Source organism: Micromonospora sp. CPCC 205554, assembly GCF_036902745.1.
In the GTDB taxonomy this organism is placed as follows: domain Bacteria; phylum Actinomycetota; class Actinomycetes; order Mycobacteriales; family Micromonosporaceae; genus Micromonospora; species Micromonospora tulbaghiae.
Genome location: NZ_JBAKHP010000022.1, coordinates 1 through 103172 on the forward strand (window position 1 = coordinate 1; position 103172 = coordinate 103172).

Consider the following 103172-nt stretch of genomic DNA (forward strand, 5'->3'; position numbering starts at 1 on the left):
GCTGACCGTCGCCGCCCAGACCGTCCAGGTGTCCGCCTACCCCGACCACTACGCCCAGTGGGAGCAGCAGGCCGCCGACCTGGTGGCCGAGCACTGGAACAGCTGACCCGGCGGTGACCGGGGTCACGACGAACGAGCGGAAGAACCGTGACCCCGGTACCGTTGTGCAGAGCGTCGGTGTGTCCAGTGTCCCCGGGCCTCACCTAAATTGCCTTCGCGGAATACCGTTCGGCTGGAGCCGCGTCGCGCCACTCGCCGAGAGGCGACATGCACACCGACGCCCAGAGCCGCCCCGGCCATCCGGCCGGGGCGGCTCTGTCTGTGGGCTCGAGTCGCACGCCTCCGACGCCTGGCCTAGGGTGAGAAGGGAGAGGTGAGAGCCGTTCTCGACGGAGAGGGGGGTGCGCGGATGGGGTTCAAGACGTTCATCCAGGGGTGGCCGGTCTACCGGCAACTCACCGGCACCGACCCGCTCGGTCGCGGCGCCGCCGCCCAGTCGGCGCGGTCCGCCGAGTTGGCTCCCCGCACCGAGACCGCCGACGGCATGGCCCGCTCGGTCTGCCCGTACTGCGCGGTCGGCTGCGGGCAACGCGTCTTCCACTCCGACGGCAAGGTCACCCAGATCGAGGGCGACCCGGACAGCCCGATCTCGCGCGGCCGGCTCTGCCCGAAGGGCTCGGCCAGCAAGAGCCTGGTGACCAGCCCGCTGCGCCAGACCAAGGTCCGCTACCGCCGGCCGTACGCGACCGAGTGGGAGGACCTGGACCTCGACGTCGCGCTCGACATGATCGCCGACCGGATCCTCGCCGCCCGCGCGGAGACCTGGGAGGACGTCGACGACGAGGGCCGCCCGCTGAACCGGACGCTGGGCATCTCCAGCCTCGGTGGCGCGACGCTGGACAACGAGGAGAACTACCTCATCAAGAAGCTGTTCACCGCGATGGGGGCACTCCAGATCGAGAACCAGGCCCGTATTTGACACTCCGCCACCGTCCCCGGTCTGGGGACCAGTTTCGGTCGCGGCGGCGCCACGGACTTCCAGCAGGACCTCGCCAACGCTGACGTCATCGTCATCCAGGGCTCGAACATGGCCGAGGCCCACCCGGTGGGCTTCCAGTGGGTGATGGAGGCGAAGAAGCGCGGCGCGAAGGTCTTCCACGTCGACCCGCGGTTCACGCGTACCAGCGCGCTCGCCGACACGTACCTGCCGATCCGGGCGGGCACCGACATCGCGCTGCTCGGCGGCGTGGTGCGCTACATCCTGGAGAACGAGCTCGACTTCCGGGAGTACGTGCTGGCGTACACCAACGCGGCCAACATCGTCAGCGAGCGGTTCGCCGACACCGAGGACCTGGACGGCTTGTTCTCCGGCTACAACCCGGACACCGGCTCGTACGACCACGCGAGCTGGCAGTACGAGGGCCAGGAGGACAACGCCAAGATCCGCGGCACCGGCAAGGAACGCGACTCGGCCTCCGGGCTGGAACACGAGTCGCACGGCGAGCCGGTACCGCCGCAGGCACCTCGGGACGAGACGTTGCAGCACCCCCGCTGCGTCTACCAGATCCTGAAGCGCCACTTCGCCCGCTACACCCCGGAGATGGTGGCCCGCGTGTGCGGCATCCCGGAGGAGAAGTTCCTCGAACTGGCGCGGGCCTGGACGGAGAACTCGGGCCGGGAGCGCACCGGCGCGCTCGTCTACTCGGTCGGCTGGACGCAGCACAGCGTCGGCGTGCAGTACATCCGCACCGGCTCGATCATCCAGACGCTGCTGGGCAACATGGGCCGGCCGGGCGGTGGCATCCTGGCGCTGCGCGGACACGCCAGCATCCAGGGCTCCACCGACATCCCGACGCTGTTCAACCTGCTGCCCGGCTATCTGCCGATGCCGCACCACGCCGACCACCCGACGTTCGACGAGTGGGTCGACAGCATCCGGCATCCGGGCCAGAAGGGCTTCTGGGGCGACTCGCGGGCCTTCGCGGCGAGCCTGCTCAAGGCGTACTGGGGTGACGCGGCGACGCCGGAGAACGACTTCTGCTACGGGTACATGCCCCGGATGACCGGCGACCACGGCACCTACCAGCAGGTCCTGAACATGATCGACGGCAGGGTGAAGGGCTACTTCCTGCTCGGCCAGAACCCGGCGGTCGGCTCGGCGCACGGCCGGGCCCAGCGCCTCGGCATGGCCAACCTGGACTGGCTCGTGGTCCGCGACCTGTTCATGATCGAGAGCGCCACGTTCTGGAAGAACAGCCCGGAGGTCGCCACCGGCGAGATCGTGCCCGAGGAGTGCCGCACCGAGGTGTTCTTCCTGCCCGCGGCCTCGCACGTGGAGAAGGAGGGCACGTTCACCCAGACCCAGCGGCTGTTGCAGTGGCGGGAGAAGGCCGTCGACCCGCCGGGCGACGCCCGCTCCGAGCTGTGGTTCTTCTACCACCTCGGCCGGGTGCTGCGGGAGAAGCTGGCCACCTCCACCGAGCTCCGCGACCGCGCGCTGCTGGACCTGGCCTGGGACTACCCCACGCACGGTCCGCACGCCGAGCCGAGCGCCGAGGCGGTGCTCAAGGAGATCAACGGGTACGAGGTGGCCACCGGCCGCCCGCTCGACGCGTTCGGCGAGGCCCGCGACGACGGCTCCACGGCGATCGGCTGCTGGATCTACTCCGGCGTCTACGCCGGCGGGGTGAACCAGGCGGCCCGCCGCCGGTCCCGGCACGAGCAGGACTGGGTGGCGGCCGAGTGGGGCTGGGCGTGGCCGGCGAACCGGCGCACGCTCTACAACCGCGCCTCCGCCGACCCCGACGGCCGGCCGTGGAGCGAGCGCAAGAAGTACGTCTGGTGGGATCCGGACGCCGGCGAGTGGACCGGGTACGACGTGCCGGACTTCGAGAAGACGAAGCCGCCGTCGTACCGGCCGCCCGAGGGCGCCTCCGGGCCGGCCGCGCTCGCCGGTGACGACCCGTTCGTCATGCAGGGCGACGGCAAGGCGTGGCTGTACGCGCCGAGCGGCGTCCTCGACGGCCCGCTGCCGACGCACTACGAGCCGGCCGAGTCGCCGATGCGCAACCCGCTCTACGGTCAGCAGGCCAACCCCACCCGCAAGATCTACGAGCACCCGATCAACCGGATGAACCCGAGTCCGCCGGAGCCGCACAGCCAGGTCTTCCCGTACGTGTTCACGGTCAGCCGCCTCACCGAGCACCACACCGCCGGTGGGATGAGCCGTACCGTGCCGCGCCTGGCCGAGCTGCAACCGGAGATGTTCGTCGAGGTGTCCCCGGAACTGGCCGGCGAGGTCGGGCTGGCACACCTGGGCTGGGCGCACCTGATCAGCGGCCGGGCGGTGATCGAGGCGCGGGTGCTGGTCACCGACCGGCTCACCCCGCTGCGGGTGGACGGCCGGATCATCCACCAGGTATGGCTGCCGTACCACTTCGGCACCGAAGGGCTCGTCACCGGCGACTCGGCGAACGACCTGTTCGGCATCACGCTGGACCCGAACGTCCTCATCCAGGAGAGCAAGGTCGGCACCTGCGACATCCGGCCCGGGCGGCGGCCCACCGGCCCGCCGCTGCTCGACCTGGTCGGCGACTACCAGCGGCGGGCCGGGATGACGCCGGACCGCAAGGTGCCGGTGGTGACCACCGACGCGGCCGGCGGGGACGACGCCGCCGGCAGCACCGACGAGCAGTCGGCCGCCGCGCACCAGGACGGGGATCGGGATGCCTGACGCCAACAGCCTGTACGGGCCGCTGGACCCGGCCCCGGACGCGGGCTGGGTCTCCGCGCCGCCCCGGATGGGTTTCTTCACCGACACCAGCGTGTGCATCGGCTGCAAGGCGTGCGAAGTGGCCTGCAAGGAGTGGAACGGCGTCCCCGACTCGGGTTTCGACCTGCTCGGCATGTCGTACGACAACACCGGCGCGCTCACCGCGAACTCGTGGCGGCACGTCGCGTTCATCGAGCAGCCCCGCCCGGCCGGGCACCGCACGGCGCCGTTCGCCGGCGACCCGACCGGCCCGGCGATCAGCCCCGCGTCGGCGTCGGTCGGCGCGGGCACGGCACCCGACACCGGTACGAACCCGGGCCTGCCGCCGGGGCGGCCGGAGGCGGCGGCGCGGATGGCCGCCGGGCCGGAGTTCCTCGGCATGCCCGGCGCCCAGCCGCCCGGGCGGGGCACCGGCGCGGAGTCCCGCACCGACTTCCGCTGGCTGATGATGTCCGACGTGTGCAAGCACTGCACGCACGCGGCCTGCCTGGACGTGTGCCCGACCGGTTCGCTGTTCCGCACCGAGTTCGGCACCGTGGTGGTGCAGGAGGACATCTGCAACGGCTGCGGCTACTGCATCTCCGCCTGCCCGTACGGCGTGATCGACCAGCGCAAGGGCGACGGCCGGGCGTGGAAGTGCACGCTGTGCTACGACCGGATGGGGGCGGGCATGACGCCCGCCTGCGCGCAGGCGTGCCCGACCGAGTCGATCCAGTACGGCCCGCTCGACGAGCTGCGGGAACGCGCCGCCCGGCGGGTCACCGCGCTGCACGAGCGCGGCGTGCCGGAGGCGCGGCTGTACGGCCACGACCCGACCGACGGTGTCGGCGGCGACGGCGCGTTCTTCCTGCTGCTGGACGAGCCGGAGGTGTACGGGTTGCCGCCGGACCCGGTGGTCACCACCCGGGACCTGCCGAAGATGTGGAAGCGGGCCGGGCTGGCCGCGCTGGCCATGGCGGCGGCTGCCGTCGCCGCGTTCGTCGGAGGATCGTCGTGAGCCCGGACCGCCCGGTCGGTGACCTGTTCCGCCGTTTCCGCGAGCGCCTGTCCGCGGAACGCGGCATCGGCACCGCTGCTGAACGCGGCAACGGCGCCGCCGCTGAACGCGGCAACGGCGCCGCCACCGAGCGGGAGAACGGCAGCCGCGCCACCGCGGCCGGTCCCGGCGTGGGCCGCACCGACGCGGGTTCCCGCGACGCCGGCCTGGCCCCGCACCCGCCCCGCGACGCATCCCCGCGCCGGCGCAGGGGCGGCAAGGGCGGCGGGGAGCAGTTGAACGTCCCGCCGGCCGAGTTCAGCTCCTACTACGGCCGGCCCATGCTCAAGCCGCCGGTGTGGCGGTGGGACATCGCCGCGTACCTGTTCACCGGCGGTCTCGCCGCCGGCTCGTCGCTGCTCGCCGCGGGCGGGCAGCTCACCGGCCGTCCCGCGCTGCGCCGCGCCGGCCGGATCGGCGCGCTCGCGGGTGTCGGCGCCAGCACGTACTTCCTGGTCAACGACCTGGGCCGGCCGTCCCGCTTCCACCACATGCTGCGGGTGGCGAAGGTGACCTCGCCGATGTCGGTGGGCACGTGGATCCTCAGCGTGTTCGGCCCGGCCGCCGGGGTCGCCGCGGTCGCCGAGGCGGCCCCGCTGCTGCCCGAACGCGGCGTGCTGGGGCTCGGCCGCCGGCTGCTGCCCCCGGCCGGGCACGCCGCCGGGCTGGTCGCCGCCGTCACCGCGCCGGCGCTCGCCACGTACACCGGGGTGCTGCTGGCGGACACGGCGGTCCCGTCGTGGCACGAGGCGTACCCGGAACTGCCGGCCATCTTCGCGGGCAGCGCGCTGGCCAGCGGCGCCGGCGTCGGGCTGCTGGCCGCGCCCTGCGCGCAGGCCGGCCCGGCGCGGCGCCTCGCCGTCGCGGGCGCGACGATGGAGCTGTGGGGCTCGCACCGGGTGGAGAACCGGCTCGGCCTGCTCAGCGAGCCCTACACGCAGGGCACGCCCGGGAAGCTGCTGCGCGCCGGCCGGGCTCTGACCGCCGCCGGTGTGGCCGGCGCGCTGGTCGGCCGGCGCAGCCGCGTGCTGTCCGCGCTCTCCGGCGGCGCGCTGATCGCCGCGTCGGTGTGCACCCGGTTCGGCATCTTCCACGGCGGGGTCGCCTCGGCGCGCGATCCGCGGTACACGGTGGTGCCGCAGCGCGAACGCGCCGACCGGCGGGCAGCCGACCAGGACTGACACCTCCCCGGGCGGCCTTCCGTCCGCTGTGGTTGACTGCTGCGTGGAGGCGTTCAGGCGGCTGGTGCCCCTCCCGGTCTTCAAAACCGGTGTGGTCCGGGATCCGGGCCAGGCGGGTTCGATTCCCGTCCGTCTCCGCCAAACCGTTCCCGGGAGTGCGCGATGCGTGAGGTCGACCCGCGACGGCGGGTGCCGCGCACCGACGCGCTGCTCGCCGATGCAGCGCTGGCCGCCGCCGCCGGCACGCTCGGCCGCGACCGGGTCAAGGCCGCGATCGTCCGCGCCCAGGACCGCGCCCGCCGCGGCGAGCTGACCCCCGATCGGGTACGCGACGCGGCACTGGCCGACCTGCCCGGCCGTACGCCACGTGCGGTGCTCAACGCCACGGGCGTCGTGCTGCACACCAACCTGGGCCGCGCCCCGCTCGCCCCGTCCGCCGTGGACGCGCTCGTCGCCGCCGCCGGGCACACCGACGTGGAGCTGGACCTGCGGACCGGGCGGCGGGCCCGGCGCGGCCGGGAGGCGCTCGACGCGCTCGGAGCGGCCGTGCCCGACGCCGGGGCGGTGCACGTGGTGAACAACGGTGCCGCCGCGCTGGTGCTGGCCGCGACCGCGCTGGCCGCGGGCCGGGAGATCGTGGTCAGCCGCGGTGAGCTGGTCGAGATCGGCGACGGGTTCCGCCTGCCCGACCTGCTGGCCAGCACCGGCGCGCGGCTGCGCGAGGTGGGCACCACCAACCGCACCACGCGCGCCGACTACGAAGCCGCGATCGGCGAGCACACCGGCTTCGTGCTGAAGGTGCACCCGTCGAACTTCGTGGTCATCGGCTTCACCTCGGCGGTGCCGGTGGCCGAGCTGGCCACGCTCGGCGTACCGGTGGTGGCCGACATCGGGTCGGGCCTGCTCGAGCCCGATCCGCTGCTGCCGGCCGAGCCGGACGCGGCCACCACGCTGCGCGCGGGCGCGCACCTGGTCACCGCCAGCGGCGACAAGCTGCTCGGCGGCCCGCAGGCCGGTCTGCTGCTCGGCGACGCCGACCTGGTGCAGCGGCTGCGCCGCCACCCCCTGGCGCGGGCGCTGCGGGTCGACAAGCTCACCCTCGCCGCGCTCGCCGCCACCCTGTACGCGCCGACCACGCCCACCCGGGACGCGCTGCACGCCGACCCGGCCCGGCTGCGGGAACGGCTGGAACGGCTACGTGACCGGCTCGGTGAGGACGGCTGCAAGGCCGAGGTGGTGCCGAGTGTCGCGGTCGTCGGCGGCGGCGGTGGCCCCGGCGTGGAACTGGACTCGTGGGCGCTGAGCCTGCCCGAGCGGTACGCCGAGCCGCTGCGCACCGGCGACCCGGCGGTCCTCGGCCGGGTGCTGCGCGGCCGGCTCCTGCTGGACCTGCGCGCCGTGCCGGAGGACGCCGACGACCGGGTCCGCGCGGCCGTGCTGAGCGTGGGGGACTGACCGGCATGTGGGTGGTGGCGACCGCCGGGCACGTCGACCACGGCAAGTCCACGCTGGTGCGGGCGCTGACCGGGATGGAACCGGACCGGTGGGCGGAGGAACGCCGCCGCGGCATGACCATCGACCTCGGCTTCGCCTGGACCGCACTGCCCTCGGGCGGCACGATCGCCTTCGTCGACGTACCGGGGCACGAGCGGTTCGTGCCGAACATGCTCGCCGGTGTCGGCCCGGTCCCGGCCGCGCTGATCGTCGTGGCCGCCGACGAGGGCTGGATGCCGCAGTCCGCCGAGCACCTGGCCGCGCTGGACGCGCTGGGTGTGTCGTACGGGCTGCTGGCGGTCACCCGCGCGGACCTGGCCGATCCCGGACCGGCGACGGCGCGCGCCCGCGCGGAGATCGCCGCGACGTCGCTCGGCGAGGTGGAGGCGGTTCCGGTCTCCGCGGTCACCGGCGCCGGGCTGCCCGAGCTGCGCGCCGCACTGGACCGGCTCACCGCCCGGCTGCCCGACCCGGCCCGGGACGCGCCGGTGCGGCTCTGGGTGGACCGGGCGTTCACCGTGCGCGGCAGCGGCACCGTGGTCACCGGCACGCTCGGCGCCGGCCGGCTGCGCGTCGGCGACGAACTGGAGCTGGCCGCCACCGGCGAGGCGGTGCGGGTACGCGGACTGCACTCGCTCGGCGTCGCGCATGCCGAGGTCGAGGCCGTGGCCCGGGTCGCGGTGAACCTGCGCGGGCTGTCCCGGGACCGGGTCGGGCGCGGCGACGCGCTGCTCACGCCCGGCCGGTTCGGGCGTACCGACCTGCTCGACGTGCGGCTGTCCGGCGATCCGGCCGCCGACCTGCCGGCCACGCTCACGCTGCACGTGGGCTCGGCGGCGGTGCCCGCCCGGGTCCGGCCGCTGGGTCCGGACACGGTACGGCTGCGCCTGGCCCGCCCGCTGCCGCTGCTGATCGGGGACCGGGCGTTACTGCGCGACCCCGGCCGGCACCACGTCGCGGGCGGCGTGACGGTGCTGGACGTGGACCCGCCGCCGCTGCGCCGCCGGGGCGCGGCGGCCGCCCGCGCGGCGGTGCTGGCCGGCCTGGACGGGCGGCCGGACCTGGCCGGGGAGCTGCGCCGGCGACGGCTCGTCCGGGCCGGCGACCTGACCCGGATGGGCGTGCCGCCGACCGCGGCGCCGGTGGCCGGGCAATGGCTGGCCGACCCGGAGCACTGGCGGGACCTGGGCCGCCGCCTCACCGAGGAGGTGACCCGGTACGCCGCCGGGCATCCGCTCGCCGCGGGCGTACCCGTCGACGTGCTGCGCCACCGGCTCGACCTGCCCGACCGCGCCCTGGTCACGGCGCTGCTGCGCCCGCCGCTGCGGCTGCGCGACGGACTGGTCACCGCCGCACCGCAGGGGACGCTGCCGGACCCGGTCGCCCGGGCGGTGGACCGGGTCCGGGCCGAGTACGGCGACCGCCCGTTCCAGGCCCCCGAGGCGCACCACCTGGCCGACCTCGGGCTCGGTCCCCGCGAGATCGGTGCCGCGGTGCGGGCCGGCGCGCTGCTGAAGCTGGCCGAGAACGTGGTGCTGCTGCCCGGCGCACCCGACGACGCGGTGCGCGTGCTCGCCGGGCTGCCGCAGCCGTTCACGCTCAGCGCCGCCCGCCAGGCGCTCGGCACCACCCGCCGGGTGGCGGTGCCGCTGCTGGAACTGCTGGACCGGCGCGGCGCCACCCGGCGGCTGCCCGACGACGCCCGCGAGGTGGTCCGCCCGCCGGGCTGAGCCAACCGGCGTCGCCCGCCCGTCCCGGTCACCTACCGTGACGCCATGGACCCTTCCGCGGTCTGGCGGGACAAGAACCACAAGTGGCGGATCGAGGCGTACCGGGCACCGGACCTGCGCTTCGCCATCTTCGCCACGAACGGCCCCACCGAGTCGGCGCCGCTGTGGCTGTTCGGGATGGCCGCGCTGGCCCGCTGGCTGATGACCCACGCGATCTCGCTGGACGACCTGGAGACCGACTGATGGGCGCGCAGGTCGCGCTGGTGCTGGTGCTGATCCTGGTCAACGCCGCCCTGTCCGGCAGCGAGATGGCGCTGGTGAGCCTGCGGGAGGGGCAGTTGCGGCGGCTGGCGCGGTCCGGGCGGGCCGGCGCGCGGCTGAGCCGCCTCACCCGCGAACCGAACCGCTATCTGGCCACCATCCAGCTCGGTATCACGCTCGCCGGGTTCCTCGCCTCGGCCGCCGCCGCGGTGACGCTCGCCGAGCCGCTGGTCGGCCCGCTCGGTTTCCTCGGCGGGGCCGCCCGCCCGGTGGCGGTGTTCCTGGTGACGCTGCTGCTGACGTTCCTCACGCTCGTGGTGGGGGAGCTGGCACCCAAGCGGCTGGCCATGCAGACGGCGGAACGGTGGGCGCTGATCAGCGCCGCGCCGCTGGACCTGCTGGCCCGGCTGTCCCGGCCGGCGGTGTGGCTGCTCGGCCGCTCCACCGACCTGCTGGTCCGGCTCGCCGGCGGAGACCCGCGCGCCAGCCGGCAGGAGGTGACCGAGGAGGAGCTGCGGGAGATGCTGGTCAGCCAGCGGGGCCTGTCCGCCCAGCAGCGGGAGATCCTCGCCGGGGCGTTCGACATCGCCGGCCGTACGCTGCGGGAGGTCCTCGTCGCGCGCCGCGACGTGACCACGTTGCCCGCCGACATGCCCGCGGCCGAGGCCATGCGCCGGCTGGCGGCCACCGGCCGGTCCCGGGCGCCGGTGATCGGCCCCGGCGGGCTCGACGACGTGTGCGGGACCGTGCACATCCGCGACCTGGTGGACGCCGACGGGACGCGCACCGGCGACCGGGCCCGCCCGCCGGTGCTGCTGCCCGGCACGCTGCCGGTGGCCGACGCGATGCGGCAGCTGCGCCAGCGGCACGAGCAGCTCGCCCTGGTGGTCGACGAGTACGGCGGCGTGGACGGCCTGGTCACCATGGAGGACCTGCTCGAGGAGGTCGTCGGCGAGCTGTACGACGAGACCGACCGGGACGTGCACCGCGCCGTCCGGGAGCCCGACGGGGCGCTGCTGCTGCCCGGTGACTTCCCGCTGCACGACCTGCCCGACGTGGGCGTGCGCGTGACGTTCCCGCTGTCGCGCGAGTACACCACGGTGGCCGGGCTGGTGCTGGCCGGCCTGGGCCGGCTGCCCGAGGGGCCGGGGGAGCGGGTCCGGCTGCCCGGCCTCACCGTCGAGGTGGTCGAGGTGGCGGGACGGGCGATCCGCCGGGTCCGGCTGCGCGGCCCCGCTGTGGGCCGCACGCCGGACTGACACCCGGACGGGGGACAGCCGCCCGATCCCCGGCCCGGCCCGCGCCGCCGGTCGTACGGTGCGGGCGTGAAGGACCGAGGACTGCGAACGTTCGTCACCGTGCTGGCCGGACTGGCCGTGATCTACTTCGGCTTCGCCGGAAGCCGCGACAGCGGCGGGGAGGGCGGCGTCTCCGGCGGCGTGGTGCTGCTGGCGCTGCTCGCCTCGCTGCTGGCCTGGAACCTGACCAAGCCCGGCCCGGCGAAGTAGCCGCCCGGCTCAGTGTGCGGTCGCGGCGCTGCGGCTCACCTCGCCCGCCGACTCCTCGCCCAGGGCCACCCGCACCAGCGCCGACGCGAGCCGGCCGAAGTCGGCCTCGCCGACCAGCCCGACCAGGGCGCCCGGGCTCGCCGGCAGGCCCAGCCGCCGCGCCCCGGCGAGCGTGCGCCGGTCGGCGTACGGGCGCACGTCCGGCCACACCGACTGCGCCTCCCGCAGGAAGATGTCCGCACCGGTGGGGCCGATGCCGGGGAACTCGGTGAGCAGCCGGCGCAGCACGGCCGGTTCGGAGCCGGCCTCCTTGTGCAGCCGGCGCAGGTCGCCGTGCCAGCGGTCCAGGCAGAGCCGGGCGCCGGTGCCGAGCATGGTGGCGGTCCGCTCGTCGTAGCGCCGGTAGTGGCCCCGGCCCAGCGCGTCGACCCGGTCCTGCCAGCTCGCCGCCTCCATCGCCTGCGGGGTGCGGTAGCCGGCGGCGAACAGTTCCCGGGCGGCGGCCACCGCCACCGAGGCCCGGATCCGGGTGCTCAGCAGCGTGGTCAGCACCAGCAACTGGTAGAGCGGGCCGGGCCGGTCCGCGAGGGCGATGCCGGCCTCCTCCGCGTACGTGCGGGACTGCCGGTCCAGCAGGGCGCGGGCGACGTTGCGATCGTCTGGCATCCGTCCGGCTTACCCGCCCCGGCCCCGGCCAGACCCCCGGGCCGATCCGGAATGCGCCGGGCGGCGACGGGTACGCGGGTCGGGTGCGCGGTCGACCGCCGTGCGCTCCCACCGGGAAGGAGAGACCCGTGGTCAAGCCGCAGCAGGAGGAACTGCGCCGGAACGACCTCGGCGCCACCAGCCAGGACAGCCGCAAGACGGCCGTCACGGCGGGCGGCCGTTCACGAGGCCGTGGCACGTCGAACGGCGACGCGGGACGGCCCGTCCCCAAGGGACAGGTGTCGCCGTACGGCCCGGCCGGTGAGCCGGTTGCCGACGACGAGAGCGACAGCTAACCGCGAGCCGACGTCGGCCGCAGCCGCCGCCAGGTGGCTGCGGCCGACAGCCCGTACGCCAGGTGCGGGATCAGGTCGGAGACCCAGTCGCTGCGCCGCCAGGTACGCGGGTCGGTCACGCCGAGCAGCGTCATCGAGCCGTCGGAGGTGGCCATCACGCCGCCGCCGAGCAGCAGCGTGGCCAGCGGCAACGGAATCCGCCGGTGCGCGGCGAGGACGCCGAACGCGGCCCCGGCGGCGATGCCGGTGGCGTACCCCAGGAACGGCCCCAGACCGGAGCGGCGGTTCGCCGCCTGCTGGTCCTGGCCCAGGTCGACGTGGGCGACGTCGGCCAGCCGTCCGGCCACCGACTCCGGGGTGCTGCTGGCCGGCCGGGCCCGCAACACCATGTCCAGGTAGGAGACCGCGTTGAGGACGGCGCTGCCGACGGCGCCCGCGATGGCGCCGTCGACAACCGCTGCCGTCCTCACTTCGGGTCACCCGGTTCCCGGTTGCCCTTGGGGCCGTAGGTCCGTTCGCCCCGGACCACACCACGTTGCCCCCGGTCGTCCTGCAGGATCCGGTTGGCGACCTGGTTCGCCTCCTTGTCGGCCGCCCGCCCGGACTGCTCGACGAGGTCGCGAAGGCGTGCCCGCTGCTTGTCGTACGCGTTGCTGCCCGGCCGTGGTCCTGGCATCTCTGCCTCCTCCGGATCGCTGTCGGCTGACGTAGGCGTCTACCCGCCCGGGCCGGGACCAACCGTCGCTCGGCCGGGGGCGCGGGTCGCCGCTCAGTCCGGGGCGCGGACCACCCCGACCGGGCAGGCGGAGCGGTGCAGGATCCCCTGGCTCACCGAGCCGAGCAGCAGCCCGCCCAGCTCGCCCCGGCCCTGCCGGCCCACCACGACCAGCTGGGCCCCGGCCGACGCCGTGGTCAGCGCCGGGACCGGCTTGGCGCGTACCGCCTCGGCGTGCACCGGCAGGTCCGGCCACCGTTCGCCGACCCCGGCCAGCGCCTCGGTGAGCACCCGCTCGTCCTCCTCGGCCCCGTCGTCCCGCCCGCGCGGGGCCGGACGGGCGTGTACCACGTGCAGCGGGGCACCACGCGCGGACGCGGTCTCGGCGGCGAACTCGACGGCGGCGCGCGACAGCGTGGAGCCGTCCACGCCGGCCACGACCGGGCCGTCCGCGCGGGCGGTGCCGCGCGCGATCAGCACCGGGCAGTCGGCGTACGAGACGACCTGCACCGCCACCGACCCGACCACGAGCGCGGTGAACCCGCCCAGGCCCCGGTCGCCGAGCACGATCACCGCGGCGGTGGGGGACTCGCCGACCAGCACCGCCGCGGCCTCCCCGTCGATGATCTCGCCGGTGATGCGCAGCCCGGGCGACTCCGCCTCGGCCGCCGCGACCGCGTCGGCCACCAGCTGCTCGGCCTGGTTGCGCAGCCCGGCGCCGGGTGGCGACCCGGCCGGCGCGGAGACCGGTACGCGCAGCAGCGGCCAGATGAAGCCGTGCACGACCCGCAGCGGGCGGTTGCGCCGCCGCGCCTCCCGGGCCGCCAGGCGCACCGCCCGCGTCGCGGGTTCGGAGCCGTCCACCCCGACCACCACCGCGGCCCCGTTCGCCGAGTTCACCAGTACCTCCTCGTGGCCGGCGCTCCCGCGGCCAGTATCGCGGCCCGGGTGGGCGGCCCGGGGCGATACCGCCGGGGTCGCCCGGTGGGTACGCTGGCGTGCAGCGCCCAGGGGAGGGAGCCCCGTCGATGGATCAGCCGGACGGACCAAGCACCGCCCGCATGATCGACTACTGGCTCGGCGGCCGGCACCACCGCCCGGTGGACGTCGCCGCGGCCGCCGCGTTCGAGGGGGCGTACGGGCCCTGCGCGGCGATCTTCCGGTCGCTGCGCGGTTTCCTCGGCCGCACCGTGCAGGCCATGGCGGCCGACGGGATCGACGGTTTCCTGGTCTTCGGCGCGGGCGTGCCCACCTGCGGCAACGTGCACGAGGTCGCGCCGGAGGCGACGGTGCTCTACACCGACGTGGACCCGGAGACGGTCCGGCTGGGCCGGAGCCTGCTGGCCGGCAGCGACCGGGCCGGGTACGGCTACGGCGACGCCACCGACATCGGGACCGTCGACCGGGCGCAGTTGCACCGGTTCGTGCCGGGGTGGGGGAGACGGCCGGTGGGCGTTGTCTTCCTCGGGCTGGCGGCGTTCCTGGACGACGACACGCTCGCCCGTACGCTCGACGAGTTGTACCGGGCGGTGGCGCCGGGCAGCCGGCTGGCGATCGACTTCGACACCGAGGAGCTGGCCGGGCACCCCGAGGCGCTGGCCATGATGGGCCCGGCGTTCCGGATGCGGGCGCCCGAGCGGTTCGCGCCGCTGCTGGGCCGCTGGCAGCCGACCGACGACGGCATCGTGCCGGTGGCGCGGTGGCGGCCGGCGGGCGAGCCCGAGCCGGTGCCGGACGCGTTCCACGGCGCGCTGGCGTTCCGCCCGGCCGGCTGAGCCGGTTCCGTCACGCCCGGCCGAGGCGGGGCGTTCGCCGTCGGGCGGCCTTCGTATGATGTTTGCCCTGTAGCAATAGTCGTCATCGGAGGATGAGCATGCCGGAGGCGTCCGGATCGGTGTCGCGTGCCCTGCGCACGGCGCCACCCGACCAGCTGGCGGAAACCGCGGACGCGGTGCTGCGCCAGACGCTCGGGGCCGCGCGGGCGGAGGTGTTCGTCGCCGACTACCGCGCCAGCGGACTCTGGCCGGTGCTCGACCCGGACGTGCCCGACGACGGCCCGCTGCTGGCCCGCACCGTCGCGCAGCGCTGTTTCAGCAGCCAGGAGCCGGTGCTGGACGTCGTCGAGGACGGCCGCTGCCGCGCCTACCTGCCGCTGTCGGTGTGGGGGGAGCGGCTCGGCGTGCTGATGGTGGAGCTGCCCGGCGACCCGGACGCGGCCACTGTGGAGGCCGCCCGGGACGCCGCCGGAGAGCTGGCCGTGGCGATCCGGGCCGCCGACCGGGAGACCGACCGGTACCGGCGCGCCCGGCGGCGGGAGCGGCTCAGCATGGCCGCCGAGATGCAGTGGGACCTGCTACCGGGGCGCAGCGTACGGCTCGGTGACGCGCTGCTCGCCGGCCAGCTCGAACCGGCGTACACGGTGGGCGGTGACCACTTCGACTGGTCGGTGGACGGCGACCGGCTCACCCTCACCGTGCTCAACGGCACCGGCAGCGGGCTGTCCGCGTCGATGCTCACGGCGATGACTGTGAACGCCATGCGCAACGCCAGGCGTTCCGGCGGCAGCCTGGTGGAGCAGGCGGAGCTGGCCTCGGACACCATCTACTACCAGCACCGGGGCAGCCGGCACGTGGCCACGCTGCTGCTGGAGCTGGACAGCCGGCGGGGCGTGATGCGGGCGGTGGACGCCGGCTCACCGCAACTGCTGCGGCTGCGCGGTGGCCGCGTCACGCCGATCGCGCTGGAGCAGCAACTGCCGCTGGGCATGTTCGCCGAGACGCGCTACGACGTGCAGGAGTTCACTCTGGAGCCGGGCGACCGCCTCTTCGTCGTCAGCGACGGGGTGTACGCCGCGGAGCCCGACGAGCAGGAGCCGTACGGCGTCCGGGCGATGGCGCGCGCGATGCGGTCGACTCGGCTGCAGCCGGCGACCGAGGCAGTTGGTACGGTGATGCGCGAACTGCATGCGTACCATGCCGACGCGGATCTCCGTGACGACGCGGTCGTCGTCTGCCTGGACTGGCGCCGCTCCAGCCGGTCCGACGACGTGACGGAGCAGTGACCGGAGCGGCGGAGCGAACACGAGCGGGACGATCGCAGGGGACAGCGAGTGGAGCGACCTCCGAATCTTGCCGCGGCCATCGAATCGGCTGCGGAGGCGCTCATCGGTGTGCTCGACTCCGCGACGTCCCGGCACACCGTCAGCGTCTCGCCGACCCAGCTGCGGGTGCTGTCGCTGATCGTGTCGCATCCGGACACCAACGTGAACCGGCTGGCCGAGTTGCTGGACGTTGTCCCGTCCTCGGCGAGCCGGCTCTGCGACCGCCTCGAGGCGGTCGGCCTGCTGCGCCGGGTGGCCGACCCGCGCGACCGGCGGGAGGTGCGGCTGATCCCGACCGCGGCGGCGGAGACGCTGCTGCGCGACCTCCAGGAGAGACGGCACCGGGCGGTGCAGGCCGTGCTCGACCGGATGCCCAGCCGGGTGCAGCACGAGTTGCTGCTGGCGCTGGTCGCGTTCAGTCAGGCGGCGACGGCGACCGCTCCGCAGGCCGGGTCGGACTCGACCGCCCGTACCGCCTGACCCGCACTTCGACGCATGCGTCCGCTCCGCTGCCCACCGCTCGACTAGTGTCCTAGGATGCGCTAGCGGTTGTGACGGTCACCACCGTGACACCACTGACCAACGACGCAGCGGGCACCCGGGGGACGACGGCGAGCCCGATATAGTGGCAGCGCAACTGAGCGGCCCGTGATCACGACGAGGGCGGGCCGCGTCGGGGAGGTCCCAGCCCGGGATCACAGAGGGCGCCGGCGTCTGACCGGCCGGCAACGCGCACGTCCCTCCAGCGGCCGCTCGTCCGGCTGCCGGACCGTGCTGCGAAGGGAGGGTTCGGTGTCGCGTCGGCCGACTCCAGCGGAGCAACCGGATTCCGGGACCGCCACGGTCGTGGGAGACCGCGTCCTCACGCTGCCCAACCTGATCAGCTTCGTCCGGCTCGTCGGCGTGCCGATCTTCCTCTACCTGTTCCTCGTGGTCCGGGCCGACGTAGCCGCCATCGCGGTGCTCGCGGTCGGCGGCACCAGCGACTGGGTGGACGGCTGGATCGCCCGCCGCCTGGGCCAGGTGAGCCGGCTCGGGGAACTGCTCGACCCGCTGGCCGACCGCCTCTACATCCTCGCCACGCTGCTCGCGTTCACCGCCCGCGAGGTGGTGCCCTGGCAGTTCACCGGCGCGCTGCTGGCCCGGGAACTGCTGCTGCTGGTGTCCCTCGGGGTGCTGCGCCGCTACGGCTACGGCCCGCCGCCGGTGCACTACGTGGGCAAGACCGCGACGTTCCTGCTGCTGGCGGCGTTCCCGATCCTGCTGCTCGCCGACGCGGTGCCGGACGCCGGCACCGCCGCCGGCGCGATCGGCTGGGGACTGGCCTGGTGGGGCCTGGTCCTCTACTGGGTCGCCGGCGCGATGTACGTGGTGCAGGCCGGCCGCCTCGTGCGGGCCATGCGGGCGCGGCGTACCGAGGCGGCGGCATGACCACGTCGCCGCCGCGGGACGGGCAGAAGGAGCACGACCCGTCGAACCGGGTGTACGCGCCGGACTTCCTGACCGAGCTGTTCCGCAATCCGCTGGACCCGGGGTACGGGGACGCGGCGGCGCGCCGGGCGACGGGCTCGATGTCGCGGGTGCGGCAGGTGCTGGGCCGGCCGGTGAGCCTGCTGGTGCTGACGCTGATCGGTTTCCTGTTCGCGGTGGCGTACCGGGAGACGGTGGCGGAGGAGCCGAGCCGCGCGACGGCGCGGGCCGGCCTGGTCGCCGAGATCAAGGGGCGGGAGGCGGAGACCGACCGGTTGACCGAGCGCGCCGAGCAGTTGCGTGAGGAGGTCGGCCGGCAGCGGGACGCGACGTTGAGCGGTTCGCAGGCGTCCCGGTTGCGCACGTTGGAGGCGGGGACCGGCCTGGCCCGGGTGCGTGGGGACGGCGTGGTGGTGCGGCTGGCCGACGCGGCGGCGGACCAGGACGGGGTGACCGGCGGGGACGCGGGCCCGTCCCGGGTGCTGTACTCGGATCTGCAGAAGGTCGCGAACGCGTTGTGGGCGGCGGGCGCCGAGGCGGTGGCGGTGAACGGCCAGCGGTTGACGGCGACGTCGACGATCCGGTCGGCGGGTGAGGCGATTCTGGTGGACTACCGGCCGGTGACGGGTCCGTACGAGGTGCAGGCGATCGGGCCGAGGTCGATGCGGGACCGGTTCGACGAGAGCCGGGCGGCGGCGTTGATGCGTGAGGTGGCGCGGACGACGGGTCTGTCGTTCGGGGTGAAGCGGGTCGAGGACCTCACCTTGCCGGCGGCGCCGCAGCCGCGGCTACGCTACGCCGAGCCGTCGGTGAGTCCGAGTGCGCGCCCGTCTGGTTCGGGTGGTGCCGGTTCGTCGAGTCCCGGGTCGTCCGGCCCGGGTGGTTCTTCCAGCCCCTCGGGAGGTGGCCGATGATCGCGGTGCTGGCGTTGCTCGCCGGTGTGGTGCTCGGGGTGTATCTGGACCCCACGGTGCCGGCGGCGTTGCAGCCGTATCTGCCGATCGCGGTGGTGGCCGCGTTGGACGCGGTGTTCGGTGGGGTGCGGGCGAAGCTGGACCGGATCTTCGACGACAAGCAGTTCGTGGTGTCGTTCATCTCGAACGTGCTGGTGGCGGCTCTGATCGTGTACCTGGGTGACCAGTTGGGCGTGGGCGGTCAGTTGTCCACTGGTGTGGTGGTCGTGCTCGGGGTGCGCATCTTCGGAAATGTGGCGGCGATCCGCCGGCACCTGTTCCGGGCGTAGGTTTGTGGCGATGAGTGAGGAACACAGGGAGACGGGTACCGGGTGGCCGCGGCCGGGGGAGCCGGCGCGGCCGTCGGGTCCGGCGGGTGAGCCGGATCCGCGCCCGGACGCGCCCGATCCGGACGAGTTGAGCCCGTTGGCGCCGGTGGAGCCGGTGCCGGACGAGGCGGAGCCCGCGGAGCGGGAGGCGGTGCCGGAGTCCGAGCCGGAGCCGGGTGCGGCGGCCGGTGCCGGGGTGCCGTCGGCGGCGCGGCGGTTCTCGTCGGCGGGCGCGATGATCGCGGTGTTGCTGGCGTTGCTGGGTTTCACGCTGGTGGTGCAGTTCAAGACGACGTCGACGGATCCGACGCTCGCGGCGACGCGGGAGGAGGACCTGGTGCGGATCTCGTCGGATCTGGATTCGCGGGAGCGGCGGCTGCGTCAGGAGATCGAGTTGCTGGAGGAGAGCCAGCGGCAGCTGCGGTCGGGTGAGCAGGGCCGGCAGGCGGCGCTGGAGGAGGCGACGCGGCGGGCGGACGAGCTGGGCATCCTGGCGGGTACGTTGCCGGCGGTGGGTCCGGGTCTTGAGGTGCGGTTCTCGGGGCCGGCGAAGGCGGTGTCGTCGGCGCGGATCCTGGATGCGGTGCAGGAGCTGCGGGGTGCGGGCGCGGAGGCGATGCAGATCCAGGGCGCGGACGGTACGGCGGCGCGGGTGATCGCGTCGACGTATTTCGTGGACGGGCCGGACGGTGCGCTGGTGGTGGACGGGCGGCGGTTGACGGGTCCGTTCACGATCATGGTGATCGGTGATCCGGCGACGATGCGTACGGCGTTGAACATTCCCGGCGGGGTGGTCGCATCGGTGCGGGACGGCGGCGGTAACGTGACCTCCGAGGATCGTGAGGTTGTGGAGGTTTCGCAGCTGCACGCGCCGATCAAGCTGGACCACGCCCGGCCGGTCTCGTGACCGGTCGCGGCCGCGCCGGTTTCTCCGGTGCACCGATGACGAAGGACGCAGTTGGTGATTCCTGAGGATCTGCGGTACACCGCCGAGCACGAGTGGGTGGTCGGTGGTGACGGTGGTGTCGTCCGCGTCGGTATCACGCACTTCGCGCAGGACGCCCTGGGTGACATCGTGTTCGTGCAGCTGCCGGAGCCTGGTGCGGTGGTGGCGGCGGGTGAGTCGCTGGGCGAGATCGAGTCGACGAAGAGCGTGTCGGAGATCTACGCGCCGTTGAGTGGCACGGTGGCGGCGCGCAACGAGGCGTTGGCCGACACCCCTGAGGTGATCAACACGGATCCGTACGGTGCGGGGTGGTTGGTGGAGATCACTCCGGACGATCCGGCGGCGGTCGAGGGTCTGCTGACCGCCGATGCGTACCGCGAGCTCACCGAGAGCTGAGTTCGTGCTGTTCCGGGCGGCGGCGAGGTTCCGCGCGTCCGGTTGCCCTGCATTTCGGCGCTGGCTAGGCTCGCCCAGTCGACCGAGAACCAATAGTTTGAGCGTTGCGGAATGCGCCTTCCCGGGCACGGGGAGCCAGCCGCCGGGTGTGGTGTTGCCCGGCGGCCAGACCCGCCATTCCCTGACGCCGACCGAACAGATCCGTGAGGTGGTCCCATGACGCGCCCAGACGACGAGTTCCCCCCGCTCGACGTCACTTCGACGCTCAATCTCGGTTCGCTCGACGAAGTGCTGGAGGGGCCGGACACCGATGTGGTGCCGAGCCGCATGTCCGGCTCGTTGCCGCCGGGTATGGCGTTGCTGGTGGTTCGCCGGGGTCCGAACGCGGGTGCCCGGTTCCTGTTGGACCACGATGTGACGACGAGTGGGCGGCACCCGGACAGTGACATCTTCCTGGACGACGTGACGGTGTCGCGTCGGCACGCGGAGTTCCACCGTGACGGTGGGACGTTCACGGTGCGGGATGTGGGCAGCCTGAACGGCACGTACGTGAATCGTGAGCGGGTCGAGGCGGCGACGTTGAGCAACGGTGACGAGGTGCAGATCGGCAAGTTCCGGGTGGTGTTCATCGCCGGTCCGCGCCCGGAGGAGGAGGCCGGCCGGGGGTGAACGAGCCTGCGGCTTCGACGCCGTCCGGGGCGGCGCGGGCGCCTGCGCTGATGAGTATCGGCGAGGTGCTGGCGCAGTTGCGGCCGGAGTTCCCGGACGTCACGATCTCGAAGTTGCGGTTTCTGGAGGCCGAGGGCCTGGTGGAGCCGCAGCGGACGCCGGCGGGTTATCGGAAGTACGGCTGGGACGACGTGGCGCGGTTGCGGTTCGTGTTGACCGCGCAGCGGGATCAGTACCTGCCGTTGCGGGTGATCCGGGAGCAGTTGGCCCGGTGGGACGGGTCTGGTCCGTCGCCGGGGCGGGGGCGGCCGAATCTGGTGGCTGTGGGTCCGGGTGGTGAGGTTCCGGGCCGGGAGCCGGCGGAGTCGGCCGAGTCGTCGGAGGTGCGGCTGGACCGGGCGGGTCTGATCGCTCGTAGTGGTGTGGACGAGTCGACGCTCGCGGAGTTGGAGCGGCTGGGTGTGCTGGTGTCGGATCCGCCGGGGTGGTACGACGCGGATGCGTTGATCATCGCGAGTGCGGTGGCGGGGCTGGCGGCGTACGGGCTGGAGCCGCGGCATCTGCGGGCGTACCGGTCGTCTGCGGATCGTGAGGTCGGGTTGTTCGCGCAGTTGGTGGCGCCATTGGCGCGGCAGAGTGATCCGGCGGCGCGGGCTCGGGCGGCGGAGACGGCGCGGGAGCTGGTGGCGTTGTCGCAGCGGTTGCACGCGGCGTTGCTGCGGTCGACGTTGGGCCGGTGAGGTCGTTGGAGGGGCCGGGTGCGGTGTGCGCCCGGCCCTTCGTCGTGGGTGGGCGCGGAAAGATCTGGTCGGTGGAGCGTGTCGTAGGCTTGCCGGGGTATGCCCGTCCGGCGAGGCGTGGTGCACGTAGCGCGTGGGACTCCCGTGTCCTGGTCCGTGTACCGTGCAGGGAAGGGCGCGGTGCAAGGTGACGACGACACGGAGGCGGCGGTGCGCGAGCTGAGCGTGGTCGGAGTTCGGGTGGAGTTGCCCAGCAACCAGCCGATCGTCCTGCTGCGGGAGGTCGAGGGGGACCGCTATCTGCCGATCTGGATCGGTGCGGTCGAGGCGACGGCGATCGCTTACGAGCAGCAGGGGGTCAAGCCGGCCCGGCCGTTGACGCATGATCTTCTGCGGGATGTGCTGGCGGCGTTGCAGGCGCCGTTGCGGGCGGTGGAGATCACCGAGTTGAAGGAGAACGTGTTCTACGCGGATCTGCTCCTCGGTGACGGTGTGCGGGTGTCGGCGCGGCCGAGTGACTCCATCGCGTTGGCGTTGCGGGTGGGTGCTCCGATTCGTTGTGCGGAGCAGGTCCTCAGCGAGGCGGGGATCGTGATCCCGGACGAGCAGGAGGACGAGGTGGAGAAGTTCCGGGAGTTCCTGGAGCAGGTGCGTCCGGAGGACTTCGCGGGTTGAGGTGTTCCGGCCGGGTGGCCGGGGTCGGCGCGGTGGTGGCCGGCGCGGCGTGTCGCGGTGTCTCCTGCGGGTGAAGTCCGGGGGGCGGCGTTAGGGTTGCCGTGTCGAGGGGTGCGCGTACGGGGAGTCGGCGCGGCACCGCCACGGGCGCGGGGAGGTTGGTCCGGATGCACGAGCCGCGGGATCCTGGTCCGGGTGCGGAACAGCTGGCGGGTGTGGGGGCCGATCCGGCCGGTGACGGCGAGGTCGGTTACCGGGGTGTGACCGCGTGTTCGGCGGTGGGGATCAGTTACCGGCAGTTGGACTACTGGGCGCGTACGGCGTTGGTGGTGCCGAGTGTGCGTGACGCGTCGGGTTCGGGGACGTCGCGGTTGTACTCGTTCCGCGACCTGGTGGTGTTGAAGGTCGTGAAGCGGCTGCTGGACGCCGGGGTGTCGTTGCAGAACATCCGTAAGGCGATCGAGGCGTTGCGGTCGCGTGGGGTGGACGATCTCGCGGGCATCACGTTGATCTCCGACGGGACGACCGTGTACGAGTGCCGGTCGCCGGAGGAGGTGGTCGACCTGTTGCAGGGCGGCCAGGGGGTGTTCGGCATCGCGATCGGTGGCGCGTTCAAGGAGATCCAGGGTTCGTTGTCGCATCTGCCGGCGGAGCCGGTGGGTGGGCAGGAGCCGGCCGTGCCGGCGGTGGAGCCGGAGGCGGAGTCGGTGGGTGACGAGCTGGCGGCTCGCCGGGCGCGGCGCCGGGCCGGGTGAGCTGCGTCGCGTCTCGTTGACGGGATCGCGCCGCGCCCGAAAAGGGTGCGGCGCGATTCGTGTTTTGGTGACGGGGTGTGGTTTCCGCCTGCCGGTTGGGGCGGGTGGCCGGTGTGGACCGGGCCGGGTGAGAGTCGGCGCAGGTCACGGCATGTGTGCGCGTGATGTCCGAAAAGGACGGTACGTCGGGCGGGTTGACGTCGTGTGCGCGCATGGCTGCGGTGAGTCCACCATCCCCGGCCGGGTTGTTGACTGTCCGTGATTGACAGTTCTCGGGATCCGGACAGGGCGGGCGTGAAGTGTCGTGGGGGGCGCGCTATGGTCCGTTCCGGTCGTCGGCGTGTCGACGTCACGGCGGAACGCTGTGTGACGCCGCGCCGGACGGCTGGCCCCTGCCGCGGCGCTGCCCGCGGACCCCTGGTGGAAGGACCGAGCATGACGGTGACGAGCGAGACCACCCCGATCTCTCACTACGAGCGCATCGGCGGCGCGGCCGCGGTGAAGGCCGCGGTGGAGCTGTTCTACGACAAGGTGCTGGCCGATCCGGATCTGGCCGGCTACTTCGCCGATGTGGACATGGTGGAGCAGCGGCGGCACCTGGCGCTGATGCTGGCGGTGGTGCTCGGCGGCCCGAACGAGTACGCGGGCCGTGGGCTGGCCGAGGCGCACCAGCCGCTGGACATCACCGGTGGGCACTACGCGAAGGTCGGTGAGCACCTGACGGCGACGCTCGTCGAGCTGGGTGTGCCGGCGGACGTGATCGCCGACGTGCAGGTCGTGCTCGGGCAGGTGCGGGAGCAGGTCGTGTCGGCGGGGGACGCCTGAGCGTGGACGTCGCACGGCTCAAGCAGAGCTGGTCCCTGGTCGCCGCGCACGGCGACCAGGTGCCGCTCTACTTCTATTCGACGCTGTTCCTGACGCATCCGGAGACCCGGCAGATGTTCCCCACGAACATGGCCGGGCAGCGGGACCGTCTGGTGGCGGCGCTGGGGCATGTGGTGTCCCACGTGGACCAGGTGGACCGGCTGGTCGGGTTCCTGCGGGATCTCGGCGCGGATCACCGGAAGTTCGCGGTGCGCGCCGAGCACTACCCGGCGGTCGGTGAGGCGCTGCTGGCGACGTTGCGGCATTTCTGCGGTGAGGCGTGGACCGAGGAGCTGGCCGCGGACTGGGCCGCGGCGTACGGTCTCGTCGCGCAGGTGATGACCGAGGGCGCGCAGGCCGCGGAGGCGCAGTCGCCGCCGTGGTGGGTGGCGGAGGTGCTGACGCACGAGCAGCGCACGTTCGACGTGGCGGTGCTGACGGTACGCCCGCAGTATCTGTTGCCGTTCACGCCCGGCCAGTCGATCGGGGTGTCGCATCCGGCGGTGCGGTCGTGGCGGTACTACTCGCCGGCGAACGCGCCGCGTCCGGACGGCACGGTGGAGCTGCACGTGCGGGCCGCGCCGGGTGGTGTGGTGTCGTCGCGTCTGGTGTACGGGTGCGCGGCCGGTGACCAGATCCATCTGGCGTCGCCGGTGGGTGACCGGCTGACGTTGTGGCAGGCCGGGTCGTCGGATCTGCTGCTGCTGGCCGGTGGGACCGGCTGGGCGCCGGTGAAGGCGCTGGTGGAGCAGGTCGCGGCGGAGGGTTCGGGCCGGCGGGTGGACCTGTACGTGGGTGCCCGTTCGCGGACGGAGTTCTACGACAGCGAGGCGATCGACAAGTTGGCGGCGACGCATCCGTGGCTGCGGGTGTCGTACGTGGCCGGTGCGGATCCGGCCCGGCCGGGCGAGTCGGTGCGTATCGCCGACCGGGTGCTGGCCGACGGGGACTGGCGGTCGCGGCACGTGTACGTGTGCGGTTCCGACGAGATGGTGGGTCATTCGGTGGCGGCGTTGACCGGTGCCGGGTATCAGCCGGGCCAGGTGCATCACGAGGGTTACGGCAAGCACTGGTACGGCCCGGTGTGGCGGACGATGACCGGCGCGGACGGGTTGCAAGCAACGGAGGTGGACCGGTGAGCGCGGGTCCGATCAGCAGTTACGACGCGCAGCAGGTGTCCGGTCCGGTGCAGGTGCGGTTGACCTCGGACCGGGTCCGGCGGTGGGAGTTCGGGTCGGCGGCGTTCACCCGGCGTGGTTACGACCAGACCGATGTGGACCGGTTCCGGTTGCAGGTGGCCGACGAGCTGGATCTGCTGGCGGCGCAGGTGGCGAATCTGCGGGCGGAGAACGAGCGGCTCAACGACCATCTGGAGCTGCACCGGCACGGGGTGATCCCGAGCACCGAGGCGGCGGTGGCGCCGGCGGCGAAGGAGGTCAACCTGTTGTCGGCGGCGCAGCGGGAGGCCGAGCAGATCATCGCGCAGGCCCACGACTACGCGCGCCGGGTCGCCGAGTACGCCCGTACGCAGTACGAGAGTTACATGCGGGCGGCGGCGGAGGAGGCGAAGCGGGAGGCCGAGCGGGCGGTGACGGAGTACCGCAGCGCCGCCGGGAGCGGTTTCGACGACTCGGTGGCGACGCGGGAGGCGTTGCGGATCTTCGGCGAGATGATGATCTCGCACATGCAGGCGGCGGCCCGGCACCTCGACGACGGCAGTGAGCAGTTGTCGCGCACGATGGAGCGGATCGCCCGGGAGTTGCCGCAGGGCGGCGGGGGCTCGCCGCAGCCGGCGTTGTCCCGTCACCAGCGTTGACCGGCGTCCCGGTCCGCCGCGACGGGCGGGCCGGGACGTAGCCGGTGGGTCAGGCGGTGACCGCGGTGACCGCCTCGGCGATGGGGCTGTCCCCGCCGACGAGTTCCAGGGTGTGCCCGGCGGTGGCCGGGGCGTACAGCAGGGCGAGCAGGACCCGGGCCACGTCGGCGCGGCTGATCGCGCCGGGTTCGACGTGCCGGGCCAGGCTGATCCGGCCTGCGGGTTCGTCGTCGGTGAGCCGGCCGGGCCGCAGTACCGTCACGTCGAGGTCCCGTGCGGCGACGTCGTCCTCGGCGGCTTTCTTGGCCCGCAGGTACGCCGCCCACACGTCGTCGGTGCCGTCGGCGGGCGCGGCGTCCACGCCCATGGAGGAGACCAGCAGGTAGCGGCGTACCCCGGCCTGGACGGCGGCGTCGGCGAGCAGCACGGCGGCGCCCCGGTCGACGGTGTCCTTGCGGGCGGCGCCGCTGCCGGGTCCGGCGCCGGCGGCGAACACGACCGCGTCGGCGCCGGTCAGGTGGGCGGCGAGGGTGTCGACGTCGGTGTGTTCCAGGTCGCACACGACGGGTTCGGCGCCGGCGGCGCGCAGCGCGGCGGCGTGGTCGGGGTTGCGGATCAGTCCGAGCGCGGTGTCTCCGCGTCCGGCCAGTTCCCGCTCCAGCAGTTTGGCGATCTTTCCGTGCCCTCCGGCGATGACGACGCGCATGCGCTCAACCTAGCCCGGACCCGGCGGCCTCGCCGGGCGACCGGGTGAGCGGGTGGGAGGTGCGGGGCCGGTGAGGGACCATGGACGGGTGAGTGAGGCGTTCGAGGAACTGGCGCGGCTGGTGGCGGCCGGGGACGTGGTGGTGCTCAGCGGCGCGGGCCTGTCCACCGAGTCGGGCATCCCGGACTACCGGGGGCCCAGCGGTGCGGCGCGCCGGCACACCCCGATGACGTACCAGGAGTTCACCCGGGATCCGCTGGCCCGGCGACGGTACTGGGCGCGCAGCCATCTGGGCTGGCAGACCATCGCCCGGGCGGCGCCCAACGACGGGCACCGGGCGGTGGCCCGGTTGCAGGCGGCCGGGCTGCTCGGCGGGATCATCACCCAGAACGTCGACGGGCTGCACACCGCCGCCGGCGCCACCGGCGTGATCGAGCTGCACGGGCGCCTCGACGAGGTGACGTGCCTGGACTGCGGCAACGCCACCGGCCGTGACGAGCTGCACCGGCGCCTGTCGGAGGCGAACCCGGGCTTCGGCGCGCGGGTGGCGCGCGTCAACCCCGACGGCGACGTGGACCTGCCCGACGAGGCGGTGACCGGGTTCCGCACCGTCGACTGCGGGCTCTGCGGCACCGGCATGCTGAAACCGGACGTGGTGTTCTTCGGCGAGACCGTCCCCGCCCCGCGTGTCGCGGACTGTTTCGCGCTGGTCGAGCGGGCCCGGGCGCTGCTGGTGCTCGGGTCGTCGTTGACGGTGATGTCGGGGCGGCGGTTCGTGCTGCGTGCGGCCCGCCACGGCATCCCGGTGGCGATCGTCAACCAGGGCGTCACCCGCGGCGACGCCCACGCGGCGCTGCGCCTGGACGCCCCGCTGGGCGCCACGCTGTGCGCGCTGGCCGACCGGGTGACGGCGGCGCCGGCGCCGGTGTGATCAACCCCCGGGACATGAGCCGGAAACACGCCCGCTGGTAGCGTGGGAGGTGCCGGTACCACCCACGTGGGAGAGACCGTCGACCCGACGGCGCCGAAGGGGCAGATTCTCCCCGGAACCTCTCAGGCAAAAGGACCACGTGGGCAGGCGCTGTGGAGCGCGTCAGCGCGACTCAGGGGGAGGCCGACCCGTCGACCTCGCCCCACCAAGGAGCGCAGCGCATGACCGCAGAGCAGTTCGCCGACCGGCACATCGGCCCCGGCCGCGACGACGAGCGCCGGATGCTGGACACCGTCGGTTACAGCTCCGTCGACGAGCTGATGGACGCCGCGATCCCCGAGGTGATCCGCTGGCACGGCACCCTGGACCTGCCCGCCCCGGCGGGCGAGCGGGAGGCGATCGCCGAGCTGCGGGCCCTCGCCGCCCGTAACACCGTCGCGGTGTCCATGATCGGCCTGGGTTACCACGGCACGCACACCCCGGCGGTGATCCGCCGCAACGTGCTGGAGAACCCGGCCTGGTACACCGCGTACACGCCGTACCAGCCGGAGATCAGCCAGGGCCGGCTGGAGGCGCTGCTGAACTTCCAAAGCATGGTGTCCGGCCTGACTGCGCTACCAGTCGCGAACGCGTCGATGCTCGACGAGGGCACCGCCGCGGCCGAGGCGATGACGCTCGCCCGCCGCGCGTCCAAGAGCAGGAGCCCGGTGTACGTCGTCGACGCCGACGCGCTGCCGCAGACCGTCGCGGTGATCACCAGCCGCGCGGAGCCGCTCGGCATCGACGTGCGCGTGATCGACGTCGAGCGGGACGAGCTGCCGGCGGAGTTCTTCGGCCTGCACCTGCAGTACCCGGGCGCGTCCGGCGCGGTCCGCGACCACCGGGCGCTGGTCGAGGCGGCGCACGGCGTGGGCGCGCTGGTGACGGTGGCGGCGGATCTGCTGGCGTTGACGCTGCTGCGCCCGCCGGGCGAGATCGGCGCCGACATCGCCGCCGGCACCACCCAGCGCTTCGGCGTACCGATGGGCTTCGGCGGGCCGCACGCCGGTTACCTGGCGGTGCGGTCGGGCCTGGAGCGGATGCTGCCCGGCCGTCTCGTGGGGGTGTCCCGCGACGCCGACGGCAACCCGGCGTACCGGCTGGCGTTGCAGACCCGCGAGCAGCACATCCGCCGGGAGAAGGCGACCAGCAACATCTGCACCGCCCAGGTGCTCCTCGCCGTGATGGCCGGCATGTACGCCGTCTACCACGGCCCGGACGGGCTGCGGGCCATCGCCCGGCGTACCCACGAGGCGGCGGCGCGGCTCGCGGCCGGGCTGCGCGCTGGGGGCGTGCAGGTCGCGGACGTCGCGTTCTTCGACACCGTCACCGCGACCGTGCCGGGCCGCGCCGCCGACGTGGTGGCGGCCGCGGCGGCGCGCAACGTGAACCTGCGGCTGGTCGACGCCGACCGGGTCGGCATCTCCTGCGACGAGACCACCACGCCCGCGCACCTCGCCGCGGTGTGGGCGGCGTTCGGCGTCGACGGGTTCGACGGCGACGCCGACGTGGCCCTGCCCGACGGGCTGGCCCGCACGTCGGAGTTCCTCACCCACCCGGTGTTCCACAGCCACCACTCGGAGACGGCGATGCTGCGTTACCTGCGCCGCCTGGCCGACTTCGACTACGCGCTGGATCGGGGCATGATCCCGCTGGGGTCGTGCACGATGAAGCTCAACGCCACCACCGAGATGGAACCGATCACCTGGCCGGAGTTCGCGCACCTGCACCCGTTCGCGCCGGACGAGCAGACCGCCGGGTACCGGGAACTGATCGCGCAGCTGGAGGGCTGGCTGGCCGAGGTCACCGGCTACGACGCGGTGAGCGTGCAGCCCAACGCCGGGTCGCAGGGTGAGCTGGCCGGGCTGCTGGCGATCCGCGCCTACCACCGTGAGCGCGGCGAGGCCCACCGCGACGTGTGCCTGATCCCGTCGTCGGCGCACGGCACCAACGCCGCGTCGGCGGTGATGGCCGGCATGCGGGTGGTGGTGGTCGGCTGCGACGCCGACGGCAACGTCGACCTGGTCGACCTCGACGCGAAGATCGACAAGCACCGGGACGCGCTCGCCGCGATCATGGTGACGTACCCGTCGACGCACGGCGTGTACGAGACCGGCATCGCCCAGTTGTGCGCGAAGGTCCACGACGCCGGCGGTCAGGTGTACGTCGACGGCGCGAACCTCAACGCGCTCGTCGGGTTCGCCAAGCCGGGCCGGTTCGGGGCGGACGTGTCGCACCTGAACCTGCACAAGACGTTCTGCATCCCGCACGGCGGCGGCGGCCCCGGCGTGGGACCGGTGGCGGTGCGTTCGCACCTGGCGCCGTTCCTGCCCGGTGACCCCCTCGGTGCGCGCGCCGACGGACGGCCGGCGATCTCGGCGGCCAACCACGGGTCGGCGGGGATCCTGCCGATCCCGTGGGCGTACCTGCGGATGATGGGCGCCGACGGGCTGGCCCGCGCCACCGGCGTGGCGGTCCTGGCGGCGAACTACGTGGCGGCGCGGCTGCGGGGCCACTTCCCGGTGCTGTACGCCGGCAACAAGGGCCTGGTCGCGCACGAGTGCATCCTGGACCTGCGGCCGCTGACCAAGGCCACCGGGGTCAGCGTCGACGACGTGGCGAAGCGGCTGATCGACTACGGCTTCCACGCGCCGACGATGTCGTTCCCGGTGGCCGGGACGCTGATGGTGGAGCCGACCGAGAGCGAGGACCTGGCCGAGCTGGACCGCTTCTGCGACGCGATGATCGCGATCCGGGCGGAGATCGACAAGGTCGGCTCGGGGGAGTGGCCGGCGGGGGACAACCCGCTGTCCAACGCGCCGCACACCGCGGCGATGGTGTCCGCCGACGAGTGGCCCCACCCGTACCCGCGGTCGGTGGGCGCCTACCCGGCGGGTGTCGACCGGGCGGGCCGGTACTGGCCTCCGGTGCGGCGCATCGACGGCGCGTACGGCGACCGGAACCTGGTCTGCTCGTGCCCCGCGCCGGAGGCGTTCGAGGACTGAGCGGCTGACGCCGGGGCGGTGGGCTGTCGCCGCCCCGGCCGGCGCGCCGGACGGTCATGACCGGCGCGTACGCTCACTGACGCTGCGTGATCGCTCAGGCGACGAGGGCGTGGCGGGCCGGACCCCGGTGCGGGGCGATGGTGCGCCCGTCGGGGAGCAGCTCACCGGTGTCCTCGAAGACGATGACACCGTTGCAGAGCAGGCTCCAGCCCTGCTCAGGGAAGCAGGCGAGGACGCGGGCGGCTTCGCGGTCGGTCGCGTCGGCGGAGGGGCAGGTGGGCTGGTGCTGACACATCGGGTTCTCCGGACTGTGGGGGCACTGTGTCATGGTTCACATGACCAGTGACGCACAGTACCAAGGAAAACTGAGCGGCAACGAGCAAGGATGCGTCTTGTTCACCCAGAATGGGCTGAACGGATGACCCGGAACCGCCCAGACGTCGTGGAAGCGCTCCCACAGGTGGAGGTCGATGCACCCGGCGCGCCGCCCGGATGCCGCCGCCGGCTCGTCGAGACCGCCCGCCTGCACTGGTCGACCGGCGACGGCGGTGACCCCGCCGACCTGGCACAACGCTTCCTCGCCGCGCACGGCATCACCCGCGACGACCTGTCCCGCCCCGGCCGCCACGACCCCGGCGTCGGGGTGTGCGGCGCCGCGCTGTACCTGTCCGCCGCCGCCGGCGCGTACGCCATCGGCGTGTCGCCCGGCGCGCCCGGTCCCGCGCCGGCGCTGCCCGACCTCGTCGTGGTCGTCTACCACCACACCGACCGCCCGGCGGCACCCCGGCCGCCGGCCCCCGCACCGTGGCGGCTCGGAGGCTGGCGCGACAGCTGGACCCCGGCCGCGCACGCCGCCGCCGTCGGCGCGGTCCGCGACGCCATCGCCCGCGGCGACGTCTACCAGGTCAACGTCGTCGGCCACGCCGCCGCCCCGTACACCGGCGACCCGCTGCCCGCGCTGGCCCGCCTCGCCGCGCTGCCCGGGGCCCGCTACGGCGGCACCCTGCACGGCCCCGGCTGGGCGCTCGGCTGCGCCTCCCCGGAGACCCTCATCGCCGTCGAGCGCGGCCGGCTGGTCACCCGCCCGATCAAGGGCACCCGCCCGGCCACCCCCGCCGGACGCCGCGATTTGCTCGCCTCGGCCAAGGAACGCGCCGAACACGTCATGATCGTCGACCTGGAACGCAACGACCTGGCCCGCGTCGCCCGCACCGGGTCGGTGCGCGTCGACGAGCTGTTCGCCGTACGCCGCTGGTGTGACCTGTGGCAGGCGGAGTCCACGGTGTCCGCGGCGCCCGCCGACGGCCTCGGCCTGGCCGACCTGCTGCGCGCGGTGTGCCCCGGCGGGTCGGTCACCGGCGCGCCCAAACACGCCGCCCTGGCCCACATCGCCGCGCTGGAGCCGGTCGGACGCGGCGCGAGCATGGGCGCGCTCGGCTGGGTCGGCCCCGACCGCCTCGACCTGGGCCTGACCATCCGCACCGCCGCCGCCGACGGGAACCTGCTGCACCTGTGGGCCGGGGGAGGCATCACCTGGGACAGCGACCCCGCCGCCGAGGTCGCCGAGGCCGCCGCCAAGGCCGCCCCGATCCGCGCCCTGCTCGCCGGCTGACGGCTGTCCGGTGGCGGCCGCGCGCGGCGGCTCAGCCCGCGGCGGCGAAGGAGTCCAGGGCGGCAACGACCCGCTCGCCGATGCCGTGCCCGCCCCCGTGACCGCCGGACTCCACGATCTCCAGCCGCGCATCAGGCCAGTCCCGGGTCAGCTGCCAGGCGATGTCCGGTGGCCCGCTGACGTCCAAGCGGCCCTGCACCAGCACCCCCGGAATGCCCGCGAGGCGGCCCGCGTCGCGCAGCAGCTGCCCGTCGGGCAGGAAGCCCCGGTTGGCGAAGTAGTGGGTTACCAGCCGGGTGAACCCGTACCGGAAGACCGGGTCGGCGAACCGCGGATCCGGCGCGTACCCGCCCGCCAGGGACACGTGCACGTCCTCCCAGTCGCACCAGTCCCGCGCCGCCCGATCCCGCACCGCCGGGTCCGGGTCGGCGACCAGCCGGGCATACGCGGCCGACAGGTCACCGTCACGGTCGGCCTCGGGCACGCCGTCGCGGAACCGCGCCCACTCCTGCGGGAAGATCCGGCCCATGTCCCGGGTCACCCACTCGATCTCCCGGCTGGTGTTGGCGACCACGCTGAACAGCACCAGCGCGCTCACCCGATCCGGGTGCCGCTGCGCGTACGCCAGGGCAAGGGACGACCCCCACGACGCGCCGCACAGCAGCCACCTGTCGATCCCCAGATGCGCCCGCAGCGCCTCCATGTCGGCCAGCAGATGCGCGGTGGTGTTCACCGACAGGTCGGTGGCCGGATCAGAGGCCGGGGGAGTGCTGCGCCCGCAGCCGCGCTGATCGAACAGCACGATCCGGTAGCCGGCCGGGTCGAACAGCCGCCGCCAGGACGCGCCCGCCCCGGAGCCGGGCCCGCCGTGCACCACGAGCGCCGGGCGGCCGTCCGGGTTGCCGCACGTCTCCCAGTACACGCGCTGCCCGTCCCCGGCGTCCAACATGCCCTGCGCGTACGGCTCGATCGGCGGATACATGCGGCGGCCTCCCTGCGACGGTGTCCGCACACCCTACGAGCGCCGCCGCCCCGGCGGGTGCCCACCCACGAGCGGTAAGCAACGGATAGCCTTCCGGACATGACTATGCGCCCCATCCGGATCATCGGCGACCCCGTGCTGCGCACCCCCAGCGAACCCGTCACCAGCTTCGACGCCGAACTGCGCGCCCTCGTCACCGACCTGATGGACACCCTGCTCGGCGCACCCGGCCGCGCCGGCGTCGCCGCACCCCAGATCGGCGTCAACACCCAGGTGTTCGTCTACGACGCCGACGGCCACCGCGGCCACATGGTCAACCCCACCCTGGAGGTGTCCGACGAACTCCAGGACGACGAGGAAGGCTGCCTGTCCATCCCCGGCCTGTACTTCCCGACCCCCCGCGCCATGCACGCCACCGCACACGGCTACGACCAGCACGGCGAACCCCTCACCATCACCGGCAGCGGCTTCCTCGCCCGCGCCCTGCAACACGAGACCGACCACCTGCGCGGCCGCCTCTACGTCGACACCCTGCGCGGCGACACCCGCCGCCGCGCCCTGCGCGAGATCCGCGCCGGCCGGTTCGACTCACCCAGCCGCGGCCGCTGACGTCAACGCGCACTCGGTGAACCCGGCCACCCGGGAGAACCCCAGCCGCTCGTACAACCGCACCGCCGCGGCGTTGTCCGCCCGCACGTTCAACGTCACGTGATCCACCGACCCGCGCAGCCGCGCGCACAACGCCGCCACCACACCCGCACCCAGACCACGCCCCCGCACATCCGGATTCGTCGTCACGTTACCCAGCGCCGCCACCCGCCACCGCGGCGAGAACACGTGCACCCCCGCCACCGCCACCAGCCGGCCACGCTCCCGCACACCCACGTACTGGCCCGTCTCCAGCATCCGCGCGTCGAACCAGTTCCCCGGATACGCCACCGCGTACAACCCGGCCAGCTCCGCCGCGTCCGCCGGCCCCAACGGCTCACCCACCGCCGGCACCGCCGCCAACCGGCCCGGATCCGTCAACGCCATCCGGTGATGCGCCGCCGCCTCCGACACCACGAACCAGCGGCCCAGCGCCGCCTCCAGACCGGGGGACAGGTGCGCCCACATCCGCGCCGGCAACACCGGCGCCGCCTCCACCAGCAACCCGGCCATCTCCGCCACCCGACCCGGCGCCGCGAACGCCAGCAACGTCGGCAACTCCACCCCGTGATACAGCAACACCACCTGGTCGCCACGCCGGAACCACGACGTGTACGGCCAGAAGAAATCGTCCAGATCACCCAACTGATACGCGTGCAACACCGGATCCCGGCCCAGCAGACCCGCCAGCACCGCCCGGTCGTGCTCCGCCCGCACCGCCACCGCGATCAGCCCGCCATCCACTGGTCGTAACCCAACCGGGCCACCAGCGCCAGCACCACCACCAGCAGCACCACCCGCACGAACCCGGCACCCCGGCGCAACGCCATCCGCGCGCCCACCGCCGCCCCCACCACATTGCACACCGCCATCGCCGCACCGAGCGCCCACCACACGTGCCCGGTCAACCCGAACACCACCAGCGCACCCAGATTCGTACCCGCGTTCACGACCTTCGCCATCGCCGACGCGTGCACGAAATCCGAACCCAGAATCGCCGTGAACGCCAACACCAGGAACGTGCCCGTACCCGGCCCGATCAACCCGTCGTACAGGGCGATACCCAGACCGGCCACCGCCACCGCCACCACCACCCGCGCCCGAGTCCGCCGCTGCGGCGACGCCACCACACCCAACGACGGCCGCGCCAGCACGAACACCGCCACCGCCACCAGCACCACCAGCACCACCGGCCGGTACGCACTCCCCGGCACCGCACCCGCCAACGCCGCACCCAACCCCGCCGTCAGCACCGCCAACCCGGCCGCCGGACCCGCCACCGCCCAGTCCAGCTTCGTCCGCCGCGCGTACGTCACCGCCGCCGTCGACGTACCGAAGATCGCCGCCAGCTTGTTCGTGCCCAACGCCGTCGCCACCGGCACACCCGGCGCCGCCACCAGCAACGCCGGCAACAACAACAGACCGCCGCCACCCACCACCGCGTCCACCCACCCGGCCAGAAGGGCAGCGGTCAGCAACGTCGTCAACGACAGGGCATCCACCGCCGCATTCTGCCCACGCCGCCACCAGCGGCGAGGCCACCTGTGGCCAGCCTCACCGCCCCCGGCGACGCCGCAACCACACCCCGGCCGACCCCACCGCCACGAACACCAGCATCGAACAGCACAACAGTTTCAGCACCCGGCAAGACTCCCACGACGACGTAGGGTGTCCAGGTGCGCCTGGCCACCTTCAACCTGCTGCACGGCCGCTCCCTCACCGACGGGCTCGTCGACCCCGACCGGCTCACCGCCGCCGTCACCGACCTCGACGCCGACGTCCTCGCCCTCCAGGAAGTCGACCGCGACCAGACCCGCAGCGGCAAACTCGACCTCACCGCGGTCGCCGCCCGCGCCCTGCACGCCGACCACCACCGCTTCGCCGCCGCCGTCGTCGGCACCCCCGGCGAACAGTTCCGCCCCCTCACCCACGACGACGACGGCGACGGCGAACCCCTCTACGGCATCGGCCTGATCAGCCGCCACCCCGTCCGCTCCTGGCAGGTCACCCGCCTGCGCGCCGCCCCCGTCCGCTCACCCATCTACGCACCCGGCCCCGGCGGCGGACTCGTCCTGCTCCGCGACGAACCCCGCGTCGTGCTCGCCGCCGTCCTCGACACCCCCCACGGCCCGCTCACCGTCGCCGCCACCCACCTGTCCTTCGTCCCCGGCTGGAACGTCTGGCAACTACGCCGCGTCGTCCGCGTCCTGCGCACCCTGCCCGCACCCCGGATCCTGCTCGGCGACCTCAACCTGCCCGCCGGCCCCGCCGCCGCGCTCACCCGCTGGCAGCCCCTGGCCCGCCGCCCCACCTACCCGGCCGGGCAACCCCGCGTCCAACTCGACCACATCCTCGCCGACCGACACGGCCTCGACCGGCTCCCACCCGTCACCGCCGTCCACACCCCGCTGGCCACCATCTCCGACCACCGGCCCCTCGTCGTCGACCTCGGCTGACGCTCAGCCCAGACCGCTCTGCCGCCGCGCCGCCTCCACCACGTTGCGGAACAACATCGCCACGGTCGTCGGACCCACCCCGCCCACACGCGGCGTGATCGCACCCGCCACCTCGGCACACGACTCGTCCACGTCCGGCAGCAACCGCCGCCCCTCGTACCGCACGCCGCCACCGACCACCACCGCACCCGGACGCACATGCTCCGGCCGCACGATCCCCGGCACCCCCGCCGCCGCGATCAGGATCTCCGCCCGCCGCGTGTACCGCGGCCAGTCCGCCACACCCGTGTGCACCACCGTCACCGCCGCGTTCGCCGTCGGCCGCTTCTGCGCCAGCAACATCGCCAACGGCCGGCCCAACGTCGCACCCCGGCCCAGGATCACCACCTCCCGGCCCGCCACCGGCACACCGTGAAACGCCAGCAACGCCTCGATCCCCGCCGGCGTACACGGCAACGGACCCGGCAACCCCAACGCCAGCCGGCCCATGTTCACCGGATGCATCCCGTCCACGTCCTTGTCCGGATCCAGCACCGCCAACGCCCGGTCGTAATCCAGGTGACCCGGAATCGGATACTGCACCAGCACCCCGTGCACCGTCTTGTCCGCGTTGAAATCCGCCAGCACCGCATGCAGATCCGCCTGCGACGCCGACGCCGGCAGATGCACGTGCGGCGACACGAAACCCAGCTCCGCCGCCTGACGTTGCTTGATCCGGATATAACCCGCGCTCGCGTCGTCGTCACCCACCAGCACCGTCGCCAGCGCCGGCGTCACCCCCGCCGCACGCAGCTCCGCCACCGACGCGGCGACCTCCGACAACACCCGCTCCGCCACCGGGGCACCCGGCAACAACCGCGCAGAAGACATACGACACCTCGCCCGCGGAGGCCCAGGCGGTCGACCCCCACGACGAGCTCCCCGATGGTTCACCCATCCCCGTGCCGCCAGTCGCGTTCCCCCTCAGCCTGCCACAGCCTCCGCCGCCACCGCATCCACCACCGCCTGCCACCCCGGCAACGCCGCCAGCAAACCGTCCGCCCGCCGCCGCCGATCCGCCGCCGACGCCACCCCCAGATCAGCCAGCACCGCCCCGAACGCCCGCTCCCGCTCCGGCGCCACCGCACCCAACACCACATGACACCGCGCGTACGTCACCAGCACCCAGAACATCGCCTCCCGATGCCGGCCCGCCTCGATCAACTCAGCCGCACCGTCGAACACCACCGGACGCCCCGCCGCACCCAGATCCGCCCCGAACGCGAACCCCTCCCGCGGCAACCGCGCCACCTCGTCGAACACCACCGCCAACCCGGCCAGATGCTCCCGCACCCGCGCCGCGGCCACACCCGCCCCGCCGCCGTCGAGCGTGTCCAGCAACCCCGCATACCGATCCGCGAACCCGAACCGCGACAACACCTGATCCGCCCGCACGTACCGCCGCCGCACCGTCGGATCCGCCAACCCCGCCACCGCCGGCCACACCGCCAGCAACGACGTCGGAAACACCCACGCCAGCACCTGCTCCGCCACCGGCGCCGACCCACCGACCGCCCGCAACCCGCCCTCGATCCGCCGCCGCACGCCCGCACACCGCGCCCGCACCCACACCGGATCCGCGAACCCCGCCGCCACCCGCTCCCGCACCGCGGCCAGCCGGCCCGACCGATCCGCGATCACCCCGTCGGTACGGAACATCGGCGCGAACACCCACGACCCCAGCACGTCCTCCGGGCCACCCAACTCCTCCCACGTGACAGCGCTGACCTCCAGCAGCACCCCCCGATGCACGAACTTGCCCACCTTCGCGCCGGGCTCCCGGCGCACCAGCAACACGTCCACGTCCGACCACACCGGCAGCACCGCGTCGTCCGGCAACCCCACTGTCGACCCGCTGAAGAACGCCCCCTCGATCGACGGATCGACGCGCATCCGCTCCCGCACCCACCCGACCGCCACCGCCCGCGCCGCACCAACCCGCATCCCGCCGATCCTGCCAGCAGGCCGGACCGCCGCGCGCCCGTCACCGCGGCGGCGTCAACCCCGACAACGCCCGGTTGGTACGGTTCGCCGCCACCGCCGCCCGCTGCTGGCCCGCGGTCACCTCGATGTACGTCTGCGACGACGCCAACGACGCATGACCCAGCAACCGCATGATCTCCGCCGCGCTCGCCCCGTCCTCCGCCAACCGCGTCGCGAACGTGTGCCGCAACGCGTGCAACCGAGCGCCCCGCGGCACCCGGTCACCGATGCCCGCCCGCCGGTAACACGACTCCACCAGGTACTGCAGCCCGCCCCGACGCAACGGCTCACCCTGACGATCCACCAGCAACGGGGCGTCCGGCCGCACACTGCGCGACCCGAACCGGTGCCGCCGGCTGTCCAGATAGCCGGCCAGCACCCGATCCACGGCGTCCTCGATCGGCACCGTACGCGGACGCCCACCCTTACCCGCCACATCCACCCGCCGCTCGCCGTCACGCCCGGCCACCGACGACACCCGCAGCGCCAGCAGCTCCGACAGCCGCAACCCCGCGCACAACGCCAGCGCCAGCACCGCGAGGTCGCGCTCCGGCCACGGATCACGCTGCCGGCCCTCCGCCCGGGCCACCGCCGCGAGCAGCTCCTCCGGGGTGTCCTCGCCCCGCAGCGGCTTGGGCCGGGGGAGCGGCGTGCGGGGCCGCCCCACCGCCGGCATCGGATTTCCCGGTACGACACCCTCGGCGACCAGGAACGTGAAGAAGCTGTTCCAGGTCGACCAGGCGCGATGGACCGACGCGGCGGCGCGGGGAGCGGCGAACCGCGCGAACGCCGCGCGCATCACGCGGGGGGAGAGGGCGCTGACCGCCAGCCGGTCCAGGGGGAGGGGAGTGGTGTCACCGTCCGCCGCCACCAGCTCGGCGACAGTGGTCAGATCCCTGCGGTACGCGGCCAGGGTGTGCGGTGAGGGCTTGCGGGTGGCCCGGGCGGTCAGGAACTCCTCGATCAGAGCCCTCACCGTTTCGTCCGGTTTGTCATGCATAAGGGATATTATGCATGATTCTCGCTTTCCCGCCAGAGCGCCCGCCGGGGGAGCGTGGTGAAGATCCCCGCGCCCGACCTGCCCGCCCGGGCCCCCGGTTACCCCGGTCCGCCCGCTCCGTCGATCATGAAGTTGACGGCGACAAAGTGGACACCGACTGCCGCCAGCTTCATGATCGACGGAGTCTGGGGCGCGGCGAGGGGCGTGGCCGGGGTGGTCGGGCGGTGGGTCGCTGTGCGTGGGGGTTGGTCCGGGCGGCGGAGGCCGCCGCCTGCGGATGGCGGCGTCGAAGGCGCCTGGGCCGGTCGGTCGGCGGCCTCGCGGCCTCAGTGCTGATCACCTCGGGCGAGTCCCAGCTGCGTGCTGTGGCCGAAGGGCGTTCCGGCGCCCGCTTTGAACAGCGTTGCGATCCGCGCGCAGGGAAGTGCGTCCCCGTCGGGCGCTCCGGCGGTCAGCCGCTCGGTGTGCGTCCGGGGAGGCCCGCTTCCCGATTACTTGACATAATGTACATTATCGAACCTGGGCGGACGAGGGGCTCAGGCAGGCTTTGCGTCCGACATCGCCTTCAGCAGCTTGTCCATCCGTGGCCGGCCACTGTCGGCCGGCTCCTCGGACAGTCGTGCGAGCGCCGCGTCGACCTCTGCCCTGAGCGCCTGCCGCTGCGACGCGTCGCCCGAGTCGAGCGCCTTCTGGACCCGCGGCGTCAGGTCGGACAACCAGCTCAGTGCATCCAGGTCCGGCCGGGCCCCCGATCGTTGCGGAGCCCGCTGCCGGGCGTCGGTGAAGCGGCTTCCCCCGAAGTGGGCCAGTGCTGCCGCCACCTCACTCGGCGGCTGTTGCACCTGGTCGAGGTTGAGCAGCACCAGGGCGGGCCGGCCGTCGACCGGGCTGCGGCCGGTGAGCCGACGATCGATCGTCGAGGCGGTGGCCGGCACCAGCAACACCGATGCGGCTCTCTGCTTCCGGCCGCCCGACGTCAGCGGCTGGTCGAGGACGACTGCCTCGATCTCGGCCCACGCCACCAGCCGGTGGAGCCCGGCGACCCGCAGGTCCAGCCCGTCGGCGCCGATGCGGAACCGGAACGGCCTGAGCTGGTAGGCGACGAACACGCCGGCCGCCAGCAGCCAGAGGCCGACGAGGGCCCACCTGACGGTTGACGAGGGCGTGAGGTGGAGCAGCGAAGCCACGCCGACGACGAAGATCGCGAGGCCGCTCCACAGCGCCTGTCGGTTCCTGCGCAGCTCCATGGCGGCACCTCGTCCCTTGTGGCCGTTCACGGGAAGGGCACTCCATGGTGGTGGCACGGACGATGCGCTCTCGTGATCATCCGAATGTCCCGGTCGGTCATGCGGAGCGGGCCGTCGACCGGCGCCTCTCCCCTGCGCCGGCCGGCTCAGACCGGCTGCGGGTCGCGGTGCTCGGCCTCGCCCGCCTCCTGGACGTCCTCGACGGACCGCAGATCGGGCATGGCGCGTACAGCGGGCGCCACGGCCGCGACGACGGCGAGCGCCAGCATGACGGCTGCGAAACTGCCGAACACCATCGGGGCCGGTACCCGGTCGATCAGCAGACCGGACAGCGCCGGGCCGAACGGCGCCACGATCAGCGCGATGAAGCTGGTGGCGGCGTTCGCCCTGCCCTGGAGGTCGCCGGGGGTCAGTAGCGTCTGGAGGGTCAGCATGCTGATGTTGGCCGCTGGTACGACGAGGACGCAGGCGCCGGCCAGCGCGCCCAGGACCAGTCCGTTGTCGGTGGCGGCCATGGCGGCGGTCAGCACGCCGCAGGCCCAGATGACCGCGAGGATCAGCCAGCGGGTGGGTATCCGGGCGGTCAGCCAGGACGCGACGAGTGACCCGGCGACGGCGCCGAGCCCGACGCACGCCATGACGGTTCCGGCGGACAGCCCGGAGGCGCCGTTGCGGACCGGCACGACGATGATCGCCAGCAGCACGCCGGCGAACGCGAAGTTCAGGACGGCGCCGCTGAGCAGCGTGAACCGCAGGGAGGGGTGGCGCCACAGGAAGCGGACACCGGCGACCGCCTGCCGGGGCAGGGACTCCCCCGGCTCGGTCAGGGACCGGCCGAGCGGGCCGCGCAGCAGGGCCACGGCGACGAGGGAGACGGCGTAGGAGATCGCGTCGACGAGGAACGGCAGTGCCGGGGCGAGGCCGAACAGGAAGCCGCCGAGCGGTGGGCCGGCCAGGTGTACGACGCCGTTGCGGGTCTCGTTGAACACGGTGGCCGTACGCAGGTCGCGGGCCGGGACGACGGCGCGGGTGGCTGCCGCGGCGGCGGGTTGCAGAGCGGCGCCGAGACCGGCGGTGGCGGCGGCGAGGACGGCGATCAGCAGCACCGGCGCGTCTCCGACGAGGGCGAGGACGATGACGCCGGTGACCGCGAGCAGCGCGCCGCCGTCGCAGCACAGCATGACGATGCGCCGGTCGCGGCGGTCGGCGAGCAGGCCGGCGGGCAGGAGTACGAGGACGAGGGCCATGCCCTCGGCGAAGGCGACGAGGCCGGCGTCGGTGGCGGAGCCAGTCATCATCAGGACGAGCAGCGGTGTGGCGACGGCGGTGACCTGGGTGCCGAGTTTGGAGGCGGTCCGGGCGACGGTGATCAGGAGGAAGTCGCGGTTGTGTCGCAGGCCGGTGGGTGGCATGGGGGCTCCGTTGGCGTGGTGGCGGGCGGGAGGTCGGCTTCACCGGCTGTGGGGCGGGTTGACGACGGACCCGGGCGGGCGGGGGGCCGCCCGCCCGGGTCGCCAGGCGGATCAGGTGTGGCCGGGGCCGTTGGCCCTGTCGCCACTGCCGTCTCAGCCGTTGCAGCAGGCGATGCTGATGCTGCTGGACTGCGGCGGGACCGCGTGGCGGGTGCCGTTCTGCGTGGCCATGGCCTGCAGGTTGAGGAGCTTCGTCATGGGGGTTCACCTCCTTCGTGGGTGTGGTGGTCGGGTCTCCGGTGTCGTCCGGAGGGCCGTCGGTGGGTCCGACGGGGTCTGTGGGTGCCGGCGGGTTCAGCTCGCGGCGAGGAGGTGGTCGGTGGACGCGATGTGGGTGGGCGCGTGGAGGAAGGGCAGGGTGACTCCGGTGTGGTGCAGCGCGGCGTGCATCGCGGACAGGATTCCGGCGCCGCCGGCGGCCAGGTCGGTCGAGATCCGCAGCAGGGTGTCGCCGGGGAACGCGAGGTGGCCGTCGAGGGCGTACGCGTGCCAGGCGAGCCGGGTCAGGTGTGCCGGGTGGTGGCGGGCCGCGCCGTCGCGGACGAGGCCGACGGGACGCATGGCGTGCGGCCGGTGCGGTGGTGGGTCGTCGGCGAGCAGGGCGGCGGTGGCGAGCAGTCCGGCGCGGCCGTGGAAGAGGCCGGGCAGCAGGACGAATTCGACGTCGACGGTTCGTCGGACGGTGGTGACGACGTCGCGCAGCCAGGGGCGTTCGCCGTGGCGGAGCAGCGTGTGTGCGGCGACGGCGATGCCGGCGCTGCCTTCGTCGAGGTAGAACAGTCGTCGTGCGCCGTCGCGTACGTGCAGGTTGCCTTTGTCGTCGCGGACGGTGTGGTCGAGGTCGCGGCGGACGGCGGTGCGGGCGGCGCGCAGCCAGGCCGGGTCGCCGGTGGCTTCGTGGAGCCGGGTGAGGAAGACGGCCGGGCCGGACCAGCCGCGGAGCAGGCCGGGGCGGGCGGGTTCGGGTAGGGGCTGTTTCGTGTCGCCGGTGAGGGTGCGGGTGAGCCGGTCGCCGATGCGCAGGGCGTCGTCGGGGACGGGCCGGCCGGTGCGGAGCAGGGCGAGTCCGATGCCGGCGAGGCCGCTGTGCAGGCCGGGACCGTACCGGTCGTGGAGGCCGGTGCGACATCGGTCGAGTAGTTCCGCGGCGTCGTCGTGGCGTCCGGTGCGGTCCAGCAGCGCGGCGATGCCGGCGAGGCCGTCGTAGAGGCCGAGGTGCGTGGCGGGTAGGCGCCGTGCGGCGCGGACGAGCCAGTCGAGGTGTTCGTCGCGTTCGGGGTAGTCGGCGCCGGTGGTGACCAGTGCCCAGATGACGCCGGCGGCGCCGTGCGCGAGGGTGGCGCCGCCGTGCGGGAACTGTCCGGGGTCGCCGGGGAAGAGGCGGTCGGTGCGGTGTGGTGTGGCGGTGGCGCGGATTCCGGCGGCGAGTGATTCGAGCAGCGGGGTGTGGTCGGCGGTCTGGGCGGTGGGCCAGGGGAAGCGGGTGACGCGGCTGCGGTCGGGTGCGGTGGTGGCGGCGCCGTCGGTGGTGGGCGTGGCGTGTGCGGTGTGCAGGTCGTCCCGGATGCGGTCGAGGTAGCCGGCGGGCAGGGGGAACCGTCGGGCGGCGGTCGTCAGGTCGTGGAACTTCTCGTCGGTCAGGGCGGTGAGCTGGGTGATCGGTAGGAAGACGGCGAGCCGGAGGCAGGCCAGGGCGTACCTGTCGACGGCCGGGCCGCGGCGTATCCGCGGGGTGGCGAAGCCGGGGTCGCCCAGGGACGGGGTGAAGTCCTCGTCGGTCAGGTACGCCTGTTCGAAGTCGACGAGCACGATCCGGCCGTCGGGGCGGATCATGACGTTGGCGGTGTGCAGGTCGCCGAAGACCACTCCCCTGGCGTGTACCTGGGACAGCGCCGTCTCGACCCGGTCGACGACGTCGAGCGCCCAGGCGGTGTAGTCGGCCAGGTCCTGGTCGGTGGGGTCGGGGTGGATCAGGGGGTGCCGCATGGCGAGGTGGTGTTGCAGGGTGTCCCCCTCGACGTACTCCTCGACCAGGAATTCGTGTTCCCACCAGGTGAGGCGGTCGAGCAGTCGCGGTACGCAGTCGAGGCCGGCGAGTCGCCGCAGCATGTCCTCCTCGCGGCGCAGGCGGGTGAGCGCGTCTGTTCCGGCTCCGTCGAGCCCGGCCAGCGGCCGGGCCTCGCGCAGGACGACGGTGCGGCCGTCGCGCAGGTCGGTGGCGCGGTAGACGCCGCCGGCGTTGGAGTGGTGCAGGGCCTCGTCGATGCGGTACGGCGGGTCGTCGTGGGTTTCGGCGGCTACCGCCGCGATGCGTTCGGCGACGAAGTCGGGTACGGGGGCCCAGTCGGGCACGGTGAAGACGGGTTCGCGCCGGTCGGGGACGAGGGCTCCGTCGGGGCGTGCGACGGCGGGGACGGGTTCGTCGCCGTCGACGCACCAGAGTTCGGCGAATCCGCCGTAGCGCAGGTAGAGCGGGCCGTCGTGCCAGCGCAGGTCGCTGAGGACGTACGGGCCGCGGTAGCCGGCGAGCCGGGCGCCGAGGTCGTCGAGGACGCGGCGCAGGGCGGTGTCGTCGGCCGGGTAGAGGGCGGCGAGTTTGCCGCTGCCGGCCCGGTGGGCGTACTTCTCGTTGTTGACCAGGGCGAGCCGGCGGCTGCGCTGGAACTTGAAGGCGACGTGGTGGCGTACGCAGTGGTCGCGGACCAGGTCGAGCACGTCGGCGGCGTCGTCGAGGCGCACTGACACGTGCACCTTCCAGCCCTGCTGCGGCAGCCGCGCCTGGATGGGGTGCCACATGACCCAGCCGCCGTGCTCGGCGACGCGCCAGCCGTCGGGCGGGGTCTGGTCGGCCAGCGGGAACCGGCTCGCCGTGTCGGCGACGTACGCCGGTGAGTCGACGTGGACCGGGTCGGCGATCAGGAACGCACCGGGCGTGGGCATGGCAAACCTCGCGGCCGTGACGGATGGGATGGGTGTCCGGGGCGTTCGGTGTGTCACCGTCGTCGTCCGGACTGGTTCCATCGTGGTCGTAGCCGGCCGCTCCTGGCGTCCGGCCGTGGGGCGAGGTTCGGGGTCCTCCCCGGCCCGGTGCCGGGCGCCGGGGGTCCGTCTGGAAGGTGACACCGGATGTCACCCGGTACGGGGACGTCCGCCGGGCCGGGTGTCGGCCAGAATTCGTCGCGTACGCGGGCTGTTCGCCCGCCCTTCCCTGTTCTCTGGAGGTCCGTGATGAAGACCGAGGTGAAGTCGCCGCCGACGGTTCTGCTCCTGCAGGCGCAGCGGCCGGCCGGGTGGGTGACGGTCGCGCGTGGGGTCGCGTTGGACGGCCGGCGGTGTCTGCTCAGGACGGTGGGTGCCGGCCGGCCGCGGTCCGGTGACGCGGTGCGTCTGGTCGGGGTCAGCGGCGCGCAGGTGCGGCCGCTCACTGTCGCCGAGGTGTCGGTGCTGCACCGTGACCCGGCGGACCTGCTGATGGTGTCCCTCGCCGGTGAGACGGTTCCCGGTGGGTACGGCACCGACGCGTCGGCGGTGCGCCGGGTGCTGGCGCTGCTCGCCGACGACGCGGACCGGCGGTGGCAGGTGGCCGCGGACGCCGCCGGTGACGTCGTACCGTCGGTCGTGCTGGTCGGGGCGGGCCGGCCGGGTGTGCCGGGCCGGCCGGCGGCGCCGGTGACCACGCACCGGGTGAGCGCGGCGACGCCGCCGGACGGTGACGGCGGCGGTGACGACGACGGCTCTCCGCTGTCCTGGACGTGCCGGTTGTTCGGGATCGGCTGCCCCGCCGAAGACTCCTAGCCCGCCGATGACCACGGTGACCGGTGCGGTGGCGCCGTCTGGCCCGGCGCGGGTTGCGAGATGGTGGCGTCGCGATTTTCTGCTGCTGCCGGTGCTGTGCCTGCTCGACCTGTTCACGGCCTCGTCGGTGGTGATCCAGAGCGAGCCGGTCGGCCCGGCCCGGCAGTGGCTGCAGGTGCTCGCCGCGGTGCTGTCGATCGGTGCCCTGTGGTGGCGGGACCGCGCGCCGGTCGCCGTGTTCGTGTTCGAGTGCGCCCACGGCGTGGCGATGTGGTTCCTGGTGCACGACTACCGGCCGTGGGTGGGCCTGATCGTCGCCCTGTACACGGTGGCGGCGTTGCGGCCGTTCGTGGTGTCGGCGGTGGCGTACGCGGCGGCGTGCGCACGTAGCCTGCTCAGCGCGCTCGACTCGTTCCGGGTGGAACCGAGCCCGGGCGCGCGGGCCGGGGAGTTCGCGGTCACCGCGTTGATGTTCGCGCTCATCTACGCCGCCGCGTGGGCGGCCGGTTCGGTGGTGCGGCGGCACCGGCGGCGGGTGGCCCAGCTGGAACGGGAGCGGCGGCTGGCCCGGGCCGAGGCGGTGGCGCTGGAGCGTCGCCGGATCGCCGCCGAGCTGCACGACGTGGTGTCCCACTCGGTGACCGTGATGGTCCTGCAGGCCGCCGGTGCCGCGCGGATCAGCGCCTCCGACCCGGAGCGGACGCGGGAGGCGCTGCTGCACATCCAGCAGGCCGGGCAGCAGGCGATGGCGGAGCTGCGCCGGCTGCTGGCGGTGATGCGGGCCGAGTCGGGTCCGGCGGCCGACGGTGAGCCGGGCCCGCAGCCGCGGCTGGACGACATCGAGGTGCTCCTGACGTCGATGCGGTGCGCGGGGCTCACGGTGACCATGTCCGTGTCCGGCAGTCCTCGGCCGCTGGATCCGAGTATCGAGCTGGCGGCGTACCGGACGGTGCAGGAGAGCCTGACGAACACGCTCAAGCACGTCGGCCGGCGTGCCTGCGCGACTGTGCATTTCGCGTGGCAGGAGCGGGTGGTGTTGTTGCGCGTCGACGACGACGGTACGGGCCGTGACCCGGGCGGCACGGCGGCGGGACTGTCGACCGGCAACGGGCTGGCCAGTCTCGCCGAACGGCTGGAACGCGTCGGTGGTCGCCTGGTCGCGGGGCCGCGTCCCGAGGGCGGGTTCCGGGTGAGCGCGACGCTGCCGGTCGCGCAGCGCGGCGACCTCGTGGCGGCGCCGGGTGACGGCGGGGTGCCCGCTGTCGGGTGAACGCGTGTCCGTTGTGCGACATCCGGCTGGCCGGCGAGGCCGACACCGTTGATCATGTGGTGGGGCCGCGGTCACGGCCGCCGACGACGGGAGCCTTCATGATCCGGGTGCTGCTCGCCGACGACCAGCCGCTCGTACGGGCGGGACTCGCGATGCTCCTGACGAACGAGCCGGACATCGAGGTCGTCGCCGAGGCCGACGACGGGGCGCAGGCCGTGGAACTCGGTCGCCGCCTGCGTCCGGACGTGGTGCTCATGGACGTGCGGATGCCCGGCACCGACGGTCTGGCCGCGACCAGGTCGATGGCCGAGGAGAAGCTCATCGACGACGCCGACCGGCCGGTGCGGATCATCATGCTGACCACCTACCACGTGGACGAGGCGGTGCACGCCGCGCTGCGGGCGGGCGCCTCCGGTTTCGTGCTCAAGGACGCCGCGCCCGAGGAACTGGTGTCGGCCATCCGCGCGGTGGCCGCCGGGGAGGCGTGGCTGGATCCCGCCGTCGCCCGGCGGCTGCTCGACGACCTCGCCGCCCGGCCCGACCCGGGGCTGCCCACACCGGTCCAGATGCGCGGGCTCACGCCGAGGGAACGCGAGGTCCTGGTGCTCATGGCGTACGGGATGTCGAACCGGGAGATCGCCGAGCACCTCGTGCTGGGCGATGCGACGGTCAAGACCCATGTCAGCCGGGTCCTGACGAAGCTGGGGATGCGTGACCGGACGCACGCGGTGGTGGCCGCGTACCAGTGCGGCCTGGTGGAACCCGGCACGGCGCCGCCGGCCCGGATGGCCGGCCTGTCCCGCTGAGGCCCGCGGCGCGGCCGGGAGCCTCAGCGGGCACGGCGGTCAGGCGCCGACGTAGTCGGCGAGGTGTTCGCCGGTGAGCGTGGACCGGGCGGCCACGAGATCCGCCGGGGTGCCCTCGAAGACGATCCGGCCGCCGTCGTGACCGGCGCCCGGGCCGAGGTCGATGATCCAGTCGGCGTGCGCCATGACGGCCTGGTGGTGCTCGATCACGATGACGGACTTCCCGGCGTCGACGAGCCGGTCGAGCAGGCCGAGCAGTTGGGCGACGTCGGCCAGGTGCAGGCCGGTGGTCGGTTCGTCCAGGACGTACACGCCGCCCTTGTCCCCCATCCGGGTGGCGAGCTTGAGCCGCTGCCGCTCCCCTCCGGACAGCGTGGTGAGGGGCTGACCGAGCGTGAGATAGCCGAGGCCGACGTCGGCGAGCCGGTCGAGGATGGTGTGGGCGGCCGGGGTGCGGGCCTCGCCTTCGCTGAAGAACGTCTCGGCCTCGTCGACGGACATGGCGAGGACCTCGCTGATGTCGCGGCCGCCGAGGTGGTATTCGAGGACGGCCGGCTGGTACCGCTTGCCCTCGCAGTCCTCGCAGGTGCTGGCGACGCCGGCCATCATGCCGAGGTCGGTGTAGATGACGCCGGCGCCGTTGCAGGTCGGGCAGGCGCCCTCGGAGTTGGCGCTGAACAGGGCGGGTTTGACGCCGTTGGCCTTGGCGAATGCCTTGCGGACGGGGTCGAGCAGGCCGGTGTAGGTGGCCGGGTTGCTGCGGCGGGAGCCACGGATGGCGGTCTGGTCGACGCTGACGACGTCCTCGCGCTTGGCCAGGGAGCCGTGGATGAGGCTGCTCTTGCCGGAGCCGGCGACGCCGGTGACGACGACCAGGACGCCGAGGGGGACGTCGACGTCCACGTCGCGCAGGTTGTGCGTGCGGGCACCGCGGATCGGCAGGGCGCCGGTGGGCGTACGCGGCTTGCCCTTGAGGGTGGCGCGGTCGTCGAGGTGGCGGCCGGTGGTGGTGCCGCTTTCGCGCAGGCCGGCGACCGTGCCCTCGTAGCAGATGGTGCCGCCGGCGGTGCCGGCGCCGGGACCGAGGTCGACGACGTGGTCGGCGATCGCGATGGTCTCGGGTTTGTGTTCGACGACCAGGACGGTGTTGCCCTTGTCGCGCAGTTGCAGCAGGAGGTTGTTCATGCGGGCGATGTCGTGCGGGTGCAGGCCGATGGTGGGTTCGTCGAAGACGTAGGTGACGTCGGTGAGGGACGAGCCGAGGTGGCGGATCATCTTGGTGCGCTGGGCCTCGCCGCCGGAGAGGGTGCCGGCGGGCCGGTCGAGGCTGAGGTAGCCGAGGCCGATCTCGACGAACGAGTCGAGGGTGTCCCCCAGCGCCTTGAGCAGCGGGCCGACGGATGGTTCGCGCAGGTCGCGTACCCAGGTGGCGAGGTCGCTGATCTGCATGGCGCAGGCGTCGGCGATGTTGATGCCGTTGATCTTCGAGGAGCGCGCTTCCGGGGCCAGGCGGGTGCCGTCGCAGTCGGGGCAGGTGGTGAACGTGACGGCGCGTTCGACGAAGGCGCGGATGTGCGGCTGCATGGCGTCGACGTCCTTGGCGAGCATCGACTTGCTGATCGCCGGGATGAGGCCGGTGTAGGTGACGTTGATGCCGTCGACCTTGACCTTGGTGGGCTCCTTGTGGAGCAGGTCGTCCAGTTCCCGCTTCGTGTAGTCGCGGATGGGCTTGTCGGGGTCGAACAGGCCGCTGGAGCGGAAGATGCGGCCGTACCAGCCGTCCATGGTGTAGCCGGGGATGGTGATGGCGCCCTCGTTGAGGGACAGCTTCTCGTCGTAGAGGACGGTGAGGTCGAAGTCGGTGACGGCGCCGCGGCCCTCGCAGCGGGGGCACATGCCGCCGAGGCGGTTGAAGGTGCCCTTCTTGGTCTGGGTCTTGCCGGGGCCGCGGTCGACGGTGATGGCGCCGGCGGCGCGCACGGAGGGGACGTTGAAGGAGTAGGCGTTGGGCGGGCCGATGTGGGGGTCGCCGAGGCGGCTGAACAGGATGCGCAGCATGGCGTTGACGTCGGTGGCGGTGCCGACGGTGGAGCGCGGGTCGGCGCCCATGCGTTCCTGGTCGACGATGATGGCGGTGGTGAGGCCTTCGAGGATGTCGACCTCGGGGCGGGACAGGGTGGGCATGAAGCCCTGGACGAAGGCGCTGTAGGTCTCGTTGATGAGGCGCTGGGACTCGGCGGCGATGGTGCCGAACACCAGTGAGCTCTTGCCGGAGCCGGAGACGCCGGTGAAGACGGTGAGGCGGCGTTTGGGTATCTCGACGTCGACGTTGCGCAGGTTGTTCTCGCGGGCGCCGTGGACGCGGATGATGTCGTGGCTGTCGGCGTGGTGCAGGCCGGTGGTGGCCTCGCTCATGGTGTCTCCGTCCGGTGTTGCGGGTGTCAGTCGAGCCAGTTGCCGTCGCGCATCAGCGTGCGGCCGGACAGTTCGTCGGCTTCGCGCCAGGCCTGGATGCGGCGTGGCGTGATGCGGTACCAGCGGTACGGCGTGGTCAGGGTACGGGGGTCGAAGCCGGTTCGGGTGGCGAAGCGGTCCCCGCGGTCGGTGGGCAGGGCGTCGATGGCGATGCTTTCCACGTCGCCGTCGATCATGGTGACGTCGCGGGTGGGGCCGAGGCCGACGCGGGCGCGGCCGGCGGCGAGGTTGCGGCCGGTGGGGCTGTCGGCCGGGGTGGCGACGAGCAGCGTGTGGCCGTCCCAGTCGAAGGACAGGGGCACGAGGTACGGGGTGCCGTCGGGGCCGGCGGTGGCGACCCAGCAGTCGACGTCGTGGTCGAGCCGGTGGGTGGTGTCGTGGCGGCGGCGGGCGCGGGTGCGGGGCGCGTCGGTCATGGGTGCGGTCAGCGCCGCTCGTTGATGCGGATGAGGTTGCCGGTGGGGTCGCGGAAGGCGCAGTCGCGTACGCCGTAGGGCTGTTCGGTGGGTTCCTGGACGACGTCGGCGCCGCTGGCCTGGAGGCGGTCGAACAGGCCGTCGAGGTCGTCGGTGGCGAGGGTGAGCGCCCCGTAGCTGCCCTTGGCGATGAGTTCGAGGACGGTGCGGCGTTCGTCGTCGGTGATGCCGGGGTCGGCGGCCGGCGGGTGCAGGACGATGCCGGTCTCCGGCTGGTTCGGCGGGCCGACGGTCAGCCAGCGCATGTCCTGGTAGCCGACGTCGTTGCGCAGTTCGAAGCCGAGGGTGTCGCGGTAGAAGGCGAGGGCGGCGTCGGCGTCGGTGTGGGGCAGGAACGCGTAGTGAATGGTGATCGTCATGGTGGTCACGCTAGTGGTGGCCGGCCGGTGCGGGCTTCTCGATTCCTGATCGGTCGGGTCGCCTGTTTGGTCAGGCACGGGGGTGGTTCGGCGGTGTCGGGTGCGTGGCGGGCGCGGTAGGCGCTGGGTGGTTCGCCGACGAGTTCGGTGAACCGGGTGCTGAAGGTGCCCAGGGACTGGCAGCCGACGGCGAAGCAGACATCGGTGACGCTGAGGTCGCCGCGGCGCAGCAGGGCCATGGCCCGTTCGATGCGGCGGGTCATGAGGTACGCGTACGGGGACTCGCCGTAGGTCTGGCGGAACTGGCGGCTGAGGTGGCCGGCGGACATGTGCTCGCCGCGGGCGAGGGCTTCCACGTCGAGGGGCTTGGCGTACTCGCGGTCGATGCGGTCGCGGACGCGGCGCAGCCGGGTCAGGTCGCGCAGTCGCTGGGCGAAGGCGGGGTCGTCGGTGGCCGGGTGCGGTGGCACGTCCGCATCCTGCCTGGTGGGCGGTGGGGGCGTCCACCTGTTCGAGCGGCGAGTCGCCGCCCGGGTGCACCAGCGCGGCGGGTGCACCCGGGCGGCGGTCAGCGCAGCCGGCGGGCGGTGAAGCGGGTGGGCGGGTCGGCGATGGCGTCCTGGGTGGCGACGAGTTGCAGTTCGCGGGTGCCGGCTTCGAGGGTCGCCTCGAGTACCGCGTAGATCGAGTTGGTGGTGCGTTCCAGCGCGGTCCGCGGTGAGCCGGTGGTGGCGAGGTGGGCGAGGTAGAGGGCGGCGGTGACGTCGCCGCCGCCGTTGGGGGCGATCGGCAGCAGCGGGGTGGTGACGGCCCAGGCGCCGTCGTCGGAGACGGCGACGACCTCCAGGTGGCCGGCGGGCAGGTCGCCGTGCAGGACGCTGGTGACCAGGACGTGCCGGGGGCCGGTGGCGCGGACGGCGTCGACGGCGGCGAGCAGGTCGTCGAGGGTGTCGGTGGTGCGGCCGGCGAGGAATTCCAGCTCGAACTGGTTGGGGGTGACGATGTCGGCGCGGGGCACGACGGTGTCGCGCAGGTATTCGGGGATGCCGGGGCGGACGAACATGCCGCGGCCGACGTCGCCCATGACCGGGTCGCAGCAGTAGACGGCGGCCGGGTTGGCGGCCTTGACGCGGGCGACGGCGTCGAGGATGACCGCGCCGACGGCGGGGTCGCCCTGGTAGCCGGAGAGGACGGCGTCGGCGGTGCCGAGCACGCCGCGGTCCTCGATCCCGGCGATGACGTCGGCGACGTCGGTGGGGGCGAGCAGCGGGCCGCGCCAGGCGCCGTAGCCGGTGTGGTTGGAGAAGTGCACGGTCAGGACCGGCCAGACCTCGTGTCGGAGGCGTTGCAGTGGGAACACGGCGGCGGAGTTGCCGACGTGGCCGTAGGCGACCGACGACTGGATGGACAGGATCTTCACCTGCTCATGGTCGCATCCCGGGCGGGGTGTGACCGGTGGTGGTGGCGTGATGACGGGTGGCTGCGGCGGTGACCGTTCGGCTCAGCGTTTCGACCGTCGGGCGCGGGGCGGGTTTGGGCGCAGCGTGCGGTGGGGGCATGAACCGCCCGTGTTCTCGCCATCTGGACGGAGGAAGCAAGGATGCTTTCCGCACTCGATCGTCGGCACACCGTCGCGCCGCCGGGGTACAGCCGCTGGCTGATCCCTCCGGCGGCGCTGGCGATCCATCTGTGCATCGGGCAGGTGTACGCCACGAGCGTGTACAAGAACTCCCTGATCGCGCATTTCGACACGGGGCAGACGGCGATCGGGGTGATCTTCAGCATCGCGATCGTGATGCTGGGGTTGTCGGCCGCGGTGGCCGGTACGTGGGTGGAGGCGAACGGGCCGCGTAAGGCGATGTTCGTCTCGGCGTGTTTCTGGGCGGCGGGGTTCCTGGTCGGGGCGCTGGGCATCGCGACCGGGCAGCTGTGGCTGTTGTATCTGGGGTACGGGGTGCTGGGCGGCATCGGTCTGGGCATCGGGTACATCTCCCCCGTCTCCACGCTGATCAAGTGGTTCCCGGACCGGCCGGGTCTGGCGACCGGGCTGGCGATCATGGGGTTCGGGGGTGGCGCGATGGTGGCCTCTCCCCTGTCCCGGCAGCTGCTGTCGTTCTACGACCCGGGCTACGACCCGGCGAACAGCGGTTCCACGGCGTCGGGGTCGGCGCTGGTGTGGTTGTTCGTGACGCTCGGCGTCGGCTACTTCGTGATCATGATGTTCGGGGTGTTCAACGTGCGGGTGCCGGCGCCGGACTGGCGGCCGGCCGGGTTCGACCCGGCGCGGGTGGCGGAGAAGCCGCTGGTGACCACCGCCGACGTGTCGGCGGCCAACGCGGTGAGGACGCGGTCGTTCTGGCTGCTGTGGGTGGTGCTGTTCTGCAACGTGACGGCCGGTATCGGCATCCTGGAGCAGGCCAGCCCGATGATCCAGGACTTCTTCCGTGACAACGGGACCTCAGCGGTGTCGGTGGCGGCGGCCGGCGGGTTCGTGGGGCTGCTGTCGCTGTTCAACATGGCGGGACGGTTCGTGTGGTCGTCCACGTCGGATGTGATCGGCCGTAAGCCGATCTACGTGGTGTACCTGGGTGTGGGCATGGTGCTGTACCTGGTGCTGGCGCTGGTGGGGCAGACCTCGACGGCGTTGTTCGTGCTGCTGGCGTCCGTGATCCTGTCGTTCTACGGTGGCGGGTTCGCGACCATTCCGGCGTACCTGCGGGACCTGTTCGGCACGTTCGAGGTGGGCGCGATCCACGGCCGGCTGCTGACCGCGTGGTCGGCGGCGGGGGTGGCCGGGCCGCTGATCGTCAACGGGTTCCTCGACGCGCAGGGCGAGCCGGGCACGTTGACCGCGGCGGCGTACCGGCCGGCGCTGTTCACGATGGTCGGCGTGCTGGCGGTGGGGCTGGTGGCGAACCTGCTGGTGCGGCCGGTGCCGCAGCGTTACCACGAGCCCGCGTCCGGGCGGGGCGAGACGGAGCAGGGGCAGCCGGGGTCGACGGAGAGGAGCGGATCGTGAACGAGCACAGCGGAGGCGGCCAGCAGGTTCGCCTGGTGGTGTCGTGGCTGGTGGTGTCGGCGCTGCTGGGCTACGGCGTGGTGCAGACGCTGATCACGGCGGCGAAGTTGTTCACCCAGTAGGAGGACGCGACGCGGCGGCCCGGGGGCGGGAACCCCCGGGCCGCCGTCGTGTCAGAGGCCGCCGCCGACGCGCAGGACCGCGCCCGTGGTGTACGAGGCGTCCGGGCCGAGCAGGTGCGCGATCGCGCCGGCGACCTCCTCGGGTTCCCCGGCGCGGCCCATCGGGATCCGCCCGGCGGCGGTGTCGGGGCGGTCGGGCACGCCGGAGCGGGCGTGGATGGTGGTGCGGATGATGCCGGGGGCGACCGCGTTGACGCGGATGCCGTGCGGCGCGAGTTCCTTCGCGAGCCCGACGGTGAGGGTGTCGGTGGCCGCCTTGACGGCGGCGTAGTGGATGTACTCGCCGGGTGAGCCGAGCGTCGCGGCCACGGAGGAGACGTTGACGATGGCACCGCCGCGGGTCAGCCGCCGGGCCGCCTGCTGGGCGCACAGGACGTACCCGATGAGGTTGACGTCGACGACCTCGCGCAGGTCGTCGACGCGCAGGTCGGTGAGCGGGCCGATCGGGCTGGTGACGCCGGCGTTGTTGACCAGGCCGGTGAGCGGGCCGAGCCGGTCGGCGGCGTCGAAGATCCGGCGTACCTCGTCCGGGTCGGTGGTGTCGGCGGCGACGGTGACCGCCCGGCGGCCGGCGGCGCGCACGTCGGCGGCCACCGCCTCGGCGGCGGTGTGGTCGGCGCGGTAGCCGATGACCAGGTCGTGGCCCTCGGTGGCGAGCCGCCGGGCGGTGGCCGCGCCGATGCCGCGGCCTCCCCCGGTGACGATGGTGACGGAGGTCAATGTCCTTCTCCCCTGGCGTGCGGTGGGGGCGACGTTACCGTGGGCGGGACCATCCGGGGTGGAGAGGACTGTCACATGGGGCGCGCGTTGGTGCTGGGCGGTGGCGGGGTGACCGGGGTGGCCTGGGAGCTGGGCCTGCTGGCCGGGCTGGCCGGGCGCGGCCTGCGGCTGGACGAGGCGGACCTGGTGGTGGGCACGTCGGCCGGGTCGGTGGTCGGGGCGCAGGTGCGCTCGGGTACGCCGCCGGCGCAGTTGTACGAGGCGCAGCTGCGGCCGCCCCGCGACGAGGTGCCCGCCCGGCTCGGTACGGGGGTGCTGTTGCGCTGGGCGTGGGCCGGCGGTCGTGGCCGGGACGCGGCGCGGGCCCGGGCACGTATCGGCGCGATGGCGTTGTCGGCGCGTACCCCGTCGGAGCAGTCGCGGCGGGCGGTGATCGCGGCCCGGCTGCCGTCGCCGGACTGGCCGGCGGCGCGGCTGCTGGTCACCGCCGTGGACGCGGCCTCCGGCGAGTTCGTGGTGTTCGACGCGGACAGCGGGGTGCCGCTGGTGGACGCCGTCGGCGCGAGTTGCGCGGTGCCGGGTGTGTGGCCGCCGGTCACAGTCGGCGGCCGGCGCTACGTCGACGGCGGGGTCCGCTCGCCGGTCAACGCGGATCTGGCGGCCGGGTGTGATCGGGTGGTGGTGCTGGCGCCGACGCGCGCGGCGGTGGGGCCGATGCCTCGGCTGGCGGCGCAGGTGGCGGCGTTGCGGGAGGCGGGGGCGCGGGTGGCCGTGGTGTCGCCGGACCGGGCGGCGCGGACGGCGATCGGCCGCAACGTGCTGGACCCGGCGCGGCGGGCGGCGTCGGCGCGGGCCGGGTTCGCGCAGGCCGACGCGGTGGCCGACGAGATCGCGGCGGTCTGGCGCTGAGCCCCGGGCGCCGCTCAGGTGTCGCCGGTGAGGCGCGCAAGGCGCCGGTTGAGGTAGCGCTGTTCGGGCAGGCTGCCGGTGAGCCGGGTGGCCAGCCGGTAGTGCTCGGCGGCGGCCTGCGGGTCGCCGTGGAGTTCCAGCAGGTGGGCGCGCACGGCGTGCAGCCGGTGGTGGCCGCGCATCGCCGGGTCGGCCAGCAGCGGGTCGAGCAGTGCCAGCCCGACGGCGGGGCCGTGCGCCATGGCCACCGCGACGGCCTGGTTGAGCGTGACGAACGGGCTGGGGGCGACCCGGCTCAGCATGTCGTAGAGGACGCTGATCTGGAGCCAGTCGGTGTCCGGGAAGGCCCGCGCCTCGGCGTGGACGGCGGCGATGGCCGCCTGGAGCTGGTAGCGGCCCACCGGGCCGTGGGGCAGGGCCCGGCCGAGCAGCGTGACGCCCTCCTCGACGAGGTCGCGTCGCCAGCGGGAGCGGTCCTGGTCGGCCAGCGGCACGAGGTCACCGGCGGCGTCGGTGCGGGCGGGCGACCGGGCGTGGGTGAGCAGCATCAGCGCCAGCGCGCCGGTGACCTCGTGGTGGCCGGGCAGCGCGGCGTGGACCTGCCGGGTGAGCCGGATCGCCTCCTCGGCGAGCTCGACGTCGACGAGCTGGTCACCGGAGGTTCGGGTGTAGCCCTCGCTGAACACCAGGTGGCACACGTCGAGCACGGCGGCCACCCGGTCGGGCAGCGCGTCCGGTGGCGGCATGGTGAACCGGGCGCCGGCCTCGCGCAGGGTCGCGCGGGCCCGGCTCAGCCGCTGGGTCATGGTCCGGGCCGGCACCAGGTAGGCGGCGGCGATCTGCTCCACCCGCAGTCCCGCCACCGCGCGCAGGGTCAGCGCGACCTGTGAGGGGCGGCTCAGCGCCGGGTGGCAGCACAGGAACAGCAGCCGCAGCGTGTCGTCGGCGCCGGTCACGGGCGTGTCGTCGACGGGCGGCACGCGGCCCGCGCCGGGTTGCCGGGCCGCGTCGAGCCGCTCGCGGCGGGTACGGGCCTCCTCGGCACGCATCCGGTCGATCAGCCGCCGCGCGGCGACCCGGATGAGCCAGGCGCGGGGTTCGTCGGGGACGCCGGTGAGCGGCCACCGGGCGGCGGCTGCCTCCGCCGCGTCCTGGAGGGCGTCCTCGCAGGCGTCGGGGTGCCCGTAGCGGCGCAGCAGCGCGGCGCGGACGTGCGGCGCCTCCCGGCGCCACACGTCCGCGAGGGGCGTGGCGTTACTGATCGGACCCGCCCGGCCACATCGAGGGCCGCAGCTCGACTGTCTCCCCGGGGCCGGCGAACTTCGCGGCGACGGCCTCGGCGCGGGCCTGGTCCTCGACGTCGATGAGGAAGAAGCCGGCGAGGTGTTCCTTGGCCTCGGAGCACGGGCCGTCGGTCGCCAGCGGCGCGCCGTCGCTCCACCGGTAGAGCCGGGCGGTGCGCGGGTCGGCGAGCGCCTCGCCGACGACCAGCTCACCGTTGGCGTGCAGCTCGGTCATCACCTGCTCGAAGTCGGCGTTGAGCCGTTCGCGTACCTCGGCGGGCAGCTCCTGGTGGGCGGCGAGGTACTCCGAGGTGGGGTGCCCCCACGGCTCCGGGTTGGAGTGAATCATGATCACGTACTTCACTGTCGGTCCTTCGCGTCGTGCGGCGGTGCCTCCCCGCCGCTCGCCGGGTACGACGGAGCGGGATCGCCGATGTCTACATATCCTCGCGTCATGAGTGACGCGGTGGGTGTCGGTGACCTGGTCGAGGATTTCACGCTGCCGGACGAGACGGGCACGCCACGGCGCCTGTCGGAGTTCCTGGCCGCCGGCCCGGTGGTGCTGTTCTTCTACCCGGCGGCGATGACGCGGGGCTGCACGGCGGAGAGTTGCCACTTCCGGGACCTGGCGGCGGAGTTCGCGGCGGTCGGCGCGTCTCGGGTGGGAATCAGCCGGGATCCGGTGCGGCGGCAGGCGGAGTTCTCCCGCCGGCACGGGCTCGGCTATCCGTTGCTGTCCGACGCCGACGGCGAGGTGGCGCGGGCGTTCGGGGTGCGGCGGCGGCTGCCGCTGGGCGCGCTGAGCACCCGGCGGATGACGTTCGTGATCGGCACCGACCGGCGGGTGCTCGCCGTGGTGCACAGCGAGCTGAGCATGAACGAGCACGCCGACGCGGCGCTGCGGGCCCTCGGGGGCTGATCATCGTGGTGTCGCAGCCGGCTGGTATCAAGGCTGCGTCAAACAGGTGTACGGAAGAGGGCGGCGTGATGGCGGGTCAGGGTTTGTCCACTGACGAGATTCAGGGAATCCGGGAGGCCCTTGCGGCGGGCCGCAAGCCCCGGGTGGTGTTCACCGAGGCGGCCGGGCAGATGGCCGGGCAGCTCGGGCAGGTGGTGGAGCTGACCGACCCGGCGGCGTCGGAGGAGTTCGTGGTGGTGCGGTTCGGCCGCGACGAACTGCCCTTCTCCGCCGCCGACGTGGCGATCGCCCCGAAGGGCGCCGGGCGGCGTCCGGCCGCCGAGGCGAAGCCGGAAACGGAGCAGCCGCCGGCCGCGCCGGAGCCCGCCTTCGTGCTGGACACGCCGCGGGTGCCCGCGCCACGGCGGGAGGAGCCGAAGACCGAGCAGCCGCCGGCGGAGCCGAAGCCGGCGAAGCGGGCCGTGAAGGCCGCCAAGCCGAAGACCCCGCCGGGGCTGACCGTGACGCTGGCCTACGCCGAGGGCGAGTGGACGGTGGCCGCGCAGCAGGGCACGAAGGCGCTGGCCCGGCCGTACGTGGTGAAGCCGGCCGAGGCGCTGCGGATGGTGGCGCTGGTCGACGTGCCCGGGGTGCAGGAGGCGGTGGAGCAGATCCTGGCCGCCGAGCGGGCCGAGGCCGAGCAGCAGGCGGAGAAGCTGCGCGCCGAGCTGGCCGAGATCGAGGCGCGGCTGGCGGAGCTGCGCGAGGCGCGCTGACCCCGTGACGCCCCGCGGGGCCGGTGCGACCCCCTCGCACCGGCCCCGCGTCCCCTGCGCCCACAGGTCGATCAGTGTTGCGGAATGTTCTGTACCCCGATCCGGCGGCGGAACACCCAGTACGTCCAACCCTGGTACGCCAGCACGATCGGCGTGAACACCACGGCCACCCAGGTCATGATCTTCAAGGTGTACGGGGTGGACGCGGCGTTGGTGGCGGTGAGCGTGCCGGCCGCGTCGAGGGTGGACGGCATCACGTTCGGGAACAGCGCGGCGAACAGCGTCGCCACGGCCAGCGCGATGGCCACCGCCGTACCGGTGAACGCCCAGCCTTCCCGGCGTACCCTGGCCGCGGCCAGACCGCCGAGCAGCGCGAGGGCGGCGCCGACGGCGAGCACGACGGCGGCGGCGCTGGAACGGATGGTCAGCGTCCAGCTCAGGAACGCCACGGCGGCCACGGCGGTGCCGACGCCGAGCTTCACCGCGAGGGCGCCGGCGCGCTCCCGGATGTCACCGGTGGTCTTCAGCGCCAGGAACACCGCGCCGTGGGTGAGGAACAGCCCCAGCGTGGTCAGGCCGCCGAGCAGCGCGTACGGGTTGAGCAGGTCGAACAGGCCGCCGACGTACTCGTGGTCGGCGTCCAGCGGCACGCCGCGGAAGATGTTGGCGAACGCCACCCCCCACAGCACGGCCGGGATCGCCGAGCCCCAGAAGATGGCCTGGTCCCAGCGGCGCTTCCAGGACGCCTCGGGCCGCTTGTGGCGGTACTCGAAGGCGACGCCGCGGGCGATCAGGGCCAGCAGGATGAGCAGCAGCGGCAGGTAGAAGCCGGAGAACAGGGTGGCGTACCACTCGGGGAAGGCGGCGAACATGGCGCCGCCGGCGGTGATCAGCCACACCTCGTTGCCGTCCCACACCGGGCCGATGGTGTTGATCAGGACGCGGCGCTGCCGGTCGTCGCGGCCGAGCACCGGCAGCAGCATCCCGACGCCGAAGTCGAAGCCTTCGAGGATGAAGTAGCCGGTGAAGAGCACGGCCACGAGGAGAAACCAGACGGTCGTCAGTTCCACGGTTGGGCTCCGGGGTGTCAGTAGGCGAACGCCAGCGGGCGCTCGGCGTCGTCGGTGTCGTCGTCGTCGGTCTGCGGGGTGACGTCCGGTACGCCGGCGCGGGCGTAGCGGACCAGCAGTTTGAACTCGACCACCGCGAGGGCGGCGTAGATGAGGGTGAACGCGGTGAAGGAGGTGAGCACCTCGGTCAGGGAGACGCTGCGGGACACGCCGTCACGGGTGAGCATCTCGCCGAAGACGATCCACGGCTGGCGGCCCATCTCGGTGAAGATCCAGCCGAAGGAGTTGGCCAGCAACGGCAGCACGGGCATGACCAGGCCGGCGCGCAGCAGCCACTTGCTGGTGGGGGTGCGGCCCTTGCGCTGGCTCCACAGCACCAGCAGCGCGATCGCGGCGGCGGCCAGCCCGAAGGCGATCATGAACCGGAAGCTCCAGTAGGTGACCGGGATGATCGGGGCGTAGTTGCCGGGGCCGTACTGGCTGGCGTACTGGGCCTGGAGGTCGTTGATGCCCTGGACGGTGCCGTTGGGGTCGCCGGTGCCGAGGAACGACAGCAGGTACGGGATCTTGATGGCGAACAACTCCCGGCTGCCGTCGAGGCTGCCGACGGTGAGCACGGAGAACGAGGCGGGGCTCTCGGTGGTGTAGAGGCCCTCCGCGGCGGCCATCTTCATCGGCTGCACCTCGGTCATGATCTTGCCCTGGATGTCGCCGGTGAGGACGACCAGCGCCGAGGAGAACAGCACGACCCAGGAGCCGAGCTTGGTGGCGAAGCGGTACGCGCCGGCGTCGGCGCTGTCGCGGTTGCGCATCACGTGCCACAGGCCGACGGTGACCATCAGCGACCCGGCGACCAGGAACGCGCCGGCCAGGGTGTGCGGGAAGGTGACCAGGGCGACCTTGTTGGTGAGCACGGCGACGAAGTCGGTCAGCTCGGCGCGGCCGCTGTCCGGGTTGATCCGGAAGCCGACCGGGTTCTGCATGAACGAGTTCGCGGCGAGGATGAAGTACGCCGACAGGTTGGTGCCGATCGCGGCGGCCCAGATCGCGGCCAGGTGCAGGCGCTTGGGCAGCCGGTCCCAGCCGAAGATCCACAGGCCGATGAATGTGGATTCGAGGAAGAAGGCGACCAGGGCCTCGATGGCCAGCGGCGCGCCGAAGATGTCGCCGACGAAGCGGGAGTAGTCGCTCCAGTTCATGCCGAACTGGAACTCCTGCACGATGCCGGTGACCACACCCATCGCGAAGTTGATCAGGAAGAGCTTGCCGTAGAACTTGGTGAGTTTGAGGTACCGCTCGTTGCCGGTGCGGTGCCACATGGTCTGGAGGATGGCCACCAGCACGGAAAGGCCGATGGTCAACGGCACGAACAAGAAGTGGTAGACGGTGGTGACACCGAACTGCCAGCGGGCGACGTCCAACGCGTCCACCTGAAACCCCCAGCTACGCATACTACGAGACGTAGTAGATACTACTCGTCGTCGTAGCGAAAGCAGCAGGGCCGCAGGGCCCCATGCGGCCCGGGACCAATGACCCTGATCACCCTTGCCGGAGGACCTGCGGTCCCGGGATCACCCTTGCCGGAGGACCTGCGGTCCCGGGATCACCCGTGCCGGAGGACCTGCGGTCCCGGGATCACCCGTGCCGGGCGCCGGGGTCGCCCCGGCGCGTGCGACCATCCAGCACTGATGAACAGCACCCCCTGGCGTGCGCCGCTGCTGTGGCGGGGCGCGCAGACGCTCGCCCGCGCCGTCGTCGGGCTGGTCGGCCGGCTGGAGGTCACCGGCGACGTGCCCGACGCGCTGCGCCACGGCCCGCTGGTCCTGGCCGCCAACCACATCAGCCCGTTCGACCCGGTCGTGCTCGCCGCCGCCTGCCGGGTCCGGCGCGTCGCGCCCCGGATCATGGCAACCGGCGGACTGTTCCGCGCCCCGGTGATCGGCGCGCTGATGCGCCGCGCCGGGCACATCCGCGTCGACCGGGGCACCGCGGCGGTGCACCGCTCACTGGAGGTCGCCGCCCAGGCGGTGGCCGGCGGGTCGGTGGTGCTGGTCTACCCGGAGGGACGCATCGGGCTCGACCCGGGCATGTGGCCCGAGCGGGGCAAGACCGGCGCCGCCCGGCTCGCGTTCGCCAGCGGCGCCGCCGTCGTACCGGTGGCCCAGTGGGGCTCGCACGAGGTGCTGCCCTACCGGGCGCCCAAGGGGCTGCTGGGCGCGGTGGCACGGTCCGTCGCCCGCCGGCCCGCCATCCGGGTGCACTTCGGCGCCCCGGTGCCGCTGGACGACCTGCGGCCGGGCTCCCCCGGAGCGGCCCGGCAGGCCACCGACCGGATCATCGACGCGATCACCGAGGATCTCGTGGCGTTGCGCCCCGACGAGCCCGATCGGCCCCGGCACGTCGACCCCGGCCGCCCGGTGGACGACAGCCGCGCGCACCGCCGCCGTACCGGCTGACGCATCCCGGGCGCGGTGGCGGGTATCAAGCCGCGCATCCCGTACGCGGAGAGGATCCGGCCATGACCGCTGTTCGAGCACTCGTTCTCAACTGCACCCTGAAGCGTTCCCCGGCGACGTCCAGTTCACAGGTGCTCGGTCAGGAGGTGCTCGACGCGCTGGCCGATCAGGGCGTCGACGGCGAGATCGTCCGGGTGGTCGACCACGACGTGCGCTTCGGGGTCTCCGTCGACGAGGGCGACGGAGACGGCTGGCCCGCCATCCGCGCCAAGCTGCTCGCCGCCCAGATCCTGATCATCGCCACGCCGATCTGGCTCGGCCAGCCCTCGTCGGTGACCAAGATGGTCCTCGAACGGTTGGACGCCGAGCTGTCCGAGACCGACGACCAGGGCCGCCTGCGCACCTACGGCAAGGTCGCCGGGGTGGCCGTGGTCGGCAACGAGGACGGCGCGCACCACACCATCGCCGAGGTACAGCAGGCGCTCAACGAGGTGGGATTCACCTGCGCGGCTGCCGGAGCCACCTACTGGGTCGGGGAGGCGCTGCACAAGACCGACTACGTCGACGCCCGCCCCAAACCCGACACGACCGGCCGCACCACCGCCGCGCTGGCGCTCAACAGCGCCCACCTGGCCCGGCTGCTCGCGGAGCGGCCCTACCCGCCGCCCGGAACCCGTGGCGCGGCCGTCGGCCCCAGCACCCAGCCCGGCTGACCCGGCCCCGACCGCGCCGGCTGCCTGGCGCGCCGCCGTCGATCTTGCAGTTGGTGCCCGGGCAAACCCGGCCAACCGCCCCCGACGAGGGCCGCAAGCGCAAGATCAGCGAGGCGGGGCGAGCGCGGGGCGAGCGCGGGGGTCAGGGGGTGGCGCGCAGCCGTTCGTCCAGGGCGGCCAGGTCCTGGACGAACCACACCTGGTCGTGCCGGTTCGACTCGGCCACCAGCGCCCGCAGCGCGCCGCTGCGCTCCAGATGCGCGGAGATGTCGCCGACGATCGCCAGGCGCAGCCGGTAGTTGACGAACTTCTGCATCACCTCACCGGCGAAGCGGGTGCCGAGCGTGAAGAAATCGGGGTCGAGCCGCGCCGCCGGCACCGCCACCACCGTCGCGCCGAGGAACGCCGCGCCGATCAGGTCCAGCGCGTCGCGCTCGGTGGCGATCGGCGGGCCGTCCGGGTCGCAGACCAGCACCGGCACGCCGGCGCGCTCCTGCATCAGGTCAGCCACGGCCGCGCTCCCCGCCGCCGAGCAGGCCGTTGCCGCCGTCGAGCACGCCGTCGAGCAGGCGCAGCAGGTCGGCGGTGGCGGTGAGATCGCCCAGGATCATGATGGTCATGCGGTGCCGCTCCTCGTCGTGGACCGTCTGCACGCGCAGCGGACGGTCCGGGTCGTGATGGGTGTTCACGCCGGCCAGCACCAGCGTGCCGAGCCGGTCGGCGGCGGCCCGGTCGACGCCGTCGAGGCGTACGACGCTCGACACCTCGGCCCCCGGCGCCGAGGGCGACGCGGGCCGGCCGGTCAGCGCGTCCAGGTCCGCGCGGGCGATCCGGTACTGCTTGCCGATGCGTGTGGCCCGCAGCCGGCCGGAGCGGATGTAGCCGCGCACGGTGCGCACGTGCAGGCCGAGCAGGTCCGCGACCTGCTCCACCGAGTACATGTCGTTACTCATCGCACCCTATCCTAGCGCTGTCGAGGAACGATAGGTAATTTCACCGCCCGGCCATGTGCGCGCCACTCGCGCCCGGCATACTGCCCGCGTGCAGCCCCGTCACGGCTACCTCGACGCGCCCGCGCCGCTGGCGTTCGCCCACCGCGGCGGCGCGGCCGACGGGGACGAGAACACCGCCGCGGCGTTCGCCCGTGCCGTCGCCCTGGGCTACCGGTACGTGGAGACCGACGTGCACGCCACCGCCGACGGCGTACCGGTGGTCTTCCACGACCCGACGCTGCGCCGGGTCACCGGCGAACCGGGCCGCATCGCGGACCTGCGGTGGGCCGACCTGTCCTCGGTACGTGTCGGTGGCGCCGCGCTGGTTCCCCGCCTGGACGAGGTGCTCGGCGCCTGGCCGCAGGTGCGGTTCAACATCGACGTGAAGTCCGACGGCGGCGTGGAACCCACAGTCGCCACGGTCACCCGGGCCGGCGCGGGCGGGCGGGTGCTGCTCGCCTCGTTCAGCGACGCCCGGCTGGCCCGGCTGCGGGCGCTGGCCGGGCCGAAGGCCGCCACCAGCCTCGGCATGCGCGGCGTGGCCCGGCTGCGGCTGGCCTCGCTGCACGGACGGCCCCTGCGGCTGCCCCCGTCCGTGGTGGCCGCGCAGGTGCCGGTCTCCTTCGGCCGGGTGCCGGTGGTCGACCGGCGGTTCCTCGCGTACTGCCACCGGATCGGGTTGCAGGTGCACGTCTGGACGATCGACGAACCCGCCCAGATGCACCACTTACTCGATCTTGGTGTGGATGGCATCATGACCGATCACGTCAGCGTGCTCCGTGACGTCTATCGCAGTCGCGGCCACTGGGCCGCCTGAGCCCCCGAGGACGACCCCCGATGGCCGATACGGTCACCCCCGCCGTCGCCGACCCCGCCGGACCGGGCAGCACCCGCCGCGAGCGCACCGGCTGGTACTTCTACGACTGGGCCAACTCCGCGTTCCAGACCACGGTCATCACGGTCTTCCTCGGGCCGTTCCTGACCACTGTCACCGAACTCGCCGCCGGCTGCGAACTGGGCGCGGACAGCTGCGACGGCGCGGTGTACCCGCTGGGCATCAAGGTCGCCGCCGGCTCGTTCTACCCGTACCTGATCTCGCTGTCGGTCTTCCTCACCGTGTTCGTGCTGCCGGTCATCGGTGCGATCGCCGACCGGTCGGCGCACAAGAAGCGGCTGCTCGCCGCCGCCGCGTTCACCGGCGCCGGCGCGACCATCGCGTTCGCGTTCGTCACCGGCGAGCGCTACCTGCTCGGCGGCGCGCTGTTCCTGATCGCGAACATCTCCTTCGGCGCCGCCGTGGTCGTCTACAACTCGTTCCTGCCGCAGCTCGGCGGCCCGGACGAGCGCGACGGCATCTCCAGCCGCGGCTGGGCCATCGGTTACCTCGGCGGCGGCCTGCTGCTCGCGCTGAACCTGGTCGCGGTCACCATGCTCAGCGAGGAGGGCAACGCCCAGCGCACGCTGGACCTGGCCCGCTGGTCGATCGTGTCGGCCGGCGTGTGGTGGGCCGCGTTCACCCTGGTCCCGCTGCGCTGGCTGCGCGAACACCCGACCGCCGCCGCCCTGCAGGCGGGCGGCAACGTGCTCACCGACGGGTTCCGGCAGCTCGGGCGCACCCTGCGGGAACTCAAGACGTACCCGCTGACGCTGTTCTTCCTGCTCGCGTTCCTGGTCTTCAACGACGGCATCCAGACCGTCATCACCCTGGCCAGCCAGTACGGCACCGAGGAACTGCGGCTGGACCAGAGCACGCTGATCGTGACCATCCTGCTGGTGCAGTTCCTCGCCTTCGGCGGCGCGCTCGCCCTCGGCGCGCTCGCCAAGCGCATCGGCGCCTGGAAGACAGTGCTGCTGTCACTGGTGCTCTGGACCGGTGTGATCATCGCGGCGTTCCGGCTGCCGGCCGAGGCGCCCGTGCCGTTCATGATCCTCGGCGGCTGCATCGGCCTGGTGCTCGGCGGCAGCCAGGCCCTGAGCCGGTCGCTGTTCAGCCAGCTCATCCCGGCCGGCAAGGAGGGCGAGTACTACGGCTTCTACGAGATCAGCGACAAGGGCACCAGCTGGCTCGGCCCGCTGGCGTTCGGCCTGGTCTTCCAGTTGACCTCGTCGTACCGGGTGGGCCTGGTATCGCTGCTGATCTTCTTCGTGGTCGGCTTCGCGCTGCTGGCGGCCGTGCCGATGCGCCGGGCCATCATCGCCGCCGGCAACACCCCGCCCCGGGTGCTCTGACGCCCGCGCCCCGGCCTGTGGATCATCGCGGGCCGGATCAGGCGGCGTCGATGGGCTAGGCTGCCCCGACGTGACCGACGACGCCGCCCCGACCTGCCTGGCCCGCCCCCTGCCGGGGCCCGGCGACGACCGAGCCTCCGGCTGCGCCGCCGCCCGCGGCGTCGACGGCCGGCCGCTGCACGCCGCCGCGCTGAAGTTCTTCTGGGGGCCGATGGACTGCGGCAAGTCCACCATGGCGTTGCAGATGAACCACAACCACGCCCGGCAGGGCCGCCGCGGGCTGGTCACCACCCGCATCGACCGCTCGCTGGGCCCGCAGGTCACCACCCGCATCGGCCTGGCCCACGAGGCCGTCGAGGTCACCGACGACCTCGACCTGCGCGTCCTGGTCCGCGACGCGTGGGCCGAGGGGGTACGCGTGGACTACCTGATCTGCGACGAGGCCTCGTTCTACAACCTCGAACACATCGAGCAGATGGCCGAGCTGGTCGACCGGTTCGACGTCGACGTCTACGCGTTCGGCCTGGCCACCGACTTCCGCTCCTGCCTGTTCCCGGCCGCGCAGCGGCTGTTCGAGCTGGCCGACGAGGTGGCCCGCATCCAGGTCGAGGTGCTGTGCTGGTGCGGCCGGGAAGGGCTGCTCAACGCCCGCGTGGTGGACGGCCGGGTGGTCCGCGAGGGCGCGCAGGTCGTCATCGGCGACACGGTGGACACCGCCGACGTGCGCTATCAGGTGCTGTGCCGGCGCCACTACCGCTCGGGGGACCTCGGCCCGCGTGCCTGACGGGCGCGCGCCTGATACAAACGGCGCGTGCGGACCGACAGCGACACCGCGACACCGCCGCAGGCCACCGCCCCGCGACCCGCCCGCCTGCTCCCGCAGGGCGTCGGCGTGGTCGCCGACGCGGCGGCCGTGGCGGCGCTGCTCGCCGGCGGCGGCCGGCCCATCGTCCTGGCGGCCAGCGCGGGCGCCGTCCTGACCGGCGGCTACCTTCTGCTCCGCCGCCTCGGGCAGCCGGTCGACCGGACCGCGCTGGTCGGCCTGGCCGTCGCGGTCGCTGGCGCCGCGATCTTCGGGTACGCCCTGCGACCCGCGCCGGCCCAGGCGCCGCCCGCCGGGGCGCCATCCGCCGGCGCGGCGGCCCCTGCCACCGGAACCCCGGTCGCGACCACCACCGCTACCCCTGCGGGCACCGGCGACGCCGCGTCATCGCCCGCCGCCGCCGGGACCTGGCTGTTCGACCTGCCGGCCGTCGACGGCGGGGACGGCTGGGAGCAGCGCGCGGAGACGGTCGGCGGGAAACGGTACGACCACAACATCGTCGCGTCGACCTGCTCCGCGACCTACGACGAGTCGGAGTCGTTCAACCTCGGCAAGCGCTTCGCCGCGTTCCGGACCACGGCCGGCGTACCCGACGACGTCTCGGACTCGTTCCGTGCCCGATTCACCGTCCTGGTCGACGGTGAGGTGGTCTTCCGACGCGATCTGGGGCTGGGCGGCACCGCCGCGCTGGAGGTTCCGGTCACCGGCGCGCTGCGGCTGACCCTGAAGGTCGACAGCGTCGGGCTCAGCGTGTGCGACGACGCCGTCTGGATCGAGCCGCGCCTGCGGTGACGCCACGGCCACGGCCACAGTCAGAAGGGGTCTCCGCACACCCGCCACGACCCGTCCTCCGGCACGACCGGCAACTCACGTTCCTCACTGCCGCCGCCGTCACGGTTGAGCCGCACGATCACCGTCCCCGTGGGCTTGCCGGACCGGGTCGCCACCGACACGTCGACGATCTCGTAGCCGCTCACCTGCGGCGGGGTCCGCACCCAGCTCCCGAAGCCGGTACGGCTCCACCTGCCACGGGCCTCGGCGCACAGCCGCTCGTACGCCGCGTCGGTGTCACCGGCCGCGACGTCGCGGAAGAACCCGTCGGCGGTCTCCCGCACCGGCCCGTCGGCCTGGAGCACCACCTGCGCGTTCCACGCCGCCAGCCCGGCCACCCCGATCAGGCAGGTGCCCACGCCGAGACCGGCTATCAGCACGCCCGCGCGTAGCGGGCGGCGACGCCGGGCCGTGTGGTGCCACTCCCGCTGCCTGCCCATCACTGTCGACGGTAGGCAACCGGAGGGTGACGCGCAGCCGGTTGCGACGCGCGCTCGTACCGGACAGCAAATGGCGGGCATCGGCGGCAGACTGTCCGCATGACAGCTCACGCCGACATCGCCATGATCAGTATCGACAGCTCCGACCCGGCCGCGCACGCCGCCTTCTACGCCAAGGCGCTGGGGTGGGAGATAACCCACAGCGAGGCCGAGTACGCCATGATCGTCAAGGACGGCCCGGCGATCGGGTTCGGCCTGGTGCCCGGGTACACCCCGCCGGCCTGGCCGGACGAGAGCGGCGACAAGCGCTACCACCTGGACCTCTACGTCGACGACGTGGCGGTCGCGGAGAAGGAGCTGGTGGCGGCCGGTGCGACCCGCCCCGAGTTCCAGCCCGGCGGCGAGCGGTGGACCGTGCTGCTCGACCCGATCGGGCAGCCGTTCTGCCTCTGCCCCCGCCCGCAGGGCTGACCGGTCAGCGCAGCGGGCCGCGGAGCACCGCGGCCCGCATCGCGGCCGGATCAGCGGCCGGGACGTACTCCAGCCACCAGGTGGCGCCCGCCGCCGCCAGTTGCGCCAGGTAGGCCCGCTCGGCGCGCTCGTCGGGACGTCGCCGCCGGCCTCCGACGGCCACGTCGAACGGTTGCCCGTCTGCGCGGCGGGCCGGCAACGCGGCGACCAGACCGGCGACCTCTTCGGGCGTGAAGTCGGACCAGCCGTCGGTGTCGGTCAGCTTGTAGGGCACGATGCCGTCCGCCCTGGCGGCACGTCGTAGCACCGCCTTCGCCTGGGTGCTGCCGCCCACCCAGACCGGCACCCGGGGCGACTGCACGGGCGGGGGACGCAGCGCCACGCCCTCGGCCCGGTAGTGGACGCCGTGGTGCACGACCGGTTCGCCGCCGAGCAGTCCCACCAGCAGGTCGAGGCCCTCGTCGAGCATCGCGGCGCGGGTCCTGAGGTCGGTGGGCTCACCGAATGCGGCCAGGCCCCGGTCGGCGGGGTCGCCGACTCCGACCGCGACGCCGGCCCGGCCTCCGGAGAGGTGGTCGAGGGTGAGCACCTCCCGCGCCAGCTTGGCCGGTCGGCGCCGGGGCAGCGCGGTCACCGTGGTCCCCAGCCGCACCCGCTCGGTGCGTCCGGCGATCGCCGCCAGCACCAGCCACGGATCCCAGGTGGGTGGGTCGTCGCCGGCGTGGTGGACGAGGTAGTCCTCCAGGAACACCCCGTCCCAGTCGGCTCGCTCGGCCAGCTCACCGAGCGCCACGAGTTCGGCCACCGGTAGCGTGCCGCCGCCGCAGGCGATCTCCAGTCCGTGTCGCACGCCGGCACCCTACGACGGGGGTGCGACGGGTCAGCCGCGGCGGCGGGCCCGGGCCGCCCAGATCGCGTACGCCGGATCCCGGTCCAGGTTGTGCCGGTCCCGGTCGTAACGGCGGGTGGTACGCGGATCGGCGTGCCCCATCGCGTCCTGCACGTCCTCCAGCGGCACCCCCTCCGAGCGCGCGGTGGTGGCGAACGCGTGGCGCAGCGAGTGCGGCGACAACTTCGCCCACGCGGCGATCCCGGCCCGCTGCGCGAGGCGGCGTACCAGCCGGAACACGGCGTGCCGGTCCATCCGGCCACCGGTGGCGGTGACCAGCAGCGGACCGGTCAGCTCCGGCACCGTGACACCCTGCGCGGCGGCCCGCGCCGCCAGGTAGGCGTCGACCGCGTACGCGGTCCCCGGGGTGAGCGCGCGCCGGCGTACCTTGCCGCCCTTGCCGACGAAGCGGACGCTGCGGTGACCGCGCTCCGTGCCCAGGTCGGACACGTCCAGCGCGACCAGTTCCCCGACCCGCAGCCCCAGGTCGGCCAGCAGCGCGACGGCGGCCCGGTTGCGGGCGGCGGCCGGGCCGGTGTCGGCCTCGGCGGCGGCGATCAGAGCGTCGACCTCGTCGGGGGTCAGGCCGACCGTGGCGGAGTGGTCCCGGTCGACGCGCGGCCGGTCCGCCGCCGACACCGGGTTGGCGGGTACCGCGCCCAGCTTGACGAGGAAGTCGTACCAGCTCGACAGTGCGGACAGCCGCCGCGCGACGGTGGCCGGGGTGAGCGGGCGACCGGCCCGGCCGCGGGGTGTGGACTCCAGTTCGCGGCCGTAGGTGTTGACGTCGAGGAAGGTGGCCCGCAGCGGGTCGACCGCGTGCTCGGCGCACCAGGTCAGCCAGCCGGTGACGTCGCGGCGGTACGCGTCGCGGGTGTGCTCGGACAGCCGCCGGTTGCGCAGCCACGCCTCGGTGACGTCGGCCGGGCCGGCGGGCAGGGCGGCGGGGCGGGCGCGGGGCAGCACCTCGGGGTGAAGCATGTGAGAAAGGTTCTCAGCCGGCGGGGGGTTTGGCGACGAGGCGCGCTGATCCGCCGGTACGACGAAGCGGGGTCGGCCGGTGGCCCGGCCTCCCCCGCGCGTCGGCGTGCCGTGCTCAGGCGGTGGTGAGCTGGCGGTGACCGTTGCTCTCGGCGGGCGTGCTCACCGTGATCCGGCGCGGCTTGGCGCGCTCGGCGATCGGGATGCGCAGCGTCAGCACCCCGTTGTCGTAGCCGGCCTCCAGCCGGTCGGCGTCGAGCGTGTCGCCCAGGAACAGCTGCCGGGTGAACGTGCCCATCGGACGCTCGGCGGCGACCAGCTCGACGTTCTCGCCGGTGGGACGGCGGCGCTCGGCGCGGACGGTCAGCACGTTGCGCTCGACGGTGCAGTCGATGCTGTCCGGGTCCACGCCGGGCAGGTCGAACGCCGCGTAGAAGTGGTCACCGTCGCGGTACGCGTCGAGGTGCATCACGGCTGGCCGGGCGGTGGTGCCGAAGAACTGCTCGGCGATCCGGTCGATCTCGCGGAACGGGTCGGTACGCATCAACATGGCTCTTGCCTCCTCGGTTCTCCTGGCCCAAGGTCTCAAGTTGAGTCTGGGTGACTCAAGTTCCTGGTTCTGTTTTAGCGCGCCTCCGCCGAGTCGTCAACTCGGCCCGTGAGCGCCTTCTCGAACCAGTGCTGCGCGTACGGGCCATTGTTGAAGGCGGGAATCTCCCGGTAGCCGTGACGCGCGTACAGGGCGCGCGCCTCGACCAGGTCCGAGCGGGTGTCCAGCCGGATCCGCGTCGCCCCGCCGGCGGCCGCGTACGCCTCGATCGCCGCGATCAGCGCCGCCCCGCCCCCGGCGCCCCGGTGCTCCGGGCGCACGTACACCCGGGTCAGCTCGGCCCAGCCCGGCTGCCGTCTCAGCCCGGCGCAACCGGCGAGCCGCCCGTCACGGCGGGCCAGCACCAGCAGCCCGGACGGCGGGGCCAGGTCGTCGCTCGGGTCCTCGGCCAGCGCGGCGTCCACCTCACCGGGCCGCTCCGGACGGCCGTACCAGCGGCGCACCATCTCCGCCATGTACTCGCGCAACAACACCGTCGCGTCCGGCCCGTCCGGGCGCGCGACGTACGTGCTCCAGCCGCTCACGGCCCGGTCCGCCAGTAGACGCCCTGCTCGCGGGTCAGCAGCATGTCGTCGATCAGGTAGCGGCGCAGCGTCACGTGGTCGGCCTCGCCGCCCTCGCACCACCGGCGCAGCGCGTCGTCCACCTCGCGCTCCGGATAGCGCCGCCCGGGCTCGAAGGTGCGTTCGGTGATGTGCTCCAGCAGCACGCGGCGGCGCCCCCGCTGCGCGGGCAGCCGGGTCAGCGCGCCGTCGCGCAGGAACGTGCGCAGGATCGCCTCGCGCGGGTTCGCGGCCGGGACCGCCGGCGCCGCGGCACCGGCCCGGGCGAACTCGCGCAGCCGCTCCGCGTCGACCCGCAACCCGCCCTCGTCGTCGGCGAGCACCCCGGCGTCGGTGAGACGGCGGACGGCCACGGCGGCGTCGCGGGCGGGCAGGCCGGTGCGGGCCACCACGGCCGGCACGTCCCGGGCGCCGAGCACGATCGCGGCGAACACGGTCCGGCGGCGCTCGTCGGCGAGCGCCCCGGCGAGGGCATGAGCGGTCATGGCGGGCAGCCTGTCAGCACTGCACCGGATCCGGCGAGGCGTTTTCCGGCCGCGCTCACAGCCGCCGGTGCATGACGTGCAGCCCCACCCGTCCCAGGGCCGGGTGGGCGAACGACTCCGGCACGGTGCCGATCACGGTGAAGCCGAGCCGCCGGTACAGCTCCACCGCCGCCGTGTTGCTCTCCACCACGGCGTTGAACTGCATCGCGGCGAAACCCTGCCGCCGGGCCCAGTCCAGCGCCTCCTCGCACAGCGCCCGGCCCACACCCCGGCCGCGGGCGTCCGCCGCGACCATGAAACTCGCCGTCGCCACGTGCGATCCCGGCCCGGGCCGGTTCGGGCCCATCTTCGCGGTGCCGCGCACCGCGCCGTCGTGATCCACCGCGACCGAGGTACGCCCCGGCGGACGCTCCACCCACACCTCGCGCGCCGTCTCCGGCGGCCAGTCCGGGTCGTACGCGAACGTGTCGGCGGCGGCGATCACGTCGGCGAGGATCGGCCGGACCTGCTCCCAGTCGGCGTCGGTGTAGTCACGAATCAGCATCGGCGCGCACGCTAGCCGCCGCCCCGGCCGTCCGGCCACCGGTTTCCGTCCACCCGGCCGAGGGCGTCGGGGCATCGGCGAACCACCCGCCGGGGCCATCATGGGCAGGTGGCCGAATCAGTCGCCGACATCGATCGGAGCGAGGCCGCCGCGCCCGGTGGCCCGCCGCCTGCCGGCCCGCGTACCGCCGCGCCCCTGGCGGTCGGCGCGGTCCTCACCGCCGTGCTGCTGTCGCTCGCCGGCCGCTACGGCTACCACCGCGACGAGCTGTACTTCCTGCTGTGCGGGCGGCACCTCGACTGGGGCTACGTCGACCAGGGCCCGCTCGTGCCGGCGCTGGCGCGGCTGGCCGACACGATCGCGCCGGGCAACCTGGTGGTGCTGCGTACCCCGTCGGCGTTCATCGGCGGCGCGGCGGTGGTCCTGGTCGCCGCGATCGCCCGGCAGCTCGGCGCCGGGCGCGTCGCCCAGACGGCCGCGGCGGTGCTCGCCGCCGCCTCGGGCATCGTGCTGGCCGGCGGGCACCTGCTCAGCACCACGAGCGTCGACCTGCTGGTGTGGCTGGCCGCCGCGCTCTGCGTGGTACGGATGCTGCGCACCGGCGACACGCGGTGGGCGCTCGGCGCCGGGCTCGCCCTCGGCATCGGCCTGCTCAACAAACCGCTGCCCGCCCTGCTCGGCGTCGGCCTGGTCGCCGGTCTGCTGATCGCCGGGCCGCGCCGCCTGCTGCGCGACCGGTGGGTGCTCGCCGGGGCGGGCGTCGCCGTGCTGCTCGCCGTGCCGTACGCGGCGTGGCAGGCCACTCACGGCTTCCCGCAGTTCGACGTCGCCGCGTCGATCGCCGAGGGCGACAGCTCCTACAGCGGCCGGGTCGACGCGGTGGTGCTCCAGTTCCTGATCATCAGCCCGTTCGCGGTTCCGGTGTGGATCGCCGGGCTGGTCGCGCTGCTGCGTCGGCCGTCCTGGGCGGCGTACCGGTCGCTGGCCTGGGCGTGGCTGGTGGTGGTCGCGATCGTGGTGGTGGCCGGCGGCAAGGGCTACTACGACGCGCCGCTGCTGCTGGTGCTCACCGCCGCCGGGGTGGTGCCGGCCGTCGAGTGGGCGCGGCGCGGCGCGGCCCGGGCCCGGCAGGCGCTGCTGGTCGCCGCCGTCGTGCTGATGGCCGCGAGCAGCGGGGTGCTGCTGCTGCCCACGGTGCCGGCCGACCGGCTGCCCGGGTTCGTGGTCGCCGCCAACTACGACGCGGGCGAGACGATCGGCTGGCCCGAGTTCGCCGACTCGGTGGCCGCCGTGCACCGTGCACTGCCCCCGGCCGAGCGCGACCGGGCGGTGGTGCTGACCGGCAACTACGGCGAGGCCGGCGCGCTGGCACGCTACGGGCCGGCCCGGGGACTGCCCCGCGCGTACTCCGGGCACAACAGCATGGCCACGTTCGGCCGGCCGCCCGACGACGCCGACGTGGTGATCGTCGTCGGCTGGTCCCGCCCGGAGCCGCTGCGTGCCTGGTTCACCGAGGTCACCGAGGCGGGCCGGGTCGACCAACGGGTCGACGTCGACAACGACGAGAACGGCGAGCCGATCTTCGTCGCGCGGGGACTGCGGCGTCCGTGGTCACAGATCTGGGACACCGAGGTACGCCACGGCTCCTGAGATACTTGCCGCCATCCTCTGGGGAGTCAGCGGGCCGGTCTTCCTCCTCGACTACCTCGGCGCGGTCGCCGTGGCCGTCGTGATCGCCCTGGCGGTACGCGAACTGACCGGCCGCCGTACCCGGGGCGAGACACCGGACCGGGTCGAGCTGGCGTACCTGACCGACCGGGCGCTGCTGGCCTGCCAGGTCGGGGTGGCCGCGCTGCGCCGCGCGGGTGGCGTCGACGTCGGCGAACTCGCCACCCTGCACGCGCAGGGACCACCGCCGCCCGGCTCGCCCGCGCTGGTGCGCGCCCTGCACACCGCGCTGCGCCGCCCGCAGACCTGGGCCGCTGTGCTCGCCGATCCCGCCGTGGGCCGGGCGCTGCGCCGTACCGTCGGGCGGCTGGCCCGCGACGGGTGGCTGCTCACCCGCGCGCAGCGGCGGCGGATCGCGATGGGCACGGTGCCGCTGTTCGCGGTCGCCGCGGTCGGGCTGACCCGGCTCGTGGACAGCGCGGTCGAGGGCCGTTCCGCGGGCGGTCCGGCCTCGGTCGCCGGGCTGCTGCTGTGCTGCCTGGCCACCGCACTGGGCGCGTGGTGGCTGACCGAGGTGCCGGAGACCGGCGCCGCCGCCCGACGGCTGCTGCGGCGGCTGCGCCGCGAGCACGCCGACCTGGACCCGGAGCGCCGCCCGGTCTGGCAGGGCCGCGACACCGACACGCTGCTGACCGGGATGGCGCTGTTCGGCCCCCGGCCCCTGCTGGCCGTCGACCCGGCCTTCGCCGTGCAGGTCGGCGTCGACCCGGAACGGGACCGACCGCGCCCCGACCGCAAACCCGCCCGCCGCTGACCGAACCCCCCATTTCGCGTCGATCATGAAGTTGACGGCGTTCCGTGTCCGGTTTGCCCGGTACCACTTCATGATCGACGGCTCGGGGTGGGCAGGCCGTCGGCGCGAGCCGGTTTCCTTGTCTTGCGGGCCGGGAAGGCTCGGGCATGGCCGAGACATTCGTGAGCGAAGACCTGAAGACACTGCAGGCGATTGCGCGCGGGGCCGGCATACAGGAGGTCGACCGCCTGTCGCCGGACCAGCTGGTCGAGGCGCTGCGCCGCGCCGGGGTGACCGACGGTACACAGGACCAGTGGCCGCCCCAGCCGATCGAGGATCCGGCTCACCTGGCCGGGCTGCCCCGCAGCTCGCTGAAGCAGGGCGACGAGAGCACCGGCGGCCGGGCCGCCGAGGAGGCGATCGGTGCCATGCCCGGCGAGTCCGGCACCGAGATCAACGACCGCACCGAACGCTGACCGTACGCGACAACGGGCCGCCCCCGGTGCTCCCGGGGGCGGCCCCACGCCCGGTCCGACGTGGTCAGTGCATGCCGGCGGCGGCCGCCTCCTCGCGGGCCCGGCGCTCGTCACCGCTGAGCGTGTTCAGCGGCTTCTCCTTGACGAACAGCACGACGATCAGGGCGAGCAGCGCGAAGGGCGCGCCGATGAGGAACATCTCCGACGTGGCGATGCCGTAGACGTCCTGCACGACCCGCAGCACCGGTTCCGGCAGGGCGGACAGGTCCGGCACCTCGGCCGACCCGCCGCCCGCCGCGATCGGGCCCAGCCGTTCGACGGTCAGTGAGGTCACCCGGTTCGCCAGGACGGCGCCGAGCGCGCTGACACCGACCGCGCCGCCCATGCTGCGGAAGAACGTCAGCACCGAGGTGGCCGCGCCGAGTTCGGCGGCCGGTACGTCGTTCTGCGCGGCGAGCACCAGGTTCTGCAGGAGCATGCCGACGCCGACGCCCAGCACCGCCATGTACACCGACAGCACCGGCACGCTCGTGCTCGCGTCGATGGTGCTCAGCAGCAGCATTCCGACCGTCATCACCGCGGCACCGGCGACCAGGAACATCTTCCAGCGGCCGTACCTGGTGATCAGGGCCGTGCGGAACACCGCGCCGGCGACAGTGGTGACGAGCGTCGGGTGGCCGTGGCGCGGGTCGAGTCCCAGCCGGGCGGCCACCGCCGCGACGATCACCTGTTCCGTCTCGGCGTTGCCGCTGATCAGGCGCGGTAGCAGCGACGGGTTCGCCGCGATGACCCGCAGGCGCAGCAGCCACACCTCCCGATCGGCCTCGATGGCCTCGACCACGTCGTCGAAGGCCAGCCGCAGCGCGTCGAACGCGGAGACCTCCGGTGGAGCGGCGACGATGCGGGCCCCCAGCACCTCGCGGTCCGTCGGCTGGTCGCCGAGCAGCGCCTCGTCCTTGCTGGCGAACTAGTTGAAGAAGGTGCGGGCCGACACGTCGGCGGCCTCGCTGATCTCCTCCACCGTCACGTGGTCCAGGCCCCGCTCGGCGACCAGGCGCAGCGCGGCGCTGAGGGCGGCGCGGGTCTACCGCTTCTTGCGGTCACGCAGGCCGGGGCGGCTCTGATCGGAGGTCACGCCGCGACTCTGCGAGCGATCTTGCAGAGGATGCAAAGTTTTAGTCGGTGAAGTGATGCGGGACGCAGTGACGCCGGAAAACGGGTTGAGAGCGGTTCCGGCCCTGCCGTACGGTCCCTGCACCTGTCGTCGCAGCGAAGAAGGACGATTCCGCGTGACCCCTCCTGCTCTCTAGAACCTGACACGTTCCCCACGCCTGTAGCCGACGCCTGCGCGCCGGCTCGCCGGGCTGCCCTCGCGCGCCCGGCCACAGCGTCCGAGGCCGCGCGTAATCGGCCTCGCGTCAGGTCTTCAGAGATCAGGTCTCATGTCATCCCAACCGCATATCGTGCTGTCCTGGGTCGTCCGCCGAACCCGTCTGCCCCTACTGTCGCTGCACTGCGGGAGTTGCGGGTCGGAGTCGGCCACCGCCGGCGGCGGCAGGTTCCGCGTCAACGCCAACGGCAAGCTGCTCGACGTCTGGTTGCTGGTCCGCTGCGTGTCCTGCAACCGCACCATCAAGCTCACCGTCCACGAACGAGCGACAGTCAAGTCGCTCGATCCAGCCCGGCTGCACGGCCACCACCTCAACGATCGCGATCTGGTGGCGGCCACACTGCTCGACCCGTGGTTCGCCCGGCGCTGCCGCTTCACCCTGGACTGGACGGACGCGTGGACGCTCGACGCGCCCACGGTGCCGCTGGACGGGTGGCCGGTCCAGGTGGACGTCACCTTCGACGATCCGGTGCCGGTACGCCCGGACCGGCTCATCGCGAACAGGTTCGGCCTCACCCGGCCCGAGGTGCTGCGCCGGGTCAAGTGCGACATCCCGCTGAAGCGTCCGACGAGCTCCGCCTTCACCTTCACGGTGCTGGCGGAGGACTGACCGGGGCGTGGTCGCGGCGGCCGGGGTGCCGCCGCGACCATGCCGCCCGACCCGATCGAAGGGGTGAGCGGTGGGCCATCACCACCACACGTTCCACAACCCGCCGTCCGCGACGCCGTCCGAGGTCCGCGCGGCTCTCGCCCGCGCGGACCCCGGACCTGCCCTGGACGCCATGGTCGGATGCGCGTCGTACGGCGACGGCGACTGGAAGGAGGCACAGGAGCTCTAGGCACTGGACGACATCGAGGTGTTCCTGCATCCGCGCCGGGCGCGCTGGCGGGGACGCTTGTGGCGTTTGATCCGTCCGTGGACGTGGACCGTCTGACCGCGCGGCTGCCACGTGCGGCGATTACGACCGCTGCCCGGCAGCGCCGCGCGCGGCGACGAGCTCGGCCTCGATCAGATCGGCGGCCCGGTCGGCGCCACCGGCGGCGCGGGCCTGCCGCTTCAACTCCGCGCTCCGGGCCACCACGGCGGGGTCCGAGGTGAGGGCGAGCAGCGTCTCACGCAGTTCCACGGCGGTGACGGTCGCCGAGTCGACGACCCGGGCGACGCCGAGTGCGGCCAGTTGCTCGGCGTTCGCGAACTGGTCGGCCGCCTGCGGTGCGGCGATCATCGGCGTCCCGCAGTAGAGCCCCTCGCTGCTGCCGCCCATGCCGGCGTGGGTGACGAAGGCGTCCGCCTGTTCCAGTACGGCAAGCTGCGGCACCCACCGGTGGACCTCCACGCTGTCCGGGACGGGACCGAGTTCGGTGGGATCGACGTGCTCGCCGATCTGCAGAACGGTGTGCCAGCCGGGCAGGTCACCGAACGCGGCGACGCAGCGGCGGTAGAACTCGGGCTGCCGGGTGAAGGCGGAGCCGAGCGAGACGAGCAGCACCTTCCCGGCTCGCTCCGGTCGTACCCAGGAACCCTGGTCGGAGCGGTCCCCCAGGACCGGGCCGACGAAGCTGTAGACCGACCGGTCCACCCGGTCGGCGTTCGGCTGGAGCGCCTCCGGCGGCAGGACGAGGCTGCGGACCGGCCGCCCCTGGAACGCCATGCTGTCGGTGACCGACGAACCCTCCGCGGTCAGCCACGCCGTGAAGCGCCGGTAGTAGTCGGCGCCGCGCGGATCGGCCCGCATCGCCTCCACGGCGGGCGCCATCTCCTGCTCGTAGCCGTCCCAGGCCACGAACGTCGAGGAGAGTTGGACGGCCGGGATCCCCCACTGCTCGCCGAGCAGCCGGGCCGGCGCGCCGGCGATGTCGTAGAGGAACAGGTCGGGCCGGTCGTCGGCGTAGGCGGCCCGCAGCTGCGGCAGCATGGCGATCGCGTCGTCGAGGAAGAGCGTGAGCTGCGCGATCGGGTCGTCGATGCCGGCGCCGCCGTCAGCGGGCAGCGTCGAGGCGTACGGCTTCAGCTCCGCGCCGGTGGCCCGGATGACCTCGGCGAAGGCGGGGTCGTTGGCGTACGTGACCCGGTGGCCGCGCCGCACGAGGGTACGGATGATCTCCAAGCTCGGGTTGACGTGGCCGTGGAACGGGATGCTGACCATGGCGATGTGCGGCAAGTGATCTCCTGATCGTCGCTGAGACGAGACGTTGCGTCTCGCACAGAAGATCACAGCGCGGCGCACCCGTCAAGACGATACGTCTCGTCTCGTTGTAGGCTCGTGGAGTGACCCCCCAGCCCGCCCGCCGCAACGAGCAGTCCCGCCGCGCGATCCTCACCGCCGCCCTGGAACTGTTGACCGAGACCGGCTACCCGGCCCTGACCGTCGAGGCGATCGCCGCCCGCGCCGGCGTCGGCAAGCAGACCATCTACCGCTGGTGGCGCGGCAAGGGCGCGGTCATCCTGGACGCGCTCGCCGACGACATGCCGGAGGTCATCGCCCTGCCCGACACCGGCGACCTCCGGGCTGACCTGCGCCAGGTTCTCCGGGCCACAGTCGCCGAGTTCGCCGACCCCCGGCTGTCGGCGACCACCCGGGCCGTCACCATCGAGACACTCGCCGACGAGGAGCTGGCCGGCCAGGCACGCGACCGGCTGCTCCGCCCCCAGCTGAACGCGGTCCGCGTACGCCTGGAGGCCGCCCGCGAGGCCGGCCAGGTTCGCCCCGACGCGGCGCTGGACCAGGTGGTGGAACTGCTGTTCGGCCCGCTCTACCACCGCTGGCTGCTGCGCAACGGCCCCCTGACCGACGACTACGCCGACGGCATCGTCGACCTGGTCGTTGCCGCCGTCACCCCGTCGACGGGCACCGGCCGCTAACCGTTCGTCTGCGGCCTATCCGGCGGACAGTTTCTGCGACAGCCGGTCCAGTCCGTCTCTTATCAGCTTCCCGTAGCCGTCGTCGCCGAGCGCGCCGATCCCCTCCCGGGCCCGCCGGAGGTGGTCCCGCGCCTGGTCGAGTTCGCCGAGCTTGCGGTGGCACTCCGCCAGGTTGAGATGCAGCGACGGGTACAGCCCGGCAACCGACATCGGCACCCCGGCCCGCGCGACCCGCTCGTCGGTGAGCAGACCGGCCGCCGCGAGCGCCCGCCGGTCCCAGACCAGCTCCTGGCGTACGTCGTCCTGCACGTCGGCCATCGCGTGGGCGAGGACGCAGACGTGCAGCGGATCGCCCCGCTCCCCGCCGATCTCGTCCCAGATCCGGGCGAACAGGTCGCGGGCGTCCTCCCGCCGACCGTGCTGGTGGTGCATCTGGACGCCGTCGTTGATCCGGGTCAGCGTCGCGTCGAACACCATCGCCTGCTCCCTGGGATCGGCTGCGGTGGCGCGATCGTACGCCGACAGCGCGGACGGAGCCTGCCCGCACATAACTGTCATTATGGTGTGGCACCGATTTGACCCTTTTGTCCGCTCAGATTTCCACATTGCTGTTACCGGTAATCCGATAAAACGGGAGTTGACTCGGCGGCGAGGTTCGACAGGATCGGGGTGTGCACACCACGAGCCGGCGCTGGGAGCCTGTCGTCCTGGCGGCCTGCCTGCTGGTGGCGGCGACCGGCTGCACGACCGGGGACGACGCGGGGCGACGCGCACCTGTCGCGCCCGGCTCCCCGTCCGCTGACGCAGGGGCCTCGCTGCTGCCGCCGCTACCCGAGGATGGTCAACGCCTTTCGTGTGCCGACTCGGTTGCCACCGAGGCGGCCCCGGGTGAGCAGTACCGCGTTGTGGCGGAAGCCGTCGCGGTGTCGTCGACAGTGCTGCAGCCCGTCGAGTCGTCCGGCAACCGGGGGCCGACGCGCCTCTTCGCCAAATGGGGCCTCTACGTACGGGCCGGAGCGGCTGCGGAGGTACGGGTCGCACCCGGGTGGGAGGACCGCGCCCGGATCGGTTGGGGCCCGGGTACCGCCCCGGCGACCACCGTGCAGGTCGAGGCGTGTCCGGTCGCGACCGGTCCGGACGCGTGGTCGGTCTTTACCGGGGGCACCTGGGTGGCGAGTACGGCGTGCGTACCGCTGGTGATCCGGTCCCAGGGACGAGAAGCCGTGGCGCGGCTCGCGGTGGGCGTCGCATGCGGCCGGAGCACGCCGTGACGTCGTGCGAGCGTCGGCGCTCGGCCCTGACACCGTGACAAGGTCTTCACCGGGCGCAGGAGGTGGCGAGCGGCCTAGCGCGCGAACGGTTCGATCACCTCGAACGCGTCCTGGAACCGCACCGGGATGCCGCTCTCCGCGCTCTTGCGGTCGAGGAACGCCTTCGTCACGGCGAACCTGTCGAAGACGGCGGGCAGCGGGCGCAAGAAGACGGCTTCGGCTGACGCCCCGCGGGAGCCCATGGACGGATGGTAGTGCGCCGGCGAGCCGCTGGATCATCAGCGCGCCGTGCCCGGGGAGGAGCCGGCCGCGTCGGCGTCACGCGTTTCGGTGTGCGGAGCGGTGCTGCGCAGGCTCCACCCGATCGACACCGCGATCGTCGCCACGATCACGCCGAGGGTGACCGGGATGGGCAGCTTGCCGACCGGCGTCTCCGAGAGGATCAACTTCACGCCGGCGAAGGCGAGCAGGACGGCCAGGCCGTAGTGCAGGTGCACGAAGCGGCGCAGCAGCCCGGCGAGGCAGAAGTAGAGGCTGCGCAGGCCGAGGATGGCGAAGGCGTTGGCGGTCCAGACGATGAACGTGCTGGTCGTGATGGCCAGGATCGCGGCGACGCTGTCGATGGCGAAGATCAGGTCGGTGGCCTCGACCGCGATCAGGACCACGAACAGCAGAGTCGCGACCCGTCTGCCGTCGACCCGGGCGAAGAACCTGTCGCCGTGGAAAGCCGGGTCGGTCGGAATGAGCCTGCGGACCAGCCGGACGACGGGGTTGCGGTCCGGCGGGGTCTGCTCGTCGTGGCGGAACGCCATCTTGTAGCCGGTCCAGACGAGGAACGCGCCGAACACGTACGCGGTCCAGAAGAACGTCTCGAGCAGCTCGGCGCCGACGAAGTTGAAGACCAGCCGGAAGGCCAGGGCGCCGATGACACCCCAGAACAGCACCTTGTGCTGGAACGCGGCGGGCACGGCGAAGTAGGTGAAGATCAGCGCGAAGACGAAGACGTTGTCGATCGACAGCGCCTTCTCGATCAGGTAGCCGGCGTAGTAGGTGCCGGCCACGTCACCGCCCTGCCAGGCCCAGAGGACGACGCCGAAGAGCAGGCCGGCGGCGATCCAGATGCCGGACCAGACCGCTGCCTCACGGAAGCCGATGACGTGGTTGTCGCGGTGCAGGAACAGATCGACGGCGAGCATCGCCGCGATCGCCAGCACGAGTACGGCCCAGATCCACCAGGACACGGACATGACGAAGGGAAGACCTCTCGCCCGGGCCGGCGCACCCGAGGTGTGCCGGCGCTGCTGGACGAGGGTCTCCCCGGGCCATCGGTGGCTGCATCGCCGGGATCCGGATGGGCCGGGCCCGTACTGACGGCGGTGCGTGGATCGTCGGGTACTCCCCCTCGAACTACGATCCAGTATTCACGAAGTGCTGTTCATGCGTCAAGGGAGCCGGGCCGTCGATAGGGTGACCGGATGGACGAAGACGCTCGACGTCGGCACTCGTCGTCGTTCGGCGCGGCGGCGACCGCGTACGCCGAACACCGCCCGGACTACGCGCGGGCCGCCCTGCGATGGGCGCTCGAACCCGCACCCGGCGCGCGGGTGCTCGACCTCGGCGCGGGCACCGGCAAGCTCACGGCCACGCTGGCCGAGGTCACCGGCGAGGTCACGGTGGTCGAGCCGGACCCGGCGATGCTCGCCGAACTCCGCCGCGCCCTGCCGGACGTACGCGCCCTGCCCGGCAGCGCCGAGTCGATCCCCCTGCCGGACACCTCCGTCGACGCCGTGGTCGCCGGCAACGCCATGCACTGGTTCGACATGGCCGTCGCCGGACCGGAGATCGCCCGCGTCCTCACGCCCGGCGGAGTCCTGGCCGGACTGTGGAACGTCGTGGACGACCGGGTCGACTGGGTCGCCGGGCTCGTGGCGGTCAGCGGAAGCGCCGCCATCGGCCCCCGGGACACGCCCGCGAACTGGCGCGTCGCCACGGCCGGCATGCACCTGCCGAAGACGGGTGAGGCCCGGTTCGGCTCGCCCGAGCAGGCCGAGTTCCCGCACGGGCAGCGCCGCACCGCCGACTCGCTGGTGGCGACGCTCGCCACCCGGGCGGGAATGCTGGTCATGCCGGAACGGGAACGCACGGAGACGCTCGACCGCATCCGCGCGTACCTGGCGAGCCGGCCCGAGACGGCCGGCGGGGAGTTCACGCTCCCGATGCTGACGTGCGTGCTGCGCGTACGCCGGCTGTTACGACGATGACCGGCGCGGACGTCCGGTCCGCCGCCGCCGCGATGACCGCCGTGCTAGGGCCCGCCACCGACCGGGACTGGACGGTACGCGCCGGTGACCTGGACTGGTCCTGCTGGACCACCGCCGCGCACATCGCGCACGACCTGGTCGCGTACACCGGTCAGGTCTCGGGCCGGCCCGACGGCGGCTATCTGCCGTTCGACCTGCGGGTACGCGCCGACGCCGCGCCCGCCGAGGTGCTCACTGTCGCGGCGGCCGCGGCCGGGATGCTCGCCGCCACGATCGACGCCGCGAGCCCGGACGACCGGGCGTGGCACTTCGGCCCGTGCGATCCGGGCGGGTTCGCCGCGATGGGCGTGGCCGAGATCCTGCTGCACACAGGCGACCTGACGCGGGGGCTGGGCCTGGACTGGTCGCCACCCGCCGGGCTGTGTGCCGGGGTGGTGCACCGGTTGTTCCCTGACGCACCGGACGGCGACCCGGCGCCGGTGCTGCTGTGGCTGACCGGCCGCGCGCCGCTCGGCGACCGGCCGCGGCGTGCCGCGTGGACCTGGCAGGCGGCGCTTCCCTGAGCGTTGTCAGCGACGCCACCAGCGCCGACGGCGGCGCGGGCGGGCCGGGACGGCGCGAGGCGGCTCCGGTGCCGTAGTGTCCGGCGCGGCGCGTTCCCGATCGGCGCGCCAGCGGCGCACCGCCTCCTCGACGTTGACCGGGCGGACCACCACGCGTGGCCCGGTCGGGGTACGCAGCCAGGCCACCACCTCGGTGTTGAGCGCCGCCACGTACGACCGGACGGCCTCCTCGGTGGGCAGGTCGCGCAGCTCGGCCGGGAGCTGTTCGATGCGGCGGCGCAACTGGAGCGGCGTGGGCAGCAGCAGGTCGGACGGGATCTGCTCGCGCTCCATGAAGCTGCGGATCCACCAGCCCTCGTCGTAGGGCATGTCGCGCCCCGGGATGGGCTTGCCGGCACCCGGCAGGTTGTCGAACTCGCCGCGTTCCTGGGCCGAGCGGATCTGCGCCTCGACCGCGGCCTCCCAGCCTGTCGTCACCGCCGTCACCTCCCGTACCCACGGTATCCGCCACCGTCCGACAAGGGTCAGCGTCGCGCGGGGCCGGACTGTTCCCGCGCGGCGGACCAGGCGGCCGCGTAGCGTCCCACCGGGTACGTGAAGGGGGTGACGGCGTGCGCGACTGGCTCATCGGCCTCGCTGTGGCGACGGCCTGCCTGCTCGTGAGCTGGGCGGTGCTGGTGCTGCTGGCCCGGCGCCTGCCGCCGGGGATCCTGCGCGACCTGGCCGCGTTCATACCCGACTGCGTGACCGCCGTACGACGGCTGCGCCGCGACCCGCGGGTGCCCCGCCGCGCCCGGGTCGCGATCGTGGTCGCCGGACTCTGGGTGGCCAGCCCGATCGACCTCATCCCGGAGTTCCTGCCGGTGATCGGCCCGCTCGACGACATCGTCGTGGTGGCGCTCGCGTTGCGCTACGCCGCCCGGCAGATGCCCCTCCGGGTGCTGCTCGACGCGTGGCCGGGCGAGCCGCGGCTGCTGCTGCGCCTGATCGGTGGCACTGTCACGTCTCCTCCGTCATGAGACCGTCCGGTGGCGGACGTGGCGGTGCCCGTCGCGCGGGTACGGCGGGCGGGCCGGCAGCACCTCGGCGAACGCGTAGCCGCTCTTCTCCGCCACCCGGCACGACGCCGGGTTGTCGATCTGGTGCAGCAGCTCCAGGTGGGTCAGGCCGGTGGCGGCGAACCGGGCGAACGCCCACGCGGTGACCGCCTCGACCGCGCGTGGCGCGACACCCCGGCCCCGTGCCGGCGCGGCCGTCCAGTAGCCGATCTCGGCGGCCGGACGGCCCGGACGGACGTCCTTGAGCACCACGCAGGCCACCACCTGCTCCCCCTCCAGCACCGCGAACATGAACCGGTGCCCGGCGGCCCAGCCCTGGTGGCTGCGGCGCAGGAACACCTGCGCCTGCGCCGGGCCGGTCACCGGATGGCTGGTCCAGGCGCGCAGCACCGGATCCCGGTACGCCTCGATCAGCGCGTCGGCGTCACCGTCGCGCCACGGGCGCAGCAGCAGCGCGGGCGCGGTCGGGGTGGCCGGCGCGGAGAGCACGATCGACATGCCGCAAGTATCACCGCCGCAACACCGGCACCACCGCCCCCGCTCCGGCGATCATGAGGTTGGCGGCGACAAATCGGACGCCGGCGGCAGCCAACCTCATGATCGGCGCAGTGAGGGTGGGAGGGGACGGTGCGGGGCGACGGGTGGGCGTAGGGTCCGGTTAGGCGGGAGCGGGGAGGCGATGTGGTCACTGTCGGCGCAGTCATGGGAATCGCCCTGGTGGCGCTCGGTCTGGTGCTCACGCCCGGGCCGAACATGGTCTACCTGGTGTCGCGGTCGGTGACCCAGGGGCGGCGGGCCGGGCTGGTGTCGCTGCTCGGCGTGGCGGTCGGCTTCCTGGTCTACCTGGCCGCCGCGGTGGCCGGTATCGCCACCGTGTTCGTGCTGGTCCCGCCGCTGTACACGGCGGTGAAGCTGGCCGGCGCGGCGTACCTGCTGTGGCTGGCCTGGCGGACGCTGCGCCCCGGTGGCACGTCGGCGTTCACCCCGACGCCGCTGCCGCCGGACCGGCCCCGGCGCCTGTTCACCATGGGCCTGGTCACCAACCTGCTCAACCCGAAGATCGCCATCCTGTACGTGTCGTTGCTGCCGCAGTTCGTCGACCCGGCGCGCGGGCACGTGGCGGTGCAGAGCCTGCTGCTCGGCCTGACCCAGATCGTGGTGGCGTTGACCGTGAACGCGCTCATCGTGCTCAGCGCCGGCTCGGTGTCGGCGTTCCTGACCCGCCGGCCGGGCTGGGCGCGCCTGCAGCGGTACGTGATGGGCACGGTGCTGGCGGCGCTCGCGGTGCGGATCGCCGCCGACCGCTCCCGCGCCGCCGTCGCCACCCCCTGACCGGGGTACGCGCATCAGCGCGCTGCCTCGCGCACCACTGCCACTCCACCCGGTTCGAGCGTCAGGGAACCGTCGGCCGTCGCGCCGGTCAGCAGGTCGAGCCCGGCGACCGGCACCCGCTGCGGCTGGTCGGTGTGGTTGAGCAGGTAGAGCAGGTCTCCGTCGCCGTCGTGGCGGCGTACCGCCTCCACGCCCGAGGGTGCGCCGGGACAGGTCGGGGTCACACCGGCGAGCCGGGCCGCGTCGGTGAGCAGCCGCCGGTAGGTGTCGTCGTCGGGGCGGGTGGAGACGTACCAGGCGTACGCGTCGCCGACCCTGTTCCGGGTGACAGCGGGCCGGCCGTCCAGCACTCCCCCGGCGTACGCGCTGATCGTCTCGGCGCCGGTCGGGTGCACCGTCTCCGACCAGATCCGGCCGGTCCCGCCACCGGTCAGCGGCACGTGTTCGTCGTCGGCGAGGGGGTGGAACTCCTCCACCCGCACGCCGAGCAGGTCCCGGTACGCGCCCGGGTAGCCGCCCAGGCGCACCCGGGCGTGCTCGTCGGCCACACCGCTGAGCCAGGTCACCAGCAGGTGCCCGCCGCCGTGGACGTGCCGGCGTACCCAGTCGACTGTGGCGTCCGAGGCGAGGTAGACGGCGGGGAGCACGAGCAGCACGGCGCTGTCGAGCGGGGTGCCGGGCGGCACCACGTCGGCGGTGACGCCCGCCTGCCACAGGGCTCGGTGCGCGGCGGCCACCTCGCCGGGGTGGTCGAGCCCGTCGCGGGGCATCCCCGGGTGCCGCAGCGCCCAGCCGCTCGCCGCGTCGTACGCGATGGCCACGGCCGCCTGGACGCGGCCCGGCGCGGTCCCGGCGAGCCGGCCCAGCGCGGCGCCCAGGTCGGTGGCCTCGCGGAACACGCGGGTGTCCGCCCCGGCGTGCGACACCACTGCCGAGTGGAAGCGTTCTGCGCCGCCGGCCGGGGCGCGCCACTGGAAGAACATCACCCCGGCGGAGCCGCGTGCGACGTGGGCGAGGCTGTGCCGGGTCATCCGGCCGGGTTCCTTGGTGTGCATCCGCCCGGCGGTGTGGATCTGGTTGGGCGCACTCTCCATCAGCAGCCACGGCGCCGGCCGCCCGGCGCCGTGGTGGGCCCAGCCGCGAGCGATATCGGCGGCGAGCGCGGTCTGTTGCTCGGCGCCCGCGTCGGTCGCGGACGGGTAGTGGTCGATCGCGACCAGGTCGACCTCGTGCGCCCAGCGGGCGTGGTCGACCGGCACCCAGTCGCCGAGGACGTAGTTGGTGGTGACCGGCACGGCCGGGTTCGCCGCGCGCAGCAGGTCCCGCTGCTCGGTGTACGCGGACAGCAGCGTGTCGGACCAGAAGCGGCGGAAGTCGAGCAGCTGGCCGGGGTTGGCGAGGTACTGGGTGGCGCGCGGCGTGCCGACCTGCGCCCAGTCGGAGTAGTGCTGGCTCCAGAAGCTGGTGACCCAGGCGTCGTTGAGGGCGTCGAGGTCGCCGTACCGGGTGGCCAGCCAGCGGCGGAACGCCTCCCCGGCGTGCGGGCAGTGGCAGGTGGTGCCGTACTCGTTGTGCACGTGCCAGAGCGCCAGCGCCGGGTGGTGCGCGTACCGGGCGGCCAGCACCCCGGCGATGCTGCGGGCGGCGTCCCGGTACGCGGGCGCGGCGGCGCAGTAGGTGTCGCGGCTGCCGTGGATCAGGCGTACGCCGTCGGCGGTGACCGGCAGCGCGTCCGGGTGGCGCAGCGAGAACCAGGGCGGCGGCGACGCGGTGGGGGTGGCCAGGGCGGCCCGGATGCCGGCCGAGTGCAGCAGGTCCAGCACGTCGTCGAGCCAGTCGAGTGTGTACCGGCCGGGTTCGGGTTCCAGCCGGGACCAGGCGAACACGCCGACGGTGACTAGGTCGACCCCGGCGGCGCGCATCAGGGCGACGTCCTCGCGCCACACGTCGGGCGGCCACTGCTCCGGGTTCCAGTCGCCGCCGTAGCTGAGCCGGCCGTCGCTCCACAGCGCTTTAGTTGTCATCCCGGCCAAAATAGGAACAGGTGAGAAGGAAAGTCAATGCCGTCGATCATTGACAGTTAGTTGGGCTTCCAAAGAAACTGGCGGGACCGCCCGTGGACGCCGCGAGGAGACGCCCATGCCGTACCGCCCGCCGCTGGTCCCGTACGAGACGTTCGTGGCCGACCCGCCCGACCTGCCGGTCCGCGCCCCCGGCGAGGAGGGCGCCGACGACGTGCTGCGGGCCGAGGTCGCCGCGACCGACGCGCACGGGGTCACGCTCACCGCGACCTGCGCGTCCGGCCGCACGCTCGTCGCGCGCGTCGAGGCCGCCGGGGACGGGATCGTCCGGGTACGCCTCGCCGACGACCTCTCGGTCCGCAGCCGGTCCGCCGCCGCACTGACACTGGTCCACCCGCAGCCGTACCCCGCCGCCGTGACAGTCGCCGACGGACACGTCCGGGTCGGCGCCGGTGGCGTGGTGGCCGAGCTGCGTCTGGACCCGTGGGGGCTGCGGTTCCGCACTCCCGACGGGCGGCTGCTGCTGGCCTCCGACGGCGGCACCCGGGACATCAGCGGCCGCCGCCGTACCCTGCCGCTCGGCCGCTCCACGTTCGACGGCGAGCCGGTCGCCTGGCACGAGAGCTTCGTCGCGCCCGGCGACGAACGGTTCGCCGGCTTCGGCGAGAAGTTCACCCCGCTGGACAAGCGCGGCCAGCGCCCGCTGATGTGGAACTTCGACGCCTTCGGCGGCGAGTCCGACCGCTCGCACAAGAACGTGCCGTTCTACCTGTCCGACAGGGGTTACGGCGTTCTGGTCGACAGCGGGCTGCCGGTGCAGTTCGACGTGTGCGCGAGCACCCACAGCAGCGTGCAGATCCTCGTCCCGGACGACCTGCTCGACTACTACGTGCTGGCCGGGCCGACCCCGGCACAGGTGCTCGACCGGCTCGACGCACTGACCGGACGACCGTACCTGCCGCCGAGGTGGGCGTTCGGCGCGTGGATCTCGTCCGGTTTCTTCCCGGACAACCAGCAGCGCGTGCTGGAACGGGCCCGGCGCATCCGCGAGCGGGACATCCCCTGCGACGTGCTGCACCTGGACTGCTACTGGCAGGTCGCCGGGCACTGGTCGGACCTGCGCTGGGACGCCGAGGCCTTCCCCGACCCGGACGGGATGCTCAAGGACCTCACCGAGCAGGGCTTCCGGGTGTGCCTGTGGATGAACCCGTACCTGATGACCGGCAGCCCGCTCTACGCCGAGGCCGAGGCGGCCGGTTACTTCCTGCGCCGCCCGGACGGGAGCACGTACGTCGCCGACACCTGGCACGGCAGCTACCCGGAATGCGCCATCGTGGATCTCACGAATCCGGCCGGGGTGCGCTGGTTCCAGGGCCTGCTGCGGCCGCTGCTGGCGCAGGGCGTCGCCGTGTTCAAGACCGACTTCGCCGAGGGGGTGCCCGCCGACGCGGTGGCGCACAACGGCATGACCGGCGTCGAACTGCACAACGTGTACGCGCTGCTGTTCAACGACGCGGTAGCCGACGTCACCGAGGAGGTGGCCGGGCACCGCACCGTGTGGGCGCGCTCGTCGTACCTGGGCGGGCAGCGGCACAGCGCGCAGTGGAGCGGCGACGTCAACGCCACCTGGCCGGGCATGGCCAGCACACTGCGCGGCGGCCTGTCCCACGGGCTGTCCGGGGTGCCGTTCTGGAGCCACGACACCGGCGGTTTCCACGGCACGCCCGAGCCGGACCTGTACGTGCGCTGGACCCAGTTCGGCGCGCTCTCCCCGCTGGTGCGCCTGCACGGCACCACCAGCCGGCTGCCGTGGGAGTTCCCGCCCGAGGCGGAACGGCACGCGGTGGACGCGCTGCGGCTGCGCTACCGGCTGCTGCCGTACCTCTGGTCGGCGGCGGTGGCGAGCGCCCGAACCGGCGGCCCGATGCTGCGGGCGCTGCTCGTCGACACCCCGGACGACCCGGCCGCCTGGACCGCCGACCTCCAGTACCGCCTCGGCCCCGATCTGCTGGTGGCGCCGGTGCTCGACCCGTCCGGCGAACGCGCCGTCTACCTGCCGGCAGGCGACGACTGGCTCGACGCGTACACCGGGCGGCGGCACCCCGGCGGCCGGCACCTGCGGGTGCGCGTGCCGCTGCACCGGCTGCCGCTGTACGTGCGGCACGGCGCGCTGATCCCCACCGTGGCGCCCGCGGCGACGGTCGGGACCGGCCCGTTCCGGGACGTCACGCTCGTGGCCTGGGGCGGCGCGGACGGCGTGAGCGTGGTGCAGGACCCCGACGGCGACACCACTGTCACAGCGGTGCGCGACGGCGACACGCTGCGCGTACGCGTGGACGGGCCGCTGGACGTCCGGCGGGTCGGCGTGGTCGGGGATGATCCGCCGCGCCGGGTGGTGCTCGACGGCGAGCCGATGCCGGTGGCGTCGTTCGCGCCGTGGTTCGGCGGCGGAGAGCGGCCGGCCGGAATCTCGCCCATTTAGTTTAAGCTGTAGCCGAACTCGGGGCCGGGCGCAGGAGGCGGGCAGTACGTGATCAGCATCGACCGGCCGACGGCCGACCTCGGCGACGTGCGGGTGACCAACCGGGCCGCGGTGCTCCGGCACGTCCGCCGCCACGCCCCCTGCTCCCGGGCCGACGTCGCCGCCCACACCGGGCTGAACAAGGCCACCGTCTCCAGCCTGGTCGCCGAGCTGATCGAGCACGGTCTGCTGCGGGAGACCGGGCTGACCGAGAACCGGGTGGGCCGCCCGGCCACCATGCTCGTCCTCGACGGCTCCCGCTACGTCGGGCTCGGCCTGCGCGTCGGCGCTGACGAACTGGTCGCGGTCGCCGCCGGACTGGGCGGCGACCCGGTGCTGACCTGGCGGCGCGCGTTCCCCGCCGCCACCGCCGGTCCCGAGGAGACGGTGAAGGCGCTCGCCGCGCTGACCCGGCGTGCCGTCACCCGGATCGGCGCCGACCGCACCGTGCTCGGCCTCACCGTGGCCGTGCCCGGGCTGGTCGGCCCCGACGGCGACGTGCCCGCCGCACCCGCGCTGGGCTGGCGCGGCGTGCCGCTGGCCGCGTCGGTGCGCCGCGCGCTAGGCGACAGGGGTTTCCCCGTCGCCGTCGACACCGAGGCCAACCTCGCCGTGCTGGCCGAGCGACGGCACGGCCCGTACGCCGCCACGACCGACCTGGTGCACCTCACCGGCGGTCCGGCGATCGGCGCGGGCCTGATCAGCGGCGGCCGGCTGCTGCGCGGCGGCCGGGGCTTCGCCGGGGACGTCGGGCACCTGCCCCTGGCCGCGGACGGACCGGCCTGCGACTGCGGGCGGCGCGGCTGCCTCACCGCGCTGCTCGGCGTGGACGCGGTGATCCGCCGCCTGCTGCCAGACGCCGGACCGGTCACCGACCATCTGCCGGAGGTCGAACGCATCCAGGCGCTGGCCCGCGCCGGGGACGAGCCGGTACGCACCGGGCTCACCGAGATCGGCCGGCTGCTCGGGCAGGCGGTGTCGGTGCTGGCCGGGCTGCTCGACCCGGAGGTGGTGGTGGTCGGCGGTCACCTGGCGGCGCTCGCGCCGTGGCTGCTGCCGGCCGCCCACGCCGAACTCGCCGCCCGCACACCGGTCCCGCCCGGCGTGCGTCTGGAGGCCAGCACGCTCGGGTCCGCGGCCGGGGCGCTGGGCGGAGCCACCGCCGCACTGGCCACAGTGGAGGCCGGGCGCCTGCCCGCCGGATGACCCCTTGACCGCACCGGCCGGAAGTGCCAACCTCGGTAGCGCCGCGTTCCGGGACCGGGCAACCTGCGAAGCGGCGTGTTCTTCGGCGGTTGTCGAAGCGCTTCACCACCGCTCCGGGCCGACACCGCCGCACCCCCACCACCCCTTTCGCGTACGCGACGCCGCATCACCGGCCCGTCCGTCGAAGCGCTTCGACGGACGAGCGGCAGCACGTACGCCGACCGGAGGCGCCCACCATGACCGACCCCGTCCCCCACCGTCTCGACGACCTGCTGGCCCGGCTCACGCTGCCGGAGAAGCTCGGCCTGCTGCACCAGTGGCAGGCGCCGGTGCCCCGGCTCGGCCTGCGCGCGTTCCGCACCGGCACCGAGGCGCTGCACGGCGTCGCCTGGCTCGGCACGGCCACCGTCTTCCCGCAGGCGATCGGCCTGGCCGCGAGCTGGAACCCGGACCTGATCCGGGCGGTCGGGGCCGCCGTCGGCGACGAGGTACGGGTCAAGCACCGGGCCGACCCGGACCGCGTCGGCCTCAACGTGTGGGCGCCGGTGGTCAACCCGCTGCGCGACCCCCGGTGGGGACGCAACGAGGAGGGCTGGTCCGAGGACCCGTGGCTGACCGGCCGGCTTGCCACCGCGTACGCGCTCGGGTTGCGCGGCGACCACCCCATCCGGCTGCGGACCGCGCCGACGCTCAAGCACTTCCTCGGCTACAACAACGAGACCGACCGGGCCACCACCTCCAGCGACCTGCCGCCCCGGGTGCTGCACGAGTACGAGCTGCCGGCCTTCCGCGCCCCGCTGGCGGCCGGCGCGGCGGTGGCGGTGATGGCGTCGTACAACCTGGTCGACGGCGTGCCGGCGCACCTGAGCCCGCTCATCGAGGGCGAGCTGCGCGGCTACGCCGACGACGAGATCATGGTGGTCGGCGACGCCGGCGCGGTCGGCAACATCGCCGGCGTGCAGGAGTACCTGCCCGACCACGTGGCCGGGTTCGCCGCCGCGCTGCGCGCCGGCATCGACAGCTTCACCGAGGACGACGAGGACAGCGCCCCCACAGTGGAGCGGCTCACCGAGGCGCTGGCCCGCGGGCTCGTGGACGTCACCCACGTGGACCGGGCGGTGCGGCGGATCCTGTCCGTCCGGTCGCGGCTGGGCGACCTCGACCCCGATCCCCACGACGACGTGCCGCCGCACACGCTCGACAGCCTGGCCCACCGGGAACTCGCCCGCGAGGCCGCCCGCCAGTCGGTGGTGCTGCTGCGCAACGACGGCCTGCTGCCGCTGCGCCCCGGCACCCGCGTCGCCGTGCTCGGCCCGCTCGCCGACACCGTGCTCACCGACTGGTACAGCGGCACCCCGCCGTACGCCATCAGCGCGTACGCCGGCCTGCTCGGACGCCTGCCCGAGGTGACCACCCATCCCGGCGCGGACCGGATCACGCTGCACATCGGTGACCGGGCGGTACGCGACGACGGCGACGGCCCGCTGGCGCTCGGCGACAGCCCGGCCGAGTTCGACGTGGTCGACTGGGGGCGCGACGTGGTGGCGCTACGTGCCGTCGGCACCGGCCGGTACGTCGGCGCCGACGACACCGGGGCCCTCGTGGCCGACCGCGACGGACCGGGCGGCTGGGTGGTACGCGAGACGTTCCGCCTGCACCACCGGCCCGACGGCACCGCGCTGCTGCACCACCTGGCCACCGGCCGGCACGTCGGCGTCGCACCGGACGGGCGGCTGAGCGTCGCCACCGGCGAGCCGGCCGTGTTCACCGTGACGCTGCTCGTGGACGGGGCCGCCGAGGCCGCCGCGCTGGCGGCCGCCGCCGACGTGGCGGTGGTGGTGCTCGGCAACCACCCGATGGTCAACGGCCGGGAGACCGAGGACCGGGCCGACCTGGCGCTGCCGTCCGGCCAGGCGGAGCTGCTGCGGGCCGTGCACGCCGCGAACCCGCGTACCGTGCTGGCGCTGACCAGCAGCTACCCGTACGCGGCCGGCTGGGCGCAGGAGCACCTGCCGGCGGTGCTGTGGAGCGCCCACGGCGGACAGGAACACGGCAACGGGCTGGCCGACGTGCTGCTCGGCGCCGCCGACCCGGGCGGGCGGCTCACCCAGACCTGGTACGCCGACGCCGCCGAACTGCCCGACCTGCTCGACTACGACGTCATCGGCGCCGACGCCACCTACCTCTACCACCGGGGCGAGCCGCTGTACCCGTTCGGGCACGGGCTCAGCTACGCCGAGTTCGACTACGCTGACCTCCGGTTGAGCACCGCCACGGCGCGCGCCGGCGAGGAGGTCGAGGTGAGCGTCGAGGTCACCAACACGGGCCGCCGCCCGGGCACCGAGGTCGTGCAGCTCTACGCCCGGCAGCGGCGCTCCCGGGTCAAGCAGCCACTGCGGCAGTTGCGCGACTTCGCCCGCGTCACGCTCGACCCGGGCTGCGCCGCCCGGGTGACGATGCGGCTGCGTACCGCCGACCTGGCCTGGTGGGACGAGACCCGCGCCGCGATGGTGGTGGAGGCCGCCGCCCACTCGGTGCTCGTCGGCCGGTCCGCGCGGGACATCCGGCTCTCCGGCACGCTCACCGTCACCGGCGGCGACGCGACGGCCGAACCGGCGGGCACCGGCGTCGGGGCGGCCCGGTGACCGGCCGGACCCCCGGCGAGCAGGTCACCATCGCCGACGTGGCCCGGCACGCCGGGGTGGCGGCCAGCACCGTGTCGTACGTGCTCAGCGGCAAACGCACCATCTCGGCCACCACCCGCAGCCGGGTGCTCGCCAGCGTCCGCGCGCTCGGCTATCACCCGCACGCCGGGGCCCGCGCGCTCGCCAGTCGCAGGGCCAACGTGATCGCGCTGGTGCTGCCGCTGCGTACCGGCATGCAGGTGCCCGTGGTGATGCGCTTCGCCACCGCGGTGGTCACCACGGCCCGCCGCCACGACCACGACGTGCTGCTGGTCACCGCCGACGAGGGACCGGCCGGGCTGCACCGCATCGCCGGCAGCGCGCTCGTCGACGGCGTGCTGCTGATGGACGTGGAGCTGGAGGACTCCCGGGTACCGCTGCTGCGCGAACTGGCGCTACCCGGCGTCCTGATCGGGCACCCCGCCGACAGCACCGGACTGGCCTGCGTGGACCTCGACTTCCGGCGTGCCGGTGAGCTGTGCGTGGAACACCTGGCCGCCGCCGGGCATCGGCGCGTCGCGCTGCTCGGCGCGCCCGCCGCGGTCTACGACCGGGGCACCGGGTTCGCCCACCGCACCCGCGCCGGGGTGCGCGCCGCGGCCGAGCGGCTCGGCGTCGACGCGGTGACCCGGCCCTGCGAGGAGGGACCGGCGGCGGTACGCCACGACCTGGAGGCGCTGCTCGCCGACCACCCGGACGTCACCGGGCTGGTGGTGCAGAACGAGTCGGCGGTCGGCCCGGTGCTCGCCACGCTGCCGCTGCTGGGCCGCCGGGTGCCCCGTGACGTGTCGGTCGTCGCGATCTGCCCGGACGAGCTGGCCGAACAGTCAGGGCTCACCTGCGTACCGGTGCCCGCCGAGGAGGTCGGCCGGCAGGCGGTGGCGTTGCTGATGCGGCGGTTGAGCGGTGAGCCGGTGCCGGAGGTGACGTTGCTGGAACCGCACCTCACCGTGCGGGACACCAGCGCCGTCCGGTGACGGCGCACGGCATCCACGACACCGCGCCGGCCGACGACTGGACCGATGCGTTCCTCACCGGCAACGGCGAGCTGGGGCTGATGGTCCCCGGGCGGCCGTACGCGGAGCGGATCGTGGTGAACCACCACCGGCTCGTCCTGCCCAACGGCACCCGGGACGCCCGCGCGCCCGAGCTGGCCGGCCGGATGCCGCACATCCGCGCGCTGGTGCTCGCCGGGCGGCGGGCCGAGGCCGCCCGGCTGCTCACCGGCGGCCGGGAGCTGGAGTGGACCCAGTCGTTCCACCCCGGGTACGCGCTCACCGTCGACGCGCCGCCCGGACCGGCGCGCGGCTACCGGCGCGACACCGACTTCACCACCGGGGAGGTGACTGCCGAGTGGTCGGGCGGGCGTCGGCGCTGCTTCGCCTCCCGCGCCGACGGTGTCGCGGTGCTCCACCTCGACCAGGGCGACTGCGTGGCGGGGGCGACGGGTGAGCTGCCCGGCAGGCCGGCCGACGTGGTGTACGAGCGCGCCGCGTACCGCCGTGACGGGCTGGTGTTCCTGCGGATACGCGCCCGTTACCCGGACGCCGGCGGCGCGTACGGATTCGAGGGGCTGACGCTGCTGCGCGGCGACGTGACCGTCGACGGCGACCGGGTGCGGGTACGCGGACCGGCACTGCTCACCACGCTCGTCGACCGGCCCGGCGCGCCGCCCTGGCGTACCCGGGCGTCGGAGCAGCGGCTCGCCGCGCTCGCCGGGGACTACGAGGAGCTGCTGGCCCGGCACGTACCTCACCATCGCGGCCCGTACACCCGGGCCGGCCTGGACCTCGGCGTGCCCGCCGCCGACCGGGCGCTGCCCGTGGACGAGCTGCTGGCCCGGCAGGCCGCCACGCCGGACCGGCTGGACCCGGCGCTGCTGGAACGGTTGTTCCACTCCGGCCGGTACCTGCTGTTCAGCGCCAGCGGGGTGCTGCCGCCCCGGCTGACCGGGCTGTGGCTGGGCTCCTGGGACGCCGCGTGGGCCGGTGACTTCACCACCGACGCGAACCTGAACCTGCAACTGGCGGGCGCGAACGTCGGCGCGCTGCCGGAGGTGACAGCGGCGCACGCCCGGCTGGTCGCCGCGCAGGTGGAGCACTGGCGCGCCAACGCCCGCGCGGTGTACGGGGCACGCGGTCTGCTCGCGCCCAGCCGCACCGACGGCGAGCACGGTCACCTGTTCCACGTCCATCCGGAGTGGCCGTTCACCGCGTGGCTGGCCGGCGCGGACTGGCTGCTGCATCCGCTGCACGAGCATCACGTGGTCACCGGTGAGCCGCTGGGTGCGGTGGCCGGCTGGCTGGCCGAGGTGGCGGACTTCTTCGCCGACGTGCTGGCCACTGTGGACGGGGCGCCGGCGCTGGTGCCGTCGTACTCGCCGGAGACCGGCCCGTACGACGGCACCGGCCGGGTCGCGCCGGTCGCTGTGAACGCCACGATGGACGTCGCGGCGGCCCGGCACGCGCTGCGGCTGGCCGCCGAGGTGACCGGCGACGACAGGTGGGCCGGGGTACGGCCGCCCGGCTACCTGGTGGACGGGCGCGGCGCGCTGGCCGAGTGGGCGTGGCCCGGCAGCACCGGCGACGAGGACCACAGGCACGTCAGCCACCTCTATCCGGTGTGGCCGCTGGACGAGATCAACCCGGACGACACCCCGGAGCTGGCCGCCGCCGCGCACCGGGCCCTGACGTCGCGCGGTGACGAGGACCGCTCCGCGCACGGCAGCCTGCACCGGGCGCTGGCGGCGGCCCGGCTGCGCGACGGCGAGCTGGTCGCGGCGAACCTGCGCAAGATCCTCGGCGCGGACATGTTCTTCCGGTCGCTGATGAGCGCGCACAACCCGGGCCGGACCACGTACAACGCCGACGCCGCGCACACTCTGCCGGCGGTGCTGATCGAGTCGCTGGTCCAGTCGCGCCCGGGGACGCTGCGGCTGCTGCCCGCGCCGCCGCCCGGCCTGCCCGCCGGCACGCTGCGCGGCATCACCTGCCGGGGCCGGGTCACCGTCGAGGAGCTGACCTGGACGCCGGACCGCGTGCGGGCGCGCCTGGTGTCGCCGGTTCCGCAGCGCGTGACCGTGTACGGCCCGAGCGGCCGTCACGCGGTCGATCTGGTTCCGGACCGGGCTTACGAGGTGGTGTTCGGCTAGATGTTGTCGGGCTGGTGCAGCGCCGGGTGGCTCTCCCCCGGAGCGGCGTACCAGGGCGGGGCGCCGTCGGTCAGCGCGGTGCCGATCCGCAGCCGCGCCCAGTCGTCCAGGTCCGGCAGCGCGTCCGGCGCGAACCAGGCCACCGCGAGCGACTCGTCGCCGTCGGCCGTCGGCGCTCCACCGATCGCCCGGCAGCGGAACCAGACATTCAGGTATTCGCAGGCGTCGCCGTTGGGGTAGACCACCGGATGGGTGGCGACACCTGCCAGCCGGTCGATCGTCACCGCCACGCCCGTCTCCTCGTGGACCTCCCGCACCAGCGCGTCGGCGGGCTGCTCACCCGGGTCCACAGTGCCCGCCGGAACGGACCAGCGGCCGTTGTCGCAGCGGCGGGCCAGCAGCACCCGCCCCGCGTCGTCGGTGACCACGCCGCTGACGCCGTACAGCATCAGCAGGTCGTGGCCGACGTGGCGGCGCAGCCGGGCGATGTAGGGCGAGACGGCCATGGCGAGCAGGCTACCGGCGGGCCTGCCCGTGCCGCCGGACCATGCCCTCGGCCAGCGCCGCACCGTCCAGGTCACCGGCGGCCAGCCGCCCGGCGACGGTACGGCGCACCATCCGGTCGGCGAGCGCCGGTGCGTGCCGGGCCAGCGCCATCTCGATCCGGCCGCGCCGGGTGGTGGCCACGTCCCGTGGCGCGCGCCGGGCGGTGGCGGCGCGCAGGATCGCCGCCACCACCCCCTCGACGGGTTCCGGGCGGGACACCCCGCTCAGCGACAGCCCGGCCGCCACCGTGCTGTCGTGGATCGGGGAGGCCACCATGCTGGGGTAGACCACACTGACGCCCACGTGGGTGCCGACCTCGTGGCGCAGCGCGTCGGCGTACGCGACGAGCGCCCGCTTGCTCACCCCGTACGCCGCGGCCAGCGGCAGCGGCAGCACGGCCATCCGGCTGGCCACGAAGATCACCCGCCCGCGGGCGGCCTCCAGGGCCGGCATCGCGGCGGCGGTGGTCCGCCAGGCGGCGAGCAGGTTCACCTCGATCTGGCGGCGTACCACCTCGTCGGGCGGCAGCTCGGCGGGCGCGGGGCCGCCCACACCGGCGTTGTTGACGAGCAGGTCGAGCCCGCCGAGCCGGTCGACGGCAGCGGCCACCGCTGGTGGCGTGGCGTCCGGGTCGGTCAGGTCGACGCCGAGCACCGGCGGTGTGGCGTCGGCGTCGGCGTGCAGGTCCAGCCCGACCACGTGGGCGCCGGCGGCGGTGAGGGCCGCGCCCAGGTGCTGCCCGAACGTGCCCCGGGCGCCGGTGACCAGCACCCGCCGCCCGGCCAGCCCGCTGCTCCGGCCCGGGGCGCTCATCGTGCCGCTCCGGCCCGGCGACGGCCGGCGGCCAGCTCGCGGCCCAGTTCGGCCAGGTAGACGTCGAAGTCGACGCGCATGTGCGGGCGGCGCTGCCCCCACCGGGCGGTGGCGGCCCGCAGCTCGTCGCGGCAGGCGGCGGCCTGGCGGGCCGGGTCCGGTGGCGCCCAGGTGCCGGCCAGGCGCGCGGCCACCAGCCGGGCCTGCGCCTCCACCAGGGGGAACGCCGCTCCGGTGGACTGCATGAGCCCGACGAACGCCAGCCCGGGCGCGTCCAGGTGGAACACGTGCCGGTACAGCGGGAGCCGGTCCGCGCCGTCGCCGAGCAGCGCCGGGTCGAGGAACGGCATCTCGACCCGGTAGCCGGTGCACCAGACGACCAGGTCGACCTCGTCGTGGCGGCCGTCGGTGAACTCCACCCGGTCGCCGTCGAAGCGGGCGATGCCGGGCCGGGCGTCGATGTCGCCGTGGGTGAGCCGGGACAGCAGCGCGTCGGACAGCGTCGGGTGGTCCTGGAGGAAACCGTGCGCGGGTGCGGGCAGCCCGTACCGGGTGGGCGGCCCGACCGCGGTGGTGATCATGGTCTGGCTGATCCGCTGCCGCAGCCGCCACGGCAGCCGGCGGGCCAGCGCGCCGTTGAGCGTGTCCGACGGGCGGCCGAGCAGGTACTTGGGCACCACCCACACGCCGCGGCGCAGCGACAGCAGCGTGCGCGCGGCGGCGTACGAGGCGTCGACGGCGATGTCCATCGCGGAGTTGCCCCCGCCGACCACGAGGACCCGGCGCCCGGCGAGCTGCTCCGGTCCCCGGTAGTCGTGGCTGTGCATCTGCTCGGCCGTGCACTCACCCGGGTACGGCTCGGGCCGCTTCGGCACCCGGTTGTGCCCGTTGGCGACCACCACCGCCTCGACGTCGACCTCGACCGGACCGTCCGGGCCGGTGGCGTGCACCCGCCAGCCGTCGCCGGTGCGGGTGACCCGCTCGACGGTGTGCCGCAGCCGTACCGCCTCGCGCAGCCCGAACCGGTCGGCGTAGTCGCCGAGGTAGCCGGCGACGCGGGTGTGGTCGGGGTAGTCGGGCCAGTCCGCGGGCATCGGGTGGTCGGCGAACTCGGTGCGCCCCTTGCTGGTGTTCAGGTGCAGCGTCCGGTACGCGGGCGAGCCCGGCGCGCCGTACACCCAGAGGCCGCCGAGCGTGTCGGCTGCCTCGAACGCGATCGCCGGGACACCGGCGTCGGCGAGTGCCTTGAGCGTGGCCAGCCCGGCGGCTCCGGCGCCGACGACAGCGACCCTGGGTGTGCCCATTACCCGCCTCCTAAATCCAACGACCGATGGATAATCCCCGGAGCGCGGACCGGCGTCAAGGGCGGGTGTCTCCCGGGCCGCCGACGTACAACGCGTCGAGGAACCGGTGCACGAACGCCCGGAACTCGCGCCGCTCCCGCGCGCCCGAGCCGGTGCCTGCGGCGAGCGCCACCACGTGCCCGTGCACCGCCCAGACCAGGGAGCGCACCGTCACGTGCGGGGTCGGCTCGGTCAGCGCGCCGGCCCCGGCCGCGGCCACCAGCAGTTCCTCGACCAGCCCGTACAGCGGCGCGGCGTAGCGGCGGTCCAGCTCGCCGTGCCGCTGCGGCTCCAGCCAGCGGCGCAGCCACAGCGCTGTCGTCTCGGGCCGGTCCTCCAGGAAGTCGACGAACACGTCCACCAGGTCGTGCAGCGCCCGCAGCGCGTCCTGCGGGCCCGCTGCCAGGGCCGCCCGGGCGCGTTCCGCGGCCGCCTCGATGACCTCCCGCTCGGCGCTGAACACCCGGGCGAAGCAGGCGTCGTAGAGCTGCGCCTTGGTGCCGGTGTGGTGCACGACGGTGGCCGCGTCCACGCCCGCCGCGGCGGCGACGTCGCGGACGCTCACCGCGTCGAAGCCCCGTTCGGCGAACAACGCGGTGGCGGCGGCGAGCACCAGGTCACGGGTCGGGCGTTGGTCGTCGCGGCGGGGCCGGCCCGGCCGGCGGCGAGGCATGGTCATCCGGCCATTGTTCCCCCTACAATCCAGCAACCGTTGGATTGGGGGGCGGCGTGCCCCGAGGACAGGAGACCGCCATGACCGGGCTGGATCAGCGCTCCGACGCGGTCACCCTGCCGCGCGGCCCGCTCGTCGGGTTCGCCACCGGCTCGCTCGGCATGGGCGTCTGGGTCACCGTGCCCGGGCTGCTGCTGCTCTACTTCCTGACCGACGTGCTGGCGGTCGCGCCGTGGCTGGCCGGGCTCACCCTGCTGCTGCCGAAGATCGCCGACGTGGTGCTGCACCCGTGGATCGGGCACCGCTGCGACGTGGAGCAGGCCCGCCGGGGCCACCGCCGCCGTCTGCTGCTGGCCGGGTGCGTGCTGCCGCTGGCGTTCGCCGCGCTGTTCGCGGTGCCCGGCGACCTCACCGGCGCCGCCGCCGCGGGCTGGGTCGCGGTGTTCTTCGTCGCCGGCAACCTGCTGTTCGCCGCGTACCAGGTGCCCTACCTGGCGACCCCGGCGGACCTGCGGATCGGATACCACGAGCGGACCCGGCTGATGGCCTTCCGGATGGTGGTGCTGACGCTCGGCATTCTGGTCTCCGGGCTGCTCGCGCCGCTGCTGGCCGGCGGCGACGACGCGACACGCGCCGGCTACCTGCGGATGGGCGTGGTGCTGGCGGCCGGGATGCTCGCCGCGATGCTCGTCGGCGTCGCGGGGATCGGCCGGTTGCGCCGTACCGCCGCCGACACGGCCCCGCCGCACGGCCCGGGCGGGTGGCGGGCGCTGGCGGCGAGCCTGCGGGACCGGCAGTTCCGCTGGCTGGTCGGCGCCTACCTCGCGATGTCCACCACCACCCACCTGGTGCTCGCCGGTGTGCCCTACTACGCCGAGTACGAGCTGGGCCGCCCCGGCCTCACCACGGTGCTGGTGGCCGCGTTCGTCGCGCCCGCGCTGCTGGTCACCCCGGGCTGGCTGGCGGTGGCGCGGCGGATCGGCAAGCAACGCGCCCTGCTCGCCGCGCAGGCCGCGTTCGCCGCCGGGTCGCTGGTGCTGGCGGTCGGCCGTCCCGCCGGGCTGCCGGTGCTGGTCGCCGCCGTGGCGGTGCTCGGGGTGGCGTTCGCCGGCATGCAACTGCTGCCGTTCTCGATGCTGCCCGACGTGATCCGCGCGGCCGGCGGCACCGAGCGGGCCGGCACGTACACCGGGGTGTGGACCGCCACCGAGGCAACCGGCGCGGCGCTGGGCCCCTACGCGTACGCGCTGTGCCTCGCCGCCGGTGGGTTCGTGGCCTCGACCGCCGGGCAGAGCGTGACCCAGTCCCCGGCCGCGCTCGACGCGCTGCGCTACGGCTTCGGGCTGCTGCCCGCCGCCGTGATGGTGGTCGCGGTGCTGCTGCAACGCCGCTACACCCTCGACGGCGCGGCCCGGGCCGACGCCGCCGGATAGACTTCGCCCCCGATGGACGCCGAGCCCGCCGCCGACACCCGACCCTGCGCCCACTGCGGACGCGACGTGCCGCAACGCGCCGGCGCGGGCCGCCCGTTCCGCTACTGCCGGGACAACGACGGCGCCTGCCAGCGGGCCGCCCGCAACTCGCGGATGCGCCACCGCAACTCCCCCGGCCTGCCCGGGCAGGTGGCGCGCACCTGGGAAGCGGTGGACCGGCTCGACCAGATCGTGGAGACACTCACCGAGGCGCTGCACGCCGAACTGTCACCGGCCGGTGTGGAACGGCAGCTCGCCGAGCTTCGCGCGGAGACGTCCGCGCAGGTCGCGGCGGCGCACGCCGAACGCGACGAGGCCCGCCGCGAGGCCGAGGACGCCTCCGCGGCGGCGGCCCGCGACCGGCAGCAGGCCCGCGCCGCGTACGCCGAACGCGACGCCGCCGCCGAACGCGCCGAGCGGGCGCAGGCCACCGCGTCCGCCGCCGCCGAACGGGCGGCCGCCGCCGAGGAC

Annotated in this window: 107 protein-coding genes, 1 tRNA gene, 1 pseudogene and 2 riboswitches; of the genes and pseudogenes, 62 read left to right on the forward strand and 47 right to left on the reverse strand. The window is 73.8% G+C overall.

What is annotated here, in order from left to right; all coding sequences use genetic code 11:
• Window positions 1-409 precede the first annotated feature (409 nt).
• The 9 genes from fdh (at window position 410) to V6U82_RS23095 (ending at window position 10982) form a co-directional block, all read left to right on the forward strand.
• Complete coding sequence (gene fdh, locus V6U82_RS23055) at window positions 410-3733, forward strand: formate dehydrogenase (RefSeq protein ID WP_334464421.1); 3324 nt, start codon at window positions 410-412, stop codon at window positions 3731-3733.
• Window positions 3726-4769, forward strand: coding sequence for a 4Fe-4S dicluster domain-containing protein (locus V6U82_RS23060; RefSeq protein WP_334464423.1), 1044 nt, complete (start codon window positions 3726-3728; stop codon window positions 4767-4769). The genes fdh and V6U82_RS23060 overlap by 8 nt, the downstream gene beginning before the upstream one ends.
• Entirely contained in the window at window positions 4766-5989 is a 1224-nt protein-coding gene (nrfD, locus tag V6U82_RS23065) for an NrfD/PsrC family molybdoenzyme membrane anchor subunit (RefSeq protein ID WP_334464425.1), read from the forward strand. The genes V6U82_RS23060 and nrfD overlap by 4 nt, the downstream gene beginning before the upstream one ends.
• A 45-nt stretch (window positions 5990-6034) precedes the next feature.
• Window positions 6035-6130 (forward strand) — tRNA-Sec (locus V6U82_RS23070).
• Window positions 6131-6151: 21 nt separating this feature from the next.
• Window positions 6152-7444, forward strand: coding sequence for an L-seryl-tRNA(Sec) selenium transferase (selA, locus tag V6U82_RS23075; RefSeq protein ID WP_334464427.1), 1293 nt, complete (start codon window positions 6152-6154; stop codon window positions 7442-7444).
• Window positions 7445-7449: 5 nt separating this feature from the next.
• Complete coding sequence (selB, locus tag V6U82_RS23080; protein WP_334464429.1) at window positions 7450-9213, forward strand: selenocysteine-specific translation elongation factor; 1764 nt, start codon at window positions 7450-7452, stop codon at window positions 9211-9213.
• Window positions 9214-9258: 45 nt separating this feature from the next.
• Window positions 9259-9456 carry a hypothetical protein gene (locus V6U82_RS23085; RefSeq protein ID WP_013286387.1) on the forward strand — a complete coding sequence of 66 codons (198 nt, stop codon included), beginning with the start codon at window positions 9259-9261 and terminating at the stop codon, window positions 9454-9456.
• Window positions 9456-10733, forward strand: a complete 1278-nt coding sequence (locus tag V6U82_RS23090; RefSeq protein ID WP_334464431.1) for a hemolysin family protein — start codon at window positions 9456-9458, stop codon at window positions 10731-10733. Before V6U82_RS23085 ends, V6U82_RS23090 begins: the two co-directional genes overlap by 1 nt.
• A 66-nt stretch (window positions 10734-10799) precedes the next feature.
• Window positions 10800-10982, forward strand: a complete 183-nt coding sequence (locus tag V6U82_RS23095; protein WP_128138538.1) for a hypothetical protein — start codon at window positions 10800-10802, stop codon at window positions 10980-10982.
• Between the two features lie 9 nt (window positions 10983-10991).
• Here V6U82_RS23095 and V6U82_RS23100 read toward each other — a convergent pair whose 3' ends face one another.
• A complete protein-coding gene (locus V6U82_RS23100) occupies window positions 10992-11648 on the reverse strand; it encodes a hypothetical protein (protein ID WP_120569851.1) in 657 nt (218 codons plus the stop codon).
• A gap of 128 nt (window positions 11649-11776) precedes the next feature.
• Here V6U82_RS23100 and V6U82_RS23105 point away from each other — a divergent pair, with 128 nt between their 5' ends.
• On the forward strand, window positions 11777-11983 hold the full coding sequence (locus V6U82_RS23105; protein WP_334464432.1) for a hypothetical protein: 207 nt from the start codon (window positions 11777-11779) through the stop codon (window positions 11981-11983).
• Here V6U82_RS23105 and V6U82_RS23110 read toward each other — a convergent pair.
• The 3 genes from V6U82_RS23110 to V6U82_RS23120 all read right to left on the reverse strand — a co-directional run bounded on the left by V6U82_RS23110 (window position 11980) and on the right by V6U82_RS23120 (window position 13598).
• Window positions 11980-12453, reverse strand: coding sequence for a hypothetical protein (locus V6U82_RS23110; RefSeq protein WP_334464434.1), 474 nt, complete (start codon window positions 12451-12453; stop codon window positions 11980-11982). The two genes, V6U82_RS23105 and V6U82_RS23110, sit on opposite strands and share 4 nt — an antisense overlap.
• The gene (locus V6U82_RS23115) at window positions 12450-12659 is read right to left on the reverse strand and encodes a phosphatidylethanolamine-binding protein (RefSeq protein ID WP_120569853.1); all 210 of its coding nucleotides are present in this window, start codon (window positions 12657-12659) and stop codon (window positions 12450-12452) included. Before V6U82_RS23115 ends, V6U82_RS23110 begins: the two co-directional genes overlap by 4 nt.
• 93 nt (window positions 12660-12752) lie before the next feature.
• The gene (locus V6U82_RS23120) at window positions 12753-13598 is read right to left on the reverse strand and encodes a universal stress protein (protein WP_334464436.1); all 846 of its coding nucleotides are present in this window, start codon (window positions 13596-13598) and stop codon (window positions 12753-12755) included.
• A gap of 128 nt (window positions 13599-13726) precedes the next feature.
• Here V6U82_RS23120 and V6U82_RS23125 point away from each other — a divergent pair, with 128 nt between their 5' ends.
• From V6U82_RS23125 to V6U82_RS23195, 15 genes are all read left to right on the forward strand, one after another.
• On the forward strand, window positions 13727-14473 hold the full coding sequence (locus V6U82_RS23125; RefSeq protein ID WP_334464438.1) for an SAM-dependent methyltransferase: 747 nt from the start codon (window positions 13727-13729) through the stop codon (window positions 14471-14473).
• Between the two features lie 98 nt (window positions 14474-14571).
• The gene (locus V6U82_RS23130) at window positions 14572-15759 is read left to right on the forward strand and encodes a PP2C family protein-serine/threonine phosphatase (protein ID WP_334464440.1); all 1188 of its coding nucleotides are present in this window, start codon (window positions 14572-14574) and stop codon (window positions 15757-15759) included.
• 48 nt (window positions 15760-15807) lie between these two features.
• On the forward strand, window positions 15808-16278 hold the full coding sequence (locus V6U82_RS23135) for a MarR family transcriptional regulator (protein WP_128136772.1): 471 nt from the start codon (window positions 15808-15810) through the stop codon (window positions 16276-16278).
• A 312-nt stretch (window positions 16279-16590) separates the two neighbouring features.
• Entirely contained in the window at window positions 16591-17229 is a 639-nt protein-coding gene (locus V6U82_RS23140; protein WP_442933458.1) for a CDP-alcohol phosphatidyltransferase family protein, read from the forward strand.
• Window positions 17226-18182: a DUF881 domain-containing protein gene (locus V6U82_RS23145; protein ID WP_128136774.1), complete on the forward strand. Its 957-nt coding sequence runs from the start codon at window positions 17226-17228 to the stop codon at window positions 18180-18182. The genes V6U82_RS23140 and V6U82_RS23145 overlap by 4 nt, the downstream gene beginning before the upstream one ends.
• Window positions 18179-18511 (forward strand): small basic family protein, encoded by a 333-nt coding sequence (locus V6U82_RS23150; RefSeq protein ID WP_091426880.1) that lies wholly within the window; start codon window positions 18179-18181, stop codon window positions 18509-18511. Before V6U82_RS23145 ends, V6U82_RS23150 begins: the two co-directional genes overlap by 4 nt.
• Window positions 18512-18521: 10 nt before the next feature.
• Entirely contained in the window at window positions 18522-19457 is a 936-nt protein-coding gene (locus tag V6U82_RS23155) for a DUF881 domain-containing protein (RefSeq protein ID WP_334464447.1), read from the forward strand.
• Window positions 19458-19511: 54 nt separating this feature from the next.
• Entirely contained in the window at window positions 19512-19892 is a 381-nt protein-coding gene (gene gcvH / locus V6U82_RS23160) for a glycine cleavage system protein GcvH (RefSeq protein ID WP_013286373.1), read from the forward strand.
• 216 nt (window positions 19893-20108) lie between these two features.
• On the forward strand, window positions 20109-20561 hold the full coding sequence (odhI, locus tag V6U82_RS23165) for an oxoglutarate dehydrogenase inhibitor Odhl (RefSeq protein WP_007071101.1): 453 nt from the start codon (window positions 20109-20111) through the stop codon (window positions 20559-20561).
• 50 nt (window positions 20562-20611) lie between these two features.
• Window positions 20612-21301: a transcriptional regulator FtsR gene (ftsR, locus tag V6U82_RS23170; RefSeq protein WP_334464475.1), complete on the forward strand. Its 690-nt coding sequence runs from the start codon at window positions 20612-20614 to the stop codon at window positions 21299-21301.
• Window positions 21302-21511: 210 nt separating this feature from the next.
• Window positions 21512-21976 carry a bifunctional nuclease family protein gene (locus V6U82_RS23175; protein ID WP_088647333.1) on the forward strand — a complete coding sequence of 155 codons (465 nt, stop codon included), beginning with the start codon at window positions 21512-21514 and terminating at the stop codon, window positions 21974-21976.
• A 167-nt stretch (window positions 21977-22143) separates the two neighbouring features.
• The gene (locus V6U82_RS23180; protein ID WP_334464477.1) at window positions 22144-22731 is read left to right on the forward strand and encodes a MerR family transcriptional regulator; all 588 of its coding nucleotides are present in this window, start codon (window positions 22144-22146) and stop codon (window positions 22729-22731) included.
• A gap of 435 nt (window positions 22732-23166) precedes the next feature.
• Window positions 23167-23556 (forward strand): group I truncated hemoglobin, encoded by a 390-nt coding sequence (locus V6U82_RS23185; protein WP_128136776.1) that lies wholly within the window; start codon window positions 23167-23169, stop codon window positions 23554-23556.
• Window positions 23557-23558: 2 nt separating this feature from the next.
• Window positions 23559-24734: a globin domain-containing protein gene (locus tag V6U82_RS23190; RefSeq protein WP_128136777.1), complete on the forward strand. Its 1176-nt coding sequence runs from the start codon at window positions 23559-23561 to the stop codon at window positions 24732-24734.
• Entirely contained in the window at window positions 24731-25411 is a 681-nt protein-coding gene (locus V6U82_RS23195) for a DivIVA domain-containing protein (protein WP_128136778.1), read from the forward strand. The genes V6U82_RS23190 and V6U82_RS23195 overlap by 4 nt, the downstream gene beginning before the upstream one ends.
• Before the next feature lie 49 nt (window positions 25412-25460).
• On the opposite strand, the gene V6U82_RS23200 is transcribed toward V6U82_RS23195, so the two are convergent.
• Window positions 25461-26117 carry an NAD(P)H-binding protein gene (locus tag V6U82_RS23200; protein WP_334464481.1) on the reverse strand — a complete coding sequence of 219 codons (657 nt, stop codon included), beginning with the start codon at window positions 26115-26117 and terminating at the stop codon, window positions 25461-25463.
• An 88-nt stretch (window positions 26118-26205) separates the two neighbouring features.
• Here V6U82_RS23200 and V6U82_RS23205 point away from each other — a divergent pair, with 88 nt between their 5' ends.
• Both V6U82_RS23205 and gcvP read left to right on the forward strand, forming a co-directional pair.
• Complete coding sequence (locus tag V6U82_RS23205; protein WP_334464483.1) at window positions 26206-27048, forward strand: NAD-dependent protein deacetylase; 843 nt, start codon at window positions 26206-26208, stop codon at window positions 27046-27048.
• A 57-nt stretch (window positions 27049-27105) separates the two neighbouring features.
• Window positions 27106-27196, forward strand: a riboswitch (glycine riboswitch).
• Window positions 27197-27269: 73 nt separating this feature from the next.
• Window positions 27270-30092 carry an aminomethyl-transferring glycine dehydrogenase gene (gcvP, locus tag V6U82_RS23210; protein WP_334464485.1) on the forward strand — a complete coding sequence of 941 codons (2823 nt, stop codon included), beginning with the start codon at window positions 27270-27272 and terminating at the stop codon, window positions 30090-30092.
• A 94-nt stretch (window positions 30093-30186) separates the two neighbouring features.
• Here the strand turns inward: gcvP and V6U82_RS23215 are convergent, their stop codons facing one another.
• Window positions 30187-30387 carry a DUF5999 family protein gene (locus V6U82_RS23215; RefSeq protein ID WP_013286363.1) on the reverse strand — a complete coding sequence of 67 codons (201 nt, stop codon included), beginning with the start codon at window positions 30385-30387 and terminating at the stop codon, window positions 30187-30189.
• Window positions 30388-30510: 123 nt separating this feature from the next.
• On the opposite strand from V6U82_RS23215, the gene V6U82_RS23220 reads away from it, so the two are divergent.
• The gene (locus V6U82_RS23220; protein WP_334464488.1) at window positions 30511-31704 is read left to right on the forward strand and encodes a chorismate-binding protein; all 1194 of its coding nucleotides are present in this window, start codon (window positions 30511-30513) and stop codon (window positions 31702-31704) included.
• Between the two features lie 31 nt (window positions 31705-31735).
• Here the strand turns inward: V6U82_RS23220 and pip are convergent, their stop codons facing one another.
• Window positions 31736-32686, reverse strand: coding sequence for a prolyl aminopeptidase (pip, locus tag V6U82_RS23225; protein ID WP_334464489.1), 951 nt, complete (start codon window positions 32684-32686; stop codon window positions 31736-31738).
• Window positions 32687-32785: 99 nt separating this feature from the next.
• Here pip and def point away from each other — a divergent pair, with 99 nt between their 5' ends.
• The gene (gene def / locus V6U82_RS23230; protein WP_334464491.1) at window positions 32786-33295 is read left to right on the forward strand and encodes a peptide deformylase; all 510 of its coding nucleotides are present in this window, start codon (window positions 32786-32788) and stop codon (window positions 33293-33295) included.
• Here def and V6U82_RS23235 read toward each other — a convergent pair.
• Both V6U82_RS23235 and V6U82_RS23240 read right to left on the reverse strand, forming a co-directional pair.
• Window positions 33275-34078 carry a GNAT family N-acetyltransferase gene (locus V6U82_RS23235; protein WP_334464493.1) on the reverse strand — a complete coding sequence of 268 codons (804 nt, stop codon included), beginning with the start codon at window positions 34076-34078 and terminating at the stop codon, window positions 33275-33277. The two genes, def and V6U82_RS23235, sit on opposite strands and share 21 nt — an antisense overlap.
• Window positions 34063-34836: a sulfite exporter TauE/SafE family protein gene (locus V6U82_RS23240; RefSeq protein ID WP_334464495.1), complete on the reverse strand. Its 774-nt coding sequence runs from the start codon at window positions 34834-34836 to the stop codon at window positions 34063-34065. The genes V6U82_RS23235 and V6U82_RS23240 overlap by 16 nt, the downstream gene beginning before the upstream one ends.
• A gap of 174 nt (window positions 34837-35010) precedes the next feature.
• On the opposite strand from V6U82_RS23240, the gene V6U82_RS23245 reads away from it, so the two are divergent.
• Window positions 35011-35790 carry an endonuclease/exonuclease/phosphatase family protein gene (locus V6U82_RS23245; protein ID WP_334464496.1) on the forward strand — a complete coding sequence of 260 codons (780 nt, stop codon included), beginning with the start codon at window positions 35011-35013 and terminating at the stop codon, window positions 35788-35790.
• Window positions 35791-35793: 3 nt separating this feature from the next.
• Here V6U82_RS23245 and V6U82_RS23250 read toward each other — a convergent pair whose 3' ends face one another.
• The 6 genes from V6U82_RS23250 to lanKC all read right to left on the reverse strand — a co-directional run bounded on the left by V6U82_RS23250 (window position 35794) and on the right by lanKC (window position 44471).
• Window positions 35794-36660, reverse strand: coding sequence for a bifunctional 5,10-methylenetetrahydrofolate dehydrogenase/5,10-methenyltetrahydrofolate cyclohydrolase (locus V6U82_RS23250; RefSeq protein WP_334464498.1), 867 nt, complete (start codon window positions 36658-36660; stop codon window positions 35794-35796).
• A 13-nt stretch (window positions 36661-36673) separates the two neighbouring features.
• A riboswitch (ZMP/ZTP riboswitch) is annotated at window positions 36674-36755 on the reverse strand.
• The gene (locus V6U82_RS23255) at window positions 36754-37773 is read right to left on the reverse strand and encodes a hypothetical protein (RefSeq protein ID WP_334464500.1); all 1020 of its coding nucleotides are present in this window, start codon (window positions 37771-37773) and stop codon (window positions 36754-36756) included. Its footprint overlaps the riboswitch before it by 2 nt.
• 40 nt (window positions 37774-37813) lie before the next feature.
• Window positions 37814-38812: a tyrosine-type recombinase/integrase gene (locus tag V6U82_RS23260; protein ID WP_334464503.1), complete on the reverse strand. Its 999-nt coding sequence runs from the start codon at window positions 38810-38812 to the stop codon at window positions 37814-37816.
• A gap of 536 nt (window positions 38813-39348) precedes the next feature.
• Window positions 39349-40059, reverse strand: a complete 711-nt coding sequence (locus tag V6U82_RS23265; protein WP_334464505.1) for a hypothetical protein — start codon at window positions 40057-40059, stop codon at window positions 39349-39351.
• 146 nt (window positions 40060-40205) lie between these two features.
• Window positions 40206-41471 carry an MFS transporter gene (locus tag V6U82_RS23270; RefSeq protein WP_334464507.1) on the reverse strand — a complete coding sequence of 422 codons (1266 nt, stop codon included), beginning with the start codon at window positions 41469-41471 and terminating at the stop codon, window positions 40206-40208.
• Between the two features lie 354 nt (window positions 41472-41825).
• Window positions 41826-44471 carry a class III lanthionine synthetase LanKC gene (lanKC, locus tag V6U82_RS23275; RefSeq protein ID WP_334464509.1) on the reverse strand — a complete coding sequence of 882 codons (2646 nt, stop codon included), beginning with the start codon at window positions 44469-44471 and terminating at the stop codon, window positions 41826-41828.
• Window positions 44472-44759: 288 nt separating this feature from the next.
• On the opposite strand from lanKC, the gene V6U82_RS23280 reads away from it, so the two are divergent.
• The 3 genes from V6U82_RS23280 to V6U82_RS23290 all read left to right on the forward strand — a co-directional run bounded on the left by V6U82_RS23280 (window position 44760) and on the right by V6U82_RS23290 (window position 47402).
• A complete protein-coding gene (locus V6U82_RS23280) occupies window positions 44760-45326 on the forward strand; it encodes a hypothetical protein (RefSeq protein ID WP_334464511.1) in 567 nt (188 codons plus the stop codon).
• Window positions 45327-45333: 7 nt separating this feature from the next.
• A complete protein-coding gene (locus V6U82_RS23285; RefSeq protein WP_128137477.1) occupies window positions 45334-46596 on the forward strand; it encodes a sensor histidine kinase in 1263 nt (420 codons plus the stop codon).
• Window positions 46597-46694: 98 nt separating this feature from the next.
• A complete protein-coding gene (locus V6U82_RS23290; RefSeq protein ID WP_334464514.1) occupies window positions 46695-47402 on the forward strand; it encodes a response regulator transcription factor in 708 nt (235 codons plus the stop codon).
• 39 nt (window positions 47403-47441) lie between these two features.
• On the opposite strand, the gene V6U82_RS23295 is transcribed toward V6U82_RS23290, so the two are convergent.
• From V6U82_RS23295 to pdxY, 5 genes are all read right to left on the reverse strand, one after another.
• Entirely contained in the window at window positions 47442-49817 is a 2376-nt protein-coding gene (locus tag V6U82_RS23295) for an excinuclease ABC subunit UvrA (protein ID WP_334464515.1), read from the reverse strand.
• Window positions 49818-49843: 26 nt separating this feature from the next.
• Window positions 49844-50293 carry a pyridoxamine 5'-phosphate oxidase family protein gene (locus V6U82_RS23300; protein ID WP_334464517.1) on the reverse strand — a complete coding sequence of 150 codons (450 nt, stop codon included), beginning with the start codon at window positions 50291-50293 and terminating at the stop codon, window positions 49844-49846.
• A gap of 8 nt (window positions 50294-50301) precedes the next feature.
• Entirely contained in the window at window positions 50302-50712 is a 411-nt protein-coding gene (locus V6U82_RS23305) for a VOC family protein (protein WP_252453316.1), read from the reverse strand.
• A 5-nt stretch (window positions 50713-50717) separates the two neighbouring features.
• Window positions 50718-51182: a helix-turn-helix transcriptional regulator gene (locus V6U82_RS23310; protein WP_013286348.1), complete on the reverse strand. Its 465-nt coding sequence runs from the start codon at window positions 51180-51182 to the stop codon at window positions 50718-50720.
• A gap of 98 nt (window positions 51183-51280) precedes the next feature.
• A complete protein-coding gene (pdxY, locus tag V6U82_RS23315; RefSeq protein WP_334464521.1) occupies window positions 51281-52132 on the reverse strand; it encodes a pyridoxal kinase PdxY in 852 nt (283 codons plus the stop codon).
• A 180-nt stretch (window positions 52133-52312) separates the two neighbouring features.
• On the opposite strand from pdxY, the gene V6U82_RS23320 reads away from it, so the two are divergent.
• Together V6U82_RS23320 and V6U82_RS23325 are read left to right on the forward strand one after the other, a co-directional pair.
• Entirely contained in the window at window positions 52313-53731 is a 1419-nt protein-coding gene (locus V6U82_RS23320; protein WP_334464523.1) for an OFA family MFS transporter, read from the forward strand.
• A complete protein-coding gene (locus tag V6U82_RS23325) occupies window positions 53728-53853 on the forward strand; it encodes an MFS transporter small subunit (RefSeq protein WP_258545485.1) in 126 nt (41 codons plus the stop codon). Before V6U82_RS23320 ends, V6U82_RS23325 begins: the two co-directional genes overlap by 4 nt.
• Before the next feature lie 51 nt (window positions 53854-53904).
• Here the strand turns inward: V6U82_RS23325 and V6U82_RS23330 are convergent, their stop codons facing one another.
• Window positions 53905-54633, reverse strand: coding sequence for an SDR family NAD(P)-dependent oxidoreductase (locus V6U82_RS23330; RefSeq protein ID WP_334464526.1), 729 nt, complete (start codon window positions 54631-54633; stop codon window positions 53905-53907).
• 75 nt (window positions 54634-54708) lie between these two features.
• Here V6U82_RS23330 and V6U82_RS23335 point away from each other — a divergent pair, with 75 nt between their 5' ends.
• The gene (locus V6U82_RS23335; RefSeq protein WP_334464528.1) at window positions 54709-55542 is read left to right on the forward strand and encodes a patatin-like phospholipase family protein; all 834 of its coding nucleotides are present in this window, start codon (window positions 54709-54711) and stop codon (window positions 55540-55542) included.
• A 14-nt stretch (window positions 55543-55556) separates the two neighbouring features.
• Here V6U82_RS23335 and V6U82_RS23340 read toward each other — a convergent pair whose 3' ends face one another.
• Together V6U82_RS23340 and V6U82_RS23345 are read right to left on the reverse strand one after the other, a co-directional pair.
• On the reverse strand, window positions 55557-56777 hold the full coding sequence (locus V6U82_RS23340) for an RNA polymerase sigma factor (protein WP_334464530.1): 1221 nt from the start codon (window positions 56775-56777) through the stop codon (window positions 55557-55559).
• A 19-nt stretch (window positions 56778-56796) separates the two neighbouring features.
• Window positions 56797-57189: a YciI family protein gene (locus V6U82_RS23345; protein WP_334464532.1), complete on the reverse strand. Its 393-nt coding sequence runs from the start codon at window positions 57187-57189 to the stop codon at window positions 56797-56799.
• Between the two features lie 90 nt (window positions 57190-57279).
• On the opposite strand from V6U82_RS23345, the gene V6U82_RS23350 reads away from it, so the two are divergent.
• Together V6U82_RS23350 and V6U82_RS23355 are read left to right on the forward strand one after the other, a co-directional pair.
• Complete coding sequence (locus V6U82_RS23350) at window positions 57280-57744, forward strand: peroxiredoxin (protein WP_334464534.1); 465 nt, start codon at window positions 57280-57282, stop codon at window positions 57742-57744.
• A 68-nt stretch (window positions 57745-57812) separates the two neighbouring features.
• The gene (locus tag V6U82_RS23355) at window positions 57813-58499 is read left to right on the forward strand and encodes a hypothetical protein (RefSeq protein ID WP_334464536.1); all 687 of its coding nucleotides are present in this window, start codon (window positions 57813-57815) and stop codon (window positions 58497-58499) included.
• A 71-nt stretch (window positions 58500-58570) separates the two neighbouring features.
• On the opposite strand, the gene cydB is transcribed toward V6U82_RS23355, so the two are convergent.
• Window positions 58571-59569, reverse strand: coding sequence for a cytochrome d ubiquinol oxidase subunit II (cydB, locus tag V6U82_RS23360; protein WP_121684271.1), 999 nt, complete (start codon window positions 59567-59569; stop codon window positions 58571-58573).
• Between the two features lie 17 nt (window positions 59570-59586).
• Complete coding sequence (locus V6U82_RS23365) at window positions 59587-60999, reverse strand: cytochrome ubiquinol oxidase subunit I (RefSeq protein WP_334464539.1); 1413 nt, start codon at window positions 60997-60999, stop codon at window positions 59587-59589.
• Window positions 61000-61257: 258 nt separating this feature from the next.
• Between V6U82_RS23365 and V6U82_RS23370 the strand changes: the two genes are divergently transcribed.
• Window positions 61258-62025, forward strand: coding sequence for a lysophospholipid acyltransferase family protein (locus V6U82_RS23370; RefSeq protein ID WP_334464540.1), 768 nt, complete (start codon window positions 61258-61260; stop codon window positions 62023-62025).
• Between the two features lie 62 nt (window positions 62026-62087).
• Window positions 62088-62738 (forward strand): flavodoxin family protein, encoded by a 651-nt coding sequence (locus V6U82_RS23375; protein WP_334464542.1) that lies wholly within the window; start codon window positions 62088-62090, stop codon window positions 62736-62738.
• A 142-nt stretch (window positions 62739-62880) separates the two neighbouring features.
• Here the strand turns inward: V6U82_RS23375 and V6U82_RS23380 are convergent, their stop codons facing one another.
• Together V6U82_RS23380 and V6U82_RS23385 are read right to left on the reverse strand one after the other, a co-directional pair.
• Window positions 62881-63249 carry a DUF4180 domain-containing protein gene (locus V6U82_RS23380; protein ID WP_334464544.1) on the reverse strand — a complete coding sequence of 123 codons (369 nt, stop codon included), beginning with the start codon at window positions 63247-63249 and terminating at the stop codon, window positions 62881-62883.
• A complete protein-coding gene (locus tag V6U82_RS23385) occupies window positions 63242-63691 on the reverse strand; it encodes a helix-turn-helix domain-containing protein (protein ID WP_334464546.1) in 450 nt (149 codons plus the stop codon). The genes V6U82_RS23380 and V6U82_RS23385 overlap by 8 nt, the downstream gene beginning before the upstream one ends.
• Before the next feature lie 88 nt (window positions 63692-63779).
• Between V6U82_RS23385 and V6U82_RS23390 the strand changes: the two genes are divergently transcribed.
• From V6U82_RS23390 to V6U82_RS23405, 4 genes are all read left to right on the forward strand, one after another.
• Window positions 63780-64547 (forward strand): glycerophosphodiester phosphodiesterase family protein, encoded by a 768-nt coding sequence (locus tag V6U82_RS23390; protein WP_334464547.1) that lies wholly within the window; start codon window positions 63780-63782, stop codon window positions 64545-64547.
• Window positions 64548-64567: 20 nt separating this feature from the next.
• The gene (locus V6U82_RS23395) at window positions 64568-65959 is read left to right on the forward strand and encodes an MFS transporter (protein ID WP_128136877.1); all 1392 of its coding nucleotides are present in this window, start codon (window positions 64568-64570) and stop codon (window positions 65957-65959) included.
• 97 nt (window positions 65960-66056) lie between these two features.
• Window positions 66057-66743: a thymidine kinase gene (locus tag V6U82_RS23400; protein ID WP_435123502.1), complete on the forward strand. Its 687-nt coding sequence runs from the start codon at window positions 66057-66059 to the stop codon at window positions 66741-66743.
• 27 nt (window positions 66744-66770) lie between these two features.
• Window positions 66771-67574: an NPCBM/NEW2 domain-containing protein gene (locus tag V6U82_RS23405; protein WP_334464549.1), complete on the forward strand. Its 804-nt coding sequence runs from the start codon at window positions 66771-66773 to the stop codon at window positions 67572-67574.
• Window positions 67575-67594: 20 nt separating this feature from the next.
• Here V6U82_RS23405 and V6U82_RS23410 read toward each other — a convergent pair whose 3' ends face one another.
• Window positions 67595-68053, reverse strand: a complete 459-nt coding sequence (locus tag V6U82_RS23410) for an Rv0361 family membrane protein (protein ID WP_334464551.1) — start codon at window positions 68051-68053, stop codon at window positions 67595-67597.
• Between the two features lie 99 nt (window positions 68054-68152).
• Between V6U82_RS23410 and V6U82_RS23415 the strand changes: the two genes are divergently transcribed.
• On the forward strand, window positions 68153-68524 hold the full coding sequence (locus tag V6U82_RS23415) for a VOC family protein (protein WP_128136874.1): 372 nt from the start codon (window positions 68153-68155) through the stop codon (window positions 68522-68524).
• A 4-nt stretch (window positions 68525-68528) separates the two neighbouring features.
• Here the strand turns inward: V6U82_RS23415 and V6U82_RS23420 are convergent, their stop codons facing one another.
• From V6U82_RS23420 to V6U82_RS23445, 6 genes are all read right to left on the reverse strand, one after another.
• Window positions 68529-69374, reverse strand: coding sequence for an LLM class flavin-dependent oxidoreductase (locus tag V6U82_RS23420; protein WP_128136873.1), 846 nt, complete (start codon window positions 69372-69374; stop codon window positions 68529-68531).
• Between the two features lie 30 nt (window positions 69375-69404).
• Window positions 69405-70394 (reverse strand): tyrosine-type recombinase/integrase, encoded by a 990-nt coding sequence (locus V6U82_RS23425; protein WP_334464552.1) that lies wholly within the window; start codon window positions 70392-70394, stop codon window positions 69405-69407.
• A gap of 115 nt (window positions 70395-70509) precedes the next feature.
• Window positions 70510-70944: an Hsp20/alpha crystallin family protein gene (locus tag V6U82_RS23430; RefSeq protein ID WP_334464554.1), complete on the reverse strand. Its 435-nt coding sequence runs from the start codon at window positions 70942-70944 to the stop codon at window positions 70510-70512.
• A 74-nt stretch (window positions 70945-71018) separates the two neighbouring features.
• On the reverse strand, window positions 71019-71528 hold the full coding sequence (locus tag V6U82_RS23435) for a GNAT family N-acetyltransferase (RefSeq protein WP_334464557.1): 510 nt from the start codon (window positions 71526-71528) through the stop codon (window positions 71019-71021).
• Window positions 71525-72052, reverse strand: a complete 528-nt coding sequence (locus tag V6U82_RS23440) for a DUF2087 domain-containing protein (RefSeq protein ID WP_334464559.1) — start codon at window positions 72050-72052, stop codon at window positions 71525-71527. The genes V6U82_RS23435 and V6U82_RS23440 overlap by 4 nt, the downstream gene beginning before the upstream one ends.
• A gap of 55 nt (window positions 72053-72107) precedes the next feature.
• Entirely contained in the window at window positions 72108-72596 is a 489-nt protein-coding gene (locus V6U82_RS23445) for a GNAT family N-acetyltransferase (RefSeq protein ID WP_334464561.1), read from the reverse strand.
• Between the two features lie 108 nt (window positions 72597-72704).
• Here V6U82_RS23445 and V6U82_RS23450 point away from each other — a divergent pair, with 108 nt between their 5' ends.
• The 3 genes from V6U82_RS23450 (at window position 72705) to V6U82_RS23460 (ending at window position 75533) form a co-directional block, all read left to right on the forward strand.
• Window positions 72705-74246, forward strand: a complete 1542-nt coding sequence (locus V6U82_RS23450; protein WP_334464563.1) for an ArnT family glycosyltransferase — start codon at window positions 72705-72707, stop codon at window positions 74244-74246.
• Between the two features lie 13 nt (window positions 74247-74259).
• A complete protein-coding gene (locus V6U82_RS23455) occupies window positions 74260-75078 on the forward strand; it encodes a TIGR04222 domain-containing membrane protein (RefSeq protein ID WP_334464614.1) in 819 nt (272 codons plus the stop codon).
• A 146-nt stretch (window positions 75079-75224) separates the two neighbouring features.
• Window positions 75225-75533 carry a hypothetical protein gene (locus V6U82_RS23460; protein ID WP_128136983.1) on the forward strand — a complete coding sequence of 103 codons (309 nt, stop codon included), beginning with the start codon at window positions 75225-75227 and terminating at the stop codon, window positions 75531-75533.
• Window positions 75534-75597: 64 nt separating this feature from the next.
• Here the strand turns inward: V6U82_RS23460 and V6U82_RS23465 are convergent, their stop codons facing one another.
• Together V6U82_RS23465 and V6U82_RS23470 are read right to left on the reverse strand one after the other, a co-directional pair.
• Entirely contained in the window at window positions 75598-76449 is an 852-nt protein-coding gene (locus V6U82_RS23465) for an acyl-CoA-like ligand-binding transcription factor (RefSeq protein WP_334464566.1), read from the reverse strand.
• Between the two features lie 51 nt (window positions 76450-76500).
• Window positions 76501-76593 carry a TetR family transcriptional regulator gene (locus V6U82_RS23470; protein WP_128136994.1) on the reverse strand — a complete coding sequence of 31 codons (93 nt, stop codon included), beginning with the start codon at window positions 76591-76593 and terminating at the stop codon, window positions 76501-76503.
• 403 nt (window positions 76594-76996) lie between these two features.
• Between V6U82_RS23470 and V6U82_RS23475 the strand changes: the two genes are divergently transcribed.
• Both V6U82_RS23475 and V6U82_RS23480 read left to right on the forward strand, forming a co-directional pair.
• Window positions 76997-77533 carry a DUF1062 domain-containing protein gene (locus V6U82_RS23475; protein WP_334464568.1) on the forward strand — a complete coding sequence of 179 codons (537 nt, stop codon included), beginning with the start codon at window positions 76997-76999 and terminating at the stop codon, window positions 77531-77533.
• Window positions 77534-77603: 70 nt separating this feature from the next.
• Complete coding sequence (locus V6U82_RS23480; protein ID WP_334464570.1) at window positions 77604-77762, forward strand: hypothetical protein; 159 nt, start codon at window positions 77604-77606, stop codon at window positions 77760-77762.
• A gap of 120 nt (window positions 77763-77882) precedes the next feature.
• On the opposite strand, the gene V6U82_RS23485 is transcribed toward V6U82_RS23480, so the two are convergent.
• Entirely contained in the window at window positions 77883-79070 is a 1188-nt protein-coding gene (locus V6U82_RS23485) for a macrolide family glycosyltransferase (protein ID WP_435123051.1), read from the reverse strand.
• 122 nt (window positions 79071-79192) lie between these two features.
• Between V6U82_RS23485 and V6U82_RS23490 the strand changes: the two genes are divergently transcribed.
• On the forward strand, window positions 79193-79786 hold the full coding sequence (locus tag V6U82_RS23490) for a TetR/AcrR family transcriptional regulator (RefSeq protein ID WP_334464574.1): 594 nt from the start codon (window positions 79193-79195) through the stop codon (window positions 79784-79786).
• 15 nt (window positions 79787-79801) lie between these two features.
• On the opposite strand, the gene V6U82_RS23495 is transcribed toward V6U82_RS23490, so the two are convergent.
• The 3 genes from V6U82_RS23495 to V6U82_RS23505 all read right to left on the reverse strand — a co-directional run bounded on the left by V6U82_RS23495 (window position 79802) and on the right by V6U82_RS23505 (window position 82304).
• On the reverse strand, window positions 79802-80263 hold the full coding sequence (locus V6U82_RS23495) for a tetratricopeptide repeat protein (protein ID WP_128136987.1): 462 nt from the start codon (window positions 80261-80263) through the stop codon (window positions 79802-79804).
• A gap of 868 nt (window positions 80264-81131) precedes the next feature.
• A complete protein-coding gene (locus V6U82_RS23500) occupies window positions 81132-81299 on the reverse strand; it encodes a hypothetical protein (protein ID WP_334464577.1) in 168 nt (55 codons plus the stop codon).
• Window positions 81300-81335: 36 nt separating this feature from the next.
• Window positions 81336-82304: a TerC family protein gene (locus V6U82_RS23505; RefSeq protein WP_334464579.1), complete on the reverse strand. Its 969-nt coding sequence runs from the start codon at window positions 82302-82304 to the stop codon at window positions 81336-81338.
• 228 nt (window positions 82305-82532) lie between these two features.
• Between V6U82_RS23505 and V6U82_RS23510 the strand changes: the two genes are divergently transcribed.
• Window positions 82533-83318, forward strand: coding sequence for a class I SAM-dependent methyltransferase (locus V6U82_RS23510; protein WP_334464581.1), 786 nt, complete (start codon window positions 82533-82535; stop codon window positions 83316-83318).
• Complete coding sequence (locus V6U82_RS23515; protein ID WP_334464583.1) at window positions 83315-83881, forward strand: DinB family protein; 567 nt, start codon at window positions 83315-83317, stop codon at window positions 83879-83881. Before V6U82_RS23510 ends, V6U82_RS23515 begins: the two co-directional genes overlap by 4 nt.
• Before the next feature lie 6 nt (window positions 83882-83887).
• Here V6U82_RS23515 and V6U82_RS23520 read toward each other — a convergent pair whose 3' ends face one another.
• Complete coding sequence (locus V6U82_RS23520) at window positions 83888-84358, reverse strand: J-domain-containing protein (protein WP_128136990.1); 471 nt, start codon at window positions 84356-84358, stop codon at window positions 83888-83890.
• Window positions 84359-84492: 134 nt separating this feature from the next.
• On the opposite strand from V6U82_RS23520, the gene V6U82_RS23525 reads away from it, so the two are divergent.
• Window positions 84493-84900 (forward strand): YkvA family protein, encoded by a 408-nt coding sequence (locus V6U82_RS23525; RefSeq protein ID WP_334464586.1) that lies wholly within the window; start codon window positions 84493-84495, stop codon window positions 84898-84900.
• Here V6U82_RS23525 and V6U82_RS23530 read toward each other — a convergent pair.
• On the reverse strand, window positions 84895-85437 hold the full coding sequence (locus tag V6U82_RS23530; RefSeq protein WP_128136992.1) for a GNAT family N-acetyltransferase: 543 nt from the start codon (window positions 85435-85437) through the stop codon (window positions 84895-84897). The genes V6U82_RS23525 and V6U82_RS23530 overlap by 6 nt on opposite strands.
• A gap of 204 nt (window positions 85438-85641) precedes the next feature.
• On the opposite strand from V6U82_RS23530, the gene V6U82_RS23535 reads away from it, so the two are divergent.
• On the forward strand, window positions 85642-86271 hold the full coding sequence (locus tag V6U82_RS23535) for a LysE family translocator (RefSeq protein WP_435123041.1): 630 nt from the start codon (window positions 85642-85644) through the stop codon (window positions 86269-86271).
• A gap of 14 nt (window positions 86272-86285) precedes the next feature.
• On the opposite strand, the gene V6U82_RS23540 is transcribed toward V6U82_RS23535, so the two are convergent.
• The gene (locus V6U82_RS23540; RefSeq protein ID WP_334464589.1) at window positions 86286-88295 is read right to left on the reverse strand and encodes a beta-galactosidase; all 2010 of its coding nucleotides are present in this window, start codon (window positions 88293-88295) and stop codon (window positions 86286-86288) included.
• Window positions 88296-88410: 115 nt separating this feature from the next.
• On the opposite strand from V6U82_RS23540, the gene V6U82_RS23545 reads away from it, so the two are divergent.
• From V6U82_RS23545 to V6U82_RS23565, 5 genes are all read left to right on the forward strand, one after another.
• Complete coding sequence (locus V6U82_RS23545; RefSeq protein WP_334464592.1) at window positions 88411-90774, forward strand: TIM-barrel domain-containing protein; 2364 nt, start codon at window positions 88411-88413, stop codon at window positions 90772-90774.
• Between the two features lie 48 nt (window positions 90775-90822).
• A complete protein-coding gene (locus V6U82_RS23550; RefSeq protein ID WP_334464595.1) occupies window positions 90823-92019 on the forward strand; it encodes an ROK family transcriptional regulator in 1197 nt (398 codons plus the stop codon).
• Window positions 92020-92255: 236 nt separating this feature from the next.
• Window positions 92256-94664: a glycoside hydrolase family 3 C-terminal domain-containing protein gene (locus tag V6U82_RS23555; RefSeq protein WP_334464597.1), complete on the forward strand. Its 2409-nt coding sequence runs from the start codon at window positions 92256-92258 to the stop codon at window positions 94662-94664.
• Entirely contained in the window at window positions 94661-95680 is a 1020-nt protein-coding gene (locus V6U82_RS23560) for a LacI family DNA-binding transcriptional regulator (protein ID WP_334464600.1), read from the forward strand. Before V6U82_RS23555 ends, V6U82_RS23560 begins: the two co-directional genes overlap by 4 nt.
• Entirely contained in the window at window positions 95677-97854 is a 2178-nt protein-coding gene (locus V6U82_RS23565; protein WP_334464602.1) for a glycoside hydrolase family 95 protein, read from the forward strand. Before V6U82_RS23560 ends, V6U82_RS23565 begins: the two co-directional genes overlap by 4 nt.
• Here V6U82_RS23565 and V6U82_RS23570 read toward each other — a convergent pair.
• Genes V6U82_RS23570 through V6U82_RS23585 form a run of 4 tightly spaced genes read right to left on the reverse strand, consistent with a single transcriptional unit; the run spans window position 97851 to window position 101235 of the window.
• Complete coding sequence (locus tag V6U82_RS23570; protein WP_334464604.1) at window positions 97851-98360, reverse strand: NUDIX hydrolase; 510 nt, start codon at window positions 98358-98360, stop codon at window positions 97851-97853. The two genes, V6U82_RS23565 and V6U82_RS23570, sit on opposite strands and share 4 nt — an antisense overlap.
• A gap of 10 nt (window positions 98361-98370) precedes the next feature.
• On the reverse strand, window positions 98371-99213 hold the full coding sequence (locus tag V6U82_RS23575; protein WP_334464606.1) for an SDR family NAD(P)-dependent oxidoreductase: 843 nt from the start codon (window positions 99211-99213) through the stop codon (window positions 98371-98373).
• Complete coding sequence (locus tag V6U82_RS23580; protein ID WP_334464608.1) at window positions 99210-100517, reverse strand: flavin-containing monooxygenase; 1308 nt, start codon at window positions 100515-100517, stop codon at window positions 99210-99212. The genes V6U82_RS23575 and V6U82_RS23580 overlap by 4 nt, the downstream gene beginning before the upstream one ends.
• 55 nt (window positions 100518-100572) lie before the next feature.
• Complete coding sequence (locus V6U82_RS23585) at window positions 100573-101235, reverse strand: TetR/AcrR family transcriptional regulator (protein ID WP_442933459.1); 663 nt, start codon at window positions 101233-101235, stop codon at window positions 100573-100575.
• Between the two features lie 74 nt (window positions 101236-101309).
• On the opposite strand from V6U82_RS23585, the gene V6U82_RS23590 reads away from it, so the two are divergent.
• Together V6U82_RS23590 and V6U82_RS23595 are read left to right on the forward strand one after the other, a co-directional pair.
• Window positions 101310-102662, forward strand: coding sequence for an MFS transporter (locus tag V6U82_RS23590; protein WP_334464610.1), 1353 nt, complete (start codon window positions 101310-101312; stop codon window positions 102660-102662).
• 12 nt (window positions 102663-102674) lie between these two features.
• Window positions 102675-103172, forward strand: a pseudogene (locus V6U82_RS23595) (hypothetical protein); the annotation flags it as partial.

Bases quoted from the DNA above. Each gene is read 5' to 3' on its own strand.
- V6U82_RS23180 (WP_334464477.1), top strand. From the start codon at position 22,144: ATGCACGAGCCGCGGGATCCTGGTCCGGGTGCGGAACAGCTGGCGGGT.
- V6U82_RS23130 (WP_334464440.1), top strand. From the start codon at position 14,572: ATGCCGGAGGCGTCCGGATCGGTGTCGCGTGCCCTGCGCACGGCGCCA.
- V6U82_RS23270 (WP_334464507.1), bottom strand. From the start codon at position 41,471: ATGCCACCCACCGGCCTGCGACACAACCGCGACTTCCTCCTGATCACC.
- V6U82_RS23575 (WP_334464606.1), bottom strand. From the start codon at position 99,213: ATGAGCGCCCCGGGCCGGAGCAGCGGGCTGGCCGGGCGGCGGGTGCTG.
- V6U82_RS23145 (WP_128136774.1), top strand. From the start codon at position 17,226: ATGACCACGTCGCCGCCGCGGGACGGGCAGAAGGAGCACGACCCGTCG.
- odhI (WP_007071101.1), top strand. From the start codon at position 20,109: ATGACGCGCCCAGACGACGAGTTCCCCCCGCTCGACGTCACTTCGACG.
- V6U82_RS23085 (WP_013286387.1), top strand. From the start codon at position 9,259: ATGGACCCTTCCGCGGTCTGGCGGGACAAGAACCACAAGTGGCGGATC.
- V6U82_RS23375 (WP_334464542.1), top strand. From the start codon at position 62,088: ATGACCGCTGTTCGAGCACTCGTTCTCAACTGCACCCTGAAGCGTTCC.
- V6U82_RS23425 (WP_334464552.1), bottom strand. From the start codon at position 70,394: ATGCTTCACCCCGAGGTGCTGCCCCGCGCCCGCCCCGCCGCCCTGCCC.
- V6U82_RS23580 (WP_334464608.1), bottom strand. From the start codon at position 100,517: ATGGGCACACCCAGGGTCGCTGTCGTCGGCGCCGGAGCCGCCGGGCTG.
- V6U82_RS23385 (WP_334464546.1), bottom strand. From the start codon at position 63,691: ATGAGTAACGACATGTACTCGGTGGAGCAGGTCGCGGACCTGCTCGGC.
- V6U82_RS23585 (WP_442933459.1), bottom strand. From the start codon at position 101,235: ATGACCATGCCTCGCCGCCGGCCGGGCCGGCCCCGCCGCGACGACCAA.
- V6U82_RS23410 (WP_334464551.1), bottom strand. From the start codon at position 68,053: ATGGGCAGGCAGCGGGAGTGGCACCACACGGCCCGGCGTCGCCGCCCG.
- selA (WP_334464427.1), top strand. From the start codon at position 6,152: ATGCGTGAGGTCGACCCGCGACGGCGGGTGCCGCGCACCGACGCGCTG.
- V6U82_RS23530 (WP_128136992.1), bottom strand. From the start codon at position 85,437: ATGTCGATCGTGCTCTCCGCGCCGGCCACCCCGACCGCGCCCGCGCTG.
- V6U82_RS23155 (WP_334464447.1), top strand. From the start codon at position 18,522: ATGAGTGAGGAACACAGGGAGACGGGTACCGGGTGGCCGCGGCCGGGG.
- V6U82_RS23255 (WP_334464500.1), bottom strand. From the start codon at position 37,773: ATGCGGGTTGGTGCGGCGCGGGCGGTGGCGGTCGGGTGGGTGCGGGAG.
- V6U82_RS23320 (WP_334464523.1), top strand. From the start codon at position 52,313: ATGCTTTCCGCACTCGATCGTCGGCACACCGTCGCGCCGCCGGGGTAC.
- V6U82_RS23280 (WP_334464511.1), top strand. From the start codon at position 44,760: ATGAAGACCGAGGTGAAGTCGCCGCCGACGGTTCTGCTCCTGCAGGCG.
- V6U82_RS23300 (WP_334464517.1), bottom strand. From the start codon at position 50,293: ATGACCGACGCGCCCCGCACCCGCGCCCGCCGCCGCCACGACACCACC.
- V6U82_RS23540 (WP_334464589.1), bottom strand. From the start codon at position 88,295: ATGACAACTAAAGCGCTGTGGAGCGACGGCCGGCTCAGCTACGGCGGC.
- V6U82_RS23415 (WP_128136874.1), top strand. From the start codon at position 68,153: ATGACAGCTCACGCCGACATCGCCATGATCAGTATCGACAGCTCCGAC.
- V6U82_RS23500 (WP_334464577.1), bottom strand. From the start codon at position 81,299: ATGGGCTCCCGCGGGGCGTCAGCCGAAGCCGTCTTCTTGCGCCCGCTG.
- V6U82_RS23440 (WP_334464559.1), bottom strand. From the start codon at position 72,052: ATGACCGCTCATGCCCTCGCCGGGGCGCTCGCCGACGAGCGCCGCCGG.
- V6U82_RS23220 (WP_334464488.1), top strand. From the start codon at position 30,511: ATGACCCGGAACCGCCCAGACGTCGTGGAAGCGCTCCCACAGGTGGAG.
- V6U82_RS23295 (WP_334464515.1), bottom strand. From the start codon at position 49,817: ATGAGCGAGGCCACCACCGGCCTGCACCACGCCGACAGCCACGACATC.
- V6U82_RS23430 (WP_334464554.1), bottom strand. From the start codon at position 70,944: ATGTTGATGCGTACCGACCCGTTCCGCGAGATCGACCGGATCGCCGAG.
- V6U82_RS23445 (WP_334464561.1), bottom strand. From the start codon at position 72,596: ATGCTGATTCGTGACTACACCGACGCCGACTGGGAGCAGGTCCGGCCG.
- V6U82_RS23505 (WP_334464579.1), bottom strand. From the start codon at position 82,304: ATGTCCGTGTCCTGGTGGATCTGGGCCGTACTCGTGCTGGCGATCGCG.
- V6U82_RS23355 (WP_334464536.1), top strand. From the start codon at position 57,813: ATGGCGGGTCAGGGTTTGTCCACTGACGAGATTCAGGGAATCCGGGAG.
- pip (WP_334464489.1), bottom strand. From the start codon at position 32,686: ATGTATCCGCCGATCGAGCCGTACGCGCAGGGCATGTTGGACGCCGGG.
- gcvP (WP_334464485.1), top strand. From the start codon at position 27,270: ATGACCGCAGAGCAGTTCGCCGACCGGCACATCGGCCCCGGCCGCGAC.
- V6U82_RS23125 (WP_334464438.1), top strand. From the start codon at position 13,727: ATGGATCAGCCGGACGGACCAAGCACCGCCCGCATGATCGACTACTGG.
- V6U82_RS23535 (WP_435123041.1), top strand. From the start codon at position 85,642: ATGGGAATCGCCCTGGTGGCGCTCGGTCTGGTGCTCACGCCCGGGCCG.
- V6U82_RS23115 (WP_120569853.1), bottom strand. From the start codon at position 12,659: ATGCCAGGACCACGGCCGGGCAGCAACGCGTACGACAAGCAGCGGGCA.
- V6U82_RS23265 (WP_334464505.1), bottom strand. From the start codon at position 40,059: ATGGAGCTGCGCAGGAACCGACAGGCGCTGTGGAGCGGCCTCGCGATC.
- V6U82_RS23545 (WP_334464592.1), top strand. From the start codon at position 88,411: ATGCCGTACCGCCCGCCGCTGGTCCCGTACGAGACGTTCGTGGCCGAC.
- V6U82_RS23460 (WP_128136983.1), top strand. From the start codon at position 75,225: ATGGCCGAGACATTCGTGAGCGAAGACCTGAAGACACTGCAGGCGATT.
- V6U82_RS23370 (WP_334464540.1), top strand. From the start codon at position 61,258: ATGAACAGCACCCCCTGGCGTGCGCCGCTGCTGTGGCGGGGCGCGCAG.
- V6U82_RS23090 (WP_334464431.1), top strand. From the start codon at position 9,456: ATGGGCGCGCAGGTCGCGCTGGTGCTGGTGCTGATCCTGGTCAACGCC.
- V6U82_RS23515 (WP_334464583.1), top strand. From the start codon at position 83,315: ATGACCGGCGCGGACGTCCGGTCCGCCGCCGCCGCGATGACCGCCGTG.
- V6U82_RS23570 (WP_334464604.1), bottom strand. From the start codon at position 98,360: ATGGCCGTCTCGCCCTACATCGCCCGGCTGCGCCGCCACGTCGGCCAC.
- V6U82_RS23510 (WP_334464581.1), top strand. From the start codon at position 82,533: ATGGACGAAGACGCTCGACGTCGGCACTCGTCGTCGTTCGGCGCGGCG.
- V6U82_RS23395 (WP_128136877.1), top strand. From the start codon at position 64,568: ATGGCCGATACGGTCACCCCCGCCGTCGCCGACCCCGCCGGACCGGGC.
- ftsR (WP_334464475.1), top strand. From the start codon at position 20,612: ATGAGTATCGGCGAGGTGCTGGCGCAGTTGCGGCCGGAGTTCCCGGAC.
- V6U82_RS23290 (WP_334464514.1), top strand. From the start codon at position 46,695: ATGATCCGGGTGCTGCTCGCCGACGACCAGCCGCTCGTACGGGCGGGA.
- lanKC (WP_334464509.1), bottom strand. From the start codon at position 44,471: ATGCCCACGCCCGGTGCGTTCCTGATCGCCGACCCGGTCCACGTCGAC.
- V6U82_RS23200 (WP_334464481.1), bottom strand. From the start codon at position 26,117: ATGCGCGTCGTCATCGCCGGAGGGCACGGAAAGATCGCCAAACTGCTG.
- V6U82_RS23495 (WP_128136987.1), bottom strand. From the start codon at position 80,263: ATGGTGTTCGACGCGACGCTGACCCGGATCAACGACGGCGTCCAGATG.
- selB (WP_334464429.1), top strand. From the start codon at position 7,450: ATGTGGGTGGTGGCGACCGCCGGGCACGTCGACCACGGCAAGTCCACG.
- V6U82_RS23150 (WP_091426880.1), top strand. From the start codon at position 18,179: ATGATCGCGGTGCTGGCGTTGCTCGCCGGTGTGGTGCTCGGGGTGTAT.
- V6U82_RS23485 (WP_435123051.1), bottom strand. From the start codon at position 79,070: ATGGTCAGCATCCCGTTCCACGGCCACGTCAACCCGAGCTTGGAGATC.
- V6U82_RS23335 (WP_334464528.1), top strand. From the start codon at position 54,709: ATGGGGCGCGCGTTGGTGCTGGGCGGTGGCGGGGTGACCGGGGTGGCC.
- V6U82_RS23100 (WP_120569851.1), bottom strand. From the start codon at position 11,648: ATGCCAGACGATCGCAACGTCGCCCGCGCCCTGCTGGACCGGCAGTCC.
- V6U82_RS23060 (WP_334464423.1), top strand. From the start codon at position 3,726: ATGCCTGACGCCAACAGCCTGTACGGGCCGCTGGACCCGGCCCCGGAC.
- V6U82_RS23260 (WP_334464503.1), bottom strand. From the start codon at position 38,812: ATGCATGACAAACCGGACGAAACGGTGAGGGCTCTGATCGAGGAGTTC.
- V6U82_RS23285 (WP_128137477.1), top strand. From the start codon at position 45,334: ATGACCACGGTGACCGGTGCGGTGGCGCCGTCTGGCCCGGCGCGGGTT.
- def (WP_334464491.1), top strand. From the start codon at position 32,786: ATGACTATGCGCCCCATCCGGATCATCGGCGACCCCGTGCTGCGCACC.
- V6U82_RS23215 (WP_013286363.1), bottom strand. From the start codon at position 30,387: ATGTGTCAGCACCAGCCCACCTGCCCCTCCGCCGACGCGACCGACCGC.
- V6U82_RS23250 (WP_334464498.1), bottom strand. From the start codon at position 36,660: ATGTCTTCTGCGCGGTTGTTGCCGGGTGCCCCGGTGGCGGAGCGGGTG.
- V6U82_RS23590 (WP_334464610.1), top strand. From the start codon at position 101,310: ATGACCGGGCTGGATCAGCGCTCCGACGCGGTCACCCTGCCGCGCGGC.
- V6U82_RS23305 (WP_252453316.1), bottom strand. From the start codon at position 50,712: ATGACGATCACCATTCACTACGCGTTCCTGCCCCACACCGACGCCGAC.
- V6U82_RS23185 (WP_128136776.1), top strand. From the start codon at position 23,167: ATGACGGTGACGAGCGAGACCACCCCGATCTCTCACTACGAGCGCATC.
- V6U82_RS23555 (WP_334464597.1), top strand. From the start codon at position 92,256: ATGACCGACCCCGTCCCCCACCGTCTCGACGACCTGCTGGCCCGGCTC.
- V6U82_RS23350 (WP_334464534.1), top strand. From the start codon at position 57,280: ATGAGTGACGCGGTGGGTGTCGGTGACCTGGTCGAGGATTTCACGCTG.